Genomic DNA, 112,623 nt, shown 5'->3' on the forward strand with positions numbered 1-112,623 from the left:
GAGCGAGGGAAACCCCGGCCCGCGCAGCGGGCCGGGGTCGCGGCAGTCGGGCGTGTTTCTTGGGTACTTCTTTGCACGAGCAAAGAAGTACCTCGGGGCGCGCTGGCGAGTCAGCGCCTGGCAGGTGGCCGGACGAAGGCACCATAAACACCGGATGCCGAACCAGGCCTAGCCAACAATCGGCGGTACGCGGACCGAAGGCTCGTAAACACCGGATGCCACTCCAGGACCAGCCACCACGAGGCAGGCGGCGGGTAGAAGGCAGGGAAACGTGAGAGGGCGAAGAACACCGGCTCCCGCGCTTGTGATGGTGGGAGCCGGTGGGGCTAGAAGTTTTCGGTGGAGGTGAACAGGCCGACGCGGAGGTCGTGGGCCTCGTAGATCGGCCGGCCGTCGACCTTGACGATGCCGTCGCCGATGCCGAGCACCAGCTTGCGCGAGATCACGCGCTTCATGTCGATATGGTAGGTGACCTTCTTGGCCGTCGGAAGGACCTGCCCGGTGAACTTGACCTCGCCCACGCCCAGGGCGCGCCCGCGTCCCGGATTGCCGAGCCATGCGAGGTAGAAGCCGACCAGCTGCCACATGGCGTCGAGGCCGAGGCAGCCGGGCATCACCGGGTCGCCGGGGAAGTGGCAGGCGAAGAACCAGAGGTCGGGATTGATATCCAGCTCGGCGATCATCTCGCCCTTGCCGTACTGGCCGCCGTCGCTGTTGATCTCCAGGACCCGGTCCATCATCAGCATGTTGGGGACCGGCAACTGGGCGTTGCCCGGACCGAACATGTTGCCGTAGCCACAGGCCAGGAGTTCGTCGCGATCGTACTGATTCTTCTGCATGGGAGCGCCGCTCGGGGAAAAGGCCGGTATTGGACCGAAACCGGCGCGCAAAAGCAATTGCGACGGGATTCGGCGGTGCGCCGATGGTCCCGGGGGTGGGGCTGATTAGGTTGTCCTCGGAACGTCCTGGGACAACCTGTCGAGAGCTCTGCGTGCCCCGGATCAGGCGTCGGAGGGATACCGTAGCAGTTCCGCGAGGGTGAAGAAGCGGTCGCCGCGCAGGTAGCCGGCCTGGATGTCGGCGATCAGGGCGCCGGGGCGGCCCTGATCGTCGTGCTCGGCCACCCACGCGGTCGGGACCGTATCCAGGATGTGGGTACAGGCCAGGCGCCCGTCTTCCAGGTGGCTGGCGCGAACCTCGCCGGTGCGGCGGTTGCGGAAGGCCGGGAGCCAGCCGGCGGTGAAGCCGGCGTCGAGCCAGGCGGGGTTCTCGGTGCGGGCCGGTTCGGGTGCCGGCATGAGGTCGAGGCTGAGCATCGCGAGGTCTCCGGGGATTTAATCCGGGTATCGGCGCGGGCGCGGCAAACTTGAGCGTGATTGGCCCGGCGTGGAGACGGGAACCGGAACGATTCGACATAATCAGGCAACCGGTTGGTGGGGCCGGAGTTGCGCCCGAGGTGGCGGGCGCGGACCATGCCTGAAAGAACAACAAGCGAGGGGGAGTCGTGGCCGTCACTGTAATGCTGTGGGTGCTGGGGATCGTGGTCGCAATCGTGGTGCTGGACCTGGCACGGCGGCCCTTGCGCCGCTTGCTGGTGGGGCTGACCGGCGGCGTGACACGCCTGACGTGTGCCCTCCGGCGGCAGGTGCTGCATCTGCGCGACGCGACCCAGCGCTGGCACCACGCCCACCTGGCCCGGCTGGAGGCCGAACGCGTTCATGTGGCGGTCCATGCCCTGGAGCGGCGTTACGCTCGCCTGGTGGGCCACGATCTGGCCGAGATCCCCGATCTGCGCCAGCAGGTTCACGAGACCCTGCGCCAGCTGGAGGATGCCTATGCCCGCGACGAGGGGCGTCTTTCCGCCGAGCCCGGCTGGGTCAGCCGCCTGGAGGCTCTGGCGAGCACGCCGGTGGGCGACAGCCCGCAGGGGCAGCGCCTGGCGCAGGACATGCAGGAAACGGTGTTGCGGATTGCACGGCTCGGCATGGAGGAGCACCGACAGATGGCGCGTGGCCTGCTGTCGGCCCGGCGACGCCTGGAAGCCCCGTTGCACGAATTGACCGGGCGCCTGGAGCAGGTACACCGGCGCCTGGCCGACCTGCAACGCCAGGGCGAGCGCCTGGATAACGGTCTGGCGAACTGCGAGAACCGGGACCATCCGGCGCAGCGGCACCTGCCCGCGTATGCCCAGGCCGGCAGTCAGTGGCTGCTGGGCGCGGCCGGACTGGTACTGACCGCGGTGGCCGTGGTGGTGTACCAGCGGCTGTTCGATCCGGCCCTGGGGACGCAGTTTCCGGCCTCGCTGGAGGCCGGCGGGGTGGCCTTCCCGAATCTGGTGGTGGCGACCCTGCTGGGGGCCGCGGCGGTCTCCGGCTGGCTGCTGGCCGAGGCCCGCGGCGTGTCCCGTCTGCTGCCGCAGGCGATGATGGATGGTAGTGAGGGCGTGCGCCGGGCGCTGGTGGTGGTGGCAGGCGTTGCGCTGGCCGTGCTCGCGCTGATCTCCGCGCTGGGAGGCTTTCATCTGGAGTGGGTGGCGTATCGTCAGGAGTTGATGGATACCCCGCTGGCCGGGGGCGACGCGTTGCCGCCGACCCTGAACCTGTTCGAGCAGTCGGTGGGCGCGGTTCTGGGCCTTCTGGTACCCCTGATCGTTGCGCTGGCGCCGATCTGGCTGGTGGGGGTGCTACAGGCGACCCGGGTTATTCTGGGCGGCCTGCTGACGCTCGTGCTGGCGGTGCTGGCGGGTATCCTGTACCTGCTGGCGGTCGCGGCGGCGCAAGTGCGGCGTCTGCTTCCGGTGGCATTTGATCTGATCACGTTCCCCTCGCGGGCCGTGCGCGAGCGGTTCGTGTAAGTGTCAGGAAGCCGGAATGTGAACTCGATCAACCCCCGGTACGGCTTTGCGTGCGCGGCTTTCTGCCCCCTGTAGAATGCGGCGCCGGATATCCCGGGCGAATCAAGAGATGGCAGCGGAAATGACGATGAAACGGTGGTCGATGCGCGTGATGGCGCTGGTTCTGGGGAGCGTGATGCTGGTGGCCTGGAGCGGGGCGGCCGCGCAGCAGACGCGCTATGTCAGTGAGGAACTCGAGGTCGGCGTGCGCGGCGGCCCCTCGAACCAGAACCGCATTGTCAGTGCGGTGCGCGCCGGCCAGCCGGTCACGGTGATGGAACAGTCCGGTGACGGCTGGAGCCGGGTGCGGCTGCCCAGTGGCAACGAGGCGTGGATCCTGACCCGCTATTTGCAGGACGAGCCGCACTCCCGCGAGCGCCTGGCCGAGGTCGAGGCCGAGCTGGCCGAGATCCGTTCCGGTGCGGATGATCAGGAGGGCCGGATCGCGGAGTTGCTGGACCGGCGCAACGAACTGACGACCGAGCGTGATGAACTTCAGGCCCGGATCGCGGATATGGAGTCGGAACTGGAAGAGCTGCGGGATATCGCGGAGCGGCCGCAGGAGATTCAACGCGAGAACCGCCGGCTGGAGCAGGAACTGATCGAGTCCCGTGATTCGGCCGACGAGTATCGGCGTCAGGTCGAGGTGATGCAGGCCGACAGCCAGCGCAAGTGGTTCATGACCGGGGCCCTGGTCACCGTGGGTTCGGTGATCCTGGGCATTATCCTGACGCGCATCCCCACGCGCCGGCGGCGCAGCGACTGGGTCTGACCGGCAGCGCGTTTCCCGGAACGGTCCGCGCGAGGAACATCACGTTTCTTGCGCGGTCCCACCCAAGTCAGTAGGCTTCCGCGACCGTTCGAGACGGGCAGGTACCGGCCTGTCTCGGTTGCGACGGAACGATTTGTACGCGTGGCCGCGGGCCGCGTCCTTGGCCCGGAACCAAAAGGACTGAGCTGGCCGGATGCTCTACGCAATTCTCTCAACGTTCCTGCTGGCGGCAGCCGCCCCCGCGGTGCACCGCCTGACCGGCCGTGCCAGCGGCTGGGTGCTGGGTCTGTTGCCGGCGGCGTTGTTCGTCTACTTCCTGAGTTTCCTGCCGGCGGTCTCCAGTGGCGAGTCCATCGTGCTGGCCTGGCCGTGGCTGCCAGGGCTGGATATCCAGCTCTCGTTCCTGGTGGACGGGCTGTCGCTGCTGTTCGCGCTGCTGATCTCGGGCATCGGCTTCTTCATCGTCACCTACGCCGGGCGCTACCTCGAGGGGGACCGTGACCTCGGGCGCTTCTACGTGATCATCCTCGCCTTCATGGGCTCCATGCTGGGGCTGGTGCTGGCGGACAACCTGGTCGCGATGTTCGTGTTCTGGGAGCTGACCAGCATCACGTCCTATCTGCTGATCGGTTACAACCACGAGAACGCGGACGCCCGGAAGTACGCCTTGCAGGGCCTGTTCGTCACCGTGGGCGGCGGTCTGGCACTGCTGGCCGGGATCATCATGCTGGCGATGGCCGGCGGTTCCTGGGAGCTGTCCGAGATCCTCAACAACGGCGACGTGGTGCGCGAGCATGCGCTGTACCTGCCGTTGTTGCTGCTGATCCTGATCGGGGCCTTCACCAAATCGGCGCAGGTCCCGTTCCATTTCTGGCTGCCGCGCGCGATGGCTGCGCCGACCCCGGTCTCCGCCTACCTGCACTCCGCGACCATGGTGAAGGCCGGCGTATACCTGCTGGCGCGCCTGAACCCGTCGCTGGGTGGCACCGACATCTGGTTCACCACGCTGGCGTTGTTCGGTGCGGTGACCATGTTCACCGGTGTGTTCCTGGCCTTCCGCTCGACCGGGGTGAAGAAGGTGCTGGCGTACTCCACGGTGATGGCCCTGGGTACGCTGACCATGCTGATCGGGATCGGCACCGAAACCGCATTGATGGCGGCGATGGCCTTCCTGCTGGCGCACTCGCTGTACAAGGGCGCGCTGTTCATGGTCGCCGGTATCCTCGATCACGAGGCCGGTGCCAAGGATTTCCTGCAGACCGGGGGGCTGCGCAGCGCGCTGCCGGTCACGGCCGCGTTCGCGATTCTCGCGGCGCTGTCGTTGGGGGGTGTGATCCCGCTGTTCGGGTTCGTCGCCAAGGAGTTGATGCTGGAGGCCGTGCTCGATGCCCCGAGCCTGGGCGGCATCCTCGCGCTGCTGGCGGTGCTGACCGCGATCCTGGGGGTCGCGGTGGCCGCGATCGTCGGTATTCGCCCGTGGTTCGGGCCCAAGGTGGATACACCGAAGACGCCGCACCATGACGCTCCAGTGGCCATGCTCGCCGGCCCGGCGGTGCTTGCGAGTCTGGGGCTGATCTTCGGTCTCGGCCCGGGACTGGCGGACGAAGGCCTGATCAATGCCGCGGCGGCCAGCGTGCAGGGCGCGCCGGTGGATGGCTACCTGGCGCTGTGGCACGGGATCAACTGGCCGCTGGCGATCTCCGCGTTCAGCCTGGTGGCCGGTGGGGTGCTGTACTGGCGTTGGGAGCAGGCGCGCCGCGCGCTGGCGTGGGTGGATCGCGCGGCCGAATACGGCCCGGAGAAGGGCTACTTCAAGATGATGGACGGCCTGGTGGCACTGTCGGAGTGGCAGACCCGCGTGCTGCAGAACGGCTATCTGCGCTATTACGTGATCGTGATCGTCGCGATGACCGCGGGCCTGGTCGGGGTGACGGCGCAGCTGTTCGACGTCGGCGTGGGCGGCCTCGACTGGGCCGCGCTGAAGATCCACGAGGTCGCGATCCTGGCGATCCTGGTGGCCTCGATGCTGTTCGCGGTGCTGACGCGCTCGCGTCTGGGGGCGGTGGCGGCGCTGGGGTCGCTGGGCTTTACCGTGGCCCTGGTCTACGTGCTTTACAGCGCGGCGGATGTCGGTATTACCCAGGTGCTGGTCGAGACCCTGACCGTGATCCTGCTGGTGCTGGTGCTGTTCCGCCTGCCGGGTTTCTTGAACCTGTCGTCCACCGCGCTGCGGGTGCGCGATGCCGGGATCGCGCTGGTGATGGGCGGCATGATCACGCTGTTGATCCTGAGCACCCTGGATGCGCGCCTGTTCCCGTCGATCTCGCAGTACTTCATTGACGAGTCGGTGCCCTCCGGCTATGGCCGCAATATCGTCAACGTGGTCCTGGTGGACTTCCGTGCGCTGGATACGCTGGGCGAGATCTTCGTGCTGGCGCTGGCGGCGATCGGGGTGTACGCGATGCTGCGTTTCCGCGCGGAGGACCGCCGATGAACATGCATTCCCTGATCCTGCGCACCGCGGGGCATTTCCTGCTGCCGCTGCTGCTGCTGTTCTCCGTGTTCCTGCTGCTGCGCGGTCATGACGAACCGGGAGGCGGCTTCATCGGCGGCCTGGTCGCGGCCGCGGCGATCGTGCTGTATCTGTTCTCGATGGATATCCAGTCGGCGCGCAAGGTGCTGCGCGTGGACCCGCGCGACGTGCTGGGCGTTGGCATGGTGCTGGCCGTGATCAGCGCGATCCCCGGGGTGTTCCGCGGGGAGGCCTTCTTCACCGCCCAGTGGTGGGAGTTCACCGCGCCGCTGTTCGGCGAGATGAAGCTCTCCACCGTGCTGATCTTCGATATCGGGGTGTACCTGGTGGTAATCGGGTCCGTGCTGACCATCATGCTGAACCTCGCGGAGGCGGAAGACTGATGGAAGTCGTCATGGCCTTTGTGGTGGGCGGCCTGTATGCCGCGGCCATCTACATGATGCTGCGCCGCTCGATCGTGAAGCTGGTGATCGGGCTGGTACTGCTGTCGAATGCCGCCAACCTGCTGATCTTCACCGTGGCCGGCATGACCTCCGGTGCGCCGCCGCTGATCGCGCCGGGCGACACGGTGCCCGAGGGCGTATCCGCCGATCCGCTGGCCCAGGCCGTGGTGCTGACCGCGATCGTGATCGGGTTCGGGGTGCTGGCGTTCGCCGTGGTGCTGATCCACCGCGCCTACGAGGTGGTGCAGGCCGATGACATGGATCAGATGAAGGACACCGATCGATGATGATGTCGGTAGCCCTTCCGGTCGTGCTGCCGCTGCTGTTCGGCGCACTGTCCGTAATGTTCTGGCGCTCGCACTTCGCGCAGCGCTCGCTTGGCGTGCTCGGCACCGGCGCAATGCTGGCGGTCTCCGTCTGGCTGCTGGCGGATACCTGGGAGCACGGCCATGTGGTGATGGAGATGGGCTCCTGGCCCGCTCCGTTCGGGATCGTGCTGGTGTCCGACATGCTGGCCGCGATCATGGTGGTGCTGACCGGGATCATCGGCTTTGCCACCGCGCTGTATTCGCTCTCCGGCATCGGCAAGATGTCGGAGAAGTTCGGCTACTACCCGCTGCTGCACCTGCTGCTGGCGGGGGTAAACGGCGCCTTCCTGACCGGCGACATCTTCAACCTCTACGTGTGGTTCGAGGTGATGCTGGTCGCGTCCTTCGCCCTGCTGATCCTGGGCGGGGAACGCGCGCAGATGGAGGGGGCGATCAAGTACGTCACCCTGAACCTGCTGTCGTCGATGATCTTCCTGACCGCGATCGGCCTGACCTATGGTCTGACCGGCACGCTGAACATGGCCGACATCGCGGACAAGCTGGCCACGGTGGAGGACACCGGGCTGATCACCGTGATCGCGATGCTGTACCTGGTCGCCTTCGGGGTGAAGGCGGCGGCGTTCCCGTTCTTCTTCTGGCTGCCGGCCTCCTATCACACGCCCAAGGTCGCGGTATCCGCGCTTTTCGCGGGTCTGCTGACCAAGGTCGGGGTATATGCGCTGTTCCGCGTGTTCACGCTGATCTTCAATCAGGACGTTGACTACACCCACGAGATCCTGCTGTGGGTCGCGGCCGCGACCATGCTGACCGGCGTGCTCGGGGCGGCGGCGCATTACGAGTTCCGGCGCATCCTATCGTTCCACATCATCAGCCAGATCGGCTACATGATCATGGGGCTGGCGCTGTTTACGCCGCTGGCGCTGGTCGGCGGGGTGTTCTACATCATGCACCACATCATCGTGAAGGCGAATCTGTTCCTGATCAGCGGGATCACCTTCGTGATGAAGGGCACCCACGAGCTGAAGCAGATGGGCGGGATCTACCGCACGAATCCGATGCTGGGTGTGCTGTTCCTGATCCCGGCGTTGTCGCTGGCAGGGCTGCCGCCGCTGTCCGGGTTCTTCGCGAAGTTCATCATCATCCGCGCGGGCATCGAGGCCGAGGCCTACTGGGTGGTGGCGGTCGCGCTGGTGGTGGGGCTGCTGACGCTCTACTCGATGATCAAGATCTGGGCCGAGGTATTCTGGAAGGCGCAGCCGGAAGGCGTGGAGACCGATGACGTGACCTCCGGTCCGATGATCTGGATGTGGCTCCCGGTGATCATGCTGGCGCTGATGACCGTGGCCATTGGCCTGTACGGCGAGCCGATCTACCAGATGGCCCTGATGTCGGCCGAACAGCTGCTGGATCCGTCGCAGTACATCGAGGCGGTACTGGGGGCACAGCCATGATCGCGCTGACCTGGAATATCGCGCTGGCCCTGATCTGGGTCTTCCTGACCGGCACGTTCAGCACCGGCAACCTGCTCGTGGGGTTCTTCCTCGGCTATGTGCTGCTGGCCTTCGCGCTGCGCGACAAGCCGGGTTTCTCGAGCTACGCGCGGCGGGTGCCCAAGTTCATCGCGTTCATTGGCTACTTCCTCTGGGAGCTGTTCCTGTCCAATCTGAAGGTGGCGTATGACGTGATGACGCCGACCCACCACATGGTGCCGGGCGTGATCGCCTTCCCCCTGGATGCCAGGACCGATGGCGAGATCACCATCGTCGCCAACCTGATCTCGCTGACCCCGGGAACACTGAGCCTCGACGTGTCCACCGACAAGAAGGTGCTGTACATCCACGTGATGTACATCGAGGATCGGGACGAGGTGATCCGCTCCATCAAGTACCTGGAACACCGCGCGCTGGAGGTCCTGCGCTAGGCGCAGGGGATGCAGATGTTCGATATCGCCATCATCGCTTCCAATGTGCTGCTGAGTATCGCCCTGCTGCTGGGGTTCTGGCGGCTGTATCTGGGGCCGACCCTGCCCGATCGCGTGGTCGCGCTGGAACTGATCGCATCGCTGACGATCGGCTTTATCGCGGTGTATGTAATCTCCAGCGGCCGCACCCCGTTCATCGACGTGGCTATGGTGCTGGCGCTGACCGCGTTCCTCGCGGCGGTCGGCTTTGCCCGTTACCTGGAGAAAGGGGGGCATCGCGACGATGACTGAGTTCTTCACGGGGCTGTTTCTGGTGGTGGGTGCGGCGTTCATGGTCGTGGCGGCGCTGGGCCTGGTGCGCATGCCCGACCTGCCGATGCGCCTGCACGCGACCACCAAGGCGGGCGTGCTGGGGGCTGGCCTGATGATGGTCGGGGTCGCGGTGTACTTCGGTGACGGCGGCGTGACCACGCGCGCGGTGGCGGTGATCGGCTTCCTGCTGCTGACCGCGCCGGTGGCCGCCCATGCGATCGGGCGCGCGGGTTATTTCGTCGGTGTCCCGCTGTGGGAAAACAGCAAGACCGACGAGCTGAAGGGACGCTACGACGAGAAGACTCACACCCTGTCTTCGCCGCCGGAGATGCACGAGCCCGAGGATCGGGACGACGCATCGCGCTGAGACCGATGCTTTTCGGCATACCCAGCGAGCCCCGTGGCCATGCCGCGGGGTTCGTTCGTTTGGGGCCGGCGCGGCCGGGGCGAGAGGACACCCGTCTGCGTTCGGAGGCCATGCGGTCACCCGGCCGGGGTGAAGCGCAGAGCCGGGATCTCCGGCGTCAGCAAGAGCCCGGATGCTTGAGATGACCCCCGGTTCAGCACACCCCGAAAATCGCAGGAGCCTGCTCGCAGGCGAAGCCCCTGCCAAAGTCAGACGTGGTCAGGGGAATTCGCCTGCAAGCAGGCTCCTGCAGGGGGCTATGGAGGCGCGACCAGGGCGGCCGACAAAAAAGCCGGGGCGTTAGGCCCCGGCAATGGGTACAGTCGTTGGAGAGACGACAGTTCCTTGGTCCGGGATCGCTCCCGGCATGCGGCCGTCAGGCCGCGTGGGTTTCCTTGGCCTCGCGGGCGGCCTTGGCCTGTTCCGGGTCGTAGGCCGCGCCGGACCAGAGCATCTCGTAGGCGATCTCCTCGTTCCCGTTCTCGCACAGTTCCAGGACCTGCTGGAACAGGGGCTGGAAGGTCTCGCTCTGATGCGACGCCTCGTGTTCCTCGAAGCTGTTCCAGAAGGTAATGATCAGCGCTTCCTTGTCCTTCATCGGGCTCTCGACCGCCTGGCCGATCGTCGAGCCCTCGTTCGAGACCGCGCCGGAGTTCAGGGCGACAAAGCCGCCGACAAAGCCGGTATCCGAGTGGTAGGTCTTCACGTTCTCGCAGAGGACCGCGACACGCTCCTGCAGGTCGTCGATGGTGTACTCCGGCTTCAGGATCACGCGGTTGATGGTGACCACGCCGTCGGCCGGGAAGTTGTTGATCAGCTGGCTCATGACGTCCTCCTTTTGCAGGGGAAGGGTGCCCGTGGGCACGGGATAGTCATTCAGTTAGTAAGCAACTTCTAATTGAAGTTCCCGAGTACCGTACTCAGGAATTACTGCGTTCGCCAGAATGCCCCAAAAACCGGAGGGTCCGGTCCCGCGCGGGTGCGCAAGCAGGGCTTGCGTTGGCGGCGCGCGTTGGTTAGCTTATATTCCAACGAATATTGGAATGTGTGCGGTGTCCGGACGCGAACTCAAAGACCTCCTGTACGAACAGGTGGCCCGCATTGCCCGCGCGGCCGCCAGTCCCAAGCGGTTGGAGCTGATCGAGATCCTCGTGCAGGGGGAGAAGAGCGTCGAACAACTGGCGTCGGACGCGGAGATCAGCGTGAAGCTGGCCAGTGCCCACCTGAAGGAGCTGCGCCTTGCGCGGCTGGTGGAGGCCCGGCGCGAAGGCCGGTACATGTTCTACCGCCTGGTCGATCGGCATGTCGCCGATTTCTGGGTGATGCTGCGAACACTGGCCGAAGAACGGCTGCTGGAGCTGCAGGCCGCCACTCGAGAGATCGCCGAGGGTGCGGGCGATCTGGCCCCCATGGCGGGCGAACAGCTACTCGAGCGGGCGCGGCGCGGCGAGGTGATCGTGCTCGACGTACGTCCGGGCATGGAGTACGCCAGCGCCCATCTTCCCTATGCCCGATCCATCCCCGTCAGCGAATTGCGCGACCGGCTGGGCGAATTGCCGACTGACCGCCCCGTGGTGGCGTACTGCCGAGGACCGTACTGCCTGATGGCGAGCGAGGCCGTCCAGATCCTGGGTCGGCACGGCATCCGGGCCAGCCGGCTCGAGGACGGCATCGCGGAGTGGCGCTACCACGGTCTGCCCGTGAGCGCCGATGAGGACAACCGACAAAAAGAACGCGACCGGTGAACGGTCCAGGAGGAGTGTCATGTTTTTTCATCAATTGCCCACCCGGGAGTCGTCGCTGTCCTACCTGTTCGGCTGTGGATCGCTGGGCAAGGCCATCGCGGTGGATGTCGTGGACGGGGACCAGGAATGGTTCCTGGAGCGGGCCGCCGAGGCGGGTGTTGCCATCACGCATGTGATCGACACGCATGTGCATGCCGATCACTATTCCGGTGGCCGTGACCTGGCCCGACGTGCCGGGGCGGAGTATTGCCTGCATGCGTCGGATCGTTCGGTGGTGGAGTTCGACTTCCATGCGCTGGAGGATGGCGATCGGCTCGGGGTCGGCAACGTCGAGGTCGAGGTGATCCATACCCCCGGTCACACGGAGGACAGCCTGTGTCTTCTGGTGACCGACAAACGCCGCGGGGACCAGCCCTGGTTCGTTCTTACGGGCGATACGCTGTTCATCGGCAGTGTTGGGCGCCCCGATCTGGCCGGGCGGGAGCGCGAGATGGCGGGGCGGCTGTTCGACAGCCTTCACGAGCGCCTCCTGGGCCTTCCGGACGAACTGGAGATCTATCCCGGTCACTATGCCGGCAGTGCCTGCGGCGCGGGGCTGTCCGGGAAGCCGTCGTCGACGCTCGGGTTCGAAAAGCGCTTCAACCCGGGGCTTGCGATCGGTGAGCGGGAGACGTTCGTCGATTTTCTGACCCAGAACATCCCCCCGCGCCCGGTGGGAATGGATGCCTACGTCGCGGCGAATATCGCCTCCTGATCCGATAGCAGAGGGACTCTTCATGACGGACCATCACAAGGCCGCGGAGGCCTACGCCCATCTGACGCACGGGATTCGGGAGAACCTCGGGCAGTTCGGGCAGCAACTGATCCAGGTCTTCTTCGTTGGCCTGACCATCGGGATGATGCGCACGGTCGTGCCGGCGCTGGCGGAGAGCGAGTTCGGTGTGGCCGAGGGCTCGTTCATGCTGCTGACCGCGTTCGTGGTCGCCTTCGGGGTCGTGAAGGGGGCGCTCAACTTCGTTGCCGGGCGCCTGTCCGAGCGGCTGGGGCGCAAGACGGTCCTGATGCTGGGCTGGGTGGCGGCCATCCCGATCCCGTTCATGATCCTTTACGCACCGTCCTGGAGCTGGATCGTCGCGGCGACCGTCCTGCTGGGCGTGAACCAGGGGCTGGCGTGGTCGATGACGCAGACCGCCAAGATGGATATCACCCGCGCCGACGAGCGCGGTTTCACCATGGGCATGAACGAGTTCTCCGGGTATGTCGGGGTTGCCGTGGCGGGGATCGTGACCGGCTATATGGCGGCCGGGTTCGGGCCACGCTGGGGCCTGCTGATCTTCGGTCTGGTGGTGATCGCCCTGGCGATCGTGATGACCGCCGTGTTCGTGCGCGAGACCCTCGACTGGGCAAAGGCCGAGGGTGCCCGGCATGCGGCCGGTCAGTCCACCGGCCCGGTGCCGCGTTACCCGACGAATATCCCCGACACGCCGACGACCTGGCAGGTGTTCACCCTGATGTCCTGGCGCGACCGGCGCATGGCGGCGTTCAGTCAGGCCGGGCTGGTGGAGAAGTTCGTGGATGCGCTGGTCTGGGTGTTCTACCCGGTGTTCCTGTATCAGCAGGGGCTCAGTCTGGCGGCGATCGGCTGGGTCGTCGGGATCTACGGCTTCGTCTGGGGCGGTTCGCAGTTCCTCACCGGGCGCCTGTCGGATCACGTGGGGCGACGCCAGCCGATCATCTGGGGGATGTGGATCTGTGGCGGCGGGGTCGCCCTGACCCTGCTCGGCGAGGGCGTACTGTGGTGGTCCTTCGCGGCGGCGGTGACCGGGTTCGGCATGGCGCTGCTGTACCCGAACCTCAGTGCGGCGGTGGCGGACATTGCGCACCCGAACTGGCGCGGCTCGGCCATCGGTACCTACCGCTTCTGGCGCGATCTCGGCTACGGCGTTGGGGCCCTGGGCCTGGGCATCGTGGCCCACCTGGGCGGCTCGGTGATCTGGGGCTTCTGGTTCGTGGTGATCGCGATGTTTGCATCCGGTGCGCTGGTCTGGTGGTGGGGTGACGAGACGCATCCGCGCCTGAACCCCCGCGACGAGTAGTCCCCGCGTCGCGATTCGCCCGGCACAGCGTTACCAGCGGGCCTTGTCCCACATCTCGGGGTTCGCCCAGAACCGGGCGTTCAGCCAGTCGGGAGTGAGCTTGTAGTCGTACAGGCTGGTGCGATAGACCGCGTGATCCGGCGCGGCGGTCTCGGCTTCGGGGTCGCGCCGGAATCCGAGCGCCAGGAAGTCGTTCAGGTCCCAGCGTTGGTCGTCCAGCCGATGCAGAATCAGCACCTCGTCGGCCCAGCGGTCGCGCAGGCCGCCCAGCAGTTGTTGTCCGGTGGTCACATCCAGCGCGCTGAGGGTGTCCGGGAGCAGGACCAGCGGCACTCGTGGCTCGGGCGGATGCTCGAGAAACGCTGCCACCGTTTCCTGCTCCACATCCGGTGGACTGTCCGTGGTCTCCGGGGCGGCGACCAGCAGGAGGGTGCGCCCCTCGCGCAGGCGTCGCGGCAGGTTACGGCGCAGGACGTCGATGTCGATCAAGGGCTACCTCCCCGGCGTTCCGTGGCGTGTCGGCCCCGTCCCGGGGCCGTGTTCGTTATACTCTAAAGCACTCTCACGTCTACCGCGGACCCGTCAGAAGGAACCCTCTCCATGTCCAAGGAACTGCTGACCGAATTCCTCTCCAAGCACCCGATCTCGGCGTCCCTGACGCCGGCCGAGGTCGAAGTCCTGCTCGAGTACCTGGAAGTGGTGGAGACCCATCACAAGCAGGTGATCGCGGACATCGGCGAGGTCGGGGAGTCGCTGTTCTTCGTGGTCAGCGGGACCGCTGCGCTGTACCACGACGACGGCAGCCAGGAGATCGAGGTCGGCCGCATGCAGACCGGCGAACTGGCCGGGTCCATGTCGTTCTTCGACCGCGTGCCGCGCGGCGTGCGCATGCGTGCCCTGAGCGACAATACCCGCCTGTTGCGCCTGTCGCGCTCCATGTACGACCGCCTGCGTGTCGAGCAGCCGTACATCGCGGTGAACCTGCTCGAGTTCGCCATCATCAGCCTGGATCACCTGATCCGCCGGGTCTCCGAGGACGTGGCCACCTACGCCCACTATCTCTACTCCCCGGGCAAGAAGTAACCCCGGTCGCGGGCGGAGACTCTCGTGCTCGCCACCCTGCAGACGATCGCCGAGCACCTGCTGCTGCCGCCCGGGCTGGGCATCACGCTGACCCTTGTGGGCGTGGCCTTGTGGCGCGCCGACTGGCGGGGCGGGCGGGCGCTGCTCGCCCTGGGCCTGCTGGCGCTGGTGCTGCCAAGCCTGAACATCGTGGCCCAGCCGCTGGCCCACAGCATCGAGCGTGATCTGCGCGACGGCGTGATCGCGGTGGGTCGGGCCGATGCCATCGTGGTGCTGGGGGGTGGCCGCTGGCCCGGGCGCGCCGAGGACGGCGGGCGTGACGCCTTGAACCCGCAGACCCACGAGCGCCTGCGCCATGCGGCGCGGCTGCACCGCGATACCGGCTTGCCGATCCTGGTCTCCGGCGGGCGTCCGGGTGCCTTGCCGGGGCGGCGCTCCGAGGCCGAGCTTATGGCGGCGAGCCTGCAGGGCGATCTGGGGGTGCCGGTGCGCTGGCTGGAGAACACCTCGCGCAACACCTGCGAGAACGCCACCCACACCCGCCAGCGACTCCAGAACAGTGATGTGCAGCGGGTACTGGTGGTGACCCAGGCGCTACATCTGCCGCGGGCGCTGGCCTGCTTCGAGCGCGCGGGACTGGCCGCCGACCCGGCCCCGGCCGGTTTCCGCGGCCCGACCGGTGACCCGATCCGGGTCGAGGACTTCCTGCCGCGACTGGACGCCCTGGAGACCTCCCGCTTCGCCCTGCGCGAGTGGCTGGCGCGTCTGACGCGCCCGCTGCGCGATCGCCTGCCGGAGCGGGGCGACCCGGCCTGATGCACGCGCGGCGCGGTGCACCGGGCGCAGTGGCCGCGGCGGCCGGGTTGGTGTTTTTCCTGCTGGCGGGGTCGGTGACGGCCGCCGAATCCCCATCGGCTGCCGGCGGTGTCCAGCTCGACCTGCAGATCGAATCCCTGCTGCGCGAGGATCTCGATGCCCGCGGCCTGAGTACGCGGGTGCAATGGACGCGCGAAGGCCTGTCGCTGGAAATCCGCGCGGAACGCGTCGAGCTTCCCGCCCCGATCGGGACCCTGCGACGACTGCGGATGGAATGTGGCGACCTGCGGCTCGGCCGTACCGAGGTCCGCTGCGAGGCCGCCCGGCTCTGGGGGGATGCCGGGGATCTGGACCTGCGCGGCGCGCGGGTGCGCCTGGTCTGGGGCCGCGAGAGCGGTCAGCTGACCCTGGCGGGCGCCTGGCCGGGCTGGTTCGGGGCCAGCGGGGATGTTCGTGTGCACCGCGACCCGGCGCGCGGCTGGGATGTGCGGGCCGATCTCGACGGCATTGATCTGGCGGCGCTGGCCGCCTCCCCGCGCCTGCCGATGGAGCTGCCCGTGCACCTCGGGCAGGGCCGGGCGGATGTTGCGCTGCGCTGGCGTGAACGCGGCCGTTCGGAAGGCACCCTGCGGGTCCATGACCTCGCCTTCAGCGATGACCTCGGGCTGCAGGCGGGCGAGGAGCTGGATGCGCGACTGTGGGTCGCGGGGGACGCGAACGGCTGGGATGTGGAGGCGGCCGTGACGGCAGGCGTGGTGTTCGTGGATCCCTGGTTCGTGGATCTCGACGCCGAGGGGCCGGTCGTGCTGGAGGCCCGTGGCCTGGTGGCGGACGCCGACAACGGCTCGGCGCGCACGGATTTGCTCTCGCTGGACTATGGGGCGGCGGCGGCCCTGCAGGGGCAGGACCTGGCGTTCGCGCCCGGGCGCGGGCTGGAGGGCCGGGTCCAGGCGGAGATCGCGGCGCTGGGGGTGATCTACGACACCCTGCTGTCGCCCTGGCTGGTGGGGACCCCGCTGGGCGAGCTGGATGTCGCGGGTCACCTGGCGGGCGAGATCGAACTGCAGGATTCCATGCCGCGTTACATGCGTGCGGAGTGGTCCGGGGTGGAGGCGCAGGATCGCCGGGGACGCTTCGGTCTCAGTGGGGCGCGGGGTGGTCTCGACTGGTCGGGCACGGTGCCGGGCGGTCCGGGGCGCATCGAAGTGGATGCCGCCCATCTCTACGGGCTCCCGTTCGATGCCTTCAGCGCGCAGGTGCGGGCGCGGCCACAGGGACTGGAGTTACTGGAGGCGACCGAGATCCCGATCCTCGATGGTGGGCTGCGGGTCGGGGCCTTCAGTCTGCAGCAGACGGAGACCGGGCCGGATGTGCAGTTTCAGGGCGGCATCCGGGCCATCAGCCTGGAGCCGTTGACCGAGGTGCTGGGATGGCCCCGGTTCTCCGGGCAGGTGGCGGGAATGATCCCGCGCGTCCGCCTGGAGGATGGCGACCTGAACGTGGACGGGCGGTTGCTGGTGCAGGTGTTTGACGGCGAGGTGGTGTTGCGCGATGTCTACATCCACGATCTGTTCGGCTACGCCCCGGAGCTGGGGCTGTCGACGCAGATTCAGCGCCTGGATCTGGAACTGGTCACCCGTGCCTTCGATTTCGGGCGTATCCAGGGCCGTCTGTCGGGCCACGTGAACGACCTGGTGATGGTGGACTGGTCGCCGGTGCATATGGATCTGGAGCTGATGACGCCGATGGACGCGCCGGGGCGGCGGCGCATCAGCCAGCGCGCGGTGGAAAACATCACCGAGCTGGGCGGCGGGATCCAGGCGGCGGCGTCGTCGATCTTTCTGCGCTTCTTCGAGAACTTCAGCTATCGCCGCCTGGGTTTCCGTTGCGAGCTGCGCGGGGACGTATGCACAGCCTCTGGCGTCGCCGATCGCCCCGATGACGGGTTCGTACTGGTCCAGGGTGGCGGGCTGCCGCAGATCCAGGTGATCGGGTACAACCGGCGGGTCGACTGGCCGGAGCTGATCAACCGCCTGGCCACGATCCAGGCGGGCGAGGGCCCGGTGGTGCAGTAACCACGCATTCAGCGTTTGGTTGCCATTCAGGATGATGGTGTAGATTGGGCACATGCGGGACGGACCCGCTCGAACAAGGGATGACAGGCATGAAGGCTTTGTGGAGTGTTCCGGGACTGGCGCTGGTGTTTGCCCTGCTGGCCGGCTGCGTGACCATCAATATCTACTTCCCCACCGCCGCGGCGGAGGAGGCGGCGCGCGCCATCGTGCGCGACGCGCTGCAGGTGCCGGACAGCGAGGCCGCGCCGCAGTCCGAGTCCGGCGCGCAGCTTCCGGCCCAGCCGCGTCATGCCGGCGCCGCGACGGGCAGCACGCCGGTGCTGGCCTGGGTGCTGGAGCGTCTGGTCAGCCCGGCCGCGGCGCAGAGCCCGGACCTGCAGATCGAGACCCCGGCGATCAATCGCATCCGGGCCTCGATGCGTGAGCGGGCGCCGCAGCTGGCGCCGCATTTCCGCAGCGGGGCGATCGGGTTCGGCAACAACGGCGACGTGGTGATCCGTGACCTCTCCGAGGTGCCGCTGCGGGACCGCAGCACCGTACAGCGCCAGGTCAGCGAGGAGAACTCCGACCGCGATTCGCTCTACCGCGAGATCGCGCGCGCCAATGACCGCCCGGACTGGGAACGCCAGATCCGCGAGACCTTTGCCCGCGTCTGGGTGGAAGAGGCCCCGGCGGGCTACTGGTACCAGGACCGTAACGGCCAGTGGCGGCAGAAGTAGGGCCTGGTGACGGGGCCACATACCCACGGGAGTGATGCGTGGCGGGCGTAGCCTGGGCCGAACGCCTGGATGCCCGCCGGCGCCAGCTGGTCGAGCTGGTCCAGGACACGGACCTGTCGGCGCTGCCCTGGTGGAAGGCGGTCCCGCTGGGTGTCGTGCGGGGCCTGTTCGGCCTGGCCCGCGAGGTCTCCGAGGGCCAGCTGACGCTGCGGGCGATGAGCCTGGTCTACACCACCCTGCTGTCGATGGTGCCGCTGCTGGCGCTGTCGTTCTCGGTGCTCAAGGCCTTTGGTGCCCACAACGCGGTGGAGCCGTTCCTGCTGGGCGTGCTTGAACCGCTGGGCGAGCAGGGGGTGGAGATCGCCCACAACGTGCTCGACTTTGTCGACAACATGCGCGTGGGCGTGCTCGGCTTCGTCGGCCTGCTGTTCCTGGTGTATACCGTCATCGCGCTGGTGCAGAAGATCGAGCTGGCCTTCAACACCATCTGGCGGGTGGAGAACAGCCGCAGCCTGGCCCAGCGCTTTTCCAACTACCTGTCGGTGATCCTGATTGGTCCGGTGCTGGTGGTCTCGGCGCTGGGGCTGACCGCCACGGTGATGTCATCGGCCGCGATGCAGGCGATTGCCGGGGTCGAACCCTTCGGCATGCTGATTACCGAGATCTCGCGGCTGGTGCCGTACATCCTGATCATCTCCGCGTTCGCGTTCATCTACGTGTTCGTGCCGAACACCCGGGTCAAGATCCTCCCGGCGCTGATCGGCGCGGTGGTGGCCGGTTTCCTGTGGCAGAGCGTGGGCTGGGTATTCGCCAACATGGTGGCGGGTTCAACGCGCTATGCGGCGATCTATTCCAGCTTCGCCATCATGATCATGCTGCTGATCTGGATCTACCTCGCCTGGCTGATCCTGCTGATCGGGGCCAATGTCGCCTTCTTCGTCCAGCACCCGGAGTACATGAACGTGCGCGGCATCCGCCTGCGCCTGTCCGGGGCGGCACGCGAACGCATGGGGCTGCACCTGATGCAGCAGGTCGGCCAGCGCTTTCACGACGGGCGCCCGGCACCCACCCTGGACGAGGTGGCCGCGACCCTGGCGGTGCCGGGCAATGCCCTGGGTGATGCGGCGCGCCGGTTGGAAGAGGCCGGTCTGCTGTTGAAGGCGGGAAGCGAGGGCCAGCATCTGGTACCGGCCCGCGACCTGGACGCGATCCGCGTGGACGAAATCCTGGAGGCGCTGCGCGAGGACAGTGATGACCACGCCATTCGTCGTCTGCGCGGCAGCCTGAGTGTGGAGACGACGCTGAAAGAGGTGGATCAGGCGCGCGAGGAGCGCCTGAACGGGCGCACCCTGCGCGACCTGCTGGCGCGCCCCGATGCCAGTGCCGCGGCGGAGACCGCCTGACACCCGGCAACGCTGGGTTCAGGTTTGGGGTCAGGAACGGGCCGCCTCGGCGTCCAGCCGCTGCTGGGCCCGTGCCATCAGCTGGCCCGACACCCGGTCGACCAGCGACTGGGCCGCGCGCCGCACGGCCGCGTCGAGCAGCGGGTTCAGCTTGTACTCCAGTTCGAACTCCACGCGCGTGCGGTCCTCGCCCTCGGGGCTCAGGCGGTAGCTGCCCCGGTTCTGCACCCCGCGGATGGAGCGCCAGGCAAAGTGCTCCGGCGCGATCGCGGTGCAGACCTCGACATCGAAATCCATGCGCATCCCGGCGGCCCGAATGGTCCAGCGATAGCAGTCGTCACCCAGGCACTCGATATGCTCGACGTGGTCGCACAGGTCGACAAAGTTGGGCACGTGACTCAGCAACTCGAAGACCCGTTCCGGCTCGGCGCGCAGGGAAGTGGCGTGGGAGATGGTTCGCATGGCGCAGTCTTCTTGGCTAAAGGCTTTCCGATTAAGAGCCTGGCCCCGGTCGGGGGTTCCCTGCAAGCCATGCGGGAACTACACGAGCGTGTACATTGATCAGCGTTTCCCTAGGATAAGGGTCTTTTCCGGATAAACGGATCTCCGTATGAATCCAGCGTCCCAAGGGCCCGTGCCCGACTTCCTGCAACGTTTCGAGGCCGGTTCCACCGGCATCCTGTACTGGGAGCAGCTGGAGCGGCTGTGGACGCTGCTGCGCGACCGCGCCGATGGCGGCTGGTACGTCTACGCGGTAGGGGATACCGTGCCCGTGGAACCGGTCTCCGCAGAGGATTTCCGGCGTTTCATCGACGAGGTCGACACCCTGCTGCGCCAGGATCACGACGAGGACTACTGCGGGATCGTCTACGTCGATGACCGCGAGGTGCCGGAATTCGTGAAGATCTTCGACCCCAACAACCTCGGCTCCAGCTGCGGCTCCTCGGGGCTGCGGGTGCTGCCGGGCTGGGTGCTGTCGCGCGTGCCGCCGGTGGACCTGCAGGCGGCGATGCCGCCGACCGGCAGCCGCCGGCGCTGGTGGCAGCGCCTGTTCGGCGGGGCAAAATGAGTACCGCCGGTACACAGGGGAGACGGGGCGATGGCTGATTCCTGGTGGCAGCGCCTGCGCGAACAGACGCGCGTGCTGATCGCGCTGGGCATCCTGCTGCTGGTGATCCTCTGGATCGCCTCGGGGATGTTCGGGCGCGAGGCCGACGAGGCGCCGCGGGCGGCCGAGCCGCAGCCGATGGCGGTGGCCGTGACCGCGCTGGAGGCGGAGCCGGTGGAGCGTCTGCTGGTGCTGCAGGGGCGGGTGGAGCCGGATCTGCGCGTGATGGTGCGCGCCGAGACCGCCGGGCAGGTGGCCGAGTGGGAGGTGGCCCGCGGGGCGCGCGTGGCCGCCGATGCGCCCCTGGCGCGGCTGCGCATGGACGACCGCGAGGCGCGCCGGCGCCAGGCGATCGCCCGGCTGCGCGGCGCCGAGAGCGAATTCGAGGCCGCCCAGCGGTTGCACGATCAGGGCCATGTGTCGCGCACCCAGCTGGAGGCCCGCGAGGCCGAGCGCGAGGCCGCCCGCGCGGAGCTGGAGGCGATCGAGCTGGATATCCGCAACACGCGCATCATCGCGCCGGTGGCCGGGGTGGTGAATCAGCGTCTGGCGGAACGGGGCGACTTCGTGGCCCGTGGCGACCCGGTAGCGGAGATCGTGGACAACGACCCGCTACTGGCGGTGGTGCACGTGCCGCAGCACCAGATCGGGCGGGTGGAGTCGGGCCAGGCGGCGCGTATTCGCTTCCTGGACGGGCGTCGCGCCGAGGGCGAGGTGCGGTTCGTTTCGCGGGTCGCCGAGTCTGGCACCCAGACCTTCCGTGTGGAGGTCGAGGTCCCGAATGCCGACGAGGCGCTGCCCTCGGGGATCAGCGCCGGGGTCGAGATCCCGACCGAGACGGTCGCGGCGCACAAGCTGTCGCCGGCCTGGATGGGGCTGGACGACAGCGGCCGGGTCGGGGTGAAGACGGTGGATGACGACGACCGGGTGGTCTTCCACGCGGTCGAGGTGATCCGTGCCGCCACCGACGGCGTCTGGGTTACCGGGCTGCCGGAGCGCGCGCGGGTGATCACCATCGGCCACGGCTTCGTGACCCCGGGCGAGACCGTGCGGCCCCGGCCCATGGAGGCATCGACGGGCGCGGCCGGGCCGGAACCGGTGGGCGAGGCCCTGCGGTGAAAGCCCTGATCGCTTGGGCGGTGGAGCACGCCCGGACGGTGCTGCTGTTCCTGCTACTGATCCTGGTGCTGGGCGCGACCGCCTACCAGGTGGTGCCCAAGGAGGCGGCCCCCGAGATCGACATCCCCATCTTCTTCGTGTCCGTGCCCTATCCGGGGGTCAGTCCGGAGGATGCCGAGCGCCTGATGCTGCGCCCGCTGGAGCGCGAATTGCAGACCCTGCCCGGGGTGGACGAGATGCAGTCCTGGGCCGGCGAGGGCTTTGCCCTGGTGCGGCTGGACTTCGAGCCCGGCTGGGACAACCGCCGGGCCCTGTCGGACCTGCGCGAGGAGGTCGACCAGGTGCGCCCGGAACTGCCCGCCGGGGCCGAGGACCCGAGCGTCTCCGAGGTCGACCTGTCGCTGTTCCCGGTGCTCACGCTGAACCTGTCCGGGCCGCTGGACGAGCGCACGCTGGTGCGTCTGGCGCGCGACCTGCGCGACCGCGTGGAGGCGATCCCCGGGGTGCTGGAGGCGGATGTCGGCGGCGATCGCGAGGAGCAGATGGAGGTGCTGGTCGATCCGTTGGTGCTGGAGACCTTCGAGCTGTCGTTCGACGAGCTGACCCGGGCGATCGAACGCAACAACCGTCTGGTTGCGGCCGGGGCGCTGGATACCGGCGCCGGGCGCATCCCGCTGCGGGTGCCGGGCACCATCGACGATGTCGACGACGTGCTGGATACCGCGATCCGGGTGGAGGGCGACGCGGTGGTGCGGGTGCGCGATGTCGCCGAGGTCCGCCAGAGCTATCTGGACCCGGAGGGCTTCACCCGCATCGACGGACAGCCCTCGGTGTCGCTGGAGATCCGCAAGGCCTCGGAGGCCAACATCCTGGAGGTGGTGGCGGCCGCGCGCGCGACCATCGAGGTGGCGCGGGCCGACTGGCCGGAGACGGTCGAGGTCACCTACCTGCAGGACATGGCGCGCGATGTCGACGACCTGCTGGGCGATCTCGAGAACAGCGTGATCGCTGCGGTGCTGATCGTGGCGCTGGTGATTCTGGCAATGATGGGCGCGCGCGCGGCCCTGCTGGTGGGGGTGGCCATCCCCGGGGCCTTCCTCGGCGGCATCCTGGCGATCTATCTGATGGGCTTCACGCTCAATGTGGTGGTGCTGTTCGGGCTGATTCTGGTGGTCGGCATGCTGGTGGATGGCGCGGTCGTGGTGGTGGAGCTGGCTGACCGCTATGTGGCCGAGGGCATGCCGCGGCGGGAGGCCTTCCGCGCCGCGGCGCAGCGCATGTCCTGGCCGATCACCACCGCGATCGGGACCACGCTGGCGGTGTTCGCGCCGATGCTGCTGTGGCCCGGCATGGTCGGTGAGTTCATCGTCTACCTGCCGGCCACGGTGATTGTGACCCTGATCGCCTCGCTGGCGATGGCGTTGGTATTTATTCCGGCGCTGGGGTCGGTGATCGGCCAGAGCCACCCGATCAACGCGGCCCAGACGCGCTACGTGCGCGCGGCCGAGGATGGTCGCTATGACGAACTGCAGGGCCTGACCCGCGCCTACATCCGCCTGCTGCAGCCGCTGGTGCGTCGCCCCGGCTGGACGCTCGCGGGCACGCTGGCGCTGGTCGCCGCCGCCTATGCGCTGTATGCCCAGCAGGGGCGCGGGGTGGAGTTCTTCCCGCAGGTGGAGCCGGACTTCGTGCAGGTGCAGGTACAGGCGCGCGGCGACCTGTCGGTGTGGGAGGCGGACGCCCTGGTGAGACAGGTGGAGGGGCGCCTGCAGGGGGTGCCGCAGATCCAGCATGTCTATGCGCGGACCATCGGTACCCAGCTCGGGCGGCTGCAGGGCGACTACCCGGAAGACCTGGTCGGCCTGATCCAGCTGGAACTGATCTCCTGGCGCGAGCGCCCGCCGGCGGCCGCGATCATCGAGGACCTGCGCGAGCGTACCGCCGACCTGCCGGGCATCCGCCTGCAGTTTCGCGCCCAGGAACGCGGGCCGCGCGAGGGCCGGCCGATCGTGGTCGAGGCCTCCAGCCGCCAGGCTGACCGCATCGCGCCGGTGATCCGCGAGATCCGCAGTGCGATGGACGAGCTGGGCGGCTTCGAGGACGTGACCGACGACCTGCCACTGCCCGGGGTGGAGCTGGAGGTGCGCTTCGATCGTGAGCAGGCGGCGCGCTTCGGCGTGGACGTGCCGCTGTTGGGCGAGGGGGTGCAGCTGCTGACCCGCGGCATCCAGCTCGGCAGCTACCGCCCGGACTACAGCGACGAGGAGGTGGATATCCGCCTGCGCCTGCCGGCGGAGCAGCGCCACCTGCAGCAACTGGCCACCCTGAACCTGCCCGGCGCGACCGGGCTGGTGCCGCTGGCGCATTTCGCGGAACTGGTGCCGGTACCGGCCACCGGTCTGATCAAGCGCCGCGACGGCGATCGCGCCTACACCCTGGAGGCGGATGCGGCCAGTGGCTACCTGGTGGACGAGCGCCAGCGCGCGCTGGAGGCGCGCATCGCCGGCATGGACCTGGACCCGGAGGTGCAGCTGCGGTTTCGCGGCCAGGCCGAGGAGCAGGCCGAGGCGGCGCGCTTCCTGCTCGCGGCCTTTGCGCTGTCGCTGTTCCTGATGCTCGCGATGATGGTTACCCAGTTCAACCGGTTCTCGCAGGCGCTGCTGGTGATGTCGGCGATCGTGTTCTCCACCGCCGGGGTGCTACTGGCCCTGCTGCTGCGCGGGGAGCCATTCGGCATCGTGATGAGCGGGATCGGGGTGCTGGCGCTGGCCGGGATCGTGGTGAACAACAACATCGTGCTGATCGACACCTACAACGAGCAGCGCGGGCGCGGGCTGGATGCCCTGGAGGCGGCCCTGCGCGCGGCGGCCCAGCGCATGCGGCCGGTGCTGCTGACCGCGATCACCACCATCCTCGGCCTGATGCCGATGGTGCTGGCCTGGACCGTGGACTTCGCCGGAAGGGATTTCTACGTCGGGGCGCCGGTGACCGGCTTCTGGGTGCAGCTCGCGACCGCGATCGCCGGGGGGCTGTTCATTGCCACGCCGCTGACGTTGCTGTTCACCCCCGCGATGCTGGTGCTGCTGGATCGGCTGGGACTGGACCGGCAGCCGGCGCCGGCCGAACAGTCGGCTACCGGCTCGCCAGGCGCTTGAGGCACTCGAGGTAGGCGTTCTCGTCCGGTGCGCTGTTGCTGCGCTGGGCTTCCCACAGGGTCTGGCCGAGGCATTCCATCATGCGGTGCTCGGCGTCCATCACGCCAAACCGGGCGCACAGGCCCTGGTGCAGTTCGCGGATGCCCGCGGGCCGGTCGGTCCGCGCCTGGTCGCGCAGGCTCAGGTGCATCGCCATGTGCAGGAACGGATTGGAGGTGCCCAGCTCGGGCGGGAACTCGCCGGTCAGCGCGGTCTCGCGGTCCTTCAGGTATTCGTGGTACTCGGGGTGTTCCGAGATCACGTCCACCAGTTGCTGCTCCAGGTCGGTGACTGGCTCGCCGGCCTGCGCCTTCTGCCAGGCGTCGACGAACTGGGTACGGATCTGGTCGCGGTTGCCGTACATGCGGGTTGTCCTCGGAGTTGGGGGTGTCAGGCGCCCGCGGGCGGCGGGGTCTTGGCCTTGTATTCGCACAGGTCGGCGATCGGGCAGCGCCAGCACTCCGGCTTGCGCGCCTTGCAGACGTAGCGGCCGTGCAGGATCAGCCAGTGATGGGCGTCCTGCAAGTAGGCCTTCGGGGTCAGGCGCATCAGGCGCTTCTCCACCTCGAGCACGGTCTTGCCCCTGGCCAGCCCGGTACGGTTGGCGACCCGGAAGATATGGGTATCCACCGCGATGGTGGGGACGCCGAAGGCGGTGTTGAGGATGACGTTGGCGGTCTTGCGGCCCACACCCGGCAGGGCCTCCAGCGACTTGCGGTCGCGTGGAACCTCGCCGCCGTGCTGGTCGACCAGGATGCGGCAGGTCTTGATCACGTTCTCGGCCTTGGCGTTGTACAGGCCGATGGTCTTGATGTGTTCCTTCAGCCCGTCCAGGCCCAGTTCGAGGATGCCCTCGGGGGTGTTGGCGACGGGGTAGAGGCGGCGGGTGGCCTTGTTGACGCCGACATCCGTGGCCTGGGCCGACAGGATGACCGCGATCAGCAGTTCGAACGGTGTGTCGTACTCGAGCTCGGTGGTCGGCTCGGGATTCGCCGCCTTCAGGCGCTCGAAGATGGCTTCTCGCTTTGCGGCGTTCATGGATGCGGAGGCTCCAAACAAACCGGCCCCGCTTCGCGGGGCCGGCAACTCGCGTAGTGGCGTTGCTCAGACGTGGCGGAACATGCCGACATCCGGCGCGGCGTCGCGCGGGTTGGATTCGGCTTCCTTCTCCAGATCCTTGATCAGCTTGGCGTGCTTCTCTTCCAGATCATGCATCGCCTTCTCGTCCAGCTTCGGGAAGATGACGTCGCGGATGAACGAACCCAGTTCGTCCAGGCAGCTCGGCCAGTACTTGTCGTTCAGGTGGAACGAGTGGTGGGCGTGGGTGCCCATCGGGTAGCTGTCGAACTTGCGGATCATGGTGTAGGACAGGTCGCTGTCCTTCTCGACGAAGTCCTTGGCCCAGTCGTACCACCACTTGTAGTACTTCTCCTGCAGGTCGTCGTTGAACCCGTGGTTCTCGAAAAAGGCGGCGATCGTGCCGCGCGGGGCGAGGCCGTAGCGCGTGCCGCGCTTGCCAGCAAACGGGAAATGTCCAGCCATGCCAATCTCCTGGGACGTTTGAGTGTCCGGGGCGCGCGGCCCCGGTAGAACGGATTCGTGGCGCCGGAAGTTTACCGGCTGACGGCCAGGAATCAAGGCCGGTTCGGTTCAGGCGTTGTCGGGTGCGGCTTCGGATTCGGTGGCGCTCTCGTCGCGGCTGGCGGTCGGCTCCGGCTCGAACTGGCTGTCGATCCAGTTCTTCGCGGCGATCAGCAGGCCCATGGCCATGAAGGCGCCCGGGGGCAGCAGGGCCAGCAGGAAGCCGTGCTCGGAGGGATAGAGCTGCAGGGTCATCCCGTGCCCCCACTCGCCGAACAGCAGGTGGGCATTGGCCATCAGCGTGCCCTGGCCAAGGACCTCGCGCAGCGCACCCAGGGCGATCAGCACGCCGGTGAAGCCCAGTCCCATCATCAGGCCGTCCAGGGCGGCGCGCGGCACCGAGTTGCGCGAGGCGAAGGCCTCGGCGCGACCGATGATGGCGCAGTTGGTGACGATCAGCGGGATAAAGATCCCGAGGATCAGGTACAGCCCGTGGAACCAGGCATTCATCGCCAGCTCGATCGCGGTGACGATGGAGGCAATGATCAGCACGTACACCGGGATGCGGATCTCCGGGCGCGCGTGGTTGCGGATCAGCGAGACCAGCACATTGGACAGCAGCAGGGTCAGGGTGGTCGCGATGCCGAGGCCGATCGCGTTGACCATGGTGCCGGAGATCGCCAGCAGGGGGCACAGCCCCAGCAGCTGCACCAGCCCGGGGTTGTTGTGCCACAGGCCGTCGCGAATGATGTCGGTCAGGGTCGGGTTCATCGGCTTGCCTCGTCGTCCCCGTGGTCCTCGGGCTGCGGGAGCGGTTCCGCCATGGAGCGGGCGTCGTCGGGCCGGGTCGCCAGCAGCTCCTCGCGGTGTTCGTCGAAGTATTGCAGCGTGCGATAAACGGCGCGAACCACCGCACGCGGGGTGATGGTGGCGCCGGTGAACTGGTCGAACACGCCGCCGTCCTTGCGCACGTGCCAGTCCTCGGCCGGGGGGTTCCCCAGCGAGCGGCCGTCGAAGTCGTGGATCCAGTCGGAGCGCTCGGCCTCGATGGCGTCTCCCAGACCCGGGGTCTCGCGATGCGCGGAGACGCGCACCCCCTGGAGCTCGCCGTCGCGATCTACGCCGATCAGCAGGTGGATGTCGCCACTGTAGCCATCGCGCGCGATCGCGGAAAACACGATGCCGACCACTTCGTCATCGGCATCGCGGGCGAACCAGGCCGGCAGGTGGTCACCGCCCAGGAGGTCATGGCCGAGATCGATGGTGTCGTGCACGGGGTCGTTCCGGTAATCCAGGTCGCCGGTCAGCTCCGCGATGCGGTTGCGGTTGACCGCCATGCGGTTCTCCTCGATGCGGGCCTCGGTCGTGCCCTGGACGAGGGCGACGATCCCCGCCCCGGCGGCCGCAAAGCCGGCGAGCAGGGCGGTGGCCAGCAGGATGTCGCGGGGCTTCAGGTCAAGCATGCCCGTCCCCCGGCGGCGGTCCGCGGCGCGAGCGCCCGAAGATGCGCGGCCGCGTCAGGTGGTCCAGGGTCGGGGCGACCATATTCATCAGCAGCACGGCGAAGGCGACCGCATCCGGGTAGCCGCCCCAGGTGCGGATAATGAAGATCAGCACGCCGATGCCGGCGCCGTAGAGGATGCGACCCAGCGGCGTGGTGGAGGCGGAGACCGGATCGGTGGCGATGAAGAAGGCGCCGATGATGACCGCGCCACTGAAGACGTGGAACGCCGGCGAGGCAAAGGAGTCCGGGTCCAGCATCCAGAAGAAGCCGGCCGGGATGGCCACGCCCAGGATCACCGCCAGCGGGATATGCCAGTGGATGATGCGCCGGAACAGCAGGTACAGGCCGCCGAGCAGGAAGAAATTGCCGATCCACTCCCAGCTGGTCTCGCTGAAGCTGCCGAACAGCGGGCTCGCGGTGACCTCGCTGACGGTACGCCCGGCTCCCAGGCCCTCGCGCATTGCGTCCAGGGGCGTGGCGCGGGTGATCGTGTCCCACTCGAGTGCGGCCGGGAGGCTGCCAGTGAGCACGGTCTGCAGCGTCTGGCCCAGGCCCAGCGACAGGTCGGAGAGGGTGTCCGGCGCGGGCCACAGGGCCATCTCCCGCGGGAACGAGACCAGCACGACCACGTAGCCGACCATCGCGGGGTTGAACGGGTTGTAGCCGAGCCCGCCATACAGGTGCTTGGCCACCACGATCGCGAAGGCGATACCGATCAGGGTGACCCAGATCGGCGTCAGCGGCGGTACGGCAAGGGCGAACAGCCAGCCGGTCACGATGGCCGAGTTGTCGCTCAGGGTGGCCATGACCGGGCGCTTGCGGGCCGCCACGATCGCAGCCTCGAAGGCCACGGCGAACAGCACCGCCAGGACCACGTTGACCAGGACGCCCCAGCCGAAGAACCAGGCCATGGCCAGGGTGCCGGGTACCAGGGCCATCTGGACCTGCTGCATGACCCCGCCCACCGAGTGGGCCGGGATCATGTGCGGCGAGGATTCGGTGCGAAAGCGCATCAGCGGCTGCCCGAGTCCGTGGAATCGCGCGGGCCGGATTCGCTGGATGTGCCGGCCTCCGCGGTGCCGGCGTTGTCCTGTCCGTCCCCCGGGGTCTCGGCGGGTTGTGCGGCCTTGGCGGCCTTGCGCGCGCGGGCGCGTTCCAGCGCGGCCTGGATGGCGGCCTGCTTGTCGTCGTCGGCGCCTTCCTCGCCCTCTTTCTTCTTTACCGCCGCCTTCTTCCTGGCCATGCGCTCGGCCTTCTCGCGTTCCTCGCGCTCGATGCGCTCCTGGCGGAACTCATAGCGTTCGCGGGCGATGTCGGACTTCTGCCGTTCCTTCTCGCGCGCCCAGATCTCGTTCTTGGCGTAGCGGTAGTACTGCACCAGCGGGATGTTGCTGGGGCAGACATGCGCGCAGCAGCCGCACTCGATGCAGTCGAACAGGCCGTAGTCCTGGATCGCGTCGAAGTCCTTGGCCTTGGCCTGCCAGTAGAGCTGCTGCGGCAGCAACTGGGCGGGGCAAGCGGCCGCACACTCGCCGCAGCGGATGCAGGGCATCACCGGCCCCGGGGACGGGGTGTCCTGGGGGCGAGTGGCGAGCAGGCAGTTGGTGCCCTTGATCACGGGTATGGCGTCGTCGTGGACCGCGAAACCCATCATCGGGCCGCCCATCACCAGGCGATCCACCCCATCGGCGTAACCGCCGGTCGCGGCGATGACGTCGGCGAACGGGGTCCCCAGCAGGGCCTCGACATTGCGTGGGTGCCGCACGCCCGGCCCGGTAACGGTGACGATGCGCGACAGCAGGGGGCGCCCCTGGATGATCGCGTCGCAGACCGCCTTGAAGGTACCGGGATTGTTGCAGACCATCCCGATATCGGCCGGAAGACCGCCGCTGGGGACCTCCTGGCCGGTTAGCACCTTGATCAGCTGGCGTTCGCCGCCGGTGGGGTAGAGGGAGGGGACCGAGACCAGCTGGATCAGCTCGCGCAGTTCGCCCGGCAGGTTTTCGGTGAGGGCCCGCATCGCCTCGGGCATGTTGTCTTCCACCGAGAACAGCACCCGTTCGACGTCCAGCAGGTGGGCGACGATGCGAATGCCCTCGAACACCGCCTCCGGGGCGGTGCGCAGCAGCATGTCATCGGCGCTGATGTAGGGCTCGCACTCGGCCCCGTTCACGATCAGCGTGTGGATGCGCTGACCGGCGCGCGGGTTGAGCTTGACCGCGGTGGGAAAGGCGGCCCCGCCCAGCCCGACGATGCCGGCCTCGCGGATGCGCTGGCGCAGCTTGCGCGGCTCGCGGGTATCCCAGTCCAGCCAGGGTTCCATGCGGGTGTCGCCCCAGTCGTCGCGCCCGTCGGTCTGGATGACCACGCAGGGGGCGTCCAGACCGGAGGGGTGGGGTACCGCGTGCGGGGCGATCTCGATCACCTCCCCGGAACTGGGGGCGTGCACGTGGGCCGCGATATATCCCTTGGACTGGCCGATGCGCTGACCCTTGGTCACGTAGTCGCCGACCGCCACGCAGGGCTCCGCGGCCTCGCCGATGTGCTGGCCCAGCGGGACGATCAGCTGCGGAGGCACGCCCATCACCAGCACCGGATCGCGGGTGCTGGCTTCGGTCTCGTCGGCCAGTTTCAGGCCCCCGTGGAAGCGATGCAGCTGCATAAGCGTATTCTAACGGTTTGCGGACATCCGACTCAGTCGGAAGCCCCCGAACCGTCCGCGATGGCGTGGATGGGCCGCTTGATGGGCTGCTCGATGGGCGAGGGTTCCGGTTCCGACCAGCGCCATTCGGTGATGTCGGTGCCGACCGGAACCATGGTGATGCAGTCGACCGGACAGGGCTCGATGCACAGCTCGCATCCGGTGCATTCCTCCTCGATCACGGTGTGCATCTGCTTGGCGGCCCCGAGGATGGCATCCACCGGGCAGGCCTGAATGCACAGGGTGCAGCCGATGCAGATGTTCTCGTCGATGATCGCGACGGCCTTCTCCTGCTCTTCTTCCTCCAGCGGGGTGGGCTCGCGGTCGAGCAGGTCGGCCAGGGCCTGGACCGTCGCCTGACCGCCGGGGGGGCAGCGGTTGATGTCCGCCTCGCCGGCGGCGATGGCCTCGGCATACGGCCGGCAGCCGGGGTAGGAGCACTGGCCGCACTGGGTCTGCGGCAGCAGGGCGTCGATCTGGTCCACCACCGGATCGGACTCGACCCGGAAGCGCTGCGCGGCGAACCCCAGGATCAGCCCGAATGCAGCGGCCAGGCCGCCGATCGCGAGGATGGCGTAGAGCACGCTCACAGCCGCACCAGCCCGGAAAAGCCCATGAACGCCAGCGACATCAGCCCGGCGGTGACCATGGCGATGGCGCTGCCGCGGAACATCACCGGCACATCGGCCACGGCGATGCGCTCGCGGATCGCGGAGAACAGGATCAGCACCAGCGAAAAACCGACCGCGGCGCCGAAACCGTACAGGGCCGACTCGACAAAATTGTGTGCCTCCTGGACGTTGAGCAGGGCGACGCCCAGCACCGCGCAGTTGGTGGTGATCAGCGGCAGGAAGATCCCCAGCACGTTGTAGAGCAGGGGCGAGGTCTTGCGCACCACCAGCTCGGTGAACTGCACCACCGCCGCGATCACCAGGATGAAGGCGATGGTGCGCAGGTACTCCAGCCCGAGCGGGGTCAGCAGGTATTCATTGATCACGTAGGAGCTGACGGCGGACAACGTCAGGACGAAGGTCGTGGCCAGGCCCATGCCGGTGGCCGTCTCGACCTTGCGCGAGACCCCCATGAACGGGCACAGGCCCAGAAACTTCACCAGTACGAAGTTGTTCACGAGGATCGTACTGATGAGGATCAGGACGTATTCCACGAAAAATCCGAGTCGTCAGGTCAACAACACAGTATCGGCGACGGGCGGTGCCCGCTCAACCCTGCCCGCGGCGGGGCGATTGCTCTTTCCCGGCGCGAAACCTAGGGAGACGCTGATTGAATCGCACGTCCGCGCTCGAGTCGCTTTTGCGTGCGAACAAGGCGCGGTGACTGCCGTGCAGTCATTCTGCACAAAGGAGCCGCAACGCCGTTCCCGCGCCCGTTGTTGATCATAAAAACGGGCGGCCGGGCCCCTGCTTTCAATAGCTTGTGGGGTTGGTGCACCCTGTTCCCCGATCCTGCGTTGCGCCTCTTGCGGGTAGAACCACTACCCGCTACACGACGCGCCTTGTCTCGGAAAACAGGGGGCACCAACGCGGACGTGCGATTCAATCAGCGTCTCCCTAGTCCGGCGCGTGGCAGAGGCCGGGAATGTCGAGTCAGATTAGCGCCCGTCGGCGGTGTCGGAGATGAGCGAGGTCAAGGGCCGCACCGGATGGTCGTCCTCGGCCTGGGGGTCCGCGGCCGGGCGAGCGGTCAGCAGCCAGGCCTGGTGGGCGGCGTCCAGCTCGTCACGGCGGGTGGACAGCACCAGCACGGTCTCCGGCGTCAGGCCGATCTCCTCCGCGAGACGACGGTAGCTGCCGGCATCGCGGCGGCCACCGATGCGGGTGTCGAACAGTCCGGTGAGGTGTTGTTCGACCTCCGGGTGCGGGCCGTGGCGCAGCCAGTCGCGCTGCACCGGTGCCGGGGTCGCGCCGAAGCTGTACAGGGCCACTCCGCTGCGGTGCAGCCGGTCCAGCGTCGCGGCGGTTTCCCGGGAGAGTTGTGGCTGCAGGGCCCCGGCCTCCAGCGCATCGGCCCAGACCATCCCCTGGAGCTGACGCACCGGCGTGATGTCCTGTCCGCCCCGGATCCACGCGCGGATCTGGGACAGCAGCCCGTCCACGTCCAGCTCGCGCCCGGAGTAGGCGAGGATGTCCGTCAGCGTCCGCTGGACCGCGGTGGACTCGGCGTGACGCTCGAGGAAGTCCGGCAGCGCCTCGAGGGCGTGCGGTTCCAGCGTATCGCGCAGCACGCCGGACGGGGCGAGGACCCCCTCGAAGGCCAGGATGACGGCCTGGGGGGCGGGGTGAGCGGAGGTCGGGGTCATAGGGGTAGCTGGCGGGCCAGCGTTTCGCATTCGAACATGAACTCGAAGGCCTCGGTGCGCTGCATGGCCCGTTCCACCGTCTCGCCCCAGGTGTAGAGCCCGTGACCGCCGATCAGGTAACCGGCGAGTGCCGGGTCGCGGTCCATGGCGGCGTCGACCCGGGCGGCCAGCTGCTGCATGTCCGGCTCGTTGGCGAACACCGGGATGCGGATGCCGCGCGCGGGGTGTTCGCAGCCGGGGAGTTCGCGCAGGGCCTCGTAGTCGCGCAGCAGCAGTGAGCCCGTGACCTGCCGCGACAGCACGGTACCCTGCACGCTGTGCGTATGCAGGACGGCGCCGAGCTGCGCGTCGCGGCGGTACATGATGATGTGCAGGAAGGTCTCGGGGCCGGGTTCGCCGCTGCCGGTGACCCGATGCCCTTCGAGATCCACCACCATGAAGTCGTGGGCGTCCAGCAGGTCCTTGCTGCGCCCCGGGGCGGTGATCACGATATGCCGGTCGTCCAGACGCGCGGAGAAGTGCCCGGTGCGCGCGGGGAGCCAGCCGCGGTCCGCGAGTTCGCGTCCGGCTTCGGCCAGCAGGCGAACCTGCGCTTTGAATTCGGGGCTTTGTTCCATGCGTCCGGGTGTCGACAAAAGAGCGGCAGCTTACGCGAGGCTCGGGTGCAAATCCATGGGCCGCGCGCGTTCCGTTGCGTTCTCGCCGGTCGGAACGGGCATCACTTGACGCGCATGCCGGGGCGGGCCCCGTCATCCGGGTTCAGGATGTAGAGCTCCGACCCACCCGGGCCGGCGGCCAGCACCATGCCCTCGGAGACGCCGAAACGCATCTTGCGCGGGGCCAGGTTGGCGACCATCACGGTATGCCGGCCGATCAGGTCCTCCGGGGCGTAGGCGGACTTGATGCCGGCGAATACCTGGCGCGTCTCGGAACCGATATCCAGGGTGAGTTTCAGGAGCTTGTCGGCGCCGTCCACGTGCTCGGCATTGGCGATGCGGGCGATTCGCAGGTCGACCCGGGCAAAGGTATCGAAGTCGATGGTCTCGGCAATCGGGTCCACGTTCGTCTCCGTGGCCTGTTCAGGGGCTGCGTTGTCAGGGCTGCTGGTCTCGGTGGCGGCCAGGGTGGCCTTCGAGGCCTCGAGCAGCTTGTCTATGGTCTCCGGCTCGATGCGCGTCATCAGCGGCTTGAACTTCTGGATGGAACGTCCGATCAGGGGTTCGCGGTTCGCCCAGCGGGTGTCGTCCAGGTTCAGGAACGCGGCGGCGTCGGCCGCCAGTTTCGGCAGCACCGGGGCGAGATAGACAATCAGGATGCGGAACAGGTCCAGCCCCTGGGTGTTGATGGCCTGCACCTCGGCCTCGCGACCTTCCTGCTTGGCCAGCACCCAGGGCTGGGCCTCGTCGATGTACTGGTTGGCCTGATCCGCCAGCGCCATGATGCGGCGCATCGCCTGGGCGAACTCGCGCCGCTCGAATGCCGCCGCGATCGCCTCGCCCTCGGCGACGAAGGCGTCGTGCAGGTCCGGGCGCGGGAGTTCCGCGGCCAGCTGGCCGTCGAAGCGCTTGTGGATGAAGCCGGCGCAGCGGCTGGCGATGTTGACCACCTTGCCGACCAGGTCCGAGTTCACGCGCTGCACGAAGTCGTCCAGGTTCAGGTCCAGGTCGTCGACCCCGTCGCCCAGTTTGGCGGCCAGGTAGTAGCGCAGCGATTCGGGGTTCAGGTGGTCCAGGTAGTCGCGGGCGCGGATGAAGGTCCCGCGCGACTTGGACATCTTCTGGCCGTTGACCGTCAGGAAGCCGTGGCAGAAGACCGCCGACGGGGTGCGAAAGCCCGCGCCATGCAGCATGGCCGGCCAGAACAGGGTGTGGAAGTAGGCGATGTCCTTGCCGATGAAGTGGTACAGCTCGGCGTCGGAGTCCGCGCCCCACCAGGCGTTGAAGTCCAGGCCCTGCTGCTCGGCGAAGGCGCGAAAGCTCGCCATGTAGCCAATCGGGGCGTCCAGCCACACGTAGAAGTACTTGCCCGGGGCGTCCGGGATCTCGAAACCGAAGTAGGGCTTGTCACGGGAGATGTCCCAGTCGCTCAGGCCGGTCTCGAACCATTCGTCCAGTTTGTTGCGGATCGCGTCCTGCAGACGGCCGGAGCGGGTCCAGTCGCGCAGGAAGGCCTCGAAGTCGCCCAGCTTGAAGAAGTAGTGCTCCGAGGCGCGTGACTCCGGGCGCGCGCCGCTGATGGCCGATACCGCGTCTTTCAGGTCCATCGGGCTGTAGGTCGCGCCGCAGGCCTCGCAGGAGTCGCCGTACTGCTCCTGCGCGCCGCATTTGGGGCAGGTGCCCTTGATGAAGCGATCCGGCAGGAACATCCCGGCCTCGGGGTCATAGGCCTGGTCGATGGTGCGGGTCTCGATGTGCCCGGCGTCGCGCAGGGCCTTGTAGATCTGGCCGGCCAGCTCGCGGTTCTCGTCGGAATGCGTCGAGTGGTAATGATCAAAGCCGATCAGGAATTCGCTGAAGTCGGCCTCGTGTTCCTGGCGCACCCGCGCGATCAGTTCCTCGGGTTCGATGCCCTCGGCACGGGCCTTGAGCATGATCGGCGTGCCGTGGGCGTCGTCCGCGCAGACATAGATCACCTCGTGGCCCCGCGCACGCTGGAACCGCACCCAGATGTCGGTCTGGATGTATTCCACCAGGTGTCCGAGATGGATCGGGCCGTTGGCGTAGGGCAGGGCGCTGGTGACGAGGATCTTGCGCGGGGTTTCGGTCATTGCTTGGCTCGTGATGGGCGGCGCCGGGCCGCGGGTGCAGGGGCGCTATTGTCGGGTGTGTCCGGCGGCTTGTCGAGGCGCAGCGCGGGCTGGGCCCGCTTGTCCACAGAAGCTGTGGATAAGTCTGTGGGAAACCCGGTGGAATCGGTCGCTACCCCTTGCCACACAAGGGCGCATGACAAATTGGTTAAAAATCGACCAACCCAGAAGAAAAGTGATAAAACAGAAAGTTACATAACTATTGTGCAGCGATTTGGATGTTTGTTCGGCTATCTTGGCCTGTCTTCCCGGTATGCTCCATGTTTGTGCATAAAGCCGTTGCGAAAGGCTTGACACCCGGCCGGATGAGCATGTTTGGGCCCCGGGAAAGGACTGGCACTGCGTGTTGCCATTGGCGTGCCGTACCGGTGCCAGTAGAATCGCGCGGTCACCCTTCAATTGCTGGATGGAACGAACACCATGGCCGAACTCTCGCGCGAGCAGATCGAAAACGCCCTGAAGACTGTTCAGGACAAGTACCTGGAGCAGGATTTGGTGGCCGCCGGCGCGGTCAAGGACATTCAGGTGGAGGGCGCGCGCGCCTCCATTGCCATCGAGATGGGCTACTCCTCGAACGGCTATCACGACGAGCTCCGCGCAGCCATCCAGGGGGCGCTGGCCGGTGTCGCCGGGCTGGAATCCTCGGAAGTGACCATCAACACCAAGGTCACGACGCACGCGGTGCAAAAGAGCCTCAAGCCGATGGCGGGGATCAAGAACATCATCGCCGTGGCCTCCGGCAAGGGCGGGGTGGGCAAGTCCACTACCGCGGTGAATCTGGCGCTGGGCCTGGCGGCCGAGGGCGCGCAGGTCGGCATCCTGGATGCGGACATCTACGGCCCCAGCCAGCCGCGCATGCTGGGCATCAAGGGCAACCCGGAGTCCAAGGATGGCAAGAGCATGGAGCCGCTGGAGCGCCACGGCGTACAGGCGATGTCCATCGGCTTCCTGATCGAGGAGGACACGCCGATGATCTGGCGTGGCCCGATGGTGACCCAGGCGCTGGAGCAGCTCCTGAACGAGACTAACTGGAAGGATCTGGACTACCTGATCATCGACCTGCCGCCGGGCACCGGCGACATCCAGCTGACGCTGTCGCAGAAGATTCCGGTGTCCGGCGCGGTGATCGTGACCACGCCGCAGGACATCGCGCTGCTGGACGCCCGCAAGGGCCTGCGCATGTTCGAGAAGGTCGAGGTGCCAGTGCTGGGCATCATCGAGAATATGAGCATCCACATCTGCTCGAAGTGCGGCAACGAAGAGTACATCTTCGGCCAGGGCGGGGCGGAGAACATGGCCGAGGAGTACGGGGTGGATATGCTGGGCGCCCTGCCGCTGGACATCCGCATCCGCGAACAGGCCGATGGCGGCGAGCCCACCGTGATCGCCGACCCGGATGGCCGCATTACCGAGATCTATCGCGAAATCGCGCGGCGCACCGGCGCCAAGCTGGCGGAGCAGTCCAAGGACTACAGCAGCAAGTTCCCCAATATCGTGATTCAGAACAACTGATCCGGCGAACCGCCGACCAGGGACAGGGCCAATGAGTATCAAGTCGGACCGCTGGATCCGGGAGATGGCCGAGACGCAGGGCATGATCGAGCCCTTCGAGCCCGGCCAGATCCGCTACCGCGACGAGGAGCGGATCGTGTCCTACGGCACCTCCAGCTACGGCTACGACGTGCGCTGTTCGGATCATTTCAAGATCTTCACCAACATCAATTCCAGCATCGTCGATCCCAAGGGCTTCGACGAGGGCAGCTTCGTGGATGTGCAGTCGGATGTCTGCATCATCCCGCCCAACTCCTTTGCCCTGGCGCACACGGTGGAGTACTTCCGTATCCCGCGCGACGTGCTGACCATCTGCCTGGGCAAGTCCACCTATGCCCGCTGCGGCATCATCGTGAACGTGACCCCGCTGGAGCCCGAGTGGGAGGGCCACGTGACGCTGGAGTTCTCCAACACCACGCCGTTGCCGGCCAAGATCTACGCCAACGAGGGTGTGGCGCAGATGCTGTTCCTGCAGTCCGACGAGGTCTGCGAGACGTCCTACAAGGATCGCGGCGGCAAGTACCAGGGGCAGCGCGGCGTCACCCTGCCGCGGACCTGACACCCACCAAATACCCCGGAGGACCGCCATGCGCATCGTGATCGCGCTGGGCGGCAACGCCCTGTTGCAACGCGGCGAGACCCCCTCGGCCGAGGCCCAGCAGCGCAACGCGCAACAGGCCGCCGAGGCGATCGCCGCCGTGGCGCGCGAGCACGAGGTGGTCGTCACCCACGGGAACGGGCCGCAGGTTGGCCTGCTGGCCAATCAGGCGGAGTGCGATCGCATCGCCTGGCCGCTGGACGTTGTCGGCGCCGAGAGTCACGGTATGATCGGCTACATCCTGGCGCGCGAGCTGCACAACGCACTGGGGCATGACCGGGTGGCGAGCCTGCTGACGCAGACCGAGGTCGACCCCAACGATCCGGCCTTTGGCCATCCGGAGAAATTCATCGGTCCCACCTGGGATGAGGCCCGTGCTCGTGCGCTGGCCGACGAGCGCGGTTGGGATATCGCGCCCGACGGCGAGGGTTGGCGGCGCGTGGTAGCCTCGCCCGAGCCGCAGCGGCTGCTGGGCATGGAGGCGGTACGCTCCCTGGTGGATAGTGGCGCTGTCGCGATCTGCGCCGGGGGTGGGGGTGTGCCAGTCGCGCGCGACGTTTCCGGCCGCCTGCAGGGCATCGAGGCTGTGGTCGACAAGGACCTGGCGGCCGCCCGTCTGGCCGCGCATGTCGAGGCCGACTGGCTGCTGATGCTGACCGATGTCGACGGCGTCTATATGGACTGGGGCACGCCGGATGCTCGGCGCTTGAAGGCCCTGCTGGTCACGGCCGTGGAGCCGGCGGCCTACCCCGCGGGTTCCATGGGCCCGAAGATGGAGGCGGCGCGTCGTTCGGCCCTGGGCGGCATCCGGGTCGGGATCGGTGCGCTGGGGCATGCCGCCGAGATTCTAGACGGGCAGGCCGGGACCCGCATCCTGCCGGTCGGGGCCGTCTGACAGCGAATCCGCAGCCAGGCGGGTCTCAAGGGCGTGTGCCAAGCCCGTGATCTTCACGCCGGCGCTTGCGCGCCGGGCCGCGGGCTTGCACGCTTTGATCTGAAAACACCCGAGAGTGATAGCGATGCGAGAGATTCAGCGAGCGACCCCCCTGGTGATCGGACTGACCGCCGTGGGCCTGCTGGCCCTGGGCTGTGGCAACGGCGCGCCGGAGGAGGAGGAGTCGGCGGGTGCACCCCAGAGTCTGGGGGAGGGGGGACTAACCCCTCAGGATATGTCCAGTGACGAGGCCCGGCGTCCGCAGCAGTCCGGCATGCCGGCCGCGGACGTGAAGCGCACCACGGACTGACGGACCCGCGGGGCCGCCTGCCCATGCGCGCCCCGTGCCCTCACCACATCAGGTCATCGGGAACGACGTAATCCTTGTAGGGGTCGTCCGGGTCGGGCTTGGACGACGCATCGTCCTCGGCCGGAATCACCAGCGGCCATTCCGGATCGCGCTCGCGGATGCGGTCCGCTGTCTCCCGCGGGATGACCCGGAAACCCTTTTCCGGCCGGATATCCAGCCCCGCAATCGCGGCGCGCCCGTCGGCCAGGCGCTTTTGCAGATCCGCTGTCACCGGTAGGTGGCGGATCTGCCCCCCCTGCTGAAAATGATAGTCCAGCGCGGCATCGCCCGTGGGGATCGGCGCCAGATGGGTACTGACCAGCTCGCGGATCTGTGCGTGGCGGGCGCGGCGTTCGGCACGCTCCTGCTGTTCGCGGTTCTTCTGCCGCGAGCGTTCGGCCTGCTCGGCCTTGCGCGCCTCGGCCACGCCGGGCTCGGGGCCGGTCTTGCGGTCCTTCTTCTTTTTCGCGTTGCCCTTTTGCGCCTGATGCTTTTGCGCCTTGGCCTTGCGAACCTGTTTTTCGTCCACCAGCCCCGTCTTCAGGAGCTGGCTGCGCAGATCGTCGGACATGAATCCTGCCGTGTAGGGTCTGTATGCCGGGGAGGATAGCCGGAACAGCCAGCGCATGCAGCCGGTATGCCGCTACGTACGTCCCTGCGTGGACACGCTATTGAGAGCACCGATCCGGAGTGTGTGGCGCGTCGCGGATCTCGGCCTCCGGCAATGCGGGGAACAGCGTGTGCAGTCGGCGCCGGTGGTTCACGGCGTGGGACCGGCTATCCGGCGTCGAGAGCTGGCGGGCCTGCGCGAGCAGTTGCAGGCCCGCCAGGCGCTCGCTCTGGAGTTCGAGCGCGAGTACCGCGCGGTAGAGCGTGTCGCGCTCGGGGGTGCGCAACTGGCGGCGCAGGGCGCGGATGCGTCCGGTGGCAGAGGTCTGCCAGCGGCGGGCGGTTTGCGCGAGCCGTTGCCACTGAGAGGTCGTCAGCGGTCGGGGGTACCACAGGGCAAACAGCGCCAGCATCACATCCACCCCGAAGTCCTCCTGCCAGCGCATCAGACGCGCGCGTGCATCGGGGTCGGCCCAGAGGGTTCCGGCGAAGCGCCAGAAGGCCTCGAAGTCCGTCGACGGCTCCTCCGGGGTGCCTCCGGATTCAGGCACTGCTCGCGGCGGAGGAGGTGAACGTAACCCCGGCGGTGTTCCGCAGACTCTCGGGCTCAAGGATCTCGAGGTCGCGGGTGTGCAGGCTGATGACGCCCTGGTTGCGCAGCTGGGTGAACAGTCGGCTGATGGTCTCCTGGGTCAGGCCCAGGTGGTTGGCGATATCGGCGCGCGACATCGGCAGGTAGAACCGCTCGGGAGACAGGCCGCGGGTGCGCTGGCGTTCCGACAGCCCCACGAGGAATGTCGCCAGGCGCTGCTCGGCCGTACGCTGGGCAAGCAGGGCATGCAGACTTTCGTCCTGCGCGAGCTCCTGGCTCATCACGCTCATCATGTGCTGGCGGAACGTGGGCAGGCGCCCGGCGAGGTCGTCGACATGCCCGTAGGGCACGGCACAGACGCTGGTGGATTCCAGGGCCACGGCACTCACCGGGTGCTTGCCCGAATGGATCGCGTCCAGTCCCAGGAGGTCGCCGGCCAGAGCAAAGCCCGTGATCTGTTCAGTGCCGTCATCGGAGATCAGCACCGTCTTCAGTGCCCCCGTGCGGACCGCATACAGCGCGTCGAACTTGGCCCCCATGGTGAACAGGGCCGCGCCCTTGGCGATCGGCCGGCGCTGCTGGACGATCTCGTCGAGCTGCCAGAGCTCGTCCTGCGGCAGGCCGACCGGCAGGCAGAGCTGGCGCAGGGTGCAGTGCTGACAGGCTTGGGTGGGTCGTAGCGTCATGAGTGCAGGGTAGCCGTTTTTTCGGAATTGGGGAAAGGGATTTTCGGGGTCTGCCATCACGCCCGGGAATGCGCTACTGTCCCTGTGGAATGCAGGTGATTCGGGTCGGGGTTATTACGGGTCTCGAAGCGGCGCCGGCCGCCCATTTCACCGCGCGCGGCATCAGGCATGGACAACGCGAGATAACAATATTTAGACTCAGTTTACATTGGGTGGCGCGGCAACGGCCTGGAACCCACGCGTTGCGCACGGGCCGCCGAGACAAGGACAGGGGTCGAGATGATCGAGCGGTTACTCGAGCAATACATGCGCTACGGGACCTTTGTGCTGCGGCACCCGGATGGCCGCGAGCAGCGTTTCGGTAGCGGTACGCCGGAGATCACGATGCAGCTGCATGACCGGGCGGTGCTGCGCAAGATCGGTCGCGATCCGGGGTTCCAGCTGGGCGAGACCTACATGAACGGCATGTGGTCGCCTGGCCCCGAGGGCCTGCAGGTGTTCCTGGATGTGGCTATGCGCAACTTCGCGCCGATGTTCCAGCAGCGTGTCAATCCGGCGGTGCGTATGCTCCGGGCGCTGATCGAGCAGGGCAACAAGGTGGCGCGCTGCTATCAGAACATCGCCCATCATTATGATGTCGACGAGTGGCTTTATCGCCAGTTCCTGGACGAGGGCATGTTCTACAGTTGTGCCTACTTCGAGCGGCCCGATATGACGCTGGAGGAAGCGCAGCAGGCCAAGTGCGCGATGCTGCGCAGGAAGCTGCGCCTGGAACCCGGCATGCGGGTCCTTGATATCGGTTGCGGCTGGGGCGGCCTGGCCTTCCATCTGGCCGAGCACGCGGACGTGCAGGTCGACGGCGTGACACTGTCCCGGGAGCAGCTGCGGGTGGCCCGGGAGGAGGCCGGGCGACGCGGGCTGGAGGACCGGGTGCGGTTTCTCTACCAGGACTACCGCGAGCACGAGGACCAGTACGACCGGATTGTCAGCGTCGGCATGTTCGAGCATGTCGGCACACCCAACTACGGTACGTTCTTCCAGCGGGTACACGACCTCCTGACGCCCGACGGCATCGCCGTGCTGCATACCATCGGGCGGCAGGAGCCGCCGGGCACCTCCAACCCGTGGCTCAGCAAATACATCTTTCCGGGCGGGTACACCCCGGCGCTGTCCGAGGTGATGAGTGCGCTGGAACCCACCCCGCTGTACACCACGGACATCGAGTTCTGGCGGCTGCACTATGCCGAGACACTGGCTGAGTGGTACCGCCGCTTCCAGAAGGTCCGAGCCGAGGCCGTGACGCGCTTTGACGAGCGCTTCTGCCGCATGTGGGAGTTCTATCTGGCCAGTTGCGAGGGGACCTTCCGCTGGTGGGGACAGGTGGTCTTCCACGTGCAGATGGCCAAGCAGCAGGACGCGGTGCCGTTGACGCGCGACTACCTCTATCGCGACGATGCCTCCGAGGTGGTCTCGATCCCGCCCGGCGAGGCCCAGGCACGGCGCAGCAACGCGGCCTGAGGGGTGGCCGAATGCGCCGGGAACGGCGCGAAAACGGGGCCCGGAGCGCGCGAACCGAACGTACTTTCCCTACACTAATGGGGACGTTGCGGCCATGCCGGCGGTGACCATCCATTCCGGAGCAGGGGCGCGTGTTCGGTCGCTTTCGTAAACGCAGGGAGGCACCGGGTCAGGAAGACCCGCAGGCCGTCGGGCCGTCGCAGGAGAACGTCCTGATCGAGGCGGCCGGCCGCAGCCGCATCACCGAGGTGGCGGCCACCGCGCGGCGCGTCCCCTGGTCGCTCAATTTCCTCCAGCTGCTGTGGGCGGCGGGACCGGTCACGTTCCTGGCCATGCAGGGCGGGTACTTTCTCGGTTTCGGGCATGCCGCCCCGGCACAGAACTTCATCTTCTTTGCCGTCTACACCCTGCTGTTCGGGGTGATCGGCCTGGTGGCGCGCTTTGTTGCCGATGCCACCCGCGGAAAACGCCAGGAACAGTCGCGCGAGCAGCTGCGCAACACGATCGACCTGCTGCCGGACCTGCTGTTCGTGACCCGTGATCTGGCCATGAGCGAGCTCGCACCGGATATGCGCCGGCGCAAGGCGGCCGAGGTGCTGCTTCACGAGGTGGATATCTCGCCCGAGGGGGTGGCCGTCGCGGTACGCGAGATGACCGGCGATACCAGCCTGGCGGCTGCCGCGGAGCAGATTGAGGTCTATCGCCGCCTGGGCCTGCGCTCGCGCGTGGGCGATCTGGTGGGCGCGACCGAGGATTCGCGGCTCGCGGCCCTGGAGAAGCTGCACCACGAGGCCCCGGAGGTCGCCGACCTGCTGCGCGATCGGCTGCGCGGCGTGGCGCCGACCCAGGAGGATGGCGTGCGCCGGGTGGACCAGTTCCTGGACCGCCTGTTTTCCGCCGCCGATGCCGACGACCTGGCCCGGTGCACCCTCGACGATGTGCAGGCGATCTTCGTGCTCGCGTTCGAGCTCGTGAACGGGCGCCAGATCAAGCGCCTGAGCTTCGAATGGTCCGGTGGCTGGCAGCTCGGGGCCGCCCTGGATCGACTGGAGTCCCAGGGCAACCGCTTTCGCGTGGCGCAGGCCGGGGTGGTCAGCCGCCTGCGCTCGCTCGGTATTCTGCTGTCCCAGAGCGATGCCTCGGGGCTGGACCCGCAGGTCCTGCGCGAGCCCGTAACCGACCTGGGGCGTCAGGTCCTGGAGGCACTGCGTACCCTGGAGGATCGGGAACCCGACGAGCATTCGCCGGAAGGCCAGCTCCTGGGGCTGGCACTGCGTCGGGTCGAGGACCTGCGCGAGGCGCGCGACCAGCTGATGCAGGCGCAGAGCCGTTACGCCAATGCGGTGGAGCGCTGGGAGGCCCTGCGCCGCGCCCAGGTGGAGAAGCGGGGCGAGAAGCGCTGGTTCAAGCGCAGTGTGCGCGGTATCCGGGTCAGCGAGGAGCTGATCGAGCTGACCGATGACCAGAAGCTGAAGCTGGCCAACGACTTCTGCAACTTCCTTAAGGAGTTGAAGATCCAGCGCGAAGGCGACCTGTTCTACTTCGGGGGGGCGGCGCTGGACGCCGAGACGGCCAAGCGCATCGGCATCCAACTGGCCCTGATCCTGGAGCCGCTGGTGGACCTCACCAACCCGAGCATCCAGCGCGCCATCTACGCCAACCCGGCCGCGTATCTTGGGGGGCTGTATGTGGGCATGAGCGCGGATGCCAAGGCGGGTCTGGGCTCGGCCATGGTGCGCAAGGTCCGCCAGGATCTCGGGCGCATGGCCGAATGGCTGGCGATGCGCCTCACGCGTATCTATCACCTGCCTTTGAGCGATTCGATGCGCGATTTCCTGGTCGAGCAGTACGGCGCCAACCGCGAGCGCCTGGACATGCTGGCAACGCATGCCGGCGACGAGTCGCATCCCGTGGCACTGCGCGCCGAGCGGTCGCCCGAGTTTGACGCCATGCTGCAGGACAAGACCTGGGGCCTGCTGCTGAAGCGCGGGACCCGCTATCTCCACGCCGAGGAGCGGCGCCGCCGCTGATGATCCGTCGCGACGGGCCTGGTTCGACGGTTCCGGTTGTGCGAGATCGAGTCTCCCCCGGCTGGTAATTTTGCGCCCAATTGTGTAGTGTTCGCCGCGTTCCCCGGTGCCCGGCCAGGCTCGACCTGGCGGGTTAAACGGGAAGTTCGGTGAGTCCGGGCAGGTCTCCGAGGCCTGCGGACGAAACCGACGCTGCCCCCGCAACGGTGATCGAGCGAGGGACCGCCCGACGGTCCCTGATGGTCGCGGCCAGTGCCACTGAACATGATGTTCGGGAAGGCGCCGCACCGGAACGCTCGTCAGCCCGGAGACCGGCCAGGGAATGATCGCGCGGCATGCGGCGGGCATGCGAGGCGGATGATCGGGCCTGGCCGCTAGCCGGTTGTGGCCGATCCCCCTCGTGTCTGTCTCCTTCCTGTTCGCGCGATCCCGACGAATCAACGGCGTGCGGGCGGCTCGCCGGGAGACTCCAAAAAATGAAACGCACAGCACTTTCCGCGGCCATCCTGTTGGCCATGACCCCCGCCCTGGCACACGCCCAGGACGCACCCGAAACCGAAGCCCAGACCCTCGACACCGTCCAGGTGACGGCGACGCGCATCGCCCAGACCGTCGACGAGACGCTCGCATCGGTCACCATAATCGACCGTGAAGAGATCGAGCGGCTGCAGCCCAAGCAGTTCACCGATCTACTCGAAGGCCGCGCGGGGATGGAAACCTCCCAAAACAGCGCTTTTGGCAAGACAACGTCCGTCTATACCCGCGGGACGAATTCCGATCACACCTTGTTGCTGGTCGATGGAGTCCGTATGGGTTCCGCCACCACAGGTGGCGCGAGCTGGCAGTTCCTACCGTTGGAGGAGATCGAGCGGGTCGAGATCGTGCGCGGGCCGCGAACCAGTATCTACGGTTCCGACGCCATCGGCGGGGTGGTGCAGGTGTTTACTCGTGAAGGCCGCAAGGGACCGCCGAAGGTCAACGCGTTTGTCGGCGGGGGTAGCTTCAACACCTGGGAAGCAGGTGTCGGCGTGGCCGGAGGCACTGATAGCACTAGCTACAGTTTCTCGATCAGCCACTTTGATACTGACGGCATCAATGTCCAGGACGACTTTGGGGATGATGACCCTAATGGATATGACAATACCTCGCTTTCGACTAAGGTCTCGCACCGGCTGGAAAATGGGATCGAGGTCTTCGGCAGTATTCTTTACTCCGAAGGTGAGTCGGAATTTGATAGTACAGAGGGGCGCGATTACACCGATTATGTCCATGCTGCGGTCCGTGGCGGTGTTCGTTTGGCCATCACGGATCGTTGGGAAACGGAGGTCAGTTTAACGCACAGCAGGGATGAGAACGATCGTTATAATGATGGAAGCTTCGCGTCGCGTTATAACACCACTCGGGATTCCATAGACTGGCTGAACGAGATCGCGTTGACGGATCGTCTGTTCTTGACGGCTGGCCTGGATGCGCGGGAAGACCGTATTGAAGTCGACGATCCTGGCTTTTTCGGAACGGAAAAGTACGAGGAAAACAGCCGTTACAACGTGGGCAGTTACGCCTTGCTCCAAGCGGAACTAGGGGATCATCTCCTAGAGGGTTCGCTGCGTCACGACGACGACGAGCTTTTTGGTGACAAGACTACCGGACAGATTGCCTGGGGGTTGCAGGCCACTGACGCGCTGCGCCTGCGAGCCTCCTACGGTACTGCTTTCAAGGCCCCCACCTTCAACGAGCTTTACCATCCGGATATCGGATGGTACCGGGGTAATCCGGATCTTGTTCCAGAGGAATCTGAGACTTTCGAGATTGGAGCCAGGTACTCGGCTGGAGGAGCTTACATCGATGTGTCCGTGTTCGAAACTCGTGTTGATGACTTGATCCAAAATCAATGTGTCGCAAATTGTGACGCTGAACAGTTTTTTATGAGGGTCAATGAACCGGCCAACATTAATGAGGCACGTATTCGTGGCCTAGAGATCGAAGGTGGCCACGATTTTGGACTGTGGACTTCCCGAGCTTCGCTGACTCTGGTTGATGCGAAGGATCGTGAGACTGGCAACGAGCTGCAGCGTCGGGCACCTGTAACCGCCCGTTTTGACTTGGATCGGCAATTCCAGGACTTCTCGCTCGGAGGGTCCGTGATTGGGAAGAGTCGTTCGTATAATGATGCGGGCAATGAACATCGGCTCTCTGGGTATGGTCTGATGAACCTTCGTGCGGGTTACCAGATCGATCCGGAGTGGCGAATCGAGGCCTCGGTCGACAACGTGTTCGACAAGGATTACGAGACCGTGGGCGGGTACAACCAGCCTGGGCGGGCCGCCTTCGTGAAGCTCCGCTACCAACAGAGGTAAGACCATGGGAAATCGACTGTCGAAGATCGCAACGCGTACCGGCGACGAAGGCCGGACGGGCCTGGGTGATGGCTCGCGCGTGGACAAGGACAGCCATCGGGTCGAGGCCTTTGGCGACGTGGACGAGCTGAACAGTGTCGTGGGCCGGGTCCTGGTCCACGACCTGCCCGAAGAGGTCCGTCGCTCGCTGGCTCTGGTGCAGCACGAGTTGTTTGATCTGGGAGCGGAACTGGCAGTGCCAGGGCACCAGGCCCTCCCGGAGGCTTCCGTGGAGCGGCTGGACGTGGAGCTTGAGTCCTTCAACGCCGATCTGCCCGCCCTGAAGGAGTTCATCCTTCCGGGCGGGGGTCCCGCTACGGCCGACTGTCACATTGCGCGTACCGTCTGCCGGCGCGCGGAACGGCGTCTGGTGGCGCTCAATCACCACGAGGCATTGCGTCCGGCGTCGCTGGCCTATGTCAACCGGTTGTCGGATCTCCTGTTCGTGCTCTGCCGTGTGCTGGCTCGTCACGAAAACGGTGCGGAGGTCCTCTGGCAGCCGGCCAACCAGCGCGGCTGACGGGTCTTCGTGGGGGCGCCGCGGTGGCGGCGTCCCATTCCCATTGCAACGGTCGAGGCGTGTCGAGTACACGCCTCGCGCCCTATTGCACCTGTTTATCGGGAAGTTTCCATGCGTTTTCGTTGCACGATCCTGAGCATCTTCGCGCTTTTTCTTTTCGGAATGGTACCGGCCCATGCGGGTCCGCTCGTGGTGGGTGTGGTCTCCGATCGCTCGGCGGCGGAGGTGGCCGCTGGCGCGCATCGCTTCCTGGAGGCTCATCCGCAGGCGGAGGTGATCCTGCGGACACCGGAGCAACTCGCGGACAAGTCGGACGAGGCGGTATCGGCGCTGTGGCGGGAGGCCGACGCCATACTCGTTGCGGCTGTTTTCGGGGACCAGGCCGCGCGCCTCGACCGTCTGTTGCGGGAGGCCCCGCCGCCCGAGGGGGCCCCGATTCTGGCCATTAACAGCGTGCGTCACCTGACGGCGCTGTCCCGGATCGGCGGCGAGGCCGTACTCGTGGGTCTCGATGACGAGAAGCGAACCGAACTGGCGGCCAACCCCGACCCGGGCGAAGACCCGCGCGTGCACCTGGCCCAACAGCGGGAGCGTTTCCCCGAACAGGCGGACTGGCTGACCGGGCGCGCGTTCTATCAGGGGCGTACACCGGAGAATATGGAGGGGCTGATGCGCTGGCTGGCCGCGCGCGGCGGGCACGAGAACGAAGTTCCGGAGCCGGACCCGCGCGAGACCATCCGCTATTACCGGCATGGGAACTCCACTCCCGACCCGGACGATCTCGAGCTGGACGACGGGCCCGCCGTGGCGTTGCTGGACCTGGATACCGGTGACCGGCCGGGAGACCGCGCGCTGCTGGACGCAGCCTGCGAAGCCCTGGAGGCGCGAGACATCCAGTGCTTTGCGGTGCTGGCGCGCTGGGGCGGGGCCAGCCGCGAGGCGGTCGAGACGCTGGCCGAGGCGGCCGGGCCGGCGGATCTGGCGGGTATCGTCAGCCTGCAGGACTTCGTGGTCGGCGGGGGCGGCAACCGCGAGGCGGTGGCCGAGGCCTTCGGCGAGCTGGATGTCCCGGTGATCAAGGGCATCCGTCTGGCAGATGTGAGCGCGACCCAGTGGCGGCTGTCGCACGAGGGCATCCCCTGGGACAAGGTCCACTACCACGTGGCCATGCCGGAGTTGCAGGGCATGAGCCAGCCGATGGTGCTCGCGACCGCGGGCGCGCCGGAACAGGACGAACGCACCGGCGTGCGCCTGACCCTGACCGAGCCGGTCGACGAGCGGGTCGAGGCCCTGGCCGATCGGGTGGCGAGCTGGCAGCGGCTGCGCCGCCTGGACAACGCGGACAAGCGCGTGGCGGTGGTCTACTACAACCATCCGCCGGGTCGCCAGAACATTGGTGCGGACAAGCTGGATGTCCCCGAGTCGCTGCTGGAGATCCTGCAGCGCCTCGAAGCCGCCGGGTACGACCTGGGCGACGCGGTGCCGGAGGACGCCGAGACCCTGCTGGAGATGATCCAGGATCGAGCCGTGAACCTGCCGGAACAGGCGGATGCGCTGGACGCGATCGCCGGCCGGGTCGCCTCGCTGGATCGCGACCAGTATCAGGCGTATTTCGACAGCCTGCCGGAGCCCGTCCGGGCCGAACTGGTCGACGGCCCGATCGGCTATCTGCAGGCACGTCTGGAGGCCGCCAGGGCCGCCGACAAGGTCGAGATCGCGCAAGCTGCGCTGGAAAGCGGTGTCGGTGATCTGCGCCACATGCTCGAGAGTTATCCGCACGCGGCGCAGGAGCGGGCACTGGACCTGCTGGCCCAGTACGAGGAGGCCTGGGAGGCCACGCTGGCGGGAGAAGATGCCCACGCGACCACTGAGCAGTTGCGCAAGGCGTTGGTGCGCACGGGCATCCCCGGCCTGACCGGCTGGGGCGAGCCGCCGGGCGAGGCGATGACCCGCGATGGCGAGATGCTGTTCCCGGGGATCGAATTCGGCAATGTATTCATCGGGCCGCAGCCGCCGCGCGGCTGGGAGGTCAGCGAGCGCCTGCTGCACGCGAATACCACGTTCCCGCCGACCCACCAGTATGTCGGCTTCTACCACTGGATCCGCGATCACTTCGAGGCCGATGCGCTGGTCTATGTGGGCCGCCACTCGACCCGCGAATTCCTGCCGCGCCGGCGCGCGGGGCTGGCACCGGATGACTATCCCGAGATCCTCGGGGGCGCCCTGCCGATCATCTATCCCTACATCGTCGATGGTGTGGGCGAGGGTATCCAGGCCAAGCGCCGCGCCATGGGCGTGATGATCAGCCACCTGACCCCGCCGCTGGCGGCCACCGAGCTCTACGACAGCCTGCTGGAACTGCGCCAGCTGGTGGAGACCTACGAGGCCGCCGCGCAGCCGGATGCCGCGACGCGCTCGCGGGCCGTCCAGACCCTGCGCGAACGTATCGAGGACCTTGGCCTGACCGAGACCATCGAGCGTGAACTGGCGCGGGGTCACCATCACGATCACGGGCATCACCATGATGATCACGGTGATCATCACGAGGGGCATCACGACGAGGACCACGCGGGACATGGCGAAGGCCACGGAGACGAACACGGCGACGAACATCGCGACGCGGACCATCACCGGGAACACGGGGATGAAGAGCACGAACACGCCCATGAGCATGACCACGCGGACGAGCATGCGGATGAGGGCCATGATGAACACGCAACGACCGTGCTGGCGGAGATGGACGAGGAGTTGCTGGTCCACGAGATCGGGCATTACCTGACCGACATGCAGGAAGACCAGATGCCGCTGGGGCTGCATGTGTTCGGACGCGACTGGAGCGACGAGGCTGTGGACACGATGCTCGAGTCGATGGCGGGTGACGACGCGGTCGGCGACGACTGGGACGCCAAGCTGCGTGGGTCCCCGGCGAGCGAGCGCGCGCATCTGCTGGCGGCGCTGGAAGGCCGTTTCGTGCCGCCAGGGCAGGGCAACGACCCGATCCGTACGCCGGAGGTATTGCCGACCGGGCGCAACTTCCACGCGCTGGCGGCGGACCTGGTCCCCACGCGTATCGCCTGGGGTATCGGTCAGGAGCTGGCCGCGGATGCCCGCGAGCACGGTGATCCCGAGGCGGATGGCAGCGAGGCGATCATCCTCTGGGCGTCGGATACTGTGCGTGACGAGGGCGTGATGATCGCCTTTGGCATGGACATGCTGGGCATTCGTCCGGCCTGGAACAGTCGCGGGATCGTCCAGGGGCTGGAGCGCATGGACCTTGATGAAGCCGGGCGCGATCGACGTCGCGATGCCCTGTTTACCACCTCCGGTCTGTTCCGCGACCTCTACGAGGACCAGCTGGTGTGGCTGGACCGGGCCGCGCGCCTCGCGCTGGACGGATCGTCCGAGACCATTCTTGCCGAGTACCCCGAGCTGGAAGAGGCACTGGAAGCGGCGTTGGCCCCGCTGGGGCAAGACCTGCGCGATCCGGGCACCGAGCCCCTGGCGCGCAACGATGTGGCCGCCCAATGGGTGGAGGACACCCAGGCCCTGCGCGCCGCAGGCCTCAATGGCCTCGAGGCGGGTCAGCAGGCCGCGCTGCGGGTGTTCGGTACCGCCCCCGGGGCCTATGGGGCCGGGGTCAATCGTCTCGCGGACCGTTCCGGGGCCTGGGAGGACCGAGCCGAACTGGGCGCGGCCTATCTGCGCCGGATGGGCCACGCCTACGGGGCGGACGAATCCGGTGGCTCCGCGCACGAGGCCTTCGAGGCCCGGCTGGGCCAGGTCGGGCGCACCTATCTCGGGCGCGCCTCGCACCTCTACGGCCTGCTGGACAACGACGACGGTTTTGACTTCCAGGGCGGGCTCTCGACCGCGGTCGAAAGTATTCGCGGCGCTGTGCCGGACAACCGCGTGCTGCAGCACGCCGATCCGGACGACCCGCGGGTGGAGACGCTGGGCCGCGCGCTGATGCGCGAGCTGCAGGGGCAGAACCTGAACCCGCAGTGGATCGAGCCGCTGATGGACCACGGCTATGCCGGGGCGCGGACCATGGCCCGCGACTTCGTCGACAACCTGTGGGGCTGGCAGGCCACCAATCCCGAGATCATCCGCTCCTGGGTCTGGGACGAGGTGCATGACGTGTATCTGCAGGACCGCCACGGCCTGGGCGTGGACGAATTCCTCGCCGACGGCCACAACGTGCATGTGAAGACCCACCTGCAGGCCGTGCATCTGGTGGCCGCCAGTCGTGGGTTCTGGGAGGCCGATCCGGAGGTACTGGAGGCCCTGTCCGAACGCTTTGCCGAACTGGTGGCGGAACACGGCCTGCCGGGCAGCGGGCACACGCGCCCCGACCACCCGATGCTGGACGAGGTGGCCGAGCGCCTGGAGGAGCCCGAACTGCGCGAGGCCTTCGAGGCCGTGCGCGCGTCCGCGCAGATCGATCGCGCACAGGCGGAGGCCGACCCCAGCCGTGTCACCGAGATCCAGCCGCTGGAAGACCCGGCGGCGCAAGAGATGCCGGAGATCCCCGAACCGGCCGAGGCCGACGGCGGGCAGGAGGCTGGCGACGAGGCGGGGGGCATGCCCTGGCTCCCGTGGCTGGTCGCCGGCGTGCTGTTCCTGCTTCTGATCGGTGGTGTCGCCGCCGGCCGACGGCGATAACCGCCGCTGGAAATGTCTCCTGTAGGAGGCCAGCCCTCTGGCCGATGGGGTATGTCCGGCGGCTCATCGGCCAGAGGGCTGGCCTCCTACATAAGAACGTGGGAAGCGCTGAACAAAGGTTAATGAGGTAAACGCGAATGCCGTTCTCGATCACGATGGAACTGATGGATACCGTGGTGCGCTGGCTGCTGGAGCCGGTGATCATCGGCCTGCTGGTGCTGGTCGCGGTCGCCGTGTGGGAGCTGGGCCTGGCACTGGGCGAACGTTCCGGTGGGGTACGCCGCCTGGAACTGAGCGGCGATGCCGAACGCCTCGCCTACCGCGCACGACGCCGCATCGACCGCGCGGATCTGCTGGCACGCATCGGCCCGATGCTCGGGCTGATGGGGACGTTGATTCCGCTGGGTCCCGGGCTGGCCGCGATGGGCCGGGGCGAACTGGAAATCCTCGCCCAGGCCGTTACGGTGGCGTTCAACACCACGGTGCTGGGGCTGCTGGTCGGCATCCTCGGCTTCCTGCTTGGACGCCTCCGGCGGCGCTGGTATGACGCCGCGATGGAGCGCCTGGAGGCGGCGGCATGAGGGTCCCGCACTACCGCGCCAGCCGTTTCGATGCCCCCGACGAGGAGCCGATGGGCCCGCTCGCCAACCTGGCCGATATCATGCTGGTGTTCGCCGTGGGCCTGATGGTGGTGATGGCTGCTTCCAGTAACGGGCTGGAGCCGGCCAGCGGCGGCGCCGAGATCGAGGCCGGCCGCGAGATCCCGGACCCGCCCGAGGGCGCCGGCGAGGCCGGCTCCGGCTTCGAGTCGATGGGCCAGGTCTACCGTGACCCGGAGACCGGACGAATGATCCTGATCGGCGAGTAGACCCGCCCCCTGCGCACCCCGAACAAGCAATGAACTCAAGGAGTACATCAACATGACCAACGATACCGACGCCGCCAAGGCCGAACGCCACGCGCAGCGTATGGCGCGCAAGAAGGAAGTGGTGGACCGCAAGATCGCCGAGGCCCAGGAAGAAAAGGGCGTGTTCCTGATCCTGACCGGAAACGGCAAGGGCAAGAGCTCCTCCGGCTTCGGCATGGTTGCGCGCGCCCTGGGGCACGGCATGCACGTCGGCATCGTGCAGTTCATCAAGGGCCAGTTCGCCACCGGCGAGGAGGCCTTCTTCCGTGGCCAGGACAAGGTGCAGTACCACGTGATGGGCGAGGGCTACACCTGGGAGACCCAGGACCGCGACAAGGATGTGGCCGCGGCCCGCGAGGCCTGGGCACATGCCCGCGACATGCTGCACGACCCGAACGTCGACCTGGTGCTGCTCGACGAGCTGCACATCGCGCTGAAATATCAGTACCTGGATGTGGACGAGGTGCTGGAGGATCTCGCCAATCGCCCGCCGATGCAGCACGTGATTACCACCGGCCGCGCCGCGCCGAAGGCACTGATCGAGGCGGCCGACACCGTGAGCGAGATCGGCGTGGTCAAGCATGCCTTTCAGGCCGGCATCAAGGCGCAGAAGGGGATCGAGCTGTGAGTGTGAGCTGCCCCGCGGCGTTCGTGGCGGCCCCGGCCTCGGGGCAGGGCAAGACCACGATCACCGCCGCCATCGCCCGTTACCACCGCAACCAGGGTTTGCGCGTGCGCGTGTTCAAGACCGGCCCCGACTTCCTCGACCCGATGATCCTGGAACAGGCATCCGGGCATCCGGTCGACGCCCTGCATCTGTGGATGGTCGGGGAAGAAGCCTGTCGAGCGATGCTGTACGAGGCCGCACAGGATGCCGATCTGATCCTGGTCGAGGGCTCGATGGGGCTGTTCGATGGCGATCCCTCCGGGGCGGATCTGGCGCAGGCCTTCGGTTTGCCGATCCTGGCCATGGTGGACGCCAGCGGCATGGGCCAGACATTCGGGGCGCTGGTGCATGGCCTGTCGACCTACCGCCCGGGTCTGTCCTTCGCGGGCGTGATTGCCAACCGGGTGGGCAGTCCGGGCCATGCGCGGATGCTGGAGGATTGCACCCCGGAGGCGATCCGCTTCTTTGGTGCCGTGCAGCGTAACGAAACGCTGAGTGTCCCGGATCGTCACCTGGGGCTGGTGCAGGCCGGCGAGATCGCCGATCTGGATGCGCGGCTGGAGGCGGCAGCGGCCGCGATTGAAGAGGCTGGGGTGACAGGGCTCCCGGAGCCGGTGCGCTTTGATCCGGAAACAATTGCGCCGATCGAGGCGGCGCTGTCCGGCGTGCGCATTGCGATCGCGCGGGATGCGGCTTTTGCTTTCATGTATCCGGCCAACCTGCGCCTGCTGGAGAAGATGGGCGCCGAACTGCGGTTCTTTTCCCCGCTTGCGGGGGACGGGTTACCAGAGGCCGATGCCGTCTGGCTGCCGGGTGGCTACCCCGAGTTGTATCTGGATCAGCTGTCCGCCAATGCTGTCCTGAAGTCGGACCTTGAGGCCCATCATGCGGCGGGTCGCCCCATCCTGGCGGAGTGCGGGGGCTTTCTCTACCTGCTGGATGAACTGGCCAATCGCGAGGGTCATGCCGCGGCCATGGCCGGGCTGGTGCCGGGCAAGGCCCAGCTGGCAGACCGCCTGCAGGGTCTGGGGCTCCAGGCGGCCCCGCTGCCGGAGGGCGAGCTGCGCGGGCACACCTTCCATCACACCCATTCCGAGGTCGGGCTCGAGCCCTATGGTCATTGCTGGCGTGCGCGCGGGACGGGGTCGCAGGGCGAGGCGATCTATCGTGACGGGCGCCTGACCGCGACCTATCTGCATGCCTGGTTCCCCTCCAACCCGCAGGCCACGGCGCGACTGTTCCAGGCATGAGCGGTACAGGGCAGCACAAGGTGGCCAGGATCGGATCCGGTGCGCGCCCTGGGGTGACCCTCCCGTTTCGCGGCGAGCGGCGGGCCGGGTGCGTGGATCTGGTGGGCGCGGGGCCGGGCGATCCAGGCCTGCTGACACTGGACGCGCTCAGCGCGATGCAGCACGCGGAGATCCTGCTGCACGACCGCCTGATCCCGCAGGCGATCCTGGATCTGGCAAACCCCAAGGCGCAGCGTCTGTACGTGGGCAAGGCGCGCTCGCGGCACAGTTGTGATCAGGGCGATCTGAACGATCGCATGGTCGCGCTGGCTCGGGAGGGGCACTACGTGGTGCGCCTGAAGGGGGGTGACCCGTTTGTCTACGGGCGGGGCGGCGAGGAGGCCGCCGCGATTGCCGCCGCCGGGGTGCCAGTGCGCATCGTGCCGGGGATTACCGCAGCCGGTGGCTGTGCAGCCTATGCAGGGATCCCGCTGACCCATCGCGATCACGCCTATCGCTGCCAGTTCGTGACCGCCCACCGGCGTGCCGGCGAGACCAAGCTGGACTGGGCCTCGCTGGTGCATCCGCAGCAGACCCTGGTCGTCTACATGGGGCTGCATACCCTGGCCGAGGTCTGTGGCGAGATGATGGCGGCGGGTGCGGACGGCGCGATGCCGGCCGCGCTGGTCGAACAGGGGACGCGCCCGGGCCAGCGTGTCATCGAAGGCGTTCTGGCCGACCTCCCCGCGCGGGTGGCGGATCTGGATATCCAGTCGCCGGCGCTGCTGATCGCGGGCGAGGTCGTGCGCCTGCGCGAGACGATCGCCACGCAGGGTGCCGAGTCCGTCCCGGGAACGCATGAAACCGGCTGAGCAGAACAGCTCGGCGGGCGGAATGCGCCCGGAGACGCCCGAGACGAGCGGGCGTCTGCGCACGGGGCTGACCACCGGTGTGTGTGCGACCGCCGGTGCCGTTGCCGGCGCACGCTGGCTGCTGGAGGGGCGGCGGCTCGAGATGGTGGAAGTCATCCTGCCGAAGGGACAGGTCGTGAGCCTGACACTGAACGACCTCGAACCCACTCCGGGCGGCGCGGTTGCCGGGGTCATCAAGGATGCCGGCGACGACCCGGATGCCACCCACGGGGCCCGGGTCTGGGTGGAGGTGAATCTGTGCGGTGCGCCCGGTGTCGAGTTCGTGGCGGGTGCCGGGGTCGGGACGGTCACGCGCCCGGGCCTGGTGCTGGAGCCGGGCGAGCCCGCCATCAATCCGGTCCCCCGACGCATGATCCAGGGGCATCTGGAGACACTGGCTGCAGCCGCTGGGTACAGCGGGGGCTTCAGGGTCACGGTCGGCGTGGACGGTGGCGAACGCATTGCCGGGCGGACCATGAACGCCCGCCTGGGGATCCTCGGGGGGCTCTCGATCCTGGGCACCACCGGCATCGTCCGGCCGTTTTCCTGCGCCGCCTATATCGCATCCATTCATCAGGCCATAGACGTGGCCCGCGCCAACGGCTGTCCGCGTGTGGCCTGCTGCACCGGGGGTACCAGCGAGGCGGCGATGCGCGAACAGTACGGCCTGGACGACATGGCGCTGATCGAGATGGGGGATCTGTTCGGGGCGGCACTGAAGTACCTGGGGCGTCATCCTCTGCCTGCGGTGGTGCTGGCCGCGGGGTTCGGCAAGCTCAGCAAATTCGCGGCCGGACACCTGGATGCCCACAGCCGCAAGTCGCGCATCGATCTCGACGCGCTGGCGGAGGAGGCGGCGGATCTGGGAGGCAGCCAGGAACTAGTCGCGCGCATCCGCGCGGCGAATACCAGCGCCCAGGCGCTTGCGGATTGCCTGGAGCAGGGTGTGGCGCTGGCCGACCGTATCAGTGCGCGCGCCTGGCAGCGGGCGCGCGGGATGCTGCCGGAGACCACGGCGCTGGAGGTCTGCGCGGTGGATCGGGCCGGACGCATCGTCGGGTTGGCCAGGGACACCGGGGGGCTGGCGCCATGATGGCCCCGGCAATCGCCCTGAAGTCGGTGGCCAAGCGCTATGCCGGTGGCCGGGTCGGGCTGGCGGACGTGGACCTGGAAGTCCCGGCGGGCCGCTTTTTCGGCCTGCTGGGGCCGAATGGGGCCGGCAAGACGACCCTGGTGGGACTGCTGACCACGCTGGTGCGGGCCGATCGCGGGTCGATCCGGGTCTGCGGCTTCGACGTGGCGACACAGGCGGTTGCGGCGAAGGCCTGCATGGGCGTGGTGCCGCAGGAGATCAACTTCAACAGCTTCGAGCCGGTGGGCGAGATTGTTGAAGCCCAGGCGGCCTATTACGGATTGTCCCCGCGGCGGGCGCGCGAGCGTACTGGCCAGGTACTGGAACAGGTGGGCCTGGCGGACCGGCGGCGGCAGTCCGCCTGGGGGCTGTCGGGCGGAATGAAGCGCCGGCTGATGATTGCCCGGGCGCTGGTGCACCGCCCGCGCGTGCTGCTGCTGGACGAGCCGACCGCGGGGGTGGACCTCGAGGGACGCCATACAACCTGGGAACTGCTGCGTGCGCTGAATGCGGATGGTGTGACCATCCTCCTGACGACGCACTACCTCGAGGAGGCGGAAGCGCTGTGCGATTCGCTGGCGATTCTGGATCAGGGCGAGATCGTTGCGCGCGGCGAGACCGGAGAACTGCTGCACGGGCTGAACGTGCAGACCCTGGTGCTCGAGTTGAGCGCCCCCCTTGATGCGTGCCCCGAGCTGGAAGGGTTGGCGATCCGGCGGGTGGATCGCTGGACCCTGGAGATTGACCTGCCGCAGGGTATGGAGGTGAACGCGCTTTTTGAGCGTCTCGGTGTGTACGGTGTCCGGGTGGCGGGCCTGCGCAACAAGCGCAACCGGCTCGAGTCGCTGTTCCTGCAGCGCATCGCGGAACGTGCCAGTGCATCGCAGGGGGCCGGGACATGAGGCTCGCGGCTTACGGATTTGCCTACCGCGGGATGGTGATCAAGCAGGTGCGCCGCTTCCTGCGTGCCTGGGTGCAGAACCTGCTGCCATCGGTGGTGACGACCGTTCTGTTTCTGGTGATCTTTGGCCACCTGGTCGGGCGCGAGCTGGGCACCATGCGTGGCGTCGACTACGCCGATTTCATCCTGCCGGGCCTGATCATCCTGGCCGTGTCCACCAACGCCTACAGCAATGTGACGCTGGCGTTCTATGGCGCGCGCCTGCAGCGGCACATCGAGGAATTGCTGGTTGCGCCACTCCCCGCCTGGCTGATCGTGGCGGGCTTTGCAACCGGCGGGGTGATCCGCGGTCTGCTGGCCGGGGCGCTAGTGGCGCTGGTTGCGATCCCGTTTACCAACCTGCAACTGCACCACCTGGCGGCGACTCTGGGGATCGCGCTGGTCAGTGCCACGCTGTTCGCCCTGGCCGGCCTGCTGAATGGCCTGTACGCGCGCAGTTTCGACCACACCTCCGTGGTGGCGACGTTTGTGCTGACCCCCCTGATCTATCTGGGAGGGCTGTTCTATCCGGTGGAACGGATGCCCGAGCCCTGGCAGTCGCTGGCAGCGCTGAACCCGCTGTACTACATGGTCGAGGGCTTTCGCTACGGCCTGTTGGGGACCGGGTCCTTCGCCTGGGCCACAACCTTCTGGGTGCTCGTGGGGACCACCCTGGTTGTCGGCGGGGTGGCCTGGACCCTGGTCGCTCGCGGCGTGCGGATCCGGTCATGAGCAGGGGTCCGAAGCCGTTGGGTGCCGAGCATCCGCGTGTGCGCCGGGCGTGTCCCGGAGTCGCTGCGCCCATGACGACCGGAGACGGGCTTCTGATGCGGGTACGTCACCCGATCGGAGGGCTTGACGCGGCGCAGGCGCGCATCCTCGCCGAGGTGGCGCTGCGTTTCGGTTCCGGTGACCTGGAGCTGACCAGTCGCGGCAATCTGCAATTGCGCGGTCTGGACACGCCGGGCCTGGAGACGGCACGGGCCGAACTGGAGGCGGCGGGTCTGGCGGATCGCGATCCCGAGGCGGAGGCGGTGCGCATTGTGCTGGTGGCACCAGCGACGGATATTGACCCGGAGGCCGCCATGGATGTACAGCCCATCGCGCGGCAACTTGCGCGGGCACTGGGCGCAACCCCGCGCCTGCGCGCACTGCCGCCGAAGGTCGGGGTGCTGGTGGAGGCGGGTGGCGGGTTGCCGCTGGGTAGAGTGCCGGCGGACCTTCGACTGGAGGCCTGTACGGGACCGGGTGGCGTGTGGATTCGCGTGGCCGTCGGGGCGTCGGCTCACGCCGCGACGGTGCTTGGGTGGGCACGCCCGGAGAAGGCCGTGGACGCTGCCCTGCAAGTCCTCGAGCAATTCGTGGCGCTGCGCCAGGGGGATCCGGATCCGCCGGGCCGTTTGCCCGGCGCACTGGCTCGGTTCGGCGCGAAGGCCCTGACGCCTCCCGGGCTGGAGCGGGTGCTTCCGGGTGGGGATCCGGTTGCGGCACGGAGCAGCGAAAACGCCGACTCCGGGATTGGTGCGTGCCTGAATGGCGATGCCTTCGGGGTCGCGTTCCCGTTCGGATCCCTGCGCGCCGAGGCCCTGCGGGGGCTGGCCGAGCAGATCCGCGGCCAAGAAGGGCGCCTGCGGCTGACTCCCTGGCGCAGCGTGCTGCTGGTCGGGGCGCGGCCGATCACCCTGGACCGGCTGGCTGAATGGGGCGGAGTAACGGATCCACGAGATCCTCGCCTAGTGGTGAGCGCCTGTGTCGGTCAGGGGGGATGCTCGGCGGGTACGACATTCACTCGGGCGGACGCCGCGATGCTCGGGACAGCCGCCCGCGGGCTGCTGGCGGATGACGAATATCTGCATGTCAGTGGCTGCGAGAAGCACTGCGGGAGGCCCGCGAATGCCCGGGTGGTCCTTGCGGCGCGGGCGGGGCATTACGACCTGTCGCTGCAATCTGCCCCGGCGCACTGGGAGGCCCTTCTTGAGGGTCTTTCACCGGATCAGCTGCGAGCGGCCCTGTCGGCGCTTGAACAGATTACGCACGCAGAGCGCGTCGGGATGCTCGCGGCCCTGCGCAGGCTGGGCCCGACCGACCTGCGTCGGCGCCTCAACGCGATGATGAATAACGGAGAAGAAACATGACGCAGAGCGATACCGCGGGGGTCGTACCGGATTACGAGCGCGACGGCGCAGCCATCTACCGGGAATCCTTCGCGATTATTCGATCCGAGGCGGCGCTGGATCGTTTTCCGGAGGATCTGGTGTCTGCGGTGGTACGCATGATCCATGCCTGCGGTATGACCGACCTGCCGCAGGACGTCGGGTTTTCGGCTGGCGTGGCCCGGGCGGCTCGCGCGGCGCTGGCTGCTGGCGCGCCGATCCTCTGCGACAGCAACATGGTGGCGCATGGGGTCACGCGCGCCCGGCTGCCGGCGGATAACCCGGTGATCTGCAGCCTGCGCGAGGACGGAGTGGTGGCTGCTGCCGAGCGTATGGGCACAACGCGTTCGGCGGCGGCGCTGGAATGGTGGCGACCGCATATGGAGGGTGCGGTGGTGGCGATCGGGAATGCGCCCACGGCCCTGTTTCACCTGCTGGAGATGCTGCACCAGGGCGCGCCGCGTCCGGCCGCGGTACTCGGTATCCCGGTGGGCTTTGTCGGTGCGGTGGAGAGCAAGGAGGCGCTGGCCGCCAGCCCGCTGGACCTCGAGTACCTGACCATCTTCGGACGCCGCGGTGGCAGCGCCATGGCCGCGGCGGCCATCAACGCCTTTGCGAGTGACCGGATATGAAGACTTCTTCCCCTGTGAATGCATCTCCGGAGGCGGGCTGCCTGTATGGAGTCGGCACCGGGCCTGGCGATCCCGAGCTGCTGACGTTGAAGGCCGCGCGGCTGATCGCACAGAGTCCGGTCGTGGCCTACTTCTGCCGCCGTGGCGGGCGCGGTCAGGCGCGTGCGATTGTGGACGCCCACCTTGGTACCGGCCAGTGCGAGATGCCGCTGGAGTACCCGGTGACCAACGAGATTCCGCACGGCTCCGAGGAATACCGCCGCCGCATCGAACAGTTCTTCGACGCCTGTGCCGAGCAGCTGGCGGCCGAACTGGAAGCCGGGCGCTCGGTCGTGGTGCTGAACGAGGGCGACCCGTTCTTCTACGGCTCCTTCATGCACGTATACCTGCGGCTCAAGGAGCGCTTTCGCACGAGTATTGTGCCCGGAGTGACTTCGATGATGGCCTCTGCCGCCCAACTGCCAACTCCGTTGACCATGCGCGATGACCTGCTGACGGTGATCCCGGGCACGATGCCGATCGACGATCTGCGCCAGGCCCTGCAGGGGACTGATGCAGCGGTCATCATGAAAGTGGGGACCCATCGCGATGCGGTGGTCGGTGTCCTGCAGGAGCTGGGGCTGAGTGAGCGCGCCTGGTACGTGGGACGCGCCAGCACTGCCGAGGAGCGGGTCCTGCCGCTGTCCGAGATCCCGGAACGGGTGCCCTATTTCTCGATGATCGTGATCCCCGGGCGCGGGGTTCGGCGATGAGCGGGGATGGCGGTCCGGTGGTCGGTCGGCTGAGTGTGGTCGGGGTGGGTCCGGCGGGGCCGGAATGGATCACACCGGAGGTCGCTGCCCGTCTCGAAGCGGCCACCGATCTGGTGGGGTACGGGCCGTACCTGGAACGGATTGCGGGCCCTCATCACCGTGTTCATTCCTCGGACAACCGTGAGGAACTGGCGCGCGCGATGCACGCCCTGGACATGGCCGCCGAGGGGCGGGACGTGGCCGTGGTCTCGGGTGGCGATCCGGGCGTATTCGCGATGGCGGCGGCGGTTTTCGAGGCCCTGGAAGGGGCGCAAGCGCAACGCTGGGCGGGAGTCGAGGTGGACGTGACTCCCGGGATCTCAGCGATGCAGGCCGCCGCGGCGCGGCTGGGTGCGCCGCTGGGGAACGATTTCTGCGTGATTTCGCTGTCGGACAACCTCAAGCCCTGGTCGCTGATCCGGCGGCGGGTGCGGCTGGCGGCCGAGGCCGACTTCGCCATGGCCTTCTACAACCCGATCTCGCGCGCACGTCCCTGGCAGCTGGGGGAGGCACTGGGCATCGTGCGCGAGGTGCAGGGGTCGGAGACACTGGTCGTGCTGGCCACCGCGGTGGGACGCGGCAAACGCGAAGACGTGCAGATCTCCACCCTCGGCGAGGTGGACCCGACGGCGGCCAACATGAGCACGCTGGTGATCGTGGGCGCCGCCTCCACCCGGGTGCTGGAGCGCCCCTCCGGCCGGCGCCACGTGTACACCCCGCGCTATGTCGAGTCGGCGGAGTCGCGGTGAACGCGCGGGAGGCCTTCCAGCCACTCCAGGGCTGCCTGCGGGGCGTGGAAGCGGGGCACCCCGGGGGCGTCCGGCGGCCGGTCCACCATCACCACCGGGATGCCGCGTTCGCGTGCGGCCTGCAGCTTGGGGGCGGTGGCCTCGCCGCCGCTGTCCTTGGTGACCAGCACGTCGATGGCGTGGGTCTCCAGCAGCCGGTGCTCGTCGGCTAGGCTGAACGGGCCGCGGGCCCGCAGCCAGGTGACCCGGGGCAGCGCCGGCGGCGGTTCCGGCGGGTCGATGGTGCGGATCACGTAGTCCAGCTCGGGCGCGGCCGCGAAGGCCTCCAGGTGCTGGCGCCCGGTGGTGATGAGCACGCGCCGGCCGAGGCCGGGGAGCGCGCGGGCGGCGGCCTCCAGGTCGGGCACGCGCAGCCAGTGATCCCCGGGGGTCGCCTGCCACGGCGGCCGGGTCAGCCGGGCCAGGGGTACGCCGGCGCGGCGCGTGGCGGCGACGGCATTGGCCGAGATCTGCCGCGCGAACGGGTGGGTGGCGTCGACCACGGCGTCGATCGCGTGGTCGCGCAGCAAGGCGGTGAGGCCCTCGGCGCCGCCGAACCCGCCGGTGCGCCGCGGCAGTCGCGAGGGTGCCGGCCTGCGCGTGCGTCCGGCCAGCGACACGGTGGCGTGCAGCCGCGGGTGGCCGTCCAGCAGCGGTTCCAGGGCTGCGGCCTCGGTGGTGCCGCCCAGCAGCAGGATCTGCCGCGGGCGCGCAGCCCGGGGGCCGGTTTCGGAGGATGAACGGGAGCTCATGAGGATGACCAGTCTAGCCACCAATGACGAACGAGCGCCATGGCTGAACATCGTCGGCGTGGGCGCGGAGGGGCTCGCCGGGCTGACCCCGGATGCCCGCATGGCGCTGGACACGGCGGCGACGGTGATCGGCGGCGCACGGCATCTGGAGATGCTGCCGGAGCGGCCGGGGCAGGAGCGCCTGGTGTGGCCGTCGCCGCTGGAGACCGCGCTGGACTGGATCGAGGCGCGCGCCGGACAGCCGCTGTGCGTGCTCGCCAGCGGTGACCCCTTCTGGTTCGGGGTGGGGGCGACCCTGATGCGGCGCTTTCCGGTCGCGCAGACCGCCGTCTGGCCGGCGCCCTCGGCGTTCAGCCTGGCCGCCGCGCGCATGGGCTGGCCGCTGCAGCAGACCCGCTGCCTGTCGGTGCACGGCCGGCCGATGGAGGCGCTGCGGCCCTGGCTGCATGACGGCGCGCGACTGCTGATCCTGAGCCGCGACGGGGATACCCCGGCGGAACTGGCGCACTGGCTGACCGGGCTCGGCTTCGGCGATTCCACCCTGACCGTGCTGCAGTCCCTCGGTGCGGACCGCGAGGCGGTCGTCCGCGCGCGCGCCGGGGCCTGGCCGGAGGTCGCGATCGAGGCGCTGAACACCGTGGCGCTGGAATGCCGGGCCGATCCGGCGGCGCAGGTGCTGGCCGCCAGTGCCGGCCGGCCGGAGGCGCAGTTCGAGCAGGACGGTCAGATCACCAAGCGCGAGGTGCGGGCGGTGGCGCTGGCCCTGCTGGCGCCCGGTCGCGGCGAGCGGCTGTGGGACGTGGGCGCCGGCTCCGGTGCCATCGGCATCGAGTGGATGCTGGCGGATCCGGCCAACACCGCCGTGGCCATCGAGCCGCGCGCGGAGCGCCTGGAACGCATCGCGCGCAACGCGAGCGCACTGGGAGTGCCGGCACTGCGCCGCATCCACGGGCGCGCGCCGGAGGCGCTGGATGACCTGTTTGCCCCCGACGCGATCTTCATCGGTGGTGGGCTGACGACGCCCGGGCTGGTGGAACACTGCGTGGAGCGTCTGTGCCCGGGGGGGCGCCTGGTCGCCAGCAGCGTGACGGTGGAGGGCGATGCGGTGTTGGCGGCGGCTCGCGAGCGCCATGGTGGCGAGCTGACACGCATCAATGTGAGTCGCTCGGAACCGCTGGGCGCGATGTCCGGCTGGAAACCGCTGCGGCCGGTGACCCTGTGGGCCCTGCGCCGGATCTGAACCAGGAGGGGGGCTTGGTCGTGCCGGGCGTCGGCTTCGCCTCCGCCTGTACGGCCCGGGAGCTGGAGGGTCTGATGCGCGAGGTACTGGCCGAGGCTCGCGCCGTGCTGGGAGTGGAGCGTGCCGGAGTGCTCGGGGCCCGGCAGCTGGCGGCACCGGTGCATAAGAGTGACAGTCGCATGCTGGCGACGGTCGCGCGGGAGCTGGAACTGGAACTCGTATTCCCGTCCATGGCCGCCCTTGCGGACTGCCAGGGGGGAGTGCTGACGGAGTCGCCACGGGTGCGTGCAACGGCCGGGGTCGGTTCCGTGGCCGAGGCAGCGGCGCTGGCAGCGGCCGGCGAGGGCGCGCGTCTGCTGTTGCCGCGGCGTCTGTCACCGCAGGCCAGCTGCGCGGTGGCCTGGGTCGACCGCCAACATCTTTTCGAGGAGTCATCATGACGGTTCATTTTGTCGGTGCAGGCCCGGGTGCCGCGGATCTGCTGACCCTGCGCGGCCGGGATCGTATTGCGGCCTGTCCGGTGTGCCTGTACGCGGGTTCACTGGTGCCGGAGGCCGTGCTGGAACATGCCCCGGAGGGGGCGCGCGTGGTCAACACCGCGCCGCTGACGCTGGACGCGATCATGGAGGAGATCGAACGCGCCCACGCGGCGGGCCAGGACGTGGCGCGCCTGCACTCCGGCGACCTGTCGGTCTACAGCGCGCTGGGCGAGCAGATCCGTCGGCTGGAGGCGGCCGGGATCGAGTACAGCATCACGCCCGGCGTGCCGGCATTCTCCGCCGCCGCCGCGACCCTGGGGCGGGAACTGACGGTGCCGGAGGTGGCGCAGTCGGTGGTGCTGACGCGCACGCCGGGACGGGCGTCCTCCATGCCGGAGCGCGAACGGCTGGCGAGCTTTGCCGCCACCGGGGCGACCCTGGCGATCCATCTTTCGCTGCACAATATCGAGACCGTGGTCGAGGACCTGCGGCCGCACTACGGCTGCGACTGCCCGGTGGCCATCGTCTTCCGTGCCAGCTGGCCGGACGAGACCGTGGTGCGCGGTTCGCTGGGGAATATCGCGGAACGGGCGCAGGCCCTGACCACGCGGCGCTCGGCGCTGATCCTGGTGGGCCCGGCGCTGGACCCGGGCGATTTCCGCGACAGTGCGCTGTACGACCCGGCGCATGTGCGCCGTTACCGCGGCATGGACGGGGACTAAGCGGCGGCGGCCCCGATCTTCCGCAGGCAGGGGTGACTCCGGTGGGTGTTGTGGGGCACTGGGCTTTTCGCCTGCAAGCAGGTTCCCACATCGCCAGGAACCTGTAGGAGTCTGCTTGCAGGCGAAGGCGGTTTCTTCTCGATCAGGACCACGGAAAGGGCCGCCGTGAGGCGGCCCCTTGGTTCCCGCCCGGTTTAGCGGCGGCGGTAGTGGTCGTGGCAGGCCAAGCAATGGTGGCGCACGCCGTTCAGGGCCTCGGTGGCGCGAAGCTGGAAGTCTTCGTTCTCCAGGTCCTCGGCCGCCTCGACCTTGCGCTGCAGTCGTTCGGCGGCCTCGCGGTAGGCTGCCTTGTACTCGGAGAACTCCGGGTCCTCCCAGGCCGCGGGCAGGGCGCCGGGTTCGCCGCCCCGCGCCGGGGTCTCGCGAGCGAACCAGGTTTCGATGTCGGCGGCTCGGCGCGCCAGTTCCTCGGCGAGGTCGGGCAGGCGCTCGGCGAACGGTGCGTCGTAGCGCAGGATCTGCTCGATGCTGCGGTAGGTGGCTGAGGTGCCCTGCATGCTTTGCTGGCGGAAGCGCTGGAAGGCCTCGGTGGCGTCCACTGTGGCCGGGTTGTCCATCGTCTCGCTGTAGTCTTTGCCCCAGGGGCCGGGCATGGGGAGCGTCACCTCGTCGCCATGGGCGCCGGTGGCGGCAAGCAGGAACAGGACAAGGCCGGCGATCCGGAGGGCCGGTGTAAAGGGGGGTCGAGTCATGTCGGATCTCCTTTCCAGTGTCAGAAGCGGAATTGGTGCTGCAAGTGCAGCTCCCAGTCCGAAGTGCCGGCGTCGCGGTCCAGCCACATCAATTGGGTTTTTTGTCGCTGGCCGCGGTGGTACCAGTTGAGGCCGGCGCCCCGCTCGCGCTGCCAGCGCTCGTCGGTGCCGAGGTCGTTGCCGGCGTCGTGGCGCAGCACAGCGTGGCGCGCGGCAACCTCGAGCCCCTCCCAGGGCAGTGCCTGAGCCAGCTCGAGTTCGGCGCCCAAGTCGTGGTAGGAGGGGCCGTGATCGGGCGATACGTCGCGGCGGAAGGCGGCGAATGAAATGGCGGTGCGGGCAAACTTGACGACGCTGTCGGCCGTTGCGGTGACCCAGTCGGCGCGTTGCTGATTTACCTGGTTCTCCCGCCCGCGAGTCCAGTCGCGCAGGTGATTGCGGTTCGCCGCCTGCAGGCCGACGCCGTGGGCCACTGTATGCTCGACCGGCTTGCCGACGGTCGTGTTGTCGCGTGGAAGGGTGCCTACCGGTGCCCAGGCCCCCCGAGCGCTGAACAGGTGGCCGGAGGTGGACGGTCGGTCATCCCGCTGGTCAAGGCGGCCGCGACCATCAAACACGCCGATGGCCCAGGCCCGGTCGTCGCTGTCGCCCCCCAGTAGGGTGACGCCGGTATCGCGTCCAGCCGGGACCTCGAACTGATTCCCCGCGATGCTCAATTCGGTGAACAGCCGGTTGGGGCCACCGATGTCCCTCGGCAGGCCGAAGGGTACGGTGAACTGGCCGGCGCGCAGGTCGAGGGACTCGGTCAGTGCGTATTGGAGCCAGACATCGCGCATCGAGAGCTCGCCGCTGCTGAAGTCGGGCTGCAGGCGAAAACTAAGATCGGGGTGGAAGAGGGTGCCCGTCGTATCCAGCCAGGCGCGGCGAAAGTCGAATTCGGTGGTGGTTCCCTCGTCGCCCCGCTCGATGGCGTAGCGGCCCTGGATGAGCGGGTCCAGGGTGATTGCGAAGCCGTCGGCTTCGCTGCCGAACTCGAACTGTGCCTGGAGGGGGGAAGCCCCGCCACTGGCGATCAACAGGCCGAGAAGGGTCGGGGCCGGAGCCAGGAGTGGCGGCCGGCCGGGTCGTCGGGTCGGTTTGTTCAAGGTCATTCTCCCTGGGACGCACACCCCGTGCGCCGTGGATGGAACGACGCTGGGTGGGCCAGGGGAGGTCGGGGACTATAGACACAGCAAGCCCGACCCGACCGCTTGCCCGCCGCAGCGTCAGGTTTCCTCCTGGCCGGTCTCCGGACTCGTGAAGCGGGCGGGGGTGCCCGGGCGGATCGCCTTCCCACACCGAATTGCGGCGCAGTGGTTGTTGATCCGTTGTCTTCACCTACCGTTGCGGGGGCAGTGCCGGCATTGCGAACGGCAGTTCGCGCACCGGCTTCCCGATTATCCCCGGCGATGGAACGCCAGGGCACCTGGAGGCGGGGCGAAGGGTACTGGGGTGCAAACAGGCTGGCAAGAAGAGCGTTTGATGAGCGACCAACCGCAGTGATTGATCTGGATCAACGGGAGCGCTGATTTCGCTGGTCGATCGAATACCGGGTCGATAGGGTGGGATTCAGGTGATTTGGACCGAGTCTATATCGGTCTTCGCCGACACCGATCCAATCTCAGGGAGACTTTGCCATGATCCGAGGTTCTTATCTTCGCAGCGCCATCTTTTCGGTCTGCACCGCCCTGGCGCTGGGCGTGGCCGCGCCCGCCGTGGCGGATACTGATTACTCGCAGTATCGCGACGTGTTCGAGCCGCTGCCGGCGCTGCCGCCGATCCCGGCGGACAACTCGATGACCAAGGAGAAGATCGAGCTGGGCAAGATGCTGTTCTTCGAGCCGCGCATCTCCAGCTCCGGCGTGATCTCCTGCGCGACCTGCCACAACCCGGCGCTGGGCTGGGCGGACCGCATCCCGCGCGCGGTAGGCCATGACGGCCAGGTTGGCGAGCGCAATACCCCGACCGTGCTGAATTCCGGCTTCTTCACCGCGCAGTTCTGGGATGGCCGAGAGGACGACCTGGAGGGGCAGGCCCTGGGCCCGATCCAGGACGCGATCGAGATGGCGATGCCGCTGGAGGATGCGATCGCCCGCCTGGAGGAGTTCAATGAGTACCAGGAGAAATTCGAGGCCGCCTATCCCGACTATGACGGCGACAACGTGATCAATACCGACCACGTGGCCAAGGCGCTGGCGACGTTCCAGCGTACGCTGAACACCCCGAACTCGCCGCTGGATCGCTGGCTGGCCGGGGATGAGGGCGCGATGAGCGAGCAGCAGATGCGCGGGATGAAACTGTTCGCCGACAACGGCTGCGTGGCCTGTCACCGTGGGCCGGCGCTGACCGACAGCAACTTCCACCGTATCCAGGTGCCGGGTTCGGAGGACGAGGGCCGCTACCTGGTCACGGGTGAGGAGAGCGACCGGTTTGCGTTCAAGACCCCGACCCTGCGCAACGTGGCCCTGACCTACCCCTACATGAACAACGGGGAGACCGCCACGCTGGAAGAGGCGATCCGCATCATGGGCGAGGAAATGCTGGGGCAGGACTTCAGCGATGACGAGGTCGCGGATATCGAGGCCTTCATGCACGCGCTGACCGGCGACATGCCGCAGTTCGAGATTCCTGCGCTGCCGTAACCGGCCGCATCGGAATCGAATGCGCCAGCCCCCCTCCGGAAACGGAGGGGGGCTTTTTGATGGTGTGGTACAGATCTATTCCACGGTAATCGTGATCTTCTCGGAGACAACGGGCGGGTCGAAGCTGATGTGACGGTAGTCCATGAACAGCAGTTGCAGGGCGTATTCGCCGGGTTCCAGTTCCAGCTCGCCCTCGGTCTGCCCGCCGCCGAAATGGCGCTTGTGGTCGGAGAAGGGCAGCGAGGCGTCCAGGTCCACCTCGTCGAGCGGCTTGTTCACCAGCAGGTGGTGGTGGCCGGTGTTGTCCATCTCCACACCGGCCGGGGCGACACCCATGCCGCGCAGGCCCATCTGGACCCGCACCGGGCTTTCGAGCGTTTCGCCATCCTGCGGGCTGATGAAATAGACCTTCGCGCCATCCGGCGGCGCGATGCGGTCGCTGCCCATGGCACTTCCGGCCAGCGCGAGGCCTCCCGTCAGCACGAGCAGTGTGGAGAGCCGAGTAAGAGCGGTATTCATGGGTACTCCTTGGGCCCGGGTTCGGCCGGTCTGTGTACTCATTTCGAGTATAGTCGGCGGTCCGCGCGGCAGTGCAGTGGCGTTCTGCTACCCTATGCGCCTTCGTTTTCCACCTCCCGATCGAGACGAGTAGCCCGCATGAGTTTTCGCACCCGTTTTGCCCCCAGTCCGACCGGCTATCTGCATATCGGCGGTGCCCGCACCGCGCTGTTCTCCTGGCTGTACGCCCGCCACCATGGTGGCGAGTTCGTACTGCGGATCGAGGACACCGATCTGGAGCGCAGCACCGCGGAGTCGGTGAACGCGATCCTCGAGGGCATGAACTGGCTGGGGCTGACCTACGATCACGGGCCGTTCTACCAGACGGAACGCTTCGACCGGTACAAGGAGGTGATCGACCAGCTGATGGCTGCAGGCCACGCCTATCGCTGCTACTGCACGAAGGAAGAGCTGGATGCGATGCGCGAGGAGCAGAAGGCGCGCAAGGAAAAGCCGCGCTACGACGGTCGCTGCCGTGCGCGCACCGAGCCGCGCGAGGGCGTGGAGCCGGTCATCCGCTTTCGCACGCCGGACGAGGGCGTGACCGTCGTCGATGACATGGTGCGTGGCAAGGTCGCGTTCCAGAACAGCGAGCTGGACGACCTGATCATCGCCCGCTCCGACGGCTCGCCGACCTACAACCTGACGGTGGTGGTCGACGACATGGACATGGGGATCACCCATGTGGTCCGTGGCGATGACCACCTGAACAATACCCCGCGCCAGATCAACATCCTGAAAGCGCTGGGCGTGGAACCGCCGCGCTACGGCCACCTGCCGATGATCATGGGCCCGGACGGTGCCAAGCTGTCCAAGCGCCACGGGGCGGTCTCGGTGATGCAGTACCGCGACGAGGGCTACCTGCCGGAGGCGCTGCTGAACTACCTGGTGCGCCTGGGCTGGGCCCACGGCGACCAGGAGATCTTCTCGGTGGACGAACTGGTGCGTCTGTTCGATATCGAGGACGTCAACCAGTCCGCCTCGGCGATCAACCCCGACAAGCTCCTGTGGCTCAACCAGCACTACATCAAGTCGCTGGACCCGGATCATGTGGCGCTGGAGTTCGGCTGGCACCTGGGCCAGCTGGGCATCGATCCGGCCAATGGTCCGGCGATGCGCGATGTGGTGATCGCCCAGCGCGAACGCGCGCGCACGCTGCGCGAGATGGCCGAGAACAGCGTGTACTTCTATCGCGAGTTCGAGGACTACGACGAGAAGGCCGCGCGCAAGCAGCTGACCGCCGAGGCAAAGCCCGTGCTGCAGACCCTGCACGACGGGTTCAGCGCACTGGGCGCCTGGGAAAAGGAGCCGCTGCACGAGGTGGTGGTGCATACCGGCGAGCGCCTGGAGCTGAAGCTCGGCAAGGTCGCGCAGCCGCTGCGCGTGGCCCTCACCGGGGGTACGGTCTCCCCGCCCATCGATGATACGCTGGTGCTCATCGGGCGCGAGCGCGCCCTGGCCCGCATCGACCGCGCGCTGGCGAAAATTTCCGCCGAAGCGGGTTGACACATTTCGGGGTGCTGGCTACAGTACGCGCTCGCCTGACACGGGGCCATAGCTCAGCTGGGAGAGCGCCTGCATGGCATGCAGGAGGTCGGCGGTTCGATCCCGCCTGGCTCCACCACTCAGGTGATTTGCGAGTTCATCAATGCATCGTTTCGGGGTCATATCACTCTACGTTGGATTGGTGCTGGCAGTAGTCGGATTGATCGGCGGATTCGGGCTGATGCTCACCGGGGAACAGACCTGGTCCAAGCCCCTCATCGCGCTGGTACCGATCGGGTTTTTGCTGGTATTCAACGGTCTGGTGACGACGCTTCTGCATCGGCCACCGGGTAGCGAAGAAGACCGGCCCAAAGGCCCACCGGAATAGCAACAAGACGTTGCCTCTACGTCCCCATCGTCTAGAGGCCTAGGACACCGCCCTTTCACGGCGGCGACCGGGGTTCGAATCCCCGTGGGGACGCCATATCCCGAGAAGGCCCGAACCGGAAGGTTCGGGCCTTTTCTTTTTTGGGTGGTGGCAGCACCACCGCCGCGGCCCCGGTTGTGGGCTGTCCCGTTCGCTGGAGCGTGTACGGCCTCAGGCGAGGCGGGGGTCGCGCTGGCGGGGTTCGTCGGGGTGCGGGCGGGGGATGATGCAGTGGTTGATGCGCAGGAGTTCGCGCTCGGCCCAGGACTGCACCTGGGGGTCCGTGGCGTAGCGCGCATGGTCCAGTAGGGCCTGGCGCTCGATATTGGGGTTGCCCTGTTCGTGGGCGATACGGCGGGCGCGCTCGAGTTCGTGCCAGCCTTCTTCGTCGCGTCCCTGGCTCTGGTCGAGCAGGGCCACGGCGCGCAGGCGCCGGATCGGCGCTTCGAACGCGAGGTCGCCCCGCTTGCGGCAGCCGGCCAGGGCGTCGTCGGCGACGCTCAGGCGTTGGTCCGCCGCGGCGCCGCTGGCCTGCAGGGCGTCCAGCAGGATGTACTGGAAGATGGTGTTGACCCCGTCCATGATGTGACGCATGGCCTCCACCTGCTGCTTTATGGCCTGGCAGGCGTCGCCCTGTCCCTGGCGGGCGAGGGCCCAGCTCTCGAGGGTGATGCCGGCGGCGCGCCACAGCGGGTAGTCGTAATCGTGCGCGATGGCGAGCGTTCGGCGTGCCGCCGGCAGGGTGGAGTCCGGATCCCCGCTGTAGAAGCCGAGCACGGCGCGGAAGGCCTGCACGAAGGCCTCGGTGGGCCGATGGCCGAGTGCGACCGCCTGCTCGCAGGCGGTGTCCATCTCGGCCCAGGCGCGCGCGTGGTTCCCCAGGTGGAGCAGCGTCCAGGCCATGAAGCCGCGCGCGCTGATGGCCGGGTTCTCGGTGTGCCGGGCTACCAGGGCGGCGTGGTCTTCCTCGCGATAGAGCTCCACCGCCCGGGTCTGGTGTTCCAGGGCCTCGGCGTAGCGGCCGGTCCAGAAGTGGGTGTTGCCCTGCACGTAATGGGCGGCGATCCGCAGCAGGCGATCGCCGGAGCGTTCGGCGAGCTGTTCCATCTCCCCGGCGAGACGGTGGGCCTCGGTGAAGCCATGCCAGGAGCCGGCGCCGTGCCACAAACCCCACAGCACGCGGAAGTACTGCACCGGATCCTGCTCCGGCGCGGTCAGGTGCATGGCCCGTTCGAAGATGTCATTGACCGTGCGTGAGCCATAGCCCAGCAGGGCCAGATTGGACGCGCCGAGCCCGCCGAGGGCGCGCAGCGTGTTGTGTTCCAAATCCGTCGGCTCATGTTCCTTGTGAGCCTCCGGATGGCGCTCCAGGCAGGCCAGGGCATCCTCGAAGTAGTGCGAGGCCTCGGGCAGGAGGCCGCGCGCGAACGCCGCCTCGCCGGCATGCAGCCAGGCGCTGACCGCCTCGGGGTAGCGAGCGGCATGGTAGAGGTGGCTGGCGATGCGGCCCCAGTCCGCGGTCTGCATGCCGTTCTCGCCGTCTTCCTGCATCAGGTCGGCCAGCTGGCCGTGCAGGCGCGTGCGTTCACTCAGCAGCATCGACTCGTACGCCGCCTGACGGAACAGGGCGTGGCGGAAGCGATAGCGCACGCCATCCACCATGCCGGCGGGTTCGATGAATCCCTTTCCGGTCAGCCGGGTCAGCTGCCGCCGGATGGTGTCGGCGGGTTGACCACGCAGTCGGCTGAGGATGCGGGTATCGAAGTCGCGGCCGATGACTGCGGCCGAGTGGGCCAGTTCCCGGGCGCTGCCCAGCTGTTCCAGGCGTGCGACCAGCAGGTTGGAGAGACCGGGTGGCAGGGTGTCCGGGAGCTGACCGCTGCGGGCAGCCTCCAGGGCATACCGCGTGAGTTCCTCGAGGAACAGCGGCACGCCTTCGCCGCGTTCGACCAGCTGGTCGCGCAGGCCGCTGGCCAGGCGGCCGTGGGGGTCCAGGCGATCGACCAGGTCGCGGGCGGCGGCATCGTCCAGGCCGTGCAGGCGGATGTGCTGCAGCGAGAGATCGCGCCAGGAGGAGCGGAAGCTCATGCGCGCGGTCAGGATGGCCATCAGGGGCTGGTGCTGCAGGCGCTGGTACAGCCGGCGCAGGAACTCCGCCGTGCCCGAGTCCATCCAGTGGAGATCGTCGCAGATCAGGAGGGTCGGACCGTGGGCGGCGCGCCGCTGCACCAGTTCGACCAGGGTGTCGATGATGCGGTCGCGGTCCAGCCCTTCGTGGGCGAGGCTTTCGGGACCGTCGGCGTCCGGATGGGTGAGCCAGTGGGCCAGGCGTGGCGCAAGCTCCGGGGCGACCCCGGCATGCTTGAGGGCGCCGGCGAGTCGGCGCTTCCGGGCATCGCGCAGGGTGTCGTGTCCCATCCAGGTGGCGAAGGCCTGGCGTACCGGGGCCAGGAGCTGGCGGGCGCGGTCTTCGCGGCACTTGAGCAGGTAGCGTGAGCGGGCCTGGCCGCGGACCTGGAGATCGAGTCCGCGGGCCAGGCGACTCTTGCCCAGACCGGCCTCGCCCTGAACCAGCACGAAGCGGACCTCGTCGCGGTCGAGTACCTGATCCCAGTGGCCACGCAGTGCCTGCAGTTCCGGGCTGCGGCCGGTCAGCGGCGTCAGGCCACGCAGGGTCTGGGCATCCACGCGGTCCAGCGGACCGGGATCGCCGGTGACGCGGTAGGCGCCCGTGCCGTCCTCCGCCTCGCGGGAGCTGAAGTAGCCGGACACGCGGGCATGGGTGGGTGCGCTGACGCGCAGGGTGCCGGGGTCGGCGCGCTGGGCGCACTCGTGTACGCGGGCGGTGAGCTGGCCGGCGGGGTCGGGCAGATCCGGGTCGGCGCCGGTGACGATCAGGTCGGTATCCACGGCGAGGCGCAGCTGGCAGTCACCGGGGGCGCTCTCCAGCGCCTGCCAGGCGGCATGCACGGCGTCGACCGTCGCCTCTTCGCGTCCGGCGGGATAGCCGAAATAGGCGAGCAGGCCATGGCCGGGCGAGGGCACGACATGGCCGTGGTGGCTCAACAGGACGAAGTCGACATGCTCCAGCGTGCGGTTGACCTGTTGCTGCTGGATCTCGATGTCGGCGTCGGCATCGGGCTGTACATGGCAGGCCACGACCGTGACCCGACGGCGTTCGGGGCGCAGGGTGGCGGGCTCGGCATCCTCGGGGCTGGCGTGCTGATGGCTGGCCTCGGCGCGTTCGGCGCCCAGGATTTCCTCGCGCGTGCGCGCCAGCAGTTCGCCCGGGGGCTTGCCGGCCTCGGCCTCCAGGTGGGCATAGTGCTCGAGCGCGCGCTTGGGGTGGCCGCTGGCCGCCAGGGCCTTCATCAGGAGGTGGTGCAGGGTCTCGTCGTGGGGCTCCATGGCCAGCAGGCGGTGGAGCTCGGCCAGCAGGGGTTCGCCCTCGTTGGGCTTGGCGAGTTCGGGGAGATTGTGGCCGATGAAGACCAGAAGATTCTGCCAGTGATGGTCGCGCTGGGACTGGGCCCAGGCGGATAGTTCCGGCAGGTCCTGCAGGGCGCGCAGGCCCTCGAGGAAGTGTCCGCGGTACTCGCACACAATGGCCAGGTCCGGCGGGGGTGCCGTGGTCTCCCGCCCCTCGGTCGTGCGGCGCTCGGAGCGCGCACGCTGCAGGGTGAGGAAGTCGATGCGCGAGTCCGCTTGCGGCTGGAAGCGCACATAGCGGGGCGTCGTGTCGAGCAGGGGCGGGTCGCCGGCGGGTAGCTGGCGACGCAGCTGGAACAGGCCCTGGCGCAGGTTGACCCGGGCGCTGTCGGCGTCCAGGTCGGGCCAGAACAGGCGGGCCAGTTCCTCGCGCGGGATACGCCGCGGGCTCTCGGCCGCCACATAGGTGAGGAGCAGGCCGAGTTTCGTCCCGGAGAGAGCGGGTATGTCACGGTCCTCCACGCGCACGCCGACGGTGCCGAAGGTCGTGATTTCCATATGCGCCAAGCAGGTCTCCCGTCTTCTTCGTCAGCGGCCGTTTGTGGCCTTCCGCGATCCGGTCAGGGCGTTCGTGTACCGGGCCGCCGCCGCATTTGCGGTGCAGGGGCGGGCCCCATCTCCGTCCGGGTTGATTGTACCGGCATTCCGCGGCCGGGGTCAGTCAATGCGGATGGTTGCATAGCCCTGGTTTTCGTAGCCCATGATCGAGAGGAACGTGTTGCCGACCAGGTGAATCCCGGGCAGCAGGTCGTCCTGTTCGAGGTCGAAGCGCCGCGTGGCAATGCTGCAGGCCTCCATGTGGATGCCGTCCAGTTCCAGCAGGCCCTCCAGCCGTTCGTGGATATGGCGCACGGCGGAGACGTCCTCGATATCGAGGTGGTCGGTAGAGCGGGCGATCAGCCCCGCCGCGCCGCCCCGGAAGGCAAACACCATCTCCGGCTCCAGGCCCTGGCGCTGCATGTCGTCGTAGGTCTCGCGGATCACGCTCAGGCGGGCGATCAGCCGGTCGGGTTCGCCGATGGTGATGTCCCAGAGGATGCGCCCGGTGTCCATGCCGGCAATGGCACGCTGATCGCCGGGTTTGTCGGCGAGTGCCAGGCCGGGGAGCAGCAGGGCACCAAGCAGGAAAGATGCAAGTAAGCGGTGCATGGCAGTCGTCCCTTTTGGCGGAGGTCCTGTTACGAGAGTAGCAGTCCCGCGCGCGCTGCGTGCAGCGATGTCGGGTCGACGCCGGGGGAACGGCCGCGCCCGGAGTCGGGCGCGGCCGTCGGCAGTGGCTTAGTGCCCGTGGTGGCCGTTGTGCAGATATTCCACCGCTTCGAGGGTCTGGACCTGGATCTCGCGCACCGGGATGAAGCGCGAGGCGCCCGGCCTGACGACCTCCTCGGTGATGCGGATACGGTAGGGAGCCTCGTGGTTCAGCAGCTGGCCGATGAAGCGCTTGCCCTCGTGGGTGACGCGTACCGGGGTGGTGTCGTCGTAGCGGCTGAAGTTGTAGCTCACGTCCTTGGGGTACTGCAGGTTCTGTTCGGAGAAGCTCATGGTAGGGGCCTGTTTCGATCAGTGGTCTTTGATGGCCTGGAAGGCCTCGAGTGCGGCCTGGCGGCTGGCTTTCAGGTCCACGATGGGGGCCGGATAGCCGCGTGCGCCGCTGGCGCCGGGCGCGTGAATATACCGCGTTTCGACGTCCTTGAGTACGGGGACGAAGCGGCGCACGAAGGCGCCGTCGGGGTCGTGGCGTTCGCCCTGGGTTTGCGGGTTGAACACGCGAAAGTAGGGCGCGGCATCGGCGCCGCAGCCTCCGGCCCACTGCCAGCCCAGGGTGTTGGCGGCGAGGTCGGCATCCACGAGGGTGTCCCAGAACCAGTGCGCGCCGTGCTGCCAGTGCAGGCGCAGGTTCTTGGTCAGGAAGGAGCCGACCACCATGCGCAGGCGGTTGTGCATCCAGCCGGTCTCCCACAACTGGTGCATGGCGGCATCGACGATCGGGAGCCCAGTGCGGCCCTGCTGCCAGGCGCGCAGGTCCGCCGCGTCCTCGCGCCAGGGGAAGGCCTCGAAGCGCGGGTTCAGCGGCCGTTCCGGGGTGTGCGGGAAGTGATAGAGCACGTGATGGGCGAAGTCGCGCCAGCCGAGCTCGCGCACGAAGGCCTCGGGTCCTCCGTGGTCCGGATGCAGGCCGGTCTGGCGCAGGGCGCGCAGGATCTGGCGCGGGGAGAGCTCGCCGAAGTGCAGATGCGGTGACAGGCGCGAGGTACCGTCATGGTCCGGGCGGTCGCGTTCGCTGGCGTAGGCGTGCAGCGCGCCGTCGAGGAATTGCGTCAGCCGCTGGTGGGCCGCGTCCTCCCCGGGCGTCCAGGCGGCGCGCAGGCCCCCGGCCCAGTCGATCTCGGGCAGGAGTCCGAGGTCTTCCGGGCGCAGGCTGGCGGGCCAAGCATCGGGGGGCGGCAGGTCGTTGGGCGCGGGCAGCGGGTCGCGATCAATGCCGCGGTGCAGGCAGGCCTTCCAGAATGGGGTGAAGACCTTGTAGGGCCGGCCCTGGCCGGTTTCGACCTCCCAGGGCTCGACCAGCAGGTGGGCATTGAAGCTGTGGACTTCGAGGCCATCGGCGCGCAGGCCGGCCTTGATCTCCGGGTCGCGCAGGACCCGGGCGGGCTCGTACAGGCGGTTCCAGTAGACGGCAGTGGCACCGGTCTCGCGTACCAGGGTCCGCACGGTTTCAAGGGCGGGGCCGGCGCGCAGGATCAGGCGCGAACCGTTCTTGCAAAGGTCCTGGTCCAGGGCCTGCAGGCTGTGGTGCATCCACCAGCGGGATGCGGCCCCCGGTTGCCAGGGCGCCTCGTCCTCCGGGGCATGGATGAACACCGGGATGACCGGCCCGCCGCGCTCGCTGGCGGCGTGCAGGGCAGGCTGGTCGGCCAGGCGCAGGTCGCGGCGCAGCCAGACGAGGGTGGGGCCGGGGCGCGGCATCAGATACGGTCTCCCTGCGCGAGTGTGTCGCGGATGTGGCGGGCCTGGGCGCGGATGGCCTCCAGGCGTTCGGGGTCCATCTTCTCGAGGTGCTTCCACTGCAGCGCGGTGCGCGGGTGGCGGGCGAACCGCTCGCGGTGACGGTCGAGGAAGTCCCAGTAAAGCGTGGTGAACGGACAGGCCTTCGCGCCGAGGGCCTCGGCCGGGTCGAACGGGCAGTGCCGGCAGTAGTTGCTCATGCGCTGAATGTAGCGGCCGGTGGCGACGTACGGCTTGGAGGCCATGCGGCCGCCGTCGGCATACTGCGACATGCCGACCACGTTGGGGAGTTCCACCCACTCCACGGCATCGACGTAGATACCCAGATACCAGGCATGGATCTCGGCCGGGCGCACGCCCAGGAGCTGGGCGAACAGCCCGGTGACCATTAGTCGCTGGATATGGTGCGCATAACCGCGTTTCAGGGTCTGGCCCACGGCCTGGTGCAGGCACTGCATGGAGGTGTCGGCGTCCCAGTAGAGGGCCGGCAGCGGCTGCTCCGCCTCCAGGGCGTTCCATTCGTGCCAGGCCTCGCCAAAGTGGAAGTACAGCCCGCGCACGTATTCGCGCCAGCCGAGGATCTGCCGGATGAACCCCTCGACCGCGGGGAGCGGCGCATGGCCGTCGCGCCAGGCCTGTTCCGCCGCGTCGATCACCGCGCGCGGATGGATCAGGTGCAGGTTCAGCGCGGCGGACAGGCGGGCGTGATAGAGCCACGGCTGGTCGGTCCACATCGCGTCCTGATAGGTGCCGAACAGGGGCAGGCGGTGCTGGATGAAGTCGGCCAGGGCCTGTTGTGCCTGTTCCGGGGTGACCGGCCAGTCGAACGCATCCGTCTGGCCCGCCAGTTCCGGCAGATACCGGGCGACGGCATCCCGGCATTCGCGCGTGATCGTGTCGGGTTCGAAGGCGACGGGGGGCGGCAGCAGGCCGGGCCCGTCCCGGCCGAAATGTCCGCGGTTGTCGGCGTCAAAGTTCCACTGTCCGCCGGCGGGTTCGTCGCCATTCATCAGGATGCCCAGGGCGGCTCGCTGCTGGCGGTAGAAGTACTCCATGCGCAGCTGCTTGCGCGTCCCGGCCCATTGCTCGAAGGTCGTCTGCGATACCAGGAAGCAGGGATCCTCGCGGACCTCCAGTGGCACGCCCCGGGTGCGGCAGGTGGCCTCAAGCTGACGGCATACACGATGTTCCCCCGGCTGGAGGACGATCACCCGGGTCGGCTGGAGCCGTTCCAGGTCGGTGTCCAGGGCCTCGCCCAGGGTTGGCTCGGGGTGCTCCCCGAGATGGCGATAGTGAACGCTCAGGCCTGCCTTGCGGAGCTGCCGGGCGAAGTGGCGCATCGCCGACAGGAACAGGGTGGTGCGGGCCGCATGCGAGAGGACGTGGCGGGATTCGTGGGCCACCTCGGCCATCCACACGGCATCCCGGTCGGGGTCCAGCTCCTGCAGAACCGGGTGGTCGGGGGCGAGCTGGTCGCCGAGCACAACCAGGAGGGTGCGCACGGACGCGGCGGAGGTGGCCACTGAGCCGGGAGGCGCGCGCGGCGGCTACTGGGGCAGGTGCCGGGAGAGTCGTGCGGCGGCCTCCAGCGGCGGTCCGGGCAGAACCTCCACCGTGCGGCCGTGCTTGACCTTGGAAAGCTCCAGCGCGGCCGAGCCGGCAAGGTAGCAGGGCGGTCCGGCTTGGTTGAGGATGGCCTCCACCCGGGGCAGTTCGGGGCTGCGCATCAACTGCGAGGAACCATGGATGATCAGCGCCGGGGCACGCAGACGGCGCATCAGCGTCTCCAGACCCTCGGGGCTGGTGGCGTCGAACAGGGGCAGGGTCTTCAGGCCGTGGCGGGCGCAGGCAAGCTGCAGCAGCAGTCCGCCGACCTGCTGGTGCCCGCCGCCCAGGACCAGACAGGGGTAGGACGGGTCGTCGCAGGCGCGCGTGGCCGAGCGCAGCTGGTCCGCGAATGCGGCCGTGGCCCAGGCGGCGAACACCGCCAGGCGGACCTCGCCCTCGGCATTGTGACGGGATTCCTCGCGCAGGCGGCGGTACACCTCGAGGAAGGCGCTTTCGTGCACGCCATTCCAGCCGTGGCGCATGACCAGCCGGGCGTAGACGCGATCCAGCTCCCCTGCATCCAGATCCGTGACCGAGTCGTACAGTGCCTCGGCGACCGGATCCATGGTGTGGGGTGCGATCCCGGGGCCGGGGCTGTCGCGATGCCGGGGCTTTGTGGTGGTGTCCGGGGCGTCTTCGGTCGCGTCCGGATCCGGGCGGGGGGTGGCGGCTGCGGGTTCGTCGTCCAGAACCCGGTGGACCTGGGAGACCGGGATGCCCTGGTCCAGCAATTCCATGATCCGCTTGATGCGGGCGATATCGCCGGGGCTGTAGAGCCGATGGCCCTTGGGCGTGCGCATGGGACGAATGAGCCCGTAGCGACGCTCCCAGGCGCGCAGCGTCACGTCGTTAATGCCCGTCTCCGCGCACACGTGCCGGATCGGGTACAGGCCTTCTTCGTCTTGAAGTTCGATGTGCGTTGCGCTCGCCATGAATAAATTGTACGACATTTATACAGCGCATGTACAAGTGCCGGATCCCGGATGCGATCCGCGGAGACCATTGGGCTGCAGGGATGAACCTTTCCGGTCTTCGCGTCCCAAAGGGTAGCAACCTTTTCTAGATGCTGCTGGAGGGTCACATGTTTGCAACGCCGGAAAATCGCCGGGCCGGTCTGGTTGTTTCGCTGCTGGTCGCAGCCCTCGCGATGCCCGGCGTGGCGCAGGCCAACCCCGAGATGGCCGACAGCATCTCGCCCTACCTCCGGCTGCACACGGACGACCCCGTCCAGTGGCGGGCCTGGGATCCGGCCCTGCTGGAACAGGCCAGGGAGGAGCGGCGGCCGCTGTTGATCTCCAGCGGTTACTACTCCTGCTTCTACTGCCATGTCATGCAGGAAGAGAGCTTCCAGGACGAGGGCATTGCCGAGCGGCTGAACGAGAATTTCATCCCGGTGAAGGTCGATCGCGAGGTCGACGGGGCGCTGGACAGCTACCTGCTGGAGTTTCAGCGCGCCACCGCCGGGAGCGCGGGCTGGCCGCTCAACGTGGTGGTTACGCCCCAGGGGCATGCCCTGACCGGCGTGGTCTATGCCCCGCGCGATCAGTTCGCCGAGTTCCTCGACGGCATTACCGAACGCCTGGAGGCGGACTACGACCGGCTGGTCGATCTGGCGCGGCGCGGCAGTGACGAGCTGACCCAGCAACTGCGTGCGGGCGAGGAGCCCCTGTCGGAAAGCCGTGCCGGCCGCCTGCCGCAGGTGTTGTGGAGTCGCCTGGAGCGCGAGGCCGACGACCTGCAGGGCGGGTTCGGCAGCTCCACCAAGTTCCCGCATTCGCCGTATCTGCACGCGATGCTGGAGGCCGTGCAGGCGGGCACCGCGCCTGGCTGGGTCGGCGAGTTCCTGGAAATCACGCTCGACGAGATGGCCCACTCCGGTCTGCGCGACGTGCTGGGGGGAGGTTTCTTCCGCTATTCCGAGTCGCCGGACTGGAACGAGCCCCACTTCGAGGTGATGCTGGAGGATCAGGCCCAGCTCGCGCTTTTGTATCTACGGGCCGGTGAGCATTTCGGTCGCGAAGACTGGATCGAGCTGGGGCTGGAGAACCTCGACTTCGTCAAGCGCGACATGGCCCTGCGCGAGGACGAGACCGGCGAGCAGGCGGATACCGCCGAGGGTGGTTTCCGCGGGTTCGCCTCCAGCCTGTCGGCGGTCGACGAGGAAGGGCGTGAGGGGGGTGCCTACCTGTGGCCCGAGGCGGATCTGGAGTCCGCGCTGGCGGACCATGACTACCCGGACCTGGTGCGCGCGTGGTTCGGCATGGAGGGGAGTTCCGTGTTCGATCTCGGCTACCTGCCCCGGCGCGGCGCGGGGGTCGAGGCCCTGGCGGAGCGCTTTGACCTGGACGAGGCGGAGGTTCGCGAGCAGGTGAACGCCGGGCGCGAGATGCTGATCCGGGCGCGCGAGGCGCGCGGCCTGCCGCGGGACGAAAAGGTCCTGACCGGGGCGCATGGCCTGCTGCTCTCCGCCCTCGCGGAGGGGGCGCAGCATGACGAGCGCTTCCGCGAGGCGGGTGCGGCGGTGCACGGCTGGCTGCTGGAGGTCGCTTCCGATCCCGACCAATTGCCCACGCTGATGGGGCTGCCCGCGGATCAGGCCGGGACGGCCACGCTGAATGATTACGCCTTTGTCGCGCGCGGCCTGCGGGACTGGAAGGCCGCCACGGGCGAGGGCGAGCAGGGGCCGGCGCTGGCACTGCTGGAGGCGGCCTGGGAACGCTTCCGCGATGACGACGGCTTCCGCTCGGAGCCGGAGCCGCCGCTGCCGGGGATGATCTCGCAGCGCTTCCATCCGGCGGTGCACCGGCCGTCGCCGACGACCCTGATCTTCCGTCTCAGCGCGGAGTGGCGTGATGCCAGCGAGGCGGTGGATGCGGCGTTCGCGGAATACGACCTGCGCCCGGGGCGCGCCATCGAGTCCGACCCGCACCACCACGCCCGCCTGATCCTCTGGCTGCAGCAGCGCGATCGCTGAAGGGCTGTATTACCACAGAGCGCACAGAGGACACGGAGAAGGTCAAGGGCGGTTAACAGGAAGAAGGGAAGGCTGGAAGGAACGATTTCTGGTGGCGATTTGCCCGTTTCCGGGGTCATTCATCCAAACTAAATTCCTTCCGATCTTCTAACCTTCCTGTTAGTCGCATCTGACCTTCTTCGTGCCTTCGTGTGCTTCGTGGTGACCCAACAGGCCCTTCAGGCGTCGGAGCGGGCGGAGGCTTCCTTTTCGGCCTTGTGCAGGCGCTGGAGCATCGCCTTGAGGACCTTGGGGTTGCCGGCGACGACGTCGCCGCGGCGCATCACGTCCGGGTTGCCCTGCCAGTCGCTGACCACGCCGCCGGCTTCCTGCACCAGCAGCAGGCCCGCGGCCATGTCCCAGGGCTGCAGGCCCATCTCCCAGAAGCCGTCGAAGCGCCCGCAGGCGACCCAGGCCAGATCCAGCGCGGCCGAGCCCGGGCGGCGCACGCCGGCCGTGCCCGGGATCAGGTGGCGCAGGCTGCTGAGGTAGCGCTCCAGGTCCTGGCCCTCGCGAAACGGGATGCCGGTACCCAGAAGCGCGCCGTTGAGGTCCTTGCGCTCGGAGACCCGGATGCGGCGGCTGTTGAGGAAGGCACCGGCACCTCGGGTGGCGGTGAAGAGCTCTTCCTTCAGCGGGTCGTAGACCACCGCCTGTTCCAGCCGTCCCTTGTGCTTCAGCGCGATGGAGATGCCGTACTGCGGGATCTCGCGCAGGTAGTTGGTGGTGCCGTCCAGCGGGTCGATGATCCAGACGAAATCGGCGTCGGCACCGCTTTGCTCGCCGCCTTCCTCGGCCATGATCGCGTGATCGGGATAGGCGCGGCGCAGGGTCTGCACGATCGCCTGTTCCGCCGAGAGGTCGACGTCCGAAACCCAGTCGTTGCGGGCCTTCTCGCGGGTATTCATGCGATCCGGCCGGCCCCAGGCGCGGGTGGTGATGCGTCCGGCCTCGCGGGCCGCCGATACCGCCGTGTTCAGCATGGGGTGCATGGGGGTCTCCTGGTGTTCTGCGGGGTGTCCGGCGGGCGCCTGTGGCGCGCCGCGGGAAGGCCGCGAACAATACACAAGCGGCTCTTTCTTGGGAAGTCGTGACCGTGCGCGTGTACAATCCCGCACCGTTCAATACAGGGCCCCGGGAATGGAAGAACGCCTCGGCCGGGTGCGGGTCGTGCTGGTGGGCACGACGCACCCGGGCAACATCGGTTCCGCCGCACGTGCGATGAAGGCCATGGGGGTGACCGACCTCGTGCTGGTGGCGCCGGAGCGGTTTCCGCATGCCGACGCGACGGCGCTGGCTTCGGGCGCGGACGATCTGCTGGCGGGTGCGCGCGTGGTCGAGGACCTCGCCGCCGCGATCCGCGACTGTGTCTGGGTGGTGGGGACCAGCGCCCGTCTGCGCACCCACTCGGTACCGGTTCTGGGGCCCGCTGACGCGGCCGGGCAGGCGCTGGCGAACGCCGCCGAGGGGCCGGTGGCCCTGGTCTTTGGTCGCGAGCACAGCGGTCTGACCAACGCCGAACTCGATCATTGCAACGCCTTTGTGCAGATACCCACCGTCCCCGATTTCAGCTCCCTGAATCTGGCCGGCAGCGTTCAGGTGATGACCTACGCGCTGCGCATGGCGGCGCTGAATGGCGAAGCACCCGCCGTGTCCGGAGCCGAGCCGACCGGGGTGGAGCGGGACCCGCCCGCGACCCAGGCGGAGATGGAGGGGCTGTTCCGGCATTTCGAGCAGGCCCTGACCACCATCGATGTGCTCGATCCGGACAACCCGCGCCACCTGATGCGGCGCCTGCGCCACCTGTATCTGCGGGCCGGCCTGAGCGCCAGCGAGGTGCGCATGCTGCGCGGTATATTGACGCACACGGAAAGGGGCCGCTGAGGGCGCGTGCGGGGCACGTGATACCTTAGTGCAAGACTCAGGAATGAGGCCGGCCGATGTTTGACAGGATGCGCGAGGACATTCGCTGCGTGTTTGACCGCGACCCGGCGGCACGCAACGCCTTCGAGGTGCTGACCGCGTACCCCGGGCTGCATGCCCTGTGGTATCACCGCCTCGCGCACTGGCTGTGGACGCATCGCCTGCGCTGGCTGGGCCGGGTGGTCGGCAACTTCAGCCGCTGGCTCACCGGCATCGAGATCCATCCCGGCGCGACCATTGGCCGGCGCTTCTTCATCGACCACGGCATGGGGGTGGTGATCGGCGAGACCGCCGAGGTGGGCGACGACTGCACGATCTATCACCAGGTCACCCTGGGCGGCACGACCTGGGAGGGGGGCAAGCGCCACCCGACGCTCGGCAACGAGGTGGTCATCGGGGCGGGTGCCAAGCTGTTGGGCCCGATCCACGTTGGCGACCATGCGCGCATCGGCTCCAACGCGGTGGTCCTGAAGGACGTGCCGGCCGATGCGACCGCGGTCGGCATCCCGGCCCGGGTCATCGGGCCACGGCCCGAGCCCGATCCGCGATTCCAGCAGATGGCCGACCGCATGGGCTTCGATGCCTACGGCCTGTCGCGCGACATGCCCGACCCGGTGGCCAACGCGATCCACCGTATCGTGCAGCGGGTGCACGACCTGGACGAACGCATGGAGCGGGCCTGCCAGGCGCTCAAGCGCGCCGGGATCGACCCGGGCGAGGCCCTGGGCGAAGACGATTCCGGCCCGCTGGAGGCCTGCGATCTGGAAGGCCTGGAGCCGGACGAATGCGAGGTCCCGGGAGCTGCCACGAGCGAACAAGAACGTAAACAGCAGGGGAATACTTGATCGTTTTTGTCAGGTATTGCTAAGCTTGCCGGCAAATGACCGACAAGTGCACTCAACCATGAAACTGACGACCAAAGGCCGCTACGCCGTGACCGCCATGCTGGATGTGGCGATGCACACCCGCAACGGGCCGGTATCCCTGGCCGAGGTGGCGCGCCGGCAGAAGCTCTCATTGTCCTATCTGGAGCAGCTCTTTTCCAGGCTGCGCCGCAAGGGGCTGGTGAACAGCAGCCGCGGGCCGGGCGGAGGCTATGCCCTGAGTCGGGATCCGGAGGGCATCAGCGTCGCCGATATCGTGGTGGCGGTGGACGAGCCGGTGGACGTGACCCGCTGCGGTGGCAAGGCCAACTGCAATTCCGATTCGCGCTGCCTGACGCACGACCTGTGGACCGATCTGAGCCAGCAGGTCTACGACTTTCTCAGTACCCGCTCGCTGGCGGATGTGCTGCAGCGCCACCGCGAACAAATGGAAAAAGACGGTGTGCAGGAGGTCGTGATGCACAGCGCCTCCCTGCAGGCCTCGACCGACAAAAGCCATGCGGCCGCCGAGGCGGCCGCGGAGAGGAGCTAACGCCCCATGAGTGACCTGAAACTGCCGATCTATCTCGACTATTCCTCCACCACGCCGGTCGACGAGCGCGTGGCGGAAAAGATGGCGGGCTGCCTGACCAAGGACGGCCTGTTCGGGAACCCGGCCTCGCGCAGCCACAGCTTTGGCTGGAACGCGGAGAAGGCGGTCGAGAACGCCCGGGGCCAGGTGGCCCAGCTGGTGGGCGCCGATCCGAAGGAGATCATCTGGACCTCCGGCGCGACCGAGGCCGACAACCTGGCGATCAAGGGCGCGGCGCATTTCTACCAGCGCAAGGGCAAGCACATCATCACGGTGAAGACCGAGCACAAGGCCGTGCTGGACACCACGCGCCAGCTCGAGCGCGAAGGCTTCGAGGTCACCTACCTGGGCGTGAAGGAAAACGGCCTGGTCGACATGCAGGAGCTGGAAGACGCGATCCGTGACGACACCATCGTGGTCTCGGTGATGCACGTGAACAACGAGATCGGAGTCATCCAGGACATCGAGGCGATCGGCAACCTGTGCCGCGAGCGCGGGATCGTGTTCCATGTGGACGCCGCGCAGTCCACCGGCAAGGTCGCGATCGATCTGTCGAAGCTGCCGGTAGACCTGATGAGCTTCTCCGCGCACAAGACCTACGGTCCGAAGGGCATCGGCGCGCTGTTCGTGCGGCGCAAGCCGCGGGTGCGTATCGAGGCCCAGATGCACGGCGGTGGCCACGAGCGCGGCATGCGCTCCGGCACGCTGGCGCCGCACCAGATCGTCGGCATGGGCGAGGCATTCGCGATCGCCGGTGCCGAGATGGGTCCCGAGCTGGAGCGCGTGCGCATGCTGCGCGACCGCCTCTGGGCCGGTCTCGACGGCATGGAAGAGGTCTACCTGAACGGTGACCAGGAACAGCGTGTCGCGCACAACCTGAACGTGTCGTTCAACTTCGTCGAGGGCGAGAGCCTGATCATGGCGCTGCGCGACATCGCGGTGTCCTCCGGCTCGGCCTGCACCTCGGCCAGCCTGGAGCCGTCCTACGTGCTGCGCGCACTGGGCCGCGACGACGAGCTGGCACACAGCTCGATCCGCTTCTCCATCGGTCGCTACACCACCGTGGAGGAGATCGACCATACGGTCGAGATTGTGCGCGCCGCGGTCGCCAAGCTGCGCGAGCTCTCCCCGCTGTGGGAGATGTACCAGGACGGCATCGATCTGAGCACCGTCGAGTGGGCGGCCCACTAGGGGCCCGCTCGACACCACTAACGCAACGCGTACACACGCAACAGGAGAACGGTCATGGCGTACAGTGACAAGGTTCTGGACCACTATGAAAATCCGCGCAACGTCGGCAGCTTCGACAAGAACGACGACACGGTCGGCACCGGCATGGTCGGCGCCCCGGCCTGCGGCGACGTGATGAAGCTGCAGATCAAGGTCAACGACGAGGGCATCATCGAGGACGCCAAGTTCAAGACCTACGGCTGCGGCTCGGCGATCGCCTCCAGCTCGCTGCTCACCGAATGGGTGCGTGGCAAGACCCTGGAAGAGGCGAGCCAGATCAAGAACACCCAGATCGCCGAAGAGCTGGCCCTGCCGCCGGTGAAGATCCACTGCTCCGTGCTGGCCGAGGACGCCATCAAGGCGGCGGTGTCGAACTACCAGGAGCGCCACGGCCAGGCCGCGGAAGCCGAGAAGAAATCTGCCTGAGGGCTCTATGGCGATTACAGTGACCGAACCCGCGGCCGAACGCATCCACAACTTCCTCGAGAAGCGGGGCAAGGGTGTGGGCGTTCGGCTGGGCGTCAGGACGACCGGCTGCTCCGGCATGGCCTACGTGGTGGAGTTCGCCGACGATATCGAGGAGACCGACACGGTCTTCGAGGATCGCGGCGTCAAGATGGTCGTCAACCCGAAGTCCCTCGTGTATCTGGACGGTACCGAGCTGGACTTCGGCAAGGAAGGCCTGAACGAGGGGTTCAAGTTCAACAACCCGAACGAGAAGGCCCGGTGCGGCTGCGGTGAAAGCTTCAGCATCTGACTGAGCCTCGCACGCGGGGTGGTGCATGGCGGTTGCCCGGGGATACGTCCCCGGTGGCTGTCGTACCACCCCTTTTCTTTTGCAAGCCCGTCGCAAGGGACGCAATGAACGACCCATTCGAGCAGTTTGACCTGCCGGTGGCCTTCGAGGTCGACCGGCAACAGCTGGACGAGCGCTTTCGTCGCCTGCAGGCGGAACTGCACCCGGACCGCTTCGTGCGCCAGGGCGACCAGGCGCGCCGCATGGCGGCAGCGGTGGCGGCCGACGTGAACGAGGCCTACGCGATCCTGGGTGACGACTACCGCCGGGCGGTGCACCTGCTGGAGCGAACCGGGGTAGCCTTTGACCCCGAACGCGATACCAGCCAGGACATCGAGTTCATCCAGGCACAGATCGAGTGGCGTGAGCGCCTGGAAGAGACGGCGGCGGCCGGGGATCTGACCGCACTGGAAGCGGTCGCGACCGAGCTGGCGCAGGCCCGCGCCGAGGCACGGGCGAAGGTGGCGGATGCCCTGAAGGAGCCGGGGACCCCGGCGCCGGATGCCAAGGACCGGGTGCTGGAGCTGCGCTTCTTCGATCGCCTGCTGGAAGAAACGAAACGAACCCGACAGAACCTGGCGCGCGGCAAGTAGCACCCGCCGCGCCCGTGTGAAGGAGCCGAATACCCGATGGCGTTATTGCAGATCACCGAACCCGGAGCCGAGTCCGCGCCGCACCAGCGCCATCTCGCGGCCGGGATCGACCTCGGCACGACCCACTCGCTGGTCGCGACCGTGCGCAGCGGCGAGGCGGACACGCTGCCCGACGAACAGGGTCGGCATATCCTGCCGTCGGTGGTGCACTATGCCGCAGATGCGGTGAGCGTGGGGCATGCGGCTGCCGAGCACGCCGCAGATGACCCGCACAACACCATCGCCTCGGTCAAAAGGCTGATCGGGCGCGGCGCGGCGGACGTCGCCACGCTGTCCGGCGAGCTGCCGTTCCGGCTGAAGACCGGCGAGTCCAGCGTGCCGCGCATCGAGACCGCCGCGGGCGACAAGACGGCGGTGGAGGTGTCCGCGGAGATCCTGCATACCCTGCGCCAGCGGGCCGAGGAGACCTTGGGCGACGAACTCGAAGGCGTGGTGATCACCGTGCCCGCGTACTTCGACGATGCCCAGCGCCAGGCCACGCGGGACGCCGCACAGCTGGCCGGCCTGAATGTCTTCCGCCTGATCAGCGAGCCGACCGCGGCGGCTGTCGCCTACGGACTGGACCAGGGCGAGGAGAACACCATCGCCGTCTATGACCTGGGCGGCGGGACCTTCGATATCTCCATCCTGCAGCTGCGCCGCGGGGTGTTCGAGGTGCTGGCGACCGGCGGCGACTCGGCCCTGGGCGGCGACGACATTGACCGCGCCATCGCCGACTGGCTGCTGAACCAGGCCGGCATGGCCGGAGAGACCGATCCGCAGCGCCTGCGCCGCGTGCTGCTGGCCGCCCGCCAGGCCAAGGAGGCCCTGACCGATGCCGCGAGCACCCCGGTCGAGGTCGGGCGCGCCGATGGCGCCACCTGGTCCGGCGAGCTGGATCGCGACACCCTGGTGGAGCTGGCGCGGCCGTTGCTGGAGCGCACCATGGCCGCCTGCCGGCAGGTGCTGGAGGATGCCGGTCTGGAGCCTGGCGCCATCGACGAGGTGGTACTGGTCGGTGGTTCCACCCGCATGCCGGCGGTGCGTGAGGCGGTGGAGGGATTCTTCGGCCGCACCCCGCACGCCGGCATCGACCCGGACCGCGTGGTCGCGATCGGGGCCGCGCAACAGGCGGACATCCTCGCCGGCAACAAGCCGGATACCGAACTGGTGCTGCTGGACGTGATCCCGCTGTCGCTGGGGCTGGAGACGATGGGCGGTCTGGTCGAGTTCATCGTCCCGCGCAACACCACCATCCCGGTCACGCGGGCGCAGGAGTTCACCACCTTCAAGGACGGCCAGACCGCGATGTCGCTGCACGTGGTGCAGGGCGAACGCGATGTGGTCGATGCCAACCGCTCGCTCGCCCGGTTCACATTGTCGGGCATCCCGCCGATGGTCGCGGGCGCGGCGCGCATTCGCGTGACCTTCCAGGTGGACGCCGACGGCCTGCTGAACGTAACGGCACGCGAGCAGACCCAGGGTGTGGAGGCGCATATCGAGGTCAAGCCGAGCTACGGCCTGACCGATTCCGAGATCGAGCAGATGTTGCGCGATTCCGCCTCCTCCGCGCGCGAGGACATGGAGGCGCGGCGCCTGCGCGAGGAACAGGTCGAGGCCGACCGCGTGCTCGAGGCGCTGGACGCCGCGCTGGAGACGGACGGTGACCGCTACCTCGAGGCCGCGGAACGCCAGACCATCGAGCAGGCGCGCGACGCCCTGCGCGCCGAACGCGAGAAGGGGGTCGACCCCGACGCCATCGAGGCGGCGCGCAAGCGCGTGGAGCAGGCTTCCGAGGCCTTTGTCGCGCGGCGCATGAATGACAGCATCCGGCGCGCGCTCGCCGGACACAACGTTAGCGAATACGACGCAGGGAACTGACACCATGCCCCAGGTAATCTTTCTGCCCCACGAGGAAATCTGCCCGGAGGGGGCCTCCATCGAGGCCGAGCCGGGCATCAGCATCTGCGATCTCGCCCTGAAAAACGGGATCGAGATCGAACACGCCTGCGAGAAGTCCTGTGCCTGCACGACCTGCCACGTCTACGTGCGCGAGGGGCTGGACAGTCTGGAGGAGGCCACCGAGGACGAAGAGGACATGCTCGACAAGGCCTGGGGCCTGGAGCCGGACTCGCGGCTGTCCTGTCAGGCGGTCGTCGCGGACACGGACCTCGTGGTGGAACTGCCGAAGTACACCATCAATCAGGTCTCCGAGAACCACTGAGCGAGGGAAAGGCGATGAAGTGGACCGATACCCAGGAAATCGCGATGCAGCTGGCCGACGAACACCCGGACGTCGACCCGCGCAATATCAACTTCGTGGACCTGCGCCAGTGGGTGATGAACCTGCCGGACTTCGACGATGACCCCAACCGCTCCGGCGAGCGCATCCTCGAGGCGATCCAGGCCGCCTGGATGGACGAGGCCGACGTCGACGACTGACGACCCAAGCCTGGTTTCGTATCAGCGCCCTGAAGGTCAAGAGCGGTTCACAGGAAGGTTTGAAGATTGGAAGAATTCAACGGTGCTTCGCCCCGGCAAGAGCCACCCGATCGCCACACATAATGATTCCTTCCAGTCTTCCCATCTTCCTGTGAGTCGCTTTTGACCTTCGGTACGACGCTGGCGGTGCACTAAGGTCTTGGCGCGGTCGATTGCCGTGGGCGTGGGAGGTCGATAGACTACGCGCCGCACGTTGTGTCCGCGTTGATTTTGCGTTGGGAACCCGCTGTTCGGCGGGTTCTCTCGTTTTCAGGGCGGGCCCGGCGACCGATCTTCAAACCCAGTAGCAGGAGAGCCGCCCCATGGCCGTTGAACGCACCCTTTCTATCATCAAGCCCGACGCCGTTGCCAAGAACGCGATCGGCGACATCATCGGCCGCTTCGAGAAGGCCGGCCTGAAGGTCGTTGGCGCGCGCATGATGCACCTGAGCCGCGAACAGGCCGAAGGCTTCTACGACGTGCACAAGGAGCGCCCGTTCTTCAACGATCTGGTTGAGTTCATGATCTCCGGTCCGGTGCTGGTTCAGGTCCTGGAAGGCGAGGACGCCATTGCCAAGAACCGCGACATCATGGGCGCGACCAACCCGAAGGAAGCGGCCCCGGGCACCATCCGCGCCGATTTCGCCGTATCCATCGACGAGAACGCCGTGCACGGCTCCGATGCCCCGGAGACCGCCGAGCGCGAGATCGCCTTCTTCTTCGGTGACGACGGCGTCTGCCCGCGCACCCGCTAAGACGGTCCGCACCGCATGTGCTGCGGGGTCCGGTTGCACCGCGCGCCGGGCCCCGTAGGCAGGCATCCCTTCGGCACAGTACACTAGGGGACTTGAGCCAACCGGTCCCTGATATGGCAAGCGCATCCTCCACCCCCCTGAATCTGCTGGGCTACAGCCACCAACAGCTTGTCGAGCTGCTGGCGCAGTGGGGTGAACCGCGTTTTCGTGCCACCCAGCTCGTCAAGTGGATCCATCAGCGCGGGGTCACCGACTTCGAGCAGATGACCGACGTCTCGCGCAAGCTGCGCGAGCGCCTGGCGCGCGAGACCGAGATCCGCGTCCCCGAGATCGGGCTGGAAAAGGCCTCCGCCGACGGCACCGTCAAGTGGGTGCTGCGGCTCCCCGACGGCAATGCCATCGAGACCGTCTTCATCCCCGAGGGCGGGCGCGGCACGCTGTGCATCTCCTCCCAGGTCGGCTGCGCGCTCGACTGCACCTTCTGTTCCACCGCTCAGCAGGGTTTCAACCGCAACCTCACCAGCGCCGAGATCATCGGCCAGGTGTGGCTGGCCATGCAGCGCCTGCCGGCGCCGGAAGGGCGCAAGCGGGCGGTGAGCAACGTGGTGCTGATGGGGATGGGCGAGCCGCTGGCCAACTTCGACGCGGTCGTGCCGGCCTGCCAGCTCATGACCGACGACAACGCCTACGGCCTGAGCCGGCGGCGCGTGACCCTGTCCACTTCCGGTCTGGTGCCGGCGCTGGATCGTCTGAGCGAACACACGGATGTCGCGCTGGCCGTCAGTCTGCACGCGCCGAATGATGCGCTGCGCGACCGTCTAGTGCCGATCAACCGCAAGTACCCGATCGCCGAGCTGCTGGACAGCTGTCGCCGCTATGTGGAGGCGACCGATGCCCACAGTGGCGTGACCTTCGAATACGTGCTGCTGGCCGGGGTCAACGACCAGCCGGAACATGCCAACGAGCTCGCCGGACTGTTGCGCGGTATTCCCGGCAAGATCAACCTGATTCCGTTCAATCCGTTCCCGGGGGCACCGTTCGACCGCCCGCGGGAGGCCGATGTGCTGGCCTTTGAACGACGGCTGCAAAAGGCCGGCTACGTCACCACCGTGCGGCGTACCCGCGGGGATGACATCGATGCCGCCTGCGGCCAGCTGGTGGGCCAGGTCGAGGACCGTACCAATCGCGGGATGCGCATGTTCCGCCTGCACGCCGAATTGCCACAGACGGATCGGAGGGCTTCATGACGGGACGCGCGGGTTGGCGCCTCGCCGCGGCGTTGACGCTGGCGCTGGTGCTGGGGGGCTGTGCCGCCACGGCCGACCGGCCGGTGTCCGGCGAGCGCGAGGAGGCCGCCGAGGTGCACGCCGAGCTCGGGATCGGGTATCTGCGCGAGGGCGAGTTCGAACAGGCCGAACGCAACCTGCGTCGGGCGCTGGACTATGACCCCGGCGATGCCCTGGCCAATATCGGCATGGCCGCGGTCCTCGAGCGCAAGGGCCAGCTGGATCGCGCCGAGGAACATTACCGCCGGGCCCTGCGCCGTGACGAGGGCAACCCCTTCGCCCAGACCAACCTGGGGGCGTTGTTGTGCAGCCGCGAGGAATTCGACGAGGCGCAGGCCCTGTTCGCGCGCGCCATCGACAATCCGGATTATGACCGCCGCGACATCGCCTACATGAACTCCGGCGTCTGCCACGCCGATGCGGGCGATACCGAGCAGGCGGAGCGCCAGCTCCGTCAGGCGCTGGAGATCAATCCCGGCTATCCCCGCGCGCTGCTGGAGATGGCCCGGCTGACCTACCAGGACGGCCGGCCGATGCAGACCCGCGCCTTCCTGCAGCGGCTGGACAGCCAGGGTATCGAGAGCGCCGAGACCCTTCTGCTGTGCTATCAGGCCGAAACCGCGCTGGGCAACAGCCGCGCGGCCAATGCCTGCGCCGAGCGCCTGAGCCGTCAGCATCCGGACAGCGACGAGATGACCGAGTTGCGGCGTCTGGAGCGTGAAGGATGAGTGATCCGCGCGACAAGGAACCGGACCTGGGGCGGGTCGAGGACGTTGACGATTCGACCACCAACGTCGCCCCCCTGCGTACCGAGGGGAGCGACCCGGACCCCGAGCCGTCGTTCTCGGCCGCGCACGGCCTGACCACGCGCGACCGGCCCGCCGAGGCCGAGGCAGAGACGCCCGGGGGCGAGAACGAGCCCGGTGCGAGTCTGCGCCGTGCCCGCGAGGCCGCGGGCCTCGATACCGCGACCCTGGCCAGTCGGATCCACCTCGGGCGCGGCACACTGGAAGATCTCGAGGCCAATCGCTTTCATCACATGCCGCCGGCCTACGTACGCGGGTACCTGCGCTCCTGTGCCCGCGAGCTGGGGGTGGACGCGGGACCCTGGATCCAGTCGTTCGAACAGCACGGGCTGGTGGATCCCGAGCTGCAGGCGGTCGCGACTCCCTCGGCGCGGGCACGCCGGCGCCGCCGCAGCCGCGGGATCTACTGGCTGGCACTGTTGCTGCTTGTGGCCCTGCTGGGGCTCGGGGTCTATGCCTGGAACGAGCGCACGGACGCGCTCGGCCTGCCGTCCATCAACCTTGGGGACGCCCGGGAAGCTGTACAGGGGCTTGCGGATCCGGCGTTGACGGACGAAGAACCGGCCGGGGTGCCGGATGGTGAAGCCGCGCCCCCGGAAGCGCTCCCGACCGAGGGCGGAGCGGAGGGTAGCGCGGCGGCCGAGGCCGCCGAAGCCGAGCCCATCGAGTCGGGCGAGGGTACCCCTGACACTGGCATTGAGGATGGCCAGACCCTCGCGATCACGCCCGAGTCCCTGACCGAGCGTGTGGCCGTGCCGGAGGAACCGGTCACGCCCGAGGTCGCGTCCGAGATGGCCTCGCTGCCGGAGGCCGAAGCCCCGGCCGAGACGTCGCCGGCCCCGGCGGACACCGCAGGGGGCGCCGAGCTGGTGCTGGAGTTCTCCGAAACCTCCTGGGTGGAGATCCGCGACGCCGCTGACGAGGTCGTCCTGACCGGCGTTCTCAGTTCGGGGGATCGCGAGACGCTGCGCCTGGAATTGCCAGGCCGTGTGATCCTCGGCAACGCCGAGGGGGTCTCGCTGACACTGGATGGCACGCCCGTCGATCTCGAGCCGCATATTCGGAGCGACCGCACCGCGCGCTTCGACCTGGAAGGCTGACGCGGGATCTGCCCGCGCGGCCATCACGTACAAGAAAAGACATCATGAAAGCGATCAAGTCGATCCGCGGGATGCACGACATCCTGCCCGAGTCCGTTCACGTCTGGCAGCACCTGGAAGACACGCTGCGCGAGGTCCTGGAGGGCTACGGCTACCATGAAATCCGCATGCCGATCGTCGAGGCGACCGAGCTGTTCAAGCGTTCCATCGGGGATGTCACGGACATCGTCGAGAAGGAGATGTACACCTTCGATGACCGCAACGGCGACAGCCTGAGCCTGCGCCCCGAGGGCACGGCCAGTTGCGTGCGCGCGGGGATCCAGCACGGGCTGCTGCACAACCAGGTGCAGCGGCTGTGGTATCTGGGGCCGATGTTCCGCCACGAGCGGCCGCAGAAGGGGCGCTACCGCCAGTTCCACCAGGTCGGGGTCGAGGTCTTCGGTCTGCCGGGGCCGGATGTGGACGCCGAGATGCTGGCGATGACCGCGCGCCTGTGGCGCATGCTGGGGCTGGCCAACGTGCGCCTGGAGCTGAACACCCTGGGGACGCCGGAAAGCCGCCGCCGGTACCGCGACCATCTGATCGCCTATTTCGAACAGCACCGGGAGGCCCTGGACGAGGAGGCGCAGCGTCGGCTCTACGACAACCCGATGCGCATCCTCGACAGCAAGCACCCAGAGACCCGTGCGATCGTCGCCAACGCCCCCAGCCTGATGGACGACCTCGACGAGGCCTCCCGTGCCCATTTCGATGCCCTGTGCGCGCACCTCGATGCGCTGGGCATCCCCTACGAGCACAATCCGCGACTGGTGCGCGGGCTCGATTACTATACGCACACCGTGTTCGAGTGGATCACCGACGATCTCGGTGCCCAGGGCACGGTCTGCGCCGGGGGCCGGTACGATGGCCTGGTCGAGCAGCTGGGGGGGCGCGGGACCCCGGCCATCGGCATGGCCATGGGCCTGGAGCGCCTGGTGGCGTTGCTGGAGGCCCGCGAGGAGGCCCCCGCCGCGCCCGGACCCGATGCCTACCTGATCGTCGGGGGCGACGAACTGGTGGGGCCGGCGCTGCAACTGGCCGAGGCGCTGCGTGGCGAGCTGCCCGGCTTGCGCCTGGTCCAGCACTGTGGCGGCGGCAGCTTCAAGTCGCAGATGAAGCGGGCCGATCGCCTCGGCGCCCACTACGCCCTGGTCCTCGGGAGTGACGAGCACGCCGCGGGCACCGTGACGGTGAAGCCGTTAAGATCGCAGGGAGGCGAGCAGGTAGCCGTGGAGCGTACCGCACTGGCCGATCATCTCCGTACAGCGCTGGCGAAGCGGTCGTAACCGCGCCAGCGCGGATCCAGCAAGAACAAGGAACAGCATGAGCGATCTCACCGACGAAGAAAAAGCCGAACGCATCAAACAGTGGTGGGCGGACAACGGCCTTGCGATCGTGGCTGGCCTGGTCCTCGGGGTCGCCGGCCTGTTCGGCTGGAACTGGTGGAGCGATCGGGAAGAAACCCGCGCCCAGGCGGCCTCCGAGATGTATCAGGCCCTGCAGGTGGCCGGCCAGACCGGGCAGACCGATCGCGCCCAGGAACTGGCCGATGCGATCATCGAGCAGGGCCGGGGCACGCCATACCGTGCGCTGGCCTGGGTCTACCGCGCGGATGTCGCCATTGCCCAGGACGATCACGCCACGGCGATCAGCGCCCTGCAGGCCGCGCGCGACGCGGCCCCCGATCGGGGCTACCGCGAGGTGCTGACCCTGCGTCTCGCGCGCCAGATGATCCTGGCCGAGCGTCTGGACGACGCCGAGACCACCCTCGCGGATGTGCGCAGTGAGGCCTTCAACGGCCTGAAGCGCGAGCTGCAGGGCGATCTCGCCCGTGCTCGCGGCGATCGCGAGGGCGCCCGGGAACATTACGAGGCGGCCCTGGACGCGGGCCACAGCCCCGAATATCTGCGCCTGAAATACGAAGAGCTTTCCGTTTGAATGAGGGGGGACGGAGTCTGTCGGACTTGGAACTGATCGGCTGCGCGCGTGGGAGAACGGCCCCTTTTTCCGGTCTCTCTCGTTACATAGTGCCCACTATGCGCCCGAGAGGCCGAAAAAATGGACTCGCTCTCCCGCCACGCTCGCGACGATCGCCCGAATCCGACAGACTCCTGGGCCGCCCGTCGTTCGCGCGCACCCGCGACACGAACGCGAGTGCGTACATAAACCTTTGTTTCCCTAGAGGATCTGTCGCCCGATGTCAGTGCCTTACCTTGCAAGTCCGGCCATGCGTCTGCTGATTGCCGGCGCCCTGATCCTGTCCCTCAGCGCCTGCGGGCTGTGGCAGCGTGATACCACCGAGCCCCCGGCCGAACTGCCGGAGTTCGAGGCGGAAGGACAGCCGGAACGGCTGTGGTCGCGCTCGGTGGGCAGCGGCGGCGAGCGTTTCCTGTGGCAGGTCTACCCGGGGATCACCGACGACCTTGTGGTGATGACCGACGCCGGCGGACGTGTCTCCGGGCTGAATCCGGAGAGTGGCAGCCAGCGCTGGCAGGTGCGCCTGGACGACGCCCGAGTCTCGGCCGGTGTCGGGGTTGGCGCAGACCTCGCGGTGGTCGGGACCCTGGACGGCTATGCGATCGGCGTGGACCTGGAAGGGGGCGGGGAACGCTGGCGCGCCGCGCTGTCCAGCGAGGTGCTGGCCGTCTCGGACGTCGCTGGCGGGCTGGTGGTCGTGCGCACCAATGACGGCCGTCTGCATGCGCTGGACGCCGCCTCGGGCGCGACCCAGTGGACCGCGCTGCGGACCACGCCCTCGCTGAGCCTGCGCGGCGCCCAGCGCCCGCAGATCACCTCCGGACGCGTGCTGGCCGGGTTCGACAACGGGCGCCTGCTGATGCTGGGGCTTAATCGCGGCAATGTCCTGTGGGAGACCACGCTGGGCATCCCCAGTGGTCGCACCGAGGTCGAGCGCATGGTAGACGTGGACGGCCATATCCCGCTGTATCGCGGTGCGGCCATTGCCGCGAGCTATCAGGGCCGGCTGGCCGCGCTGGATCTGAATTCCGGCGAGCTCTTCTGGACCCGCGATTTCTCGTCCTACCAGGGCGCGGATGTGGACACCGACTCCGACGTGCTGGTGGTGACCGATGCCGAGAGCCACGTGTGGGGCCTGCAGCCGCGCAGTGGCGGCGACCTGTGGCAGATGGACGGGCTGCGCCTGCGCGGGGTAACGGCGCCGGTCGTGGTGGGACCGCATGCGATCGTCGGCGATTACGAGGGCTACCTGCACTGGATCGATCTCGAGGATGGGCGCATCGTCGCGCGGCTGCGCGCGAGCTCGGGTTCCGTGGTGACCCGCCCGACGCTGGTCAACGGGACGCTGTACGTGGTGACCGACAACGGGCAACTGACCGCGGTGAACCCCGCGATTCGGGGCGCCGAGTGAGCCCGCTTAGGCCAGCCGGCTCTGGGTACCGCGGGGGTCGGGAACGCCGATGATCCCGGTGATCGCGCTGGTCGGGCGCCCCAACGTCGGCAAGTCCACCCTGTTCAATCAGCTCACGCGCTCGCGTGATGCCCTGGTGGCCGATGTCGCGGGGCTCACGCGGGATCGCCAGTACGGCATTGGCAAGGTGGGCGACTTCCCCTACCTGGTGGTGGACACCGGCGGCCTGTCGGGCGAGGGCGCGGAAATGGACCGCGCGATGGCCGAGCAGACTCGGCGCGCGGTGGCCGAGGCCGATCACGTGCTGTTCCTGGTGGACGCCCGCGATGGCCTGACGCCGCAGGACCAGGCCATCGCCGACCAGCTGCGGGCGGCCGGTGTGAAGGCCCGGGTGGTGGTGAACAAGACCGACGGTCTGGACGCCGACTCGGTCAGTGCCGAATTCTACGCGCTGGGCCTGGGCGCGATCACGGCCATCGCGGCCGCCCACGGGCGGGGCGTCCAGGGCCTGATGCAGGGCGTTCGCAAGGACGTGGCGGCGGCGCGCCGCGCGGCGCTGGAGGCCGGCGGCGATGAGGCCAGTGAAGCGGCGTCCAGCGACGGGCTCGACGAGGCCTCGCAGCAGGCGGCCCTGGACGACTGGCCGGGCATCCGCGTGGCGATTGTCGGGCGGCCCAATGTCGGCAAGTCGACCCTGGTCAATCGCATCCTTGGTGACGAGCGCGTGGTCGCCACCGATGTCGCGGGGACCACCCGCGACAGCATCTTCGTACCCTTCGAGCGTGACGGCACCGACTACACCCTGATCGATACCGCCGGTGTGCGGCGCCGGGCGCGGGTGCACGAAGCGATCGAGAAATTCAGCGTGATCAAGACGCTGCAGGCGATCGAGGCCGCGCATGTGGTGATCCTGGTGGTCGATGCCCAGTCCGGGCTGTCGGACCAGGATTCGCACCTGCTGGGCATGGTGATCGAGGCCGGGCGCGCGCTGGTGCTGGCGGTCAACAAGTGGGATGGCATGGAGGACCATGCGCGCGAGCGCATCCGGGACGAGCTGGACCGCCGCCTGGGGTTTGTCGACTTCGCCCGCATGCGCCTGATTTCCGCACTGCACGGCACCAATGTCGGGCACCTGCTGGACGATGTGCGCGAGGCGCATGCCAGCGCCTTTCGCAAGGTCTCCACGCCGGAACTTACGCGCCTGCTCGAGGCCGCGGTGGCGGAGCATGCGCCGCCCATGGTCAGCGGCCGCCGGATCAAGCTGCGCTACGCCCATCAGGGCGGGCAGAATCCGCCGGTGATCGTGGTCCACGGCAACCAGACCGATTCCCTGCCGGGCAGCTACAAGCGCTACCTGGAAAACTTCTTCCGCAAGCACCTCAAGCTGGTCGGGACGCCCCTGCGCCTGGAGTTCCGGTCCGGTCGCAATCCGTATGCCGGCCGGCGCAACAAGCTGACTCCGCGGCAGCAGCAAAAGCGCAAGCGCCTGATGCGGCACGTGCGCCGCTGAGTCCATGATGACCTCGGCGCCTCTCGCCAGCCCGGCCCATGACCCGGACCTGTCGGCATTCGCCAGGGTGGTCGAGCCGTTCCGCGTGATGGACATCCTCGCCCGGGCCCAGGAGGCCGAGCGCAACGGGCGCGATATCATCCATCTGGAGGTCGGGGAGCCGGATTTCCCGACGCCGCCTCCGGTGATTGCCGCCGGTCGTGCGGCGCTGGCCGCCGGGGATACGCGCTACACCCCCGCCCACGGGACCCGCGCGCTGCGCGAGGCACTGGCCGCCGACTACCGTCGGCGCCACGGTGCCGATGTGGATCCCGAGCGGATCGTGATCACGGCGGGCGCATCGGCGGCGATCCTGCTGGCCCTGGCGGCCGGGGTGAATCCGGGCGAGGAGGTCCTGCTTCCGGACCCGGGCTACGCCTGCAACCGGCAGTTCGTCGCCGCGCGTGGCGCGCTGCCCGTGGGCCTGCCAGTGCACGCCGAGGATGCCTTCCAGCCGACGCCCGAGGCCATCGCCGGGGCATGGGGCGGGAATACCCGGGCGGTGCTGCTGGGCTCCCCGGCGAACCCGACCGGGACCTGCCTGTCGCGCGAACGCCTGACCGCGATCGTCGAGGTCGTGCGCGAACGCGGCGGGCTGGTGATCATGGACGAGATCTACGCCCAGATCGTCTTTCACCACGCCGAGCCCAGTGCCGCGGCCGGTTTCCCGGACGTGGTGGTGATCAACTCCTTCTCCAAGTACTTCGCGATGACCGGCTGGCGCCTGGGCTGGATGGTGGTGCCGGAGACCTGGGTGGACCCGGTGCGTCGCCTGGCGCAGAACCTGTTCGTGGCCCCGGCCACGATGGCCCAGACGGCGGCGCTGGAGGCCTTCACCCCGGCGACCGAGGCCCTGCTGCAGACGCAGGTGCGCGAGCTGGAACAGCGGCGCGACGTGCTCCTGGACGCGCTTCCGGGGCTCGGGCTCGAGGTCCAGGCGCGGCCGGAGGGGGCCTTCTACATCTATGCCGACTGTACGGCTCACGGACCGGACTCCGAGGCGCTTTGCGCGCGCATTCTCGACCAGGCCGGCGTGGCCCTGACGCCGGGTACGGATTTCAGTCCGACCCGGGGGCGAGATTACCTGCGGATCGCCTATACCCAGTCCGAGAGCCGACTGCGCGAGGCCGTGGAGAGATTGCAGACCCTGCTGGGTTAGTGACTCCAGATTTCCTAAAGGCGGGGCAGGTGGCTGCCGAAGGACGAGAGCTGCCAGAACAGCAGCAGGAGTGCGACGGGGGCCACGAAACGCAGGGTCCAGCGCCAGGTGGCCAGGACAAGCGTCCGGTGCGGCAGCTCCTGCGCCGCGATGTGCGCCGGGACCACCCAGCCTGCGAACACCGCGATCATCAGCCCGGAAAGGGGCAGCAGGATATTGATCGAGGTGTGTTCCAGCAGGTGGTAAAGCGTTGGCAGTTCGCGCCCAAGTAGCGTGATATCGATTTGCGCCCATTCCGCCCCGCTGAAGGAAAAAATGGTGATCAGGCTGCACGCCCCGATGCTCAGCGTGGCCGTAAGGGACGCCCACCAGTGCCCAAGCCCGAAACGTTCGTGGAGCAGGTGCACGAAGACCTGAACGCCGGTGATCATCGTGCCGAAGGCGGCAAGGCCCAGCATGACGAAGAACAGCACGGTCAGGAGCGCGCCGGCCGGGATCGCGCTGAGCGCCAGGGGCAGGGCTTCGAACATCAGAGCGGGGCCGGCCGTGGGATCGAGATCGAAGGCGAATACAACGGGAAAGATCGCGAGCCCCGCGGTCAGGGCAATCAGGGTGTCCGCGATTGCGATGCCGGCGGCGGTGCCGCCGATCGAGATCTCCTGTGGCAGGTAGGCCCCGAACATCATCAGCACGCCGGCCGCGAGGGTCATGGTAAAGAAGGCATGGCCGACGGCGATCAGCAGGCTGCGCGGCTCCAGCGCCGCGAAATCGGGCCAAAACATGAAGGCGGCCGCGCTGCGGACGTCGCCGATCCACAGGCCGCTGGCCATTGCCAGCAACAACAGCGCGAACAGAAGGGGCATCAGGACGCTGACGCTGCGTTCCAGGCCGCCGCGCAGCCCCAGGCCGAGGATCAGAAAGGTGGCACCGATCCCGAAGGTCGTCCACGACAGCATTCCGCTGGCCGAGGTGGTGGTGGCCACGAAGACCGCCCGTACCTGTTCGCCATCGGCCTGGGAAAAGGCCCCGGCCGCCGCCTGCGGGATGTAGGAAAACACCCACCCCGCCACCACCACATAAAAGCCCATGATCACGAATGACGCTAGGATCCCGATCCAGCCCACCATCTGCCAGCCATTGTGCGCCCGGCTCTCGCGGGCTACGGCCAGCGCCGCATAGCCCGGTGACCGGCGCCCGCGCCGGCCGATCATGACCTCGGCCATCATGACCGGGATACCGATTACGGCAATCGCCGCGAGGTAGACCAGCAGGAACGCACCCCCGCCGTTCTCGCCCAGGATATAGGGGAACTTCCAGATGTTGCCCAGCCCGACGGCCGAGGCAGTGGCGGCCAGCACGAAGGCATAGCCGTGCCGCCAGCGGATGCGGGTGGCGGTGATATCCATGCCGCGTGGGCCCGGTCAGGTGATGACGTCGGGTTTCTCGCGGCGGGTCAGGCCGGGGATGTCGCCGAGCCGGGAGGCGGCCTCGATCAGCGGACGCAGCAGTTCCTGCGGGTCGGCATCGAGGTGTTCCGGATGGGTCTCGTGCTGCTCGATGTACAGGCGCAGCGTGGCGCCCTCGGTGCCGGTGCCGGACAGCCGGAAGACGATGCGGGCACCGCTCTCGAACAGCACGCGCAGGCCCTGGTGCTCGGTCAGGCTGTTGTCCACCGGGTCGCGGTAGGCGAAGTCGTCCGCGCGCGCCACGCGCATGCCGGCCAGGGATTGCCCCGGCAGCACCGAGAGCTGTTCGCGGATGCGCGCCATCACCTGTTCGGCGCGGTCGCTCTCCACGGCCTCGTAGTCGTGCCGGGTGTAGTAATGGCGTCCGTACTGGCGCCAGTGATCGCGCACGATCTCCTCCACCGACAGGCGCCGGGCCGCCAGCAGGTTGAGCCAGAACAGCACGGCCCACAGGCCGTCCTTTTCGCGCACGTGGTCGGAACTGGTGCCGAAACTTTCCTCGCCGCACAGCCGGATGCGTCCGTCGTCCAGCAGGTTGCCGAAGAATTTCCAGCCGGTCGGGGTCTCGAAGCAGGGGAGGTCCAGCTTTTTGGCGACCACGTCTACGGCCTGACTGGTAGGCATGCTGCGCGCCACGCCCTTCAGGCCGTCGGCAAATGCCGGGATGTGGTGGGCGTTGGCCGCCATGATCGCGAGGCTGTCCGAGGGCGTGACGAAGAAATGCCGGCCGAGGATCATATTGCGGTCGCCGTCACCGTCCGAGGCGGCGCCAAAATCCGGGGCATCGCGGCCGTACAGGGCCTCGCGCAGCTCCCGCGCGTGCGACAGGTTCGGGTCCGGGTGGCGGCCACCAAAGTCGGCCAGCGGCTCGGCGCGCAGGATGGTCTCGGCCGGGGCCCCCAGGCGGTTGACCAGGATCTCCTCGGCATACGGGCCGGTCACGGCATGCATGGCATCGAAGCGCATGCGGAAGTGATCGGAGCGCAGGAGTTCGCCGATGCGCTCGAAGTCGAACAGGGTGGCCATGTAATCGGCATAGGTCCCGACCGGATCGACCACCTCGACGGCCATGTCGCCCAGCTGTCCGGTGTGCAGGTGATCGATGTCCACGTGCTCGGTGCCATTGGCGATGCGGTAGTGCTGGATGCGGGTGCTCTGCTCGAAGATGGCGTCGGTCACCGAGGGCGGAGCGGGGCCGCCGTTGGCGGTGTTGAGCTTGACCCCGAAATCGCCCTCCGGGCCTCCCGGGTTGTGCGAGGCAGACAGGATCAGGGCGCCCGTCGCCCCGCGCGAGCGGATGAGGTGCGATGCGGCCGGGGTCGACAGGAGGCCGGCGTGCCCCACGGCGACCTCCTTCACACCGTTGGCCAGGGCCATGCGCAGGATCAGCTGGATCGCCTCGCGGTTGTGGAAGCGCCCGTCGCCACCCAGGAGCAGTTCGCCGTCCTTCAGGTCGGGACAGGCGTCGAAGATGCTCTGGATGTAGTTCTCGAGGTAGTGCGGCTGGCGGAACTGGCGGACGCGCTTCCGCAGGCCGGAGGTGCCGGGCTTCTGGTCGGAAAAGGGCCGGGTGGTGACGACGCTTATGTCCATGGGGTCGCGGATCCTTGTTGGTCGATTCGAAGGTACCAAAAACCCCGGGGGGTGTCCCGCCTGGCACTACTGGCGCTCGCGGCGAAGCCGCCCTGGCCTGTTAGACTGCGCGACATGTTGCTGGAGCGTCAGACCCCGTCCCACCTGGAACCCAGGCCCGAGAGCTTCGCGGCACTGATGGAGATGTACGAGGAGAACTACCTCGCGCTGCGCCGTCTGTGTCCCGAACTCGAGCGGCAGCCGGTGCGTTCGGTCTCGCGGGTGGCGGGCGCGCTGGATCTGTACCTGGAGGTGCTGGAGCGCACCCGCTATACCACCACGCTGCACCTCACCTACCGGTTCGATCATCAGGGTGAACGCCGCGAGCAGCCAGACATGCGCGTGCGCCTGTTCCATGACGCGCGCCAGGCCGAGGTGCTGGAGCTGCACTGCCGGACCATCGGGGACGGTGCCGTCCCGGAGATGCTGAGCGGCCACCCGGGCCTGGTCTGTCGCTGGCGGCACAACCGGTTCCTGTACAAGTGGCTGCGCTACTGCCTGCGCCAGGGGCACCGCTTCCTGGCGGATACCGAGTCGCAGGTGGCCGCGGTCGAGTAGGTCGAGCAGGCGGTCGTGGTCGCGGCCTACTGACAGGCCACGGGCCGGGGCGCGATCGCGTCGTTCTCCAGCAGGCGGTGCAGCGGGGCGGGCTGACCGAACAGGAAGCCCTGCATCATCGGACACTCCAGCTTGCGCAGGTAATCGCGGTGGGCGTCGGTCTCCACCCCCTCGGCCACGATGTTCATGTTCAGGCCGCGCGCCATGGAGATGATCGCGTTGACGATGCAGGCCTCGTCCTCGCGGCAGATGGTCTGCGTGAAGCTGCGATCGATCTTGAGGGTATGGATCGGCAGCTTCTGAAGGTAGCTGAGGGACGAGTAGCCGGTGCCGAAGTCGTCCACCGCGATCTGCACGCCGGCGGCCCCCAGCCGGTTCAGTTTGTGCACCGTGTCCGGGGTGTCGCTCATCAGCAGGTTCTCGGTGATCTCCACCTCCAGCAGATCGGGCGGGAAGCCGGCCTCGCCCAGGATGCCCAGGAAGTCCTCGACGAAATCGTCGCGCTCCACCAGTACGGGGGAGAGGTTCACGGCCAAATGTAGTTCCGGATAGCCCGCCTGCATGTGCTGCTGCACCTCGCGAATGGCGGTGCGCAGGGTCAGGCGGTCGAGATCCACGATCAGGCGGGTGTCCTCGGCGACCGGGATGAACTCGGCCGGGCCCAGCAGCCCCAGTTGCGGGTGGTCCCAGCGAATCAGCGCCTCGACGCCGACCATCTGGCCGGTTTCCGTGTCGACCTGAGGCTGATAGAGGATATGGAACTCGTCGCGCTCCAGGGCGCGGCGCATGTCCTGTTCCAGCTGCAGCCGGCGCGGGGGATGGCCGCCCATGTCCGGGCTGTACACGCGCACCCCGGTCTTGCCGGTGCTCTTTTCACGGTACATCGCGATGTCCGCGTTCTTGATCAGGGCCTCGAGGTTGTCGCCGGCATCCGGGTAGATCGCGATGCCGATGCTGGCGCCGACGAACAGTTCGTGGTCGCCGATCTGGAACGGGGCCTGCAGGCTCTCCAGGATCTTCTCGGCGACCTGGATCGCGGCCTCGCTGCTGGCCAGGCCCGGGATCAGCAGGGTGAACTCGTCGCCGCCGAAGCGCGACAGCGTGTCCCCCTTGCGGATGCAGCCCTGCAGGCGCTGCGCCACGCCCTGCAGCAGGCGGTCGCCGACCGTGTGCCCGAGCGAGTCGTTGATCACCTTGAAGCGGTTCAGGTCGATAAACAGCACGGCCAGCTGCGTGCCGGAGCGATGGGCGTGGGAAATGGCCACATCCACGCGGTCGCGAAACAGGGCGCGGTTGGGCAGGCGAGTGAGCAGGTCGTGGTAGGCCTGGAAGTTGATGAAGGCCTCGGATTCCTTGCGCTCGGTGATGTCGCGGGCGGTGCCGTAGGTCAGCGCCTCATGCCGGCCATCGGCGTTTTCGTCCCCGGCCCCGTTGGGCCACACCGCGACCTCGAAGAAGTGCCGGGTGTGGGACGGGCGCGCCGGTTTCAGGGCGAGTTCGACGGAGCGGATATGGGCCTGGCGGCGGGTGGCCTGTTCGAAAAAATACGCGGCCTTGTCGCGGTCCTCGGGTTCGACCAGGTCCAGGATGGAGGACTCGAGCAGGTCCTGACGGGCATAGCCCAGCAGTTCGTGGACGCGCGAGTTCACGAAACGGAAGCGGTGTTCCGCATCCAGCACGAACACGATGTCGGGCGAGTTGTTCACGATCATGCGGTGCAGGCGCTCGGATTTCTCCAGACGCGCGCGCATGGCGCGGTTGGCGTCTTCCAGCGCCTTGTGCTGCAGCGCGTTGCGTACGGTCGCCAGAAGTTCGGCCGGTTCGTAGGGTTTTTTCAGATAGTCGTGCGCGCCCTCGCGCAGGGCTCCGGCGACGTCCTCCACGGTGCTGTTGCCGCTCACCACCACGGTCAGGGTTTCCAGGCCGGCGGCCTGCATGAAGCGCAGGACATCGAGACCGTCGAGTTCCGGCATGGCGAGATCGAGCAGCAGCAGGTCATAGTGCTTTTCGCGCAGGGCCTCGATGGCGGCGCCGCCACCCGGGGCGGTGCGTACGGGATAGCCTTCCAGACTCAGCAGGCCCCGCAGGCTTTCGAGCAGGCCGGGATCGTCATCGGCGATCAGGATGCGGACGGACTGCGGGTCGATCGGCGTGTCGCGGTCGGTCATCAAGGCCTCAGGGCGTCATGATTGCGTCATCCCTGATGCGTCCGCTGTCCCCGGTGTGACCAGGGGCAGGGTGATTTCGAAGCGCGTCCCGGCGCTTGTGCTGGTGAAGGTGAAGCCCGCACCGATCTCCTCGGTCAGGCGCTTGACGATGCTGAGCCCGAGGCCGGCATGGCCCGGCCCCTTGCTGGACGCCACCGGCGCGAACGCGGCGGCCTGGACCGCCGGTGGCAGGCCGGGTCCCTTGTCGGTGACCGACAAGGGCACTACGCGGCGGCCATTGACCGTGGTCGGGGCGCGGGTGGCGATACTGATCTCGCCACCGTTCTCCTGCGCCTCCGCGGCATTCTTCAGCAGGTTGGTCAGGATCTGGCGCAGGTGATCCGCCGACACGGACAGCGGCGGGTCCGAGGGGCTGAGGTCCAGATGGAGCTGGATGCCCCGGGTCCGGCACAGGGATCCGTCGACGATGTCCGCGACCTGGCGCACCAGTGCGTTCAGCGAGCCCGGTCCGGTCTCTCCGGTCGCGGCGGCCTCCGGATCGCGCAGGCGCAGCAGGATGCGCCCAACCCGGTCGATCTCGTCCTTGATGAGGCCCAGCTCGTGGCGGGCCTCGTGCTCCGCACCCAGCTTGTGGTGCAGCACGCCCAGGTAGTTCTGGATGATGCTGAGCGGGTTGCCAGCCTCGTGCACGGTCTCGCGGATGCGCTGCTCGGTCGTGTCCGTGTCTCGGGCCTCGGGGTGGGGCTGCGTCAGGGCGCGTGCGATCTCGCGGGTCAGGGAGCGGATGAAGTCGCTGCGGGGTTCCAGACCCTCCGCCTGGCCGTGCGTCAGCCCGAGGATCAGCACGCCGGCGGGCTGCTGTCCCTCGGCCAGCAGCGGAAAGCTCCACAGGCGTTCCGCCTCGCACAGGCGGAACAGCTGCTGGTCGATCACCGGGAGGCCGGCGGCGTTTTCCTCCTCGTGACGCAGGATTTCGCGGTCCAGCAGGGTGTCGGTGACCAGGCTGCGCCCGGGCAGCAGCGGCAGGGTGAAATCGGGTGTCTCGTCATCCTCTACCCAGGCGGAGACCGACTGCTGGTCGTCGTCGACCAGAAACAGCAGGCTCTGGCTCACGCCCAGGGTCAGAAACAGGGTGCGCCGCGCGGCCAGGCAGCGGTCCTGCAGGCGGGTCGCGCGGGCCATCTCCGCGTTGATCCGTTCCAGTTCGGTGAGGTCCCGTACCCGTGCCCCAAGGGCGCGTTCGGCTGCCCGGTCGTTCGATTCCGGCCCGTCCTGCGTCTCTGGACCCGGCGCGGGGGCGTCGAGATCGATCTCCAGCGAGCCGGCGATGCGCCGGACATCTTCGGCCACCCGTTCGCGCAGGGCCCGTGCCAGACCCTCGTTCAGGCCGAACAGCGTGTCGGCGGCGGCCAGCGCCGTTTCGTTGCAGGTGGCCTCGGTGCTGGCCGCGAGGGTGGCCGGAAGGCACGCCATGGCATGTGCCAGGTTCACCAGCTTCACCAGGTGGTGGGCATCGCGCACGCGTTCGGCCGGCTCCAGGTGGTAGCGCACGGCATCGGCCACGAAAGGGCCGAGGCCCCAGGTCTCCAGGCAATCACCGCCCAGCTCGCCGTAGTGGCACCCGAAGCTGTCGCGTTCCAGGGCCACCAGGTGCGGGTCATCCTCCGCCGCCTGCAGCAGGGGCCAGTAGTGGCCCTCGTCTCCGGCAAGCCGGATCAGGCGGCCGATGTCGATCAGCAACCCGGCCAGGTAGGCCTCTTCCGGGCGGGGGTAGCGGGTCAGGGTCGCGAGGACCTGGGCGAGGCTGGCGGTGGTCAGGGCGCGGCGCCAGATCACACGCAGGTAGCTGCGATGCCGGGGTGCGAACTCGCCGAACAGCTGCTGGATCGCCGCGGTGAGGGCCAGGCTGCGCACCGTGTCCAGGCCCAGGCTGAACAGGGCGCGGTCGATGGTGCGGCAGGGCGAGCCGCGGTAGTAGAAGGGGGAGTTGGCGGCCTGCAGCAGGCGGCCGGACATCCCGGCGTCCTGCAGGATGGCGCGGGCGAGGGACTGGAAATCGGCTTCATCTGCCTGGGTGGCATCGAGAACGGGGATCAGCGCCTGGGGCAGGCTGGGTAATGCGTCCGTTGCCGTGTTGACCCTCGCCATGCTGTTCCCCGGAGACGCTGTAGCCGACCCGCCGTCTCAGTTGCCCGAACCGCGAACCCGGTGTTGGCACCGTGTGGCGCCTGCGCGCCGGGCCGCTCTTGATAACCGACTATACTGTGCGGTATTCGGACACGCTACCGGACGGGGTAGACCGGCCGTGAGTTCGCCGTCATCCTTTACCGATCAGGGTTTCCTCAATCCATGCCGATGAGTGCCATGCAGGGAGCCGCAATGTCCGATCGCAGTGCCTCGGCGGATCCCCGATCCGCAGCGGTGGCGCGGCCACGGGTCCTGGCCGTGGCCAGTGGCAAGGGTGGCGTGGGCAAGTCCAGCCTCGCGGTGAACCTCGGGATTACCCTGGCGCGCCGGGGGCGGCGGGTGTGCATCCTCGACGGCGACACCGGGCTGGCCAACGTCAACATCCTGCTGGGGCTGCGTCCGCAATGGGGGCTGCCCGAGGTGCTGGCCGGGGAATGCGGCATCGAGGAGATCCTCCTGGAAGGGCCCCATGGCCTGCGGATCATCCCGGGCGCCAGTGGCATCCGCGAGTACGCCGAGCTCTCCGAGGCCCACCAGCAGCGCCTGGTCACGGAGCTGGCGCGCATCGAATCGGATTTCGACGACCTGTTGCTGGACACCGCCGCCGGCATCGGCGACACCACGCTGGACTTCCTCGCGGCCAGCCATCAGGTCCTGCTGGTGCTCACCCCGGAGCCGACCTCCCTGACGGACGCCTTCTCCCTGCTGAAACTCGCCTTGCGCCGGCAGGCGCTGGATGTACGGGTGGTCGTCAACATGGTCGCGGACGTTGCCGAGGCGCGCAGCGTGTTCCAGCGCTTCGGCAACGCGGTGGAAAAATACCTGCATACGCGGGTCGATTTCCTGGGTTTCGTCCAGCGCGACGAGAGTCTGCGTACGGCGGTCACCCTGCAGCACCCGGTCGCGCTGTTTGCCGAGGGCGATCCGTCGTTCCGCCCGTTTCAGCGCCTGGCCAACGCGCTGGACGACGACCCGCCGCAGGGGCCCGACGCGGCCTTCAGCCGCTTCTGGCGCGGGCGGCTCGAGGGGTCTCCACCTGCTCCCCGATCCGCTGCCGGTTCCGCCGGGGATGACGGATTCGAAGCCACGGCCCCGCCGGCAACGGCGGTCCAGGAAGCTGTGGATTCCCCGGCCGGCGAGACGCCCCCGCCGGAGGTGGATGCCGACCAGAGCCTGGCCCCGTTACGCCGGGCCTTCGAGAACGCGCTGGAGGTGGCGGACCCGGAAGCCCTGGCCGAGGTCCTGAACACCCTGCACGAGCAGTACCGGGCGCGCACGGGGCGACCGGCCATCAAGGGGGGTGCGCCTTCGGTCGATGCGCCGTCGGAAGAGGCGGCCAGCCCCGAGGTTGCGGAGGATGTCGCGCTGGGTGAGGCGCTGGGCCCCGCCGATCCGCCGAGGCCGGCGGCCCCTGCGGAGCGGGATGCCGTTCCGGCTGCCGATACGCGGACGTCCGACCCGCCACCGGACTTCGGCTGGCGTGCTGCGGACCCGGACCCGGACCCGGGTATCCCGGGGCGGCAGCGGACATCCCGTGCCCCGGGCTTTGATCACGAGCGGTTCGGATCCCAGGAAGCGCTGCTTGCGCGGCTACGCGAACTGGAGGGCCGGGACGTAGACCTGGCGGCGTTTCTGCGCCGCCTGTGAAGGGCGCGACGGGCGCCTATCGGGGGCCCAGCAGCAGCCAGGCGATCAGCCCCAGAAGCGGCAGGAACAGCAGGATCAGGATCCACAGCAACTTGACGACCGGGCCGGCGGGGCTTTGCGCGGTGCGCACGATCGCCCAGATGACGATCAGCAGCCAGACGAGGCCCAGAATGCCGGTAACTTCGATGCCCATGGGATGCTCCTTGCGGGTTGGATGCGTGGCCCGACCGGAACGCACGCCCTGTTTGAAGGCAGGAGCAGGTCTCTCCTGTTCGGGTCCCTGATAACACGGGCTTGTGCGGGTGCCAACTCGGGCGGCGAAAAATGTGCCGGGCGCCGCGAACCGATACCCTGTGCCGCAACCGTCATTGAACGCCCCGGAAGGAGGCCCATGAAGATCTGGGTGGATGCGGACGCCTGTCCCGCTGTGATCAAGGAAATCCTGTTTCGCGCGGCGAAGCGGACCGGGACACCGATGACCCTGGTGGCCAACCAGCCGATGCGTACGCCGCCGTCCAAGCTGATCGACTCCATCCAGGTGGGTGCCGGGTTCGACGTGGCCGACAACGAGATTGTCCGGCGCCTCGCGGCGGGCGACCTGGTGATCACCGCCGACATCCCGCTGGCCGCGGAGGTGATCGAGAAGGGCGGCCAGGCGCTCAATCCACGCGGCGAGCTCTATACCCGCGACAACATCCGCGAGCGCCTCAGCATGCGCGATTTCATGGACACCCTGCGCGGGAGCGGCGTGGATACCGGCGGTCCCGCGGCCCTGGGCCCGCGCGACCGCCAGGCCTTCGGCAACGCCCTGGACCGCTGGCTCGCCCAGCACGCCCGCTAACGCCCGGCGCGCCGCAGGGCCTAAACCCGCAGTTGCCGGATCAGCCTGAGGGTCTCCTCCGCCAGTTCCACCCAGTCTTCCCGTGGAGCGAGGTGTCGCCGTTCGCCCGGGTCCAGTGCCCCCGTGGCCTTCGGGCCGGCGCTCGCGCGAGGCCGGGTCATTCGCGAGGGCGAGCGGGAGCGGTTCTGATGTGCCGAATTCATGCGAGGGAGCGTCCCTGTCGGGTGCGTGTGCGGGTCGTCATTCCCGGGTAACGGCAGCGAACCGTCTCGCTTGAGCCTGTGATTCGCGGGTGAATCGGCACGACGAATGCCCCTTTCGTTAGGCTGTATGGAGAAGGATGCGGCATGCGCCGTGAGCGGAACCGGGAGAAACGATCGTGTGGAAGGGGATGAAGGCCCTGATTCTGGGGTTGGTAGCGTCAGCCTTGTTGGTAGCCTGCGGTGGCGAGCGCGTGGCGCCGGTAACGCTGGAGCAACTGGCGGCGTCGGCTCCGGCGTTCGACGGCGAGCTGGTGGAAACCGAGGGAGTGGTGAACCGCTTCGACGATCCCGAGCATTACTGGCTCGAGGACGACGCCATCAACCGGGTGGCGGTCACCCCCGGTTCGGCGGTCCGCGACCACCTGGGCGAGAACCTGCGCGTAGTCGGGCGCTTTTCCTACCACCCGGAAGAGGGCCGGCGCATCGAGATCGATCCGGCCGCGACTGCAGCCCTGAGCGCATCCGCCCGCTGAACGAATCTGTATACCTGGCTCCGGGAAGCCGGATTGTTCAATGGAGACGCAATGACACAGTGGATTGACGTGGCCCCGGTCGGGACGATCGAGGATGGAGATCATC

At 67.9% G+C, this 112,623-nt stretch carries 108 protein-coding genes, 2 tRNA genes and 2 riboswitches (1 of these 112 only partly in view); of the genes, 74 read left to right on the forward strand and 36 right to left on the reverse strand.

Features of this window, described 5'->3' with window-relative positions; translation table 11 throughout:
- Positions 1-326: 326 nt before the first annotated feature.
- Together fabA and F793_RS0109400 are read right to left on the reverse strand one after the other, a co-directional pair.
- Positions 327-839: a 3-hydroxyacyl-[acyl-carrier-protein] dehydratase FabA gene (gene fabA / locus F793_RS0109395; RefSeq protein WP_018866911.1), complete on the reverse strand. Its 513-nt coding sequence runs from the start codon at positions 837-839 to the stop codon at positions 327-329.
- Between the two features lie 162 nt (positions 840-1,001).
- The gene (locus F793_RS0109400; protein ID WP_018866910.1) at positions 1,002-1,316 is read right to left on the reverse strand and encodes a hypothetical protein; all 315 of its coding nucleotides are present in this window, start codon (positions 1,314-1,316) and stop codon (positions 1,002-1,004) included.
- 203 nt (positions 1,317-1,519) lie between these two features.
- Here F793_RS0109400 and F793_RS0109405 point away from each other — a divergent pair, with 203 nt between their 5' ends.
- The 9 genes from F793_RS0109405 to mnhG all read left to right on the forward strand — a co-directional run bounded on the left by F793_RS0109405 (position 1,520) and on the right by mnhG (position 9,570).
- Entirely contained in the window at positions 1,520-2,854 is a 1,335-nt protein-coding gene (locus tag F793_RS0109405; RefSeq protein WP_018882494.1) for a hypothetical protein, read from the forward strand.
- Positions 2,855-2,996: 142 nt separating this feature from the next.
- Positions 2,997-3,665 (forward strand): TIGR04211 family SH3 domain-containing protein, encoded by a 669-nt coding sequence (locus F793_RS0109410; RefSeq protein ID WP_018875777.1) that lies wholly within the window; start codon positions 2,997-2,999, stop codon positions 3,663-3,665.
- 193 nt (positions 3,666-3,858) lie between these two features.
- On the forward strand, positions 3,859-6,159 hold the full coding sequence (locus F793_RS0109415) for a putative monovalent cation/H+ antiporter subunit A (RefSeq protein ID WP_018882495.1): 2,301 nt from the start codon (positions 3,859-3,861) through the stop codon (positions 6,157-6,159).
- A complete protein-coding gene (locus tag F793_RS0109420; protein ID WP_017942333.1) occupies positions 6,156-6,581 on the forward strand; it encodes a Na+/H+ antiporter subunit B in 426 nt (141 codons plus the stop codon). The genes F793_RS0109415 and F793_RS0109420 overlap by 4 nt, the downstream gene beginning before the upstream one ends.
- Complete coding sequence (locus F793_RS0109425) at positions 6,581-6,928, forward strand: Na+/H+ antiporter subunit C (protein ID WP_018866906.1); 348 nt, start codon at positions 6,581-6,583, stop codon at positions 6,926-6,928. Before F793_RS0109420 ends, F793_RS0109425 begins: the two co-directional genes overlap by 1 nt.
- Entirely contained in the window at positions 6,925-8,421 is a 1,497-nt protein-coding gene (locus F793_RS0109430; protein WP_018866905.1) for a Na+/H+ antiporter subunit D, read from the forward strand. The genes F793_RS0109425 and F793_RS0109430 overlap by 4 nt, the downstream gene beginning before the upstream one ends.
- Complete coding sequence (locus F793_RS0109435; protein WP_018866904.1) at positions 8,418-8,891, forward strand: Na+/H+ antiporter subunit E; 474 nt, start codon at positions 8,418-8,420, stop codon at positions 8,889-8,891. The genes F793_RS0109430 and F793_RS0109435 overlap by 4 nt, the downstream gene beginning before the upstream one ends.
- A gap of 15 nt (positions 8,892-8,906) precedes the next feature.
- A complete protein-coding gene (locus tag F793_RS0109440) occupies positions 8,907-9,182 on the forward strand; it encodes a monovalent cation/H+ antiporter complex subunit F (protein ID WP_026279247.1) in 276 nt (91 codons plus the stop codon).
- Positions 9,175-9,570: a monovalent cation/H(+) antiporter subunit G gene (gene mnhG, locus F793_RS0109445; protein WP_018878878.1), complete on the forward strand. Its 396-nt coding sequence runs from the start codon at positions 9,175-9,177 to the stop codon at positions 9,568-9,570. Before F793_RS0109440 ends, mnhG begins: the two co-directional genes overlap by 8 nt.
- 415 nt (positions 9,571-9,985) lie before the next feature.
- Here mnhG and F793_RS0109450 read toward each other — a convergent pair whose 3' ends face one another.
- Positions 9,986-10,435 (reverse strand): hypothetical protein, encoded by a 450-nt coding sequence (locus F793_RS0109450; protein WP_017942339.1) that lies wholly within the window; start codon positions 10,433-10,435, stop codon positions 9,986-9,988.
- Between the two features lie 217 nt (positions 10,436-10,652).
- Between F793_RS0109450 and F793_RS0109455 the strand changes: the two genes are divergently transcribed.
- From F793_RS0109455 to F793_RS0109465, 3 genes are read left to right on the forward strand one after another with little or no spacing between them, the layout of a single operon-like run.
- The gene (locus F793_RS0109455; protein WP_018866900.1) at positions 10,653-11,354 is read left to right on the forward strand and encodes a metalloregulator ArsR/SmtB family transcription factor; all 702 of its coding nucleotides are present in this window, start codon (positions 10,653-10,655) and stop codon (positions 11,352-11,354) included.
- A gap of 19 nt (positions 11,355-11,373) precedes the next feature.
- Positions 11,374-12,108, forward strand: coding sequence for an MBL fold metallo-hydrolase (locus F793_RS0109460; RefSeq protein WP_018882496.1), 735 nt, complete (start codon positions 11,374-11,376; stop codon positions 12,106-12,108).
- Positions 12,109-12,130: 22 nt separating this feature from the next.
- Entirely contained in the window at positions 12,131-13,450 is a 1,320-nt protein-coding gene (locus F793_RS0109465; protein WP_018882497.1) for an MFS transporter, read from the forward strand.
- Positions 13,451-13,480: 30 nt separating this feature from the next.
- Here the strand turns inward: F793_RS0109465 and F793_RS0109470 are convergent, their stop codons facing one another.
- Positions 13,481-13,939, reverse strand: a complete 459-nt coding sequence (locus tag F793_RS0109470) for a DUF6231 family protein (protein ID WP_018866897.1) — start codon at positions 13,937-13,939, stop codon at positions 13,481-13,483.
- Positions 13,940-14,050: 111 nt separating this feature from the next.
- Here F793_RS0109470 and F793_RS0109475 point away from each other — a divergent pair, with 111 nt between their 5' ends.
- From F793_RS0109475 to F793_RS0109495, 5 genes are all read left to right on the forward strand, one after another.
- Positions 14,051-14,533, forward strand: a complete 483-nt coding sequence (locus F793_RS0109475) for a Crp/Fnr family transcriptional regulator (protein ID WP_018866896.1) — start codon at positions 14,051-14,053, stop codon at positions 14,531-14,533.
- 24 nt (positions 14,534-14,557) lie between these two features.
- Positions 14,558-15,349 carry a YdcF family protein gene (locus tag F793_RS0109480; protein ID WP_018882498.1) on the forward strand — a complete coding sequence of 264 codons (792 nt, stop codon included), beginning with the start codon at positions 14,558-14,560 and terminating at the stop codon, positions 15,347-15,349.
- On the forward strand, positions 15,349-17,424 hold the full coding sequence (locus F793_RS0109485) for a hypothetical protein (protein WP_018882499.1): 2,076 nt from the start codon (positions 15,349-15,351) through the stop codon (positions 17,422-17,424). The genes F793_RS0109480 and F793_RS0109485 overlap by 1 nt, the downstream gene beginning before the upstream one ends.
- Before the next feature lie 89 nt (positions 17,425-17,513).
- Positions 17,514-18,143 (forward strand): YdbL family protein, encoded by a 630-nt coding sequence (locus F793_RS0109490; protein ID WP_018866893.1) that lies wholly within the window; start codon positions 17,514-17,516, stop codon positions 18,141-18,143.
- Positions 18,144-18,181: 38 nt separating this feature from the next.
- A complete protein-coding gene (locus F793_RS0109495; RefSeq protein ID WP_018878558.1) occupies positions 18,182-19,546 on the forward strand; it encodes a YihY/virulence factor BrkB family protein in 1,365 nt (454 codons plus the stop codon).
- Between the two features lie 30 nt (positions 19,547-19,576).
- On the opposite strand, the gene F793_RS0109500 is transcribed toward F793_RS0109495, so the two are convergent.
- Entirely contained in the window at positions 19,577-20,008 is a 432-nt protein-coding gene (locus F793_RS0109500) for an SRPBCC family protein (RefSeq protein WP_018866891.1), read from the reverse strand.
- A gap of 148 nt (positions 20,009-20,156) precedes the next feature.
- On the opposite strand from F793_RS0109500, the gene F793_RS0109505 reads away from it, so the two are divergent.
- Genes F793_RS0109505 through F793_RS0109515 form a run of 3 tightly spaced genes read left to right on the forward strand, consistent with a single transcriptional unit; the run spans position 20,157 to position 24,928 of the window.
- The gene (locus F793_RS0109505) at positions 20,157-20,615 is read left to right on the forward strand and encodes a hypothetical protein (RefSeq protein WP_026280887.1); all 459 of its coding nucleotides are present in this window, start codon (positions 20,157-20,159) and stop codon (positions 20,613-20,615) included.
- A 30-nt stretch (positions 20,616-20,645) separates the two neighbouring features.
- Positions 20,646-21,773 (forward strand): efflux RND transporter periplasmic adaptor subunit, encoded by a 1,128-nt coding sequence (locus F793_RS0109510; RefSeq protein WP_018882501.1) that lies wholly within the window; start codon positions 20,646-20,648, stop codon positions 21,771-21,773.
- Positions 21,770-24,928, forward strand: coding sequence for an efflux RND transporter permease subunit (locus tag F793_RS0109515; protein WP_018882502.1), 3,159 nt, complete (start codon positions 21,770-21,772; stop codon positions 24,926-24,928). Before F793_RS0109510 ends, F793_RS0109515 begins: the two co-directional genes overlap by 4 nt.
- Here F793_RS0109515 and F793_RS0109520 read toward each other — a convergent pair.
- The 12 genes from F793_RS0109520 to metG form a co-directional block, all read right to left on the reverse strand.
- On the reverse strand, positions 24,906-25,331 hold the full coding sequence (locus tag F793_RS0109520; RefSeq protein WP_018866887.1) for a DUF1841 family protein: 426 nt from the start codon (positions 25,329-25,331) through the stop codon (positions 24,906-24,908). The two genes, F793_RS0109515 and F793_RS0109520, sit on opposite strands and share 23 nt — an antisense overlap.
- A 26-nt stretch (positions 25,332-25,357) precedes the next feature.
- Complete coding sequence (nth, locus tag F793_RS0109525) at positions 25,358-26,005, reverse strand: endonuclease III (RefSeq protein ID WP_018878554.1); 648 nt, start codon at positions 26,003-26,005, stop codon at positions 25,358-25,360.
- A gap of 66 nt (positions 26,006-26,071) precedes the next feature.
- On the reverse strand, positions 26,072-26,509 hold the full coding sequence (locus F793_RS0109530) for a hypothetical protein (protein ID WP_018866885.1): 438 nt from the start codon (positions 26,507-26,509) through the stop codon (positions 26,072-26,074).
- Between the two features lie 108 nt (positions 26,510-26,617).
- Positions 26,618-27,319, reverse strand: coding sequence for an electron transport complex subunit E (locus F793_RS0109535; protein ID WP_018866884.1), 702 nt, complete (start codon positions 27,317-27,319; stop codon positions 26,618-26,620).
- Positions 27,316-28,011 carry an electron transport complex subunit RsxG gene (gene rsxG / locus F793_RS0109540; protein ID WP_018866883.1) on the reverse strand — a complete coding sequence of 232 codons (696 nt, stop codon included), beginning with the start codon at positions 28,009-28,011 and terminating at the stop codon, positions 27,316-27,318. The genes F793_RS0109535 and rsxG overlap by 4 nt, the downstream gene beginning before the upstream one ends.
- Positions 28,004-29,065 (reverse strand): electron transport complex subunit RsxD, encoded by a 1,062-nt coding sequence (rsxD, locus tag F793_RS0109545; protein WP_018866882.1) that lies wholly within the window; start codon positions 29,063-29,065, stop codon positions 28,004-28,006. The genes rsxG and rsxD overlap by 8 nt, the downstream gene beginning before the upstream one ends.
- Positions 29,065-30,714, reverse strand: a complete 1,650-nt coding sequence (rsxC, locus tag F793_RS0109550) for an electron transport complex subunit RsxC (RefSeq protein WP_018882503.1) — start codon at positions 30,712-30,714, stop codon at positions 29,065-29,067. The genes rsxD and rsxC overlap by 1 nt, the downstream gene beginning before the upstream one ends.
- 32 nt (positions 30,715-30,746) lie before the next feature.
- Complete coding sequence (gene rsxB, locus F793_RS0109555) at positions 30,747-31,343, reverse strand: electron transport complex subunit RsxB (protein ID WP_018882504.1); 597 nt, start codon at positions 31,341-31,343, stop codon at positions 30,747-30,749.
- Positions 31,340-31,918 carry an electron transport complex subunit RsxA gene (gene rsxA, locus F793_RS0109560; protein ID WP_018866879.1) on the reverse strand — a complete coding sequence of 193 codons (579 nt, stop codon included), beginning with the start codon at positions 31,916-31,918 and terminating at the stop codon, positions 31,340-31,342. The genes rsxB and rsxA overlap by 4 nt, the downstream gene beginning before the upstream one ends.
- A gap of 444 nt (positions 31,919-32,362) precedes the next feature.
- Positions 32,363-33,070 (reverse strand): hypothetical protein, encoded by a 708-nt coding sequence (locus F793_RS0109565; protein WP_018878386.1) that lies wholly within the window; start codon positions 33,068-33,070, stop codon positions 32,363-32,365.
- Positions 33,067-33,687 carry a methylthioribulose 1-phosphate dehydratase gene (gene mtnB / locus F793_RS0109570; RefSeq protein ID WP_018866877.1) on the reverse strand — a complete coding sequence of 207 codons (621 nt, stop codon included), beginning with the start codon at positions 33,685-33,687 and terminating at the stop codon, positions 33,067-33,069. Before mtnB ends, F793_RS0109565 begins: the two co-directional genes overlap by 4 nt.
- 101 nt (positions 33,688-33,788) lie before the next feature.
- Positions 33,789-35,837: a methionine--tRNA ligase gene (metG, locus tag F793_RS0109575; protein WP_018882505.1), complete on the reverse strand. Its 2,049-nt coding sequence runs from the start codon at positions 35,835-35,837 to the stop codon at positions 33,789-33,791.
- A 459-nt stretch (positions 35,838-36,296) separates the two neighbouring features.
- Between metG and apbC the strand changes: the two genes are divergently transcribed.
- The 4 genes from apbC to F793_RS0109595 all read left to right on the forward strand — a co-directional run bounded on the left by apbC (position 36,297) and on the right by F793_RS0109595 (position 39,269).
- On the forward strand, positions 36,297-37,388 hold the full coding sequence (gene apbC / locus F793_RS0109580) for an iron-sulfur cluster carrier protein ApbC (protein WP_018866875.1): 1,092 nt from the start codon (positions 36,297-36,299) through the stop codon (positions 37,386-37,388).
- 31 nt (positions 37,389-37,419) lie between these two features.
- Complete coding sequence (gene dcd, locus F793_RS0109585; RefSeq protein ID WP_018866874.1) at positions 37,420-37,986, forward strand: dCTP deaminase; 567 nt, start codon at positions 37,420-37,422, stop codon at positions 37,984-37,986.
- Between the two features lie 28 nt (positions 37,987-38,014).
- Positions 38,015-38,920: a carbamate kinase gene (locus F793_RS0109590; RefSeq protein WP_018882506.1), complete on the forward strand. Its 906-nt coding sequence runs from the start codon at positions 38,015-38,017 to the stop codon at positions 38,918-38,920.
- Positions 38,921-39,044: 124 nt separating this feature from the next.
- Positions 39,045-39,269: a hypothetical protein gene (locus tag F793_RS0109595; protein WP_018882507.1), complete on the forward strand. Its 225-nt coding sequence runs from the start codon at positions 39,045-39,047 to the stop codon at positions 39,267-39,269.
- A 40-nt stretch (positions 39,270-39,309) separates the two neighbouring features.
- Here F793_RS0109595 and F793_RS0109600 read toward each other — a convergent pair whose 3' ends face one another.
- The 3 genes from F793_RS0109600 to fnr form a co-directional block, all read right to left on the reverse strand.
- Positions 39,310-39,879: a DUF2058 domain-containing protein gene (locus tag F793_RS0109600; protein WP_018882508.1), complete on the reverse strand. Its 570-nt coding sequence runs from the start codon at positions 39,877-39,879 to the stop codon at positions 39,310-39,312.
- A gap of 97 nt (positions 39,880-39,976) precedes the next feature.
- Complete coding sequence (locus F793_RS0109605) at positions 39,977-40,468, reverse strand: DUF2390 domain-containing protein (RefSeq protein WP_018882509.1); 492 nt, start codon at positions 40,466-40,468, stop codon at positions 39,977-39,979.
- Positions 40,461-41,195 (reverse strand): fumarate/nitrate reduction transcriptional regulator Fnr, encoded by a 735-nt coding sequence (fnr, locus tag F793_RS0109610; protein WP_018866869.1) that lies wholly within the window; start codon positions 41,193-41,195, stop codon positions 40,461-40,463. Before fnr ends, F793_RS0109605 begins: the two co-directional genes overlap by 8 nt.
- A 279-nt stretch (positions 41,196-41,474) precedes the next feature.
- Here fnr and F793_RS0109615 point away from each other — a divergent pair, with 279 nt between their 5' ends.
- The 17 genes from F793_RS0109615 (at position 41,475) to cobJ (ending at position 62,432) form a co-directional block, all read left to right on the forward strand.
- Positions 41,475-42,713, forward strand: a complete 1,239-nt coding sequence (locus F793_RS0109615; protein ID WP_018882510.1) for a cyclopropane-fatty-acyl-phospholipid synthase family protein — start codon at positions 41,475-41,477, stop codon at positions 42,711-42,713.
- A gap of 131 nt (positions 42,714-42,844) precedes the next feature.
- Entirely contained in the window at positions 42,845-44,743 is a 1,899-nt protein-coding gene (locus F793_RS0109620) for a hypothetical protein (RefSeq protein WP_018882511.1), read from the forward strand.
- 87 nt (positions 44,744-44,830) lie between these two features.
- Positions 44,831-45,078: riboswitch (cobalamin riboswitch) on the forward strand.
- Between the two features lie 141 nt (positions 45,079-45,219).
- Positions 45,220-47,100 (forward strand): TonB-dependent receptor domain-containing protein, encoded by a 1,881-nt coding sequence (locus F793_RS0109625; RefSeq protein WP_018882512.1) that lies wholly within the window; start codon positions 45,220-45,222, stop codon positions 47,098-47,100.
- 4 nt (positions 47,101-47,104) lie between these two features.
- Positions 47,105-47,659 (forward strand): cob(I)yrinic acid a,c-diamide adenosyltransferase, encoded by a 555-nt coding sequence (locus F793_RS0109630; protein WP_018878892.1) that lies wholly within the window; start codon positions 47,105-47,107, stop codon positions 47,657-47,659.
- 111 nt (positions 47,660-47,770) lie between these two features.
- A complete protein-coding gene (locus F793_RS0109635; protein WP_018882513.1) occupies positions 47,771-52,321 on the forward strand; it encodes a cobaltochelatase subunit CobN in 4,551 nt (1,516 codons plus the stop codon).
- 137 nt (positions 52,322-52,458) lie between these two features.
- Positions 52,459-52,902 carry a MotA/TolQ/ExbB proton channel family protein gene (locus F793_RS0109640; protein WP_018882514.1) on the forward strand — a complete coding sequence of 148 codons (444 nt, stop codon included), beginning with the start codon at positions 52,459-52,461 and terminating at the stop codon, positions 52,900-52,902.
- Positions 52,899-53,189 (forward strand): DUF2149 domain-containing protein, encoded by a 291-nt coding sequence (locus tag F793_RS0109645; protein WP_018882515.1) that lies wholly within the window; start codon positions 52,899-52,901, stop codon positions 53,187-53,189. Before F793_RS0109640 ends, F793_RS0109645 begins: the two co-directional genes overlap by 4 nt.
- A gap of 52 nt (positions 53,190-53,241) precedes the next feature.
- Entirely contained in the window at positions 53,242-53,856 is a 615-nt protein-coding gene (gene cobO / locus F793_RS0109650; RefSeq protein ID WP_018875751.1) for a cob(I)yrinic acid a,c-diamide adenosyltransferase, read from the forward strand.
- The gene (locus F793_RS0109655; protein WP_018875750.1) at positions 53,853-55,145 is read left to right on the forward strand and encodes a cobyrinate a,c-diamide synthase; all 1,293 of its coding nucleotides are present in this window, start codon (positions 53,853-53,855) and stop codon (positions 55,143-55,145) included. The genes cobO and F793_RS0109655 overlap by 4 nt, the downstream gene beginning before the upstream one ends.
- Complete coding sequence (cobA, locus tag F793_RS0109660; protein ID WP_026280888.1) at positions 55,142-55,996, forward strand: uroporphyrinogen-III C-methyltransferase; 855 nt, start codon at positions 55,142-55,144, stop codon at positions 55,994-55,996. Before F793_RS0109655 ends, cobA begins: the two co-directional genes overlap by 4 nt.
- 22 nt (positions 55,997-56,018) lie before the next feature.
- On the forward strand, positions 56,019-57,128 hold the full coding sequence (locus tag F793_RS0109665) for a cobalt-precorrin-5B (C(1))-methyltransferase (protein ID WP_018882518.1): 1,110 nt from the start codon (positions 56,019-56,021) through the stop codon (positions 57,126-57,128).
- On the forward strand, positions 57,125-58,069 hold the full coding sequence (locus tag F793_RS0109670; protein WP_018878379.1) for an ABC transporter ATP-binding protein: 945 nt from the start codon (positions 57,125-57,127) through the stop codon (positions 58,067-58,069). Before F793_RS0109665 ends, F793_RS0109670 begins: the two co-directional genes overlap by 4 nt.
- Positions 58,066-58,839 (forward strand): ABC transporter permease, encoded by a 774-nt coding sequence (locus F793_RS0109675; RefSeq protein WP_038028170.1) that lies wholly within the window; start codon positions 58,066-58,068, stop codon positions 58,837-58,839. Before F793_RS0109670 ends, F793_RS0109675 begins: the two co-directional genes overlap by 4 nt.
- A gap of 71 nt (positions 58,840-58,910) precedes the next feature.
- Positions 58,911-60,242 carry a precorrin-3B synthase gene (gene cobG, locus F793_RS0109680; protein WP_018882520.1) on the forward strand — a complete coding sequence of 444 codons (1,332 nt, stop codon included), beginning with the start codon at positions 58,911-58,913 and terminating at the stop codon, positions 60,240-60,242.
- A complete protein-coding gene (locus F793_RS0109685; RefSeq protein WP_018875744.1) occupies positions 60,239-60,892 on the forward strand; it encodes a precorrin-8X methylmutase in 654 nt (217 codons plus the stop codon). Before cobG ends, F793_RS0109685 begins: the two co-directional genes overlap by 4 nt.
- Positions 60,889-61,644, forward strand: coding sequence for a precorrin-2 C(20)-methyltransferase (locus F793_RS0109690; RefSeq protein ID WP_038037128.1), 756 nt, complete (start codon positions 60,889-60,891; stop codon positions 61,642-61,644). Before F793_RS0109685 ends, F793_RS0109690 begins: the two co-directional genes overlap by 4 nt.
- Positions 61,641-62,432 (forward strand): precorrin-3B C(17)-methyltransferase, encoded by a 792-nt coding sequence (gene cobJ, locus F793_RS0109695; RefSeq protein ID WP_018878377.1) that lies wholly within the window; start codon positions 61,641-61,643, stop codon positions 62,430-62,432. The genes F793_RS0109690 and cobJ overlap by 4 nt, the downstream gene beginning before the upstream one ends.
- On the opposite strand, the gene F793_RS0109700 is transcribed toward cobJ, so the two are convergent.
- Entirely contained in the window at positions 62,405-63,223 is an 819-nt protein-coding gene (locus tag F793_RS0109700; RefSeq protein WP_018882522.1) for a cobalt-precorrin-6A reductase, read from the reverse strand. The two genes, cobJ and F793_RS0109700, sit on opposite strands and share 28 nt — an antisense overlap.
- Before the next feature lie 4 nt (positions 63,224-63,227).
- Between F793_RS0109700 and F793_RS0109705 the strand changes: the two genes are divergently transcribed.
- From F793_RS0109705 to cobM, 3 genes are read left to right on the forward strand one after another with little or no spacing between them, the layout of a single operon-like run.
- Entirely contained in the window at positions 63,228-64,463 is a 1,236-nt protein-coding gene (locus F793_RS0109705) for a bifunctional cobalt-precorrin-7 (C(5))-methyltransferase/cobalt-precorrin-6B (C(15))-methyltransferase (protein ID WP_018866849.1), read from the forward strand.
- On the forward strand, positions 64,442-64,903 hold the full coding sequence (locus tag F793_RS0109710; protein WP_018866848.1) for a cobalamin biosynthesis protein: 462 nt from the start codon (positions 64,442-64,444) through the stop codon (positions 64,901-64,903). Before F793_RS0109705 ends, F793_RS0109710 begins: the two co-directional genes overlap by 22 nt.
- Positions 64,900-65,664 (forward strand): precorrin-4 C(11)-methyltransferase, encoded by a 765-nt coding sequence (cobM, locus tag F793_RS0109715; RefSeq protein WP_018875740.1) that lies wholly within the window; start codon positions 64,900-64,902, stop codon positions 65,662-65,664. Before F793_RS0109710 ends, cobM begins: the two co-directional genes overlap by 4 nt.
- Positions 65,665-65,858: 194 nt before the next feature.
- Here the strand turns inward: cobM and F793_RS0109720 are convergent, their stop codons facing one another.
- Positions 65,859-66,416 carry a cytochrome c gene (locus F793_RS0109720; RefSeq protein WP_018875739.1) on the reverse strand — a complete coding sequence of 186 codons (558 nt, stop codon included), beginning with the start codon at positions 66,414-66,416 and terminating at the stop codon, positions 65,859-65,861.
- 20 nt (positions 66,417-66,436) lie between these two features.
- Entirely contained in the window at positions 66,437-67,567 is a 1,131-nt protein-coding gene (locus F793_RS0109725) for a porin (protein ID WP_018880466.1), read from the reverse strand.
- 110 nt (positions 67,568-67,677) lie between these two features.
- Positions 67,678-67,900: riboswitch (cobalamin riboswitch) on the reverse strand.
- Positions 67,901-68,092: 192 nt separating this feature from the next.
- Here F793_RS0109725 and F793_RS0109730 point away from each other — a divergent pair.
- The gene (locus F793_RS0109730) at positions 68,093-69,097 is read left to right on the forward strand and encodes a cytochrome-c peroxidase (protein ID WP_018882523.1); all 1,005 of its coding nucleotides are present in this window, start codon (positions 68,093-68,095) and stop codon (positions 69,095-69,097) included.
- A gap of 75 nt (positions 69,098-69,172) precedes the next feature.
- Here the strand turns inward: F793_RS0109730 and F793_RS0109735 are convergent, their stop codons facing one another.
- Positions 69,173-69,616 carry a DUF4399 domain-containing protein gene (locus F793_RS0109735; protein ID WP_026280890.1) on the reverse strand — a complete coding sequence of 148 codons (444 nt, stop codon included), beginning with the start codon at positions 69,614-69,616 and terminating at the stop codon, positions 69,173-69,175.
- Positions 69,617-69,754: 138 nt separating this feature from the next.
- On the opposite strand from F793_RS0109735, the gene gltX reads away from it, so the two are divergent.
- From gltX to F793_RS0109755, 4 genes are all read left to right on the forward strand, one after another.
- On the forward strand, positions 69,755-71,161 hold the full coding sequence (gltX, locus tag F793_RS0109740) for a glutamate--tRNA ligase (RefSeq protein ID WP_018878900.1): 1,407 nt from the start codon (positions 69,755-69,757) through the stop codon (positions 71,159-71,161).
- A gap of 42 nt (positions 71,162-71,203) precedes the next feature.
- Positions 71,204-71,279: transfer RNA gene (locus F793_RS0109745), tRNA-Ala, on the forward strand.
- Positions 71,280-71,303: 24 nt separating this feature from the next.
- The gene (locus F793_RS0109750; protein WP_026279239.1) at positions 71,304-71,528 is read left to right on the forward strand and encodes a hypothetical protein; all 225 of its coding nucleotides are present in this window, start codon (positions 71,304-71,306) and stop codon (positions 71,526-71,528) included.
- Between the two features lie 20 nt (positions 71,529-71,548).
- Positions 71,549-71,624: transfer RNA gene (locus F793_RS0109755), tRNA-Glu, on the forward strand.
- A 114-nt stretch (positions 71,625-71,738) separates the two neighbouring features.
- Here F793_RS0109755 and F793_RS0109760 read toward each other — a convergent pair.
- The 6 genes from F793_RS0109760 to F793_RS0109785 form a co-directional block, all read right to left on the reverse strand.
- Positions 71,739-75,554 (reverse strand): AAA family ATPase, encoded by a 3,816-nt coding sequence (locus F793_RS0109760; protein WP_018882525.1) that lies wholly within the window; start codon positions 75,552-75,554, stop codon positions 71,739-71,741.
- Positions 75,555-75,713: 159 nt separating this feature from the next.
- Positions 75,714-76,205 (reverse strand): hypothetical protein, encoded by a 492-nt coding sequence (locus tag F793_RS0109765; protein ID WP_018866837.1) that lies wholly within the window; start codon positions 76,203-76,205, stop codon positions 75,714-75,716.
- Between the two features lie 129 nt (positions 76,206-76,334).
- Positions 76,335-76,598, reverse strand: coding sequence for a hypothetical protein (locus F793_RS0109770; protein ID WP_018875734.1), 264 nt, complete (start codon positions 76,596-76,598; stop codon positions 76,335-76,337).
- Between the two features lie 18 nt (positions 76,599-76,616).
- A complete protein-coding gene (locus tag F793_RS0109775) occupies positions 76,617-78,023 on the reverse strand; it encodes a deoxyribodipyrimidine photo-lyase (RefSeq protein ID WP_018882526.1) in 1,407 nt (468 codons plus the stop codon).
- The gene (locus F793_RS0109780) at positions 78,023-79,585 is read right to left on the reverse strand and encodes a cryptochrome/photolyase family protein (protein WP_018882527.1); all 1,563 of its coding nucleotides are present in this window, start codon (positions 79,583-79,585) and stop codon (positions 78,023-78,025) included. Before F793_RS0109780 ends, F793_RS0109775 begins: the two co-directional genes overlap by 1 nt.
- A gap of 24 nt (positions 79,586-79,609) precedes the next feature.
- Positions 79,610-80,620 carry a MerR family transcriptional regulator gene (locus tag F793_RS0109785; protein WP_018866833.1) on the reverse strand — a complete coding sequence of 337 codons (1,011 nt, stop codon included), beginning with the start codon at positions 80,618-80,620 and terminating at the stop codon, positions 79,610-79,612.
- 113 nt (positions 80,621-80,733) lie between these two features.
- On the opposite strand from F793_RS0109785, the gene F793_RS0109790 reads away from it, so the two are divergent.
- Positions 80,734-82,644 carry a thioredoxin domain-containing protein gene (locus tag F793_RS0109790; protein WP_019592810.1) on the forward strand — a complete coding sequence of 637 codons (1,911 nt, stop codon included), beginning with the start codon at positions 80,734-80,736 and terminating at the stop codon, positions 82,642-82,644.
- 218 nt (positions 82,645-82,862) lie between these two features.
- Here F793_RS0109790 and F793_RS0109795 read toward each other — a convergent pair whose 3' ends face one another.
- Positions 82,863-83,675, reverse strand: a complete 813-nt coding sequence (locus tag F793_RS0109795) for an inositol monophosphatase family protein (RefSeq protein WP_018866831.1) — start codon at positions 83,673-83,675, stop codon at positions 82,863-82,865.
- Positions 83,676-83,823: 148 nt separating this feature from the next.
- On the opposite strand from F793_RS0109795, the gene F793_RS0109800 reads away from it, so the two are divergent.
- The 19 genes from F793_RS0109800 to F793_RS0109890 all read left to right on the forward strand — a co-directional run bounded on the left by F793_RS0109800 (position 83,824) and on the right by F793_RS0109890 (position 101,282).
- Entirely contained in the window at positions 83,824-84,567 is a 744-nt protein-coding gene (locus tag F793_RS0109800) for an RNA methyltransferase (RefSeq protein WP_018875728.1), read from the forward strand.
- Between the two features lie 56 nt (positions 84,568-84,623).
- Positions 84,624-85,451, forward strand: a complete 828-nt coding sequence (gene cysE / locus F793_RS0109805; RefSeq protein WP_196799349.1) for a serine O-acetyltransferase — start codon at positions 84,624-84,626, stop codon at positions 85,449-85,451.
- Positions 85,452-85,509: 58 nt separating this feature from the next.
- Positions 85,510-86,022 (forward strand): Rrf2 family transcriptional regulator, encoded by a 513-nt coding sequence (locus F793_RS0109810; protein WP_018882528.1) that lies wholly within the window; start codon positions 85,510-85,512, stop codon positions 86,020-86,022.
- A 6-nt stretch (positions 86,023-86,028) separates the two neighbouring features.
- Positions 86,029-87,252: an IscS subfamily cysteine desulfurase gene (locus tag F793_RS0109815; RefSeq protein WP_018878909.1), complete on the forward strand. Its 1,224-nt coding sequence runs from the start codon at positions 86,029-86,031 to the stop codon at positions 87,250-87,252.
- Positions 87,253-87,306: 54 nt separating this feature from the next.
- The gene (gene iscU / locus F793_RS0109820) at positions 87,307-87,717 is read left to right on the forward strand and encodes a Fe-S cluster assembly scaffold IscU (RefSeq protein ID WP_018866826.1); all 411 of its coding nucleotides are present in this window, start codon (positions 87,307-87,309) and stop codon (positions 87,715-87,717) included.
- A gap of 7 nt (positions 87,718-87,724) precedes the next feature.
- Positions 87,725-88,048 carry an iron-sulfur cluster assembly protein IscA gene (gene iscA / locus F793_RS0109825; RefSeq protein WP_017942410.1) on the forward strand — a complete coding sequence of 108 codons (324 nt, stop codon included), beginning with the start codon at positions 87,725-87,727 and terminating at the stop codon, positions 88,046-88,048.
- A 104-nt stretch (positions 88,049-88,152) separates the two neighbouring features.
- Complete coding sequence (hscB, locus tag F793_RS0109830; protein ID WP_018882529.1) at positions 88,153-88,680, forward strand: Fe-S protein assembly co-chaperone HscB; 528 nt, start codon at positions 88,153-88,155, stop codon at positions 88,678-88,680.
- A 36-nt stretch (positions 88,681-88,716) separates the two neighbouring features.
- Positions 88,717-90,600 (forward strand): Fe-S protein assembly chaperone HscA, encoded by a 1,884-nt coding sequence (gene hscA, locus F793_RS0109835; RefSeq protein WP_018880474.1) that lies wholly within the window; start codon positions 88,717-88,719, stop codon positions 90,598-90,600.
- Positions 90,601-90,604: 4 nt separating this feature from the next.
- Positions 90,605-90,943, forward strand: coding sequence for an ISC system 2Fe-2S type ferredoxin (fdx, locus tag F793_RS0109840; protein WP_018882530.1), 339 nt, complete (start codon positions 90,605-90,607; stop codon positions 90,941-90,943).
- A 14-nt stretch (positions 90,944-90,957) separates the two neighbouring features.
- On the forward strand, positions 90,958-91,161 hold the full coding sequence (gene iscX, locus F793_RS0109845) for a Fe-S cluster assembly protein IscX (RefSeq protein ID WP_018866822.1): 204 nt from the start codon (positions 90,958-90,960) through the stop codon (positions 91,159-91,161).
- Positions 91,162-91,523: 362 nt separating this feature from the next.
- Positions 91,524-91,955, forward strand: coding sequence for a nucleoside-diphosphate kinase (gene ndk / locus F793_RS0109850; protein WP_017942415.1), 432 nt, complete (start codon positions 91,524-91,526; stop codon positions 91,953-91,955).
- 113 nt (positions 91,956-92,068) lie between these two features.
- Positions 92,069-93,202, forward strand: a complete 1,134-nt coding sequence (locus F793_RS0109855) for a bifunctional tRNA (adenosine(37)-C2)-methyltransferase TrmG/ribosomal RNA large subunit methyltransferase RlmN (RefSeq protein WP_018866821.1) — start codon at positions 92,069-92,071, stop codon at positions 93,200-93,202.
- Positions 93,199-93,969, forward strand: coding sequence for a type IV pilus biogenesis/stability protein PilW (gene pilW / locus F793_RS0109860; protein ID WP_018866820.1), 771 nt, complete (start codon positions 93,199-93,201; stop codon positions 93,967-93,969). Before F793_RS0109855 ends, pilW begins: the two co-directional genes overlap by 4 nt.
- On the forward strand, positions 93,966-95,147 hold the full coding sequence (locus tag F793_RS0109865) for a helix-turn-helix domain-containing protein (protein ID WP_018878913.1): 1,182 nt from the start codon (positions 93,966-93,968) through the stop codon (positions 95,145-95,147). The genes pilW and F793_RS0109865 overlap by 4 nt, the downstream gene beginning before the upstream one ends.
- 44 nt (positions 95,148-95,191) lie before the next feature.
- Entirely contained in the window at positions 95,192-96,472 is a 1,281-nt protein-coding gene (gene hisS / locus F793_RS0109870; RefSeq protein ID WP_018882531.1) for a histidine--tRNA ligase, read from the forward strand.
- Positions 96,473-96,509: 37 nt separating this feature from the next.
- Positions 96,510-97,124, forward strand: coding sequence for a tetratricopeptide repeat protein (locus F793_RS0109875; RefSeq protein WP_018882532.1), 615 nt, complete (start codon positions 96,510-96,512; stop codon positions 97,122-97,124).
- 289 nt (positions 97,125-97,413) lie between these two features.
- Positions 97,414-98,574 carry an outer membrane protein assembly factor BamB gene (gene bamB / locus F793_RS0109880; protein WP_018878358.1) on the forward strand — a complete coding sequence of 387 codons (1,161 nt, stop codon included), beginning with the start codon at positions 97,414-97,416 and terminating at the stop codon, positions 98,572-98,574.
- Between the two features lie 49 nt (positions 98,575-98,623).
- Positions 98,624-100,084 (forward strand): ribosome biogenesis GTPase Der, encoded by a 1,461-nt coding sequence (der, locus tag F793_RS0109885; RefSeq protein ID WP_018882533.1) that lies wholly within the window; start codon positions 98,624-98,626, stop codon positions 100,082-100,084.
- 7 nt (positions 100,085-100,091) lie between these two features.
- Positions 100,092-101,282, forward strand: a complete 1,191-nt coding sequence (locus F793_RS0109890) for an aminotransferase class I/II-fold pyridoxal phosphate-dependent enzyme (protein ID WP_026280891.1) — start codon at positions 100,092-100,094, stop codon at positions 101,280-101,282.
- 14 nt (positions 101,283-101,296) lie between these two features.
- Here F793_RS0109890 and F793_RS0109895 read toward each other — a convergent pair whose 3' ends face one another.
- Both F793_RS0109895 and F793_RS0109900 read right to left on the reverse strand, forming a co-directional pair.
- Complete coding sequence (locus F793_RS0109895; RefSeq protein WP_018882535.1) at positions 101,297-102,688, reverse strand: sodium-dependent transporter; 1,392 nt, start codon at positions 102,686-102,688, stop codon at positions 101,297-101,299.
- A 15-nt stretch (positions 102,689-102,703) separates the two neighbouring features.
- Positions 102,704-104,341 (reverse strand): alpha-D-glucose phosphate-specific phosphoglucomutase, encoded by a 1,638-nt coding sequence (locus F793_RS0109900; protein WP_018882536.1) that lies wholly within the window; start codon positions 104,339-104,341, stop codon positions 102,704-102,706.
- 114 nt (positions 104,342-104,455) lie between these two features.
- On the opposite strand from F793_RS0109900, the gene F793_RS0109905 reads away from it, so the two are divergent.
- Entirely contained in the window at positions 104,456-104,938 is a 483-nt protein-coding gene (locus F793_RS0109905) for a DUF1249 domain-containing protein (protein WP_018866811.1), read from the forward strand.
- Positions 104,939-104,964: 26 nt separating this feature from the next.
- Here F793_RS0109905 and F793_RS0109910 read toward each other — a convergent pair whose 3' ends face one another.
- Complete coding sequence (locus tag F793_RS0109910) at positions 104,965-107,106, reverse strand: EAL domain-containing protein (RefSeq protein ID WP_018878353.1); 2,142 nt, start codon at positions 107,104-107,106, stop codon at positions 104,965-104,967.
- 15 nt (positions 107,107-107,121) lie between these two features.
- Complete coding sequence (locus tag F793_RS0109915) at positions 107,122-109,254, reverse strand: HDOD domain-containing protein (RefSeq protein WP_018882537.1); 2,133 nt, start codon at positions 109,252-109,254, stop codon at positions 107,122-107,124.
- Positions 109,255-109,485: 231 nt separating this feature from the next.
- Between F793_RS0109915 and F793_RS0109920 the strand changes: the two genes are divergently transcribed.
- Positions 109,486-110,940 (forward strand): MinD/ParA family protein, encoded by a 1,455-nt coding sequence (locus F793_RS0109920; RefSeq protein WP_018882538.1) that lies wholly within the window; start codon positions 109,486-109,488, stop codon positions 110,938-110,940.
- A gap of 16 nt (positions 110,941-110,956) precedes the next feature.
- Here the strand turns inward: F793_RS0109920 and F793_RS13780 are convergent, their stop codons facing one another.
- Positions 110,957-111,133: a PLDc N-terminal domain-containing protein gene (locus F793_RS13780; RefSeq protein WP_018878923.1), complete on the reverse strand. Its 177-nt coding sequence runs from the start codon at positions 111,131-111,133 to the stop codon at positions 110,957-110,959.
- 198 nt (positions 111,134-111,331) lie between these two features.
- Between F793_RS13780 and F793_RS0109930 the strand changes: the two genes are divergently transcribed.
- The 3 genes from F793_RS0109930 to F793_RS0109940 form a co-directional block, all read left to right on the forward strand.
- On the forward strand, positions 111,332-111,781 hold the full coding sequence (locus F793_RS0109930) for a YaiI/YqxD family protein (protein ID WP_018866806.1): 450 nt from the start codon (positions 111,332-111,334) through the stop codon (positions 111,779-111,781).
- Positions 111,782-112,172: 391 nt separating this feature from the next.
- On the forward strand, positions 112,173-112,517 hold the full coding sequence (locus F793_RS0109935; protein ID WP_018866805.1) for a hypothetical protein: 345 nt from the start codon (positions 112,173-112,175) through the stop codon (positions 112,515-112,517).
- A gap of 51 nt (positions 112,518-112,568) precedes the next feature.
- On the forward strand, positions 112,569-112,623 hold the start of the coding sequence (locus tag F793_RS0109940; protein WP_018866804.1) for a non-heme iron oxygenase ferredoxin subunit. Its footprint extends 272 nt past the window's final position; 55 of the gene's 327 nt are visible here — the first part of the coding sequence; it begins with the start codon at positions 112,569-112,571; the stop codon falls past the right edge of the window.

This window comes from Thioalkalivibrio sp. ALE22 (genome assembly GCF_000381445.1).
GTDB lineage: Bacteria > Pseudomonadota > Gammaproteobacteria > Ectothiorhodospirales > Ectothiorhodospiraceae > Thioalkalivibrio.

Coding starts and splice junctions, on each gene's coding strand:
- fabA (WP_018866911.1), bottom strand. CDS start 839: ATGCAGAAGAATCAGTACGATCGCGACGAACTCCTGGCCTGTGGCTAC.
- F793_RS0109400 (WP_018866910.1), bottom strand. CDS start 1,316: ATGCTCAGCCTCGACCTCATGCCGGCACCCGAACCGGCCCGCACCGAG.
- F793_RS0109405 (WP_018882494.1), top strand. CDS start 1,520: ATGCTGTGGGTGCTGGGGATCGTGGTCGCAATCGTGGTGCTGGACCTG.
- F793_RS0109410 (WP_018875777.1), top strand. CDS start 2,997: ATGCGCGTGATGGCGCTGGTTCTGGGGAGCGTGATGCTGGTGGCCTGG.
- F793_RS0109415 (WP_018882495.1), top strand. CDS start 3,859: ATGCTCTACGCAATTCTCTCAACGTTCCTGCTGGCGGCAGCCGCCCCC.
- F793_RS0109420 (WP_017942333.1), top strand. CDS start 6,156: ATGAACATGCATTCCCTGATCCTGCGCACCGCGGGGCATTTCCTGCTG.
- F793_RS0109425 (WP_018866906.1), top strand. CDS start 6,581: ATGGAAGTCGTCATGGCCTTTGTGGTGGGCGGCCTGTATGCCGCGGCC.
- F793_RS0109430 (WP_018866905.1), top strand. CDS start 6,925: ATGATGATGTCGGTAGCCCTTCCGGTCGTGCTGCCGCTGCTGTTCGGC.
- F793_RS0109435 (WP_018866904.1), top strand. CDS start 8,418: ATGATCGCGCTGACCTGGAATATCGCGCTGGCCCTGATCTGGGTCTTC.
- F793_RS0109440 (WP_026279247.1), top strand. CDS start 8,907: ATGTTCGATATCGCCATCATCGCTTCCAATGTGCTGCTGAGTATCGCC.
- mnhG (WP_018878878.1), top strand. CDS start 9,175: ATGACTGAGTTCTTCACGGGGCTGTTTCTGGTGGTGGGTGCGGCGTTC.
- F793_RS0109450 (WP_017942339.1), bottom strand. CDS start 10,435: ATGAGCCAGCTGATCAACAACTTCCCGGCCGACGGCGTGGTCACCATC.
- F793_RS0109455 (WP_018866900.1), top strand. CDS start 10,653: ATGTGTGCGGTGTCCGGACGCGAACTCAAAGACCTCCTGTACGAACAG.
- F793_RS0109460 (WP_018882496.1), top strand. CDS start 11,374: ATGTTTTTTCATCAATTGCCCACCCGGGAGTCGTCGCTGTCCTACCTG.
- F793_RS0109465 (WP_018882497.1), top strand. CDS start 12,131: ATGACGGACCATCACAAGGCCGCGGAGGCCTACGCCCATCTGACGCAC.
- F793_RS0109475 (WP_018866896.1), top strand. CDS start 14,051: ATGTCCAAGGAACTGCTGACCGAATTCCTCTCCAAGCACCCGATCTCG.
- F793_RS0109485 (WP_018882499.1), top strand. CDS start 15,349: ATGCACGCGCGGCGCGGTGCACCGGGCGCAGTGGCCGCGGCGGCCGGG.
- F793_RS0109490 (WP_018866893.1), top strand. CDS start 17,514: ATGAAGGCTTTGTGGAGTGTTCCGGGACTGGCGCTGGTGTTTGCCCTG.
- F793_RS0109500 (WP_018866891.1), bottom strand. CDS start 20,008: ATGCGAACCATCTCCCACGCCACTTCCCTGCGCGCCGAGCCGGAACGG.
- F793_RS0109505 (WP_026280887.1), top strand. CDS start 20,157: ATGAATCCAGCGTCCCAAGGGCCCGTGCCCGACTTCCTGCAACGTTTC.
- F793_RS0109510 (WP_018882501.1), top strand. CDS start 20,646: ATGGCTGATTCCTGGTGGCAGCGCCTGCGCGAACAGACGCGCGTGCTG.
- F793_RS0109520 (WP_018866887.1), bottom strand. CDS start 25,331: ATGTACGGCAACCGCGACCAGATCCGTACCCAGTTCGTCGACGCCTGG.
- nth (WP_018878554.1), bottom strand. CDS start 26,005: ATGAACGCCGCAAAGCGAGAAGCCATCTTCGAGCGCCTGAAGGCGGCG.
- F793_RS0109530 (WP_018866885.1), bottom strand. CDS start 26,509: ATGGCTGGACATTTCCCGTTTGCTGGCAAGCGCGGCACGCGCTACGGC.
- F793_RS0109535 (WP_018866884.1), bottom strand. CDS start 27,319: ATGAACCCGACCCTGACCGACATCATTCGCGACGGCCTGTGGCACAAC.
- rsxG (WP_018866883.1), bottom strand. CDS start 28,011: ATGCTTGACCTGAAGCCCCGCGACATCCTGCTGGCCACCGCCCTGCTC.
- rsxD (WP_018866882.1), bottom strand. CDS start 29,065: ATGCGCTTTCGCACCGAATCCTCGCCGCACATGATCCCGGCCCACTCG.
- rsxC (WP_018882503.1), bottom strand. CDS start 30,714: ATGCAGCTGCATCGCTTCCACGGGGGCCTGAAACTGGCCGACGAGACC.
- F793_RS0109565 (WP_018878386.1), bottom strand. CDS start 33,070: ATGACCCCGACCTCCGCTCACCCCGCCCCCCAGGCCGTCATCCTGGCC.
- mtnB (WP_018866877.1), bottom strand. CDS start 33,687: ATGGAACAAAGCCCCGAATTCAAAGCGCAGGTTCGCCTGCTGGCCGAA.
- metG (WP_018882505.1), bottom strand. CDS start 35,837: ATGACCGAAACCCCGCGCAAGATCCTCGTCACCAGCGCCCTGCCCTAC.
- apbC (WP_018866875.1), top strand. CDS start 36,297: ATGGCCGAACTCTCGCGCGAGCAGATCGAAAACGCCCTGAAGACTGTT.
- dcd (WP_018866874.1), top strand. CDS start 37,420: ATGAGTATCAAGTCGGACCGCTGGATCCGGGAGATGGCCGAGACGCAG.
- F793_RS0109590 (WP_018882506.1), top strand. CDS start 38,015: ATGCGCATCGTGATCGCGCTGGGCGGCAACGCCCTGTTGCAACGCGGC.
- F793_RS0109595 (WP_018882507.1), top strand. CDS start 39,045: ATGCGAGAGATTCAGCGAGCGACCCCCCTGGTGATCGGACTGACCGCC.
- F793_RS0109600 (WP_018882508.1), bottom strand. CDS start 39,879: ATGTCCGACGATCTGCGCAGCCAGCTCCTGAAGACGGGGCTGGTGGAC.
- fnr (WP_018866869.1), bottom strand. CDS start 41,195: ATGACGCTACGACCCACCCAAGCCTGTCAGCACTGCACCCTGCGCCAG.
- F793_RS0109615 (WP_018882510.1), top strand. CDS start 41,475: ATGATCGAGCGGTTACTCGAGCAATACATGCGCTACGGGACCTTTGTG.
- F793_RS0109625 (WP_018882512.1), top strand. CDS start 45,220: ATGAAACGCACAGCACTTTCCGCGGCCATCCTGTTGGCCATGACCCCC.
- F793_RS0109630 (WP_018878892.1), top strand. CDS start 47,105: ATGGGAAATCGACTGTCGAAGATCGCAACGCGTACCGGCGACGAAGGC.
- F793_RS0109635 (WP_018882513.1), top strand. CDS start 47,771: ATGCGTTTTCGTTGCACGATCCTGAGCATCTTCGCGCTTTTTCTTTTC.
- F793_RS0109640 (WP_018882514.1), top strand. CDS start 52,459: ATGCCGTTCTCGATCACGATGGAACTGATGGATACCGTGGTGCGCTGG.
- F793_RS0109645 (WP_018882515.1), top strand. CDS start 52,899: ATGAGGGTCCCGCACTACCGCGCCAGCCGTTTCGATGCCCCCGACGAG.
- cobO (WP_018875751.1), top strand. CDS start 53,242: ATGACCAACGATACCGACGCCGCCAAGGCCGAACGCCACGCGCAGCGT.
- cobA (WP_026280888.1), top strand. CDS start 55,142: ATGAGCGGTACAGGGCAGCACAAGGTGGCCAGGATCGGATCCGGTGCG.
- F793_RS0109665 (WP_018882518.1), top strand. CDS start 56,019: ATGCGCCCGGAGACGCCCGAGACGAGCGGGCGTCTGCGCACGGGGCTG.
- F793_RS0109670 (WP_018878379.1), top strand. CDS start 57,125: ATGATGGCCCCGGCAATCGCCCTGAAGTCGGTGGCCAAGCGCTATGCC.
- F793_RS0109675 (WP_038028170.1), top strand. CDS start 58,066: ATGAGGCTCGCGGCTTACGGATTTGCCTACCGCGGGATGGTGATCAAG.
- cobG (WP_018882520.1), top strand. CDS start 58,911: ATGACGACCGGAGACGGGCTTCTGATGCGGGTACGTCACCCGATCGGA.
- F793_RS0109685 (WP_018875744.1), top strand. CDS start 60,239: ATGACGCAGAGCGATACCGCGGGGGTCGTACCGGATTACGAGCGCGAC.
- F793_RS0109690 (WP_038037128.1), top strand. CDS start 60,889: ATGAAGACTTCTTCCCCTGTGAATGCATCTCCGGAGGCGGGCTGCCTG.
- cobJ (WP_018878377.1), top strand. CDS start 61,641: ATGAGCGGGGATGGCGGTCCGGTGGTCGGTCGGCTGAGTGTGGTCGGG.
- F793_RS0109700 (WP_018882522.1), bottom strand. CDS start 63,223: ATGAGCTCCCGTTCATCCTCCGAAACCGGCCCCCGGGCTGCGCGCCCG.
- F793_RS0109705 (WP_018866849.1), top strand. CDS start 63,228: ATGACCAGTCTAGCCACCAATGACGAACGAGCGCCATGGCTGAACATC.
- cobM (WP_018875740.1), top strand. CDS start 64,900: ATGACGGTTCATTTTGTCGGTGCAGGCCCGGGTGCCGCGGATCTGCTG.
- F793_RS0109720 (WP_018875739.1), bottom strand. CDS start 66,416: ATGACTCGACCCCCCTTTACACCGGCCCTCCGGATCGCCGGCCTTGTC.
- F793_RS0109725 (WP_018880466.1), bottom strand. CDS start 67,567: ATGACCTTGAACAAACCGACCCGACGACCCGGCCGGCCGCCACTCCTG.
- F793_RS0109730 (WP_018882523.1), top strand. CDS start 68,093: ATGATCCGAGGTTCTTATCTTCGCAGCGCCATCTTTTCGGTCTGCACC.
- F793_RS0109735 (WP_026280890.1), bottom strand. CDS start 69,616: ATGAATACCGCTCTTACTCGGCTCTCCACACTGCTCGTGCTGACGGGA.
- gltX (WP_018878900.1), top strand. CDS start 69,755: ATGAGTTTTCGCACCCGTTTTGCCCCCAGTCCGACCGGCTATCTGCAT.
- F793_RS0109750 (WP_026279239.1), top strand. CDS start 71,304: ATGCATCGTTTCGGGGTCATATCACTCTACGTTGGATTGGTGCTGGCA.
- F793_RS0109760 (WP_018882525.1), bottom strand. CDS start 75,554: ATGGAAATCACGACCTTCGGCACCGTCGGCGTGCGCGTGGAGGACCGT.
- F793_RS0109765 (WP_018866837.1), bottom strand. CDS start 76,205: ATGCACCGCTTACTTGCATCTTTCCTGCTTGGTGCCCTGCTGCTCCCC.
- F793_RS0109770 (WP_018875734.1), bottom strand. CDS start 76,598: ATGAGCTTCTCCGAACAGAACCTGCAGTACCCCAAGGACGTGAGCTAC.
- F793_RS0109775 (WP_018882526.1), bottom strand. CDS start 78,023: ATGCCGCGCCCCGGCCCCACCCTCGTCTGGCTGCGCCGCGACCTGCGC.
- F793_RS0109785 (WP_018866833.1), bottom strand. CDS start 80,620: ATGTCGTACAATTTATTCATGGCGAGCGCAACGCACATCGAACTTCAA.
- F793_RS0109790 (WP_019592810.1), top strand. CDS start 80,734: ATGCTGCTGGAGGGTCACATGTTTGCAACGCCGGAAAATCGCCGGGCC.
- F793_RS0109795 (WP_018866831.1), bottom strand. CDS start 83,675: ATGCACCCCATGCTGAACACGGCGGTATCGGCGGCCCGCGAGGCCGGA.
- F793_RS0109800 (WP_018875728.1), top strand. CDS start 83,824: ATGGAAGAACGCCTCGGCCGGGTGCGGGTCGTGCTGGTGGGCACGACG.
- cysE (WP_196799349.1), top strand. CDS start 84,624: ATGTTTGACAGGATGCGCGAGGACATTCGCTGCGTGTTTGACCGCGAC.
- F793_RS0109810 (WP_018882528.1), top strand. CDS start 85,510: ATGAAACTGACGACCAAAGGCCGCTACGCCGTGACCGCCATGCTGGAT.
- F793_RS0109815 (WP_018878909.1), top strand. CDS start 86,029: ATGAGTGACCTGAAACTGCCGATCTATCTCGACTATTCCTCCACCACG.
- iscU (WP_018866826.1), top strand. CDS start 87,307: ATGGCGTACAGTGACAAGGTTCTGGACCACTATGAAAATCCGCGCAAC.
- iscA (WP_017942410.1), top strand. CDS start 87,725: ATGGCGATTACAGTGACCGAACCCGCGGCCGAACGCATCCACAACTTC.
- hscB (WP_018882529.1), top strand. CDS start 88,153: ATGAACGACCCATTCGAGCAGTTTGACCTGCCGGTGGCCTTCGAGGTC.
- hscA (WP_018880474.1), top strand. CDS start 88,717: ATGGCGTTATTGCAGATCACCGAACCCGGAGCCGAGTCCGCGCCGCAC.
- fdx (WP_018882530.1), top strand. CDS start 90,605: ATGCCCCAGGTAATCTTTCTGCCCCACGAGGAAATCTGCCCGGAGGGG.
- iscX (WP_018866822.1), top strand. CDS start 90,958: ATGAAGTGGACCGATACCCAGGAAATCGCGATGCAGCTGGCCGACGAA.
- ndk (WP_017942415.1), top strand. CDS start 91,524: ATGGCCGTTGAACGCACCCTTTCTATCATCAAGCCCGACGCCGTTGCC.
- F793_RS0109855 (WP_018866821.1), top strand. CDS start 92,069: ATGGCAAGCGCATCCTCCACCCCCCTGAATCTGCTGGGCTACAGCCAC.
- pilW (WP_018866820.1), top strand. CDS start 93,199: ATGACGGGACGCGCGGGTTGGCGCCTCGCCGCGGCGTTGACGCTGGCG.
- F793_RS0109865 (WP_018878913.1), top strand. CDS start 93,966: ATGAGTGATCCGCGCGACAAGGAACCGGACCTGGGGCGGGTCGAGGAC.
- hisS (WP_018882531.1), top strand. CDS start 95,192: ATGAAAGCGATCAAGTCGATCCGCGGGATGCACGACATCCTGCCCGAG.
- F793_RS0109875 (WP_018882532.1), top strand. CDS start 96,510: ATGAGCGATCTCACCGACGAAGAAAAAGCCGAACGCATCAAACAGTGG.
- bamB (WP_018878358.1), top strand. CDS start 97,414: ATGCGTCTGCTGATTGCCGGCGCCCTGATCCTGTCCCTCAGCGCCTGC.
- der (WP_018882533.1), top strand. CDS start 98,624: ATGATCCCGGTGATCGCGCTGGTCGGGCGCCCCAACGTCGGCAAGTCC.
- F793_RS0109890 (WP_026280891.1), top strand. CDS start 100,092: ATGACCTCGGCGCCTCTCGCCAGCCCGGCCCATGACCCGGACCTGTCG.
- F793_RS0109895 (WP_018882535.1), bottom strand. CDS start 102,688: ATGGATATCACCGCCACCCGCATCCGCTGGCGGCACGGCTATGCCTTC.
- F793_RS0109900 (WP_018882536.1), bottom strand. CDS start 104,341: ATGGACATAAGCGTCGTCACCACCCGGCCCTTTTCCGACCAGAAGCCC.
- F793_RS0109905 (WP_018866811.1), top strand. CDS start 104,456: ATGTTGCTGGAGCGTCAGACCCCGTCCCACCTGGAACCCAGGCCCGAG.
- F793_RS0109910 (WP_018878353.1), bottom strand. CDS start 107,106: ATGACCGACCGCGACACGCCGATCGACCCGCAGTCCGTCCGCATCCTG.
- F793_RS0109915 (WP_018882537.1), bottom strand. CDS start 109,254: ATGGCGAGGGTCAACACGGCAACGGACGCATTACCCAGCCTGCCCCAG.
- F793_RS0109920 (WP_018882538.1), top strand. CDS start 109,486: ATGTCCGATCGCAGTGCCTCGGCGGATCCCCGATCCGCAGCGGTGGCG.
- F793_RS13780 (WP_018878923.1), bottom strand. CDS start 111,133: ATGGGCATCGAAGTTACCGGCATTCTGGGCCTCGTCTGGCTGCTGATC.
- F793_RS0109930 (WP_018866806.1), top strand. CDS start 111,332: ATGAAGATCTGGGTGGATGCGGACGCCTGTCCCGCTGTGATCAAGGAA.
- F793_RS0109935 (WP_018866805.1), top strand. CDS start 112,173: ATGAAGGCCCTGATTCTGGGGTTGGTAGCGTCAGCCTTGTTGGTAGCC.